The 115,343-nt window shown below is 62.2% G+C and carries 100 protein-coding genes (2 of these 100 running past the window's edge); 52 read left to right on the forward strand and 48 right to left on the reverse strand.

Features of this window, described 5'->3' with window-relative positions:
• The 3 genes from waaA to lpxK all read left to right on the forward strand — a co-directional run.
• A protein-coding gene (gene waaA, locus PO860_RS02500) for a lipid IV(A) 3-deoxy-D-manno-octulosonic acid transferase (RefSeq protein ID WP_183605850.1) crosses the window boundary here: on the forward strand, positions 1–1,242 show its 3' portion. The gene continues 78 nt to the left of window position 1, outside the view; the window shows 1,242 of its 1,320 coding nt (coding positions 79–1,320); the start codon falls outside the window, past its left edge; the stop codon is at positions 1,240–1,242.
• 9 nt (positions 1,243–1,251) lie between these two features.
• Entirely contained in the window at positions 1,252–1,974 is a 723-nt protein-coding gene (locus PO860_RS02505; RefSeq protein WP_183605851.1) for an HAD family hydrolase, read from the forward strand.
• A 151-nt stretch (positions 1,975–2,125) separates the two neighbouring features.
• Positions 2,126–3,169: a tetraacyldisaccharide 4'-kinase gene (lpxK, locus tag PO860_RS02510; protein ID WP_273880314.1), complete on the forward strand. Its 1,044-nt coding sequence runs from the start codon at positions 2,126–2,128 to the stop codon at positions 3,167–3,169.
• Here lpxK and PO860_RS02515 read toward each other — a convergent pair.
• On the reverse strand, positions 3,166–3,396 hold the full coding sequence (locus PO860_RS02515) for a DUF2093 domain-containing protein (RefSeq protein WP_183605853.1): 231 nt from the start codon (positions 3,394–3,396) through the stop codon (positions 3,166–3,168). The genes lpxK and PO860_RS02515 overlap by 4 nt on opposite strands.
• Before the next feature lie 67 nt (positions 3,397–3,463).
• Positions 3,464–5,266: a DNA mismatch repair endonuclease MutL gene (mutL, locus tag PO860_RS02520; protein ID WP_275038082.1), complete on the reverse strand. Its 1,803-nt coding sequence runs from the start codon at positions 5,264–5,266 to the stop codon at positions 3,464–3,466.
• Positions 5,267–5,557: 291 nt separating this feature from the next.
• Here mutL and PO860_RS02525 point away from each other — a divergent pair, with 291 nt between their 5' ends.
• Together PO860_RS02525 and PO860_RS02530 are read left to right on the forward strand one after the other, a co-directional pair.
• Positions 5,558–7,279, forward strand: a complete 1,722-nt coding sequence (locus PO860_RS02525) for a response regulator (protein WP_183605855.1) — start codon at positions 5,558–5,560, stop codon at positions 7,277–7,279.
• Positions 7,280–7,452: 173 nt separating this feature from the next.
• The gene (locus PO860_RS02530; protein ID WP_183606641.1) at positions 7,453–8,817 is read left to right on the forward strand and encodes a putative bifunctional diguanylate cyclase/phosphodiesterase; all 1,365 of its coding nucleotides are present in this window, start codon (positions 7,453–7,455) and stop codon (positions 8,815–8,817) included.
• A gap of 67 nt (positions 8,818–8,884) precedes the next feature.
• Here the strand turns inward: PO860_RS02530 and PO860_RS02535 are convergent, their stop codons facing one another.
• The 5 genes from PO860_RS02535 to PO860_RS02555 form a co-directional block, all read right to left on the reverse strand.
• The gene (locus tag PO860_RS02535; protein ID WP_183605856.1) at positions 8,885–9,493 is read right to left on the reverse strand and encodes a PRC-barrel domain-containing protein; all 609 of its coding nucleotides are present in this window, start codon (positions 9,491–9,493) and stop codon (positions 8,885–8,887) included.
• A 231-nt stretch (positions 9,494–9,724) separates the two neighbouring features.
• Positions 9,725–10,612, reverse strand: coding sequence for an SMP-30/gluconolactonase/LRE family protein (locus PO860_RS02540; protein WP_273880315.1), 888 nt, complete (start codon positions 10,610–10,612; stop codon positions 9,725–9,727).
• Positions 10,609–11,250 carry a 2-dehydro-3-deoxy-6-phosphogalactonate aldolase gene (locus tag PO860_RS02545; RefSeq protein ID WP_273883752.1) on the reverse strand — a complete coding sequence of 214 codons (642 nt, stop codon included), beginning with the start codon at positions 11,248–11,250 and terminating at the stop codon, positions 10,609–10,611. Before PO860_RS02545 ends, PO860_RS02540 begins: the two co-directional genes overlap by 4 nt.
• Positions 11,251–11,263: 13 nt before the next feature.
• On the reverse strand, positions 11,264–12,178 hold the full coding sequence (locus PO860_RS02550) for a 2-dehydro-3-deoxygalactonokinase (protein WP_275034205.1): 915 nt from the start codon (positions 12,176–12,178) through the stop codon (positions 11,264–11,266).
• Entirely contained in the window at positions 12,178–12,945 is a 768-nt protein-coding gene (locus PO860_RS02555; protein WP_275038349.1) for an SDR family NAD(P)-dependent oxidoreductase, read from the reverse strand. Before PO860_RS02555 ends, PO860_RS02550 begins: the two co-directional genes overlap by 1 nt.
• Before the next feature lie 117 nt (positions 12,946–13,062).
• On the opposite strand from PO860_RS02555, the gene PO860_RS02560 reads away from it, so the two are divergent.
• The 11 genes from PO860_RS02560 to PO860_RS02610 all read left to right on the forward strand — a co-directional run bounded on the left by PO860_RS02560 (position 13,063) and on the right by PO860_RS02610 (position 24,386).
• A complete protein-coding gene (locus tag PO860_RS02560) occupies positions 13,063–13,860 on the forward strand; it encodes an IclR family transcriptional regulator (RefSeq protein WP_183605859.1) in 798 nt (265 codons plus the stop codon).
• Between the two features lie 229 nt (positions 13,861–14,089).
• Positions 14,090–14,824, forward strand: coding sequence for a LuxR family transcriptional regulator (locus tag PO860_RS02565; protein WP_183605860.1), 735 nt, complete (start codon positions 14,090–14,092; stop codon positions 14,822–14,824).
• 536 nt (positions 14,825–15,360) lie between these two features.
• Positions 15,361–16,539 carry an Mrp/NBP35 family ATP-binding protein gene (locus PO860_RS02570; protein WP_183605861.1) on the forward strand — a complete coding sequence of 393 codons (1,179 nt, stop codon included), beginning with the start codon at positions 15,361–15,363 and terminating at the stop codon, positions 16,537–16,539.
• Between the two features lie 568 nt (positions 16,540–17,107).
• The gene (locus tag PO860_RS02575) at positions 17,108–18,085 is read left to right on the forward strand and encodes a magnesium transporter CorA family protein (protein ID WP_273880318.1); all 978 of its coding nucleotides are present in this window, start codon (positions 17,108–17,110) and stop codon (positions 18,083–18,085) included.
• 18 nt (positions 18,086–18,103) lie between these two features.
• Positions 18,104–20,002, forward strand: coding sequence for a potassium transporter Kup (locus tag PO860_RS02580; RefSeq protein WP_183605863.1), 1,899 nt, complete (start codon positions 18,104–18,106; stop codon positions 20,000–20,002).
• A 281-nt stretch (positions 20,003–20,283) separates the two neighbouring features.
• The gene (locus tag PO860_RS02585) at positions 20,284–21,477 is read left to right on the forward strand and encodes a cell wall hydrolase (protein ID WP_275038083.1); all 1,194 of its coding nucleotides are present in this window, start codon (positions 20,284–20,286) and stop codon (positions 21,475–21,477) included.
• Between the two features lie 271 nt (positions 21,478–21,748).
• Positions 21,749–22,081: an AtpZ/AtpI family protein gene (locus tag PO860_RS02590; RefSeq protein WP_183605865.1), complete on the forward strand. Its 333-nt coding sequence runs from the start codon at positions 21,749–21,751 to the stop codon at positions 22,079–22,081.
• A 62-nt stretch (positions 22,082–22,143) separates the two neighbouring features.
• A complete protein-coding gene (locus tag PO860_RS02595; protein ID WP_183605866.1) occupies positions 22,144–22,896 on the forward strand; it encodes a F0F1 ATP synthase subunit A in 753 nt (250 codons plus the stop codon).
• Positions 22,897–22,962: 66 nt separating this feature from the next.
• Positions 22,963–23,190 (forward strand): F0F1 ATP synthase subunit C, encoded by a 228-nt coding sequence (locus PO860_RS02600; RefSeq protein WP_003545854.1) that lies wholly within the window; start codon positions 22,963–22,965, stop codon positions 23,188–23,190.
• A 77-nt stretch (positions 23,191–23,267) separates the two neighbouring features.
• Positions 23,268–23,891, forward strand: coding sequence for a F0F1 ATP synthase subunit B (locus PO860_RS02605; protein WP_183605867.1), 624 nt, complete (start codon positions 23,268–23,270; stop codon positions 23,889–23,891).
• Between the two features lie 3 nt (positions 23,892–23,894).
• Positions 23,895–24,386: a F0F1 ATP synthase subunit B gene (locus PO860_RS02610; RefSeq protein ID WP_183605868.1), complete on the forward strand. Its 492-nt coding sequence runs from the start codon at positions 23,895–23,897 to the stop codon at positions 24,384–24,386.
• A 400-nt stretch (positions 24,387–24,786) separates the two neighbouring features.
• Here the strand turns inward: PO860_RS02610 and rnhB are convergent, their stop codons facing one another.
• A complete protein-coding gene (rnhB, locus tag PO860_RS02615; protein ID WP_183605869.1) occupies positions 24,787–25,473 on the reverse strand; it encodes a ribonuclease HII in 687 nt (228 codons plus the stop codon).
• Between the two features lie 220 nt (positions 25,474–25,693).
• Positions 25,694–26,851, reverse strand: a complete 1,158-nt coding sequence (locus PO860_RS02620) for a PA0069 family radical SAM protein (protein WP_275038084.1) — start codon at positions 26,849–26,851, stop codon at positions 25,694–25,696.
• Between the two features lie 139 nt (positions 26,852–26,990).
• Here PO860_RS02620 and PO860_RS02625 point away from each other — a divergent pair, with 139 nt between their 5' ends.
• Together PO860_RS02625 and PO860_RS02630 are read left to right on the forward strand one after the other, a co-directional pair.
• Positions 26,991–27,509 carry a glycosyltransferase family protein gene (locus PO860_RS02625; RefSeq protein WP_183605871.1) on the forward strand — a complete coding sequence of 173 codons (519 nt, stop codon included), beginning with the start codon at positions 26,991–26,993 and terminating at the stop codon, positions 27,507–27,509.
• 187 nt (positions 27,510–27,696) lie between these two features.
• Positions 27,697–28,032 (forward strand): hypothetical protein, encoded by a 336-nt coding sequence (locus tag PO860_RS02630; protein WP_183605872.1) that lies wholly within the window; start codon positions 27,697–27,699, stop codon positions 28,030–28,032.
• A 6-nt stretch (positions 28,033–28,038) separates the two neighbouring features.
• Here PO860_RS02630 and moaB read toward each other — a convergent pair whose 3' ends face one another.
• From moaB to PO860_RS02650, 4 genes are all read right to left on the reverse strand, one after another.
• Positions 28,039–28,590, reverse strand: coding sequence for a molybdenum cofactor biosynthesis protein B (moaB, locus tag PO860_RS02635; protein ID WP_275038085.1), 552 nt, complete (start codon positions 28,588–28,590; stop codon positions 28,039–28,041).
• The gene (locus tag PO860_RS02640; RefSeq protein ID WP_273883446.1) at positions 28,590–29,486 is read right to left on the reverse strand and encodes a 4-(cytidine 5'-diphospho)-2-C-methyl-D-erythritol kinase; all 897 of its coding nucleotides are present in this window, start codon (positions 29,484–29,486) and stop codon (positions 28,590–28,592) included. The genes moaB and PO860_RS02640 overlap by 1 nt, the downstream gene beginning before the upstream one ends.
• A gap of 12 nt (positions 29,487–29,498) precedes the next feature.
• Positions 29,499–31,331 carry a tetratricopeptide repeat protein gene (locus tag PO860_RS02645; RefSeq protein WP_183605875.1) on the reverse strand — a complete coding sequence of 611 codons (1,833 nt, stop codon included), beginning with the start codon at positions 31,329–31,331 and terminating at the stop codon, positions 29,499–29,501.
• Between the two features lie 134 nt (positions 31,332–31,465).
• Positions 31,466–32,482, reverse strand: a complete 1,017-nt coding sequence (locus PO860_RS02650; protein WP_275038086.1) for a polyprenyl synthetase family protein — start codon at positions 32,480–32,482, stop codon at positions 31,466–31,468.
• A 108-nt stretch (positions 32,483–32,590) separates the two neighbouring features.
• Between PO860_RS02650 and PO860_RS02655 the strand changes: the two genes are divergently transcribed.
• Both PO860_RS02655 and PO860_RS02660 read left to right on the forward strand, forming a co-directional pair.
• Positions 32,591–32,818, forward strand: coding sequence for a putative signal transducing protein (locus tag PO860_RS02655; protein WP_003569978.1), 228 nt, complete (start codon positions 32,591–32,593; stop codon positions 32,816–32,818).
• Positions 32,819–32,825: 7 nt separating this feature from the next.
• Positions 32,826–33,602: a tRNA1(Val) (adenine(37)-N6)-methyltransferase gene (locus tag PO860_RS02660; protein ID WP_275038087.1), complete on the forward strand. Its 777-nt coding sequence runs from the start codon at positions 32,826–32,828 to the stop codon at positions 33,600–33,602.
• Here the strand turns inward: PO860_RS02660 and PO860_RS02665 are convergent.
• Positions 33,599–34,939, reverse strand: coding sequence for an Nramp family divalent metal transporter (locus PO860_RS02665; RefSeq protein ID WP_272783032.1), 1,341 nt, complete (start codon positions 34,937–34,939; stop codon positions 33,599–33,601). The genes PO860_RS02660 and PO860_RS02665 overlap by 4 nt on opposite strands.
• Positions 34,940–35,121: 182 nt before the next feature.
• Here PO860_RS02665 and PO860_RS02670 point away from each other — a divergent pair, with 182 nt between their 5' ends.
• The 10 genes from PO860_RS02670 (at position 35,122) to PO860_RS02715 (ending at position 47,561) form a co-directional block, all read left to right on the forward strand.
• Complete coding sequence (locus tag PO860_RS02670; RefSeq protein ID WP_273880325.1) at positions 35,122–35,982, forward strand: S49 family peptidase; 861 nt, start codon at positions 35,122–35,124, stop codon at positions 35,980–35,982.
• An 18-nt stretch (positions 35,983–36,000) separates the two neighbouring features.
• Positions 36,001–36,192 (forward strand): hypothetical protein, encoded by a 192-nt coding sequence (locus PO860_RS02675; RefSeq protein WP_003584596.1) that lies wholly within the window; start codon positions 36,001–36,003, stop codon positions 36,190–36,192.
• Between the two features lie 408 nt (positions 36,193–36,600).
• Complete coding sequence (locus PO860_RS02680; RefSeq protein WP_028756701.1) at positions 36,601–37,557, forward strand: glycine--tRNA ligase subunit alpha; 957 nt, start codon at positions 36,601–36,603, stop codon at positions 37,555–37,557.
• Between the two features lie 163 nt (positions 37,558–37,720).
• Positions 37,721–39,499, forward strand: a complete 1,779-nt coding sequence (locus PO860_RS02685; protein WP_275038350.1) for a DUF2207 family protein — start codon at positions 37,721–37,723, stop codon at positions 39,497–39,499.
• A gap of 69 nt (positions 39,500–39,568) precedes the next feature.
• Positions 39,569–40,120 (forward strand): LemA family protein, encoded by a 552-nt coding sequence (locus PO860_RS02690; RefSeq protein WP_275038088.1) that lies wholly within the window; start codon positions 39,569–39,571, stop codon positions 40,118–40,120.
• Positions 40,121–40,211: 91 nt separating this feature from the next.
• Positions 40,212–41,474, forward strand: a complete 1,263-nt coding sequence (locus tag PO860_RS02695) for a 3-phosphoshikimate 1-carboxyvinyltransferase (RefSeq protein ID WP_275038089.1) — start codon at positions 40,212–40,214, stop codon at positions 41,472–41,474.
• Positions 41,475–41,514: 40 nt separating this feature from the next.
• Positions 41,515–43,449: a DUF2207 domain-containing protein gene (locus PO860_RS02700; RefSeq protein WP_275038090.1), complete on the forward strand. Its 1,935-nt coding sequence runs from the start codon at positions 41,515–41,517 to the stop codon at positions 43,447–43,449.
• A gap of 65 nt (positions 43,450–43,514) precedes the next feature.
• Entirely contained in the window at positions 43,515–44,786 is a 1,272-nt protein-coding gene (gene purD / locus PO860_RS02705) for a phosphoribosylamine--glycine ligase (protein ID WP_275038091.1), read from the forward strand.
• Between the two features lie 105 nt (positions 44,787–44,891).
• Entirely contained in the window at positions 44,892–45,353 is a 462-nt protein-coding gene (locus PO860_RS02710; protein WP_183605885.1) for a plant virulence effector HPE1-like domain-containing protein, read from the forward strand.
• A gap of 384 nt (positions 45,354–45,737) precedes the next feature.
• Complete coding sequence (locus tag PO860_RS02715; protein ID WP_183605886.1) at positions 45,738–47,561, forward strand: methyl-accepting chemotaxis protein; 1,824 nt, start codon at positions 45,738–45,740, stop codon at positions 47,559–47,561.
• 377 nt (positions 47,562–47,938) lie between these two features.
• Here PO860_RS02715 and glyS read toward each other — a convergent pair whose 3' ends face one another.
• A complete protein-coding gene (gene glyS / locus PO860_RS02720; RefSeq protein ID WP_275038092.1) occupies positions 47,939–50,053 on the reverse strand; it encodes a glycine--tRNA ligase subunit beta in 2,115 nt (704 codons plus the stop codon).
• Positions 50,054–50,272: 219 nt separating this feature from the next.
• On the opposite strand from glyS, the gene PO860_RS02725 reads away from it, so the two are divergent.
• The 5 genes from PO860_RS02725 to ubiA all read left to right on the forward strand — a co-directional run bounded on the left by PO860_RS02725 (position 50,273) and on the right by ubiA (position 56,880).
• Complete coding sequence (locus PO860_RS02725; protein WP_275038093.1) at positions 50,273–52,582, forward strand: Tex family protein; 2,310 nt, start codon at positions 50,273–50,275, stop codon at positions 52,580–52,582.
• Positions 52,583–52,715: 133 nt separating this feature from the next.
• Positions 52,716–53,975: a cyclopropane fatty acid synthase gene (locus tag PO860_RS02730; RefSeq protein WP_273883436.1), complete on the forward strand. Its 1,260-nt coding sequence runs from the start codon at positions 52,716–52,718 to the stop codon at positions 53,973–53,975.
• 40 nt (positions 53,976–54,015) lie between these two features.
• A complete protein-coding gene (locus PO860_RS02735; RefSeq protein ID WP_275038094.1) occupies positions 54,016–54,597 on the forward strand; it encodes a histidine phosphatase family protein in 582 nt (193 codons plus the stop codon).
• Between the two features lie 349 nt (positions 54,598–54,946).
• Positions 54,947–55,759 carry a MipA/OmpV family protein gene (locus PO860_RS02740; protein ID WP_183605891.1) on the forward strand — a complete coding sequence of 271 codons (813 nt, stop codon included), beginning with the start codon at positions 54,947–54,949 and terminating at the stop codon, positions 55,757–55,759.
• Between the two features lie 161 nt (positions 55,760–55,920).
• Complete coding sequence (ubiA, locus tag PO860_RS02745; protein ID WP_275038095.1) at positions 55,921–56,880, forward strand: 4-hydroxybenzoate octaprenyltransferase; 960 nt, start codon at positions 55,921–55,923, stop codon at positions 56,878–56,880.
• A gap of 65 nt (positions 56,881–56,945) precedes the next feature.
• Here the strand turns inward: ubiA and PO860_RS02750 are convergent, their stop codons facing one another.
• Positions 56,946–57,923, reverse strand: a complete 978-nt coding sequence (locus tag PO860_RS02750; RefSeq protein ID WP_275038096.1) for a threonine ammonia-lyase — start codon at positions 57,921–57,923, stop codon at positions 56,946–56,948.
• 118 nt (positions 57,924–58,041) lie between these two features.
• On the opposite strand from PO860_RS02750, the gene PO860_RS02755 reads away from it, so the two are divergent.
• Entirely contained in the window at positions 58,042–58,473 is a 432-nt protein-coding gene (locus PO860_RS02755; protein ID WP_018496878.1) for an Lrp/AsnC family transcriptional regulator, read from the forward strand.
• 171 nt (positions 58,474–58,644) lie between these two features.
• Here the strand turns inward: PO860_RS02755 and PO860_RS02760 are convergent, their stop codons facing one another.
• A complete protein-coding gene (locus PO860_RS02760; protein ID WP_183605894.1) occupies positions 58,645–59,211 on the reverse strand; it encodes a DUF6101 family protein in 567 nt (188 codons plus the stop codon).
• 300 nt (positions 59,212–59,511) lie between these two features.
• On the opposite strand from PO860_RS02760, the gene PO860_RS02765 reads away from it, so the two are divergent.
• Entirely contained in the window at positions 59,512–62,841 is a 3,330-nt protein-coding gene (locus PO860_RS02765) for a DUF1217 domain-containing protein (RefSeq protein WP_273880336.1), read from the forward strand.
• Between the two features lie 231 nt (positions 62,842–63,072).
• On the opposite strand, the gene PO860_RS02770 is transcribed toward PO860_RS02765, so the two are convergent.
• The 3 genes from PO860_RS02770 to PO860_RS02780 all read right to left on the reverse strand — a co-directional run bounded on the left by PO860_RS02770 (position 63,073) and on the right by PO860_RS02780 (position 66,214).
• The gene (locus PO860_RS02770; protein WP_183605896.1) at positions 63,073–64,509 is read right to left on the reverse strand and encodes an FAD-binding oxidoreductase; all 1,437 of its coding nucleotides are present in this window, start codon (positions 64,507–64,509) and stop codon (positions 63,073–63,075) included.
• Between the two features lie 31 nt (positions 64,510–64,540).
• Positions 64,541–65,515, reverse strand: coding sequence for an L-threonylcarbamoyladenylate synthase (locus tag PO860_RS02775; protein ID WP_183605897.1), 975 nt, complete (start codon positions 65,513–65,515; stop codon positions 64,541–64,543).
• Positions 65,516–65,605: 90 nt separating this feature from the next.
• On the reverse strand, positions 65,606–66,214 hold the full coding sequence (locus PO860_RS02780; protein ID WP_183605898.1) for a DUF6656 family protein: 609 nt from the start codon (positions 66,212–66,214) through the stop codon (positions 65,606–65,608).
• A gap of 405 nt (positions 66,215–66,619) precedes the next feature.
• Here PO860_RS02780 and PO860_RS02785 point away from each other — a divergent pair, with 405 nt between their 5' ends.
• Positions 66,620–67,864 (forward strand): aromatic ring-hydroxylating oxygenase subunit alpha, encoded by a 1,245-nt coding sequence (locus tag PO860_RS02785; protein WP_272783043.1) that lies wholly within the window; start codon positions 66,620–66,622, stop codon positions 67,862–67,864.
• A gap of 142 nt (positions 67,865–68,006) precedes the next feature.
• Positions 68,007–68,453, forward strand: a complete 447-nt coding sequence (locus PO860_RS02790; RefSeq protein ID WP_272783044.1) for a BA14K family protein — start codon at positions 68,007–68,009, stop codon at positions 68,451–68,453.
• A gap of 249 nt (positions 68,454–68,702) precedes the next feature.
• Here PO860_RS02790 and PO860_RS02795 read toward each other — a convergent pair whose 3' ends face one another.
• A complete protein-coding gene (locus tag PO860_RS02795) occupies positions 68,703–69,698 on the reverse strand; it encodes a transporter (protein WP_183605901.1) in 996 nt (331 codons plus the stop codon).
• Positions 69,699–70,008: 310 nt separating this feature from the next.
• Between PO860_RS02795 and PO860_RS02800 the strand changes: the two genes are divergently transcribed.
• Together PO860_RS02800 and PO860_RS02805 are read left to right on the forward strand one after the other, a co-directional pair.
• Positions 70,009–71,787 (forward strand): acyl-CoA dehydrogenase family protein, encoded by a 1,779-nt coding sequence (locus tag PO860_RS02800; protein ID WP_275038097.1) that lies wholly within the window; start codon positions 70,009–70,011, stop codon positions 71,785–71,787.
• 22 nt (positions 71,788–71,809) lie between these two features.
• Entirely contained in the window at positions 71,810–72,565 is a 756-nt protein-coding gene (locus PO860_RS02805; RefSeq protein WP_273880339.1) for a crotonase/enoyl-CoA hydratase family protein, read from the forward strand.
• Positions 72,566–72,603: 38 nt separating this feature from the next.
• Here PO860_RS02805 and PO860_RS02810 read toward each other — a convergent pair whose 3' ends face one another.
• Positions 72,604–73,608 (reverse strand): MBL fold metallo-hydrolase, encoded by a 1,005-nt coding sequence (locus PO860_RS02810; RefSeq protein ID WP_275038098.1) that lies wholly within the window; start codon positions 73,606–73,608, stop codon positions 72,604–72,606.
• A gap of 181 nt (positions 73,609–73,789) precedes the next feature.
• Between PO860_RS02810 and PO860_RS02815 the strand changes: the two genes are divergently transcribed.
• Positions 73,790–74,233: a winged helix-turn-helix transcriptional regulator gene (locus PO860_RS02815; protein ID WP_183606644.1), complete on the forward strand. Its 444-nt coding sequence runs from the start codon at positions 73,790–73,792 to the stop codon at positions 74,231–74,233.
• Positions 74,234–74,277: 44 nt separating this feature from the next.
• Here the strand turns inward: PO860_RS02815 and PO860_RS02820 are convergent, their stop codons facing one another.
• Entirely contained in the window at positions 74,278–75,528 is a 1,251-nt protein-coding gene (locus PO860_RS02820; protein ID WP_275038099.1) for a class I SAM-dependent RNA methyltransferase, read from the reverse strand.
• On the reverse strand, positions 75,525–76,310 hold the full coding sequence (locus tag PO860_RS02825; protein WP_430523293.1) for a TlyA family RNA methyltransferase: 786 nt from the start codon (positions 76,308–76,310) through the stop codon (positions 75,525–75,527). The genes PO860_RS02820 and PO860_RS02825 overlap by 4 nt, the downstream gene beginning before the upstream one ends.
• Before the next feature lie 87 nt (positions 76,311–76,397).
• Between PO860_RS02825 and PO860_RS02830 the strand changes: the two genes are divergently transcribed.
• Both PO860_RS02830 and PO860_RS02835 read left to right on the forward strand, forming a co-directional pair.
• Entirely contained in the window at positions 76,398–77,390 is a 993-nt protein-coding gene (locus PO860_RS02830) for a DUF4424 domain-containing protein (RefSeq protein ID WP_275038101.1), read from the forward strand.
• Positions 77,391–77,612: 222 nt separating this feature from the next.
• The gene (locus PO860_RS02835) at positions 77,613–79,550 is read left to right on the forward strand and encodes a methyl-accepting chemotaxis protein (RefSeq protein WP_275038102.1); all 1,938 of its coding nucleotides are present in this window, start codon (positions 77,613–77,615) and stop codon (positions 79,548–79,550) included.
• 295 nt (positions 79,551–79,845) lie between these two features.
• Here PO860_RS02835 and dxs read toward each other — a convergent pair whose 3' ends face one another.
• The 5 genes from dxs to PO860_RS02860 all read right to left on the reverse strand — a co-directional run bounded on the left by dxs (position 79,846) and on the right by PO860_RS02860 (position 85,151).
• The gene (dxs, locus tag PO860_RS02840) at positions 79,846–81,762 is read right to left on the reverse strand and encodes a 1-deoxy-D-xylulose-5-phosphate synthase (protein WP_275038103.1); all 1,917 of its coding nucleotides are present in this window, start codon (positions 81,760–81,762) and stop codon (positions 79,846–79,848) included.
• Positions 81,763–81,973: 211 nt separating this feature from the next.
• A complete protein-coding gene (locus PO860_RS02845) occupies positions 81,974–82,897 on the reverse strand; it encodes a pirin family protein (RefSeq protein ID WP_183605910.1) in 924 nt (307 codons plus the stop codon).
• Positions 82,898–83,106: 209 nt separating this feature from the next.
• A complete protein-coding gene (locus tag PO860_RS02850; protein WP_273880345.1) occupies positions 83,107–83,874 on the reverse strand; it encodes an SDR family NAD(P)-dependent oxidoreductase in 768 nt (255 codons plus the stop codon).
• Positions 83,875–83,961: 87 nt separating this feature from the next.
• On the reverse strand, positions 83,962–84,213 hold the full coding sequence (locus PO860_RS02855; RefSeq protein ID WP_003545921.1) for an exodeoxyribonuclease VII small subunit: 252 nt from the start codon (positions 84,211–84,213) through the stop codon (positions 83,962–83,964).
• Positions 84,214–84,215: 2 nt separating this feature from the next.
• Positions 84,216–85,151 (reverse strand): histone deacetylase family protein, encoded by a 936-nt coding sequence (locus tag PO860_RS02860; protein WP_272783056.1) that lies wholly within the window; start codon positions 85,149–85,151, stop codon positions 84,216–84,218.
• 243 nt (positions 85,152–85,394) lie between these two features.
• On the opposite strand from PO860_RS02860, the gene PO860_RS02865 reads away from it, so the two are divergent.
• A complete protein-coding gene (locus tag PO860_RS02865) occupies positions 85,395–85,796 on the forward strand; it encodes an acyl-CoA thioesterase (protein ID WP_097619390.1) in 402 nt (133 codons plus the stop codon).
• A gap of 150 nt (positions 85,797–85,946) precedes the next feature.
• On the opposite strand, the gene PO860_RS02870 is transcribed toward PO860_RS02865, so the two are convergent.
• A complete protein-coding gene (locus tag PO860_RS02870) occupies positions 85,947–86,561 on the reverse strand; it encodes a 2'-5' RNA ligase family protein (RefSeq protein WP_275038351.1) in 615 nt (204 codons plus the stop codon).
• A 405-nt stretch (positions 86,562–86,966) separates the two neighbouring features.
• Here PO860_RS02870 and metG point away from each other — a divergent pair, with 405 nt between their 5' ends.
• Positions 86,967–88,511: a methionine--tRNA ligase gene (gene metG, locus PO860_RS02875; RefSeq protein WP_275038352.1), complete on the forward strand. Its 1,545-nt coding sequence runs from the start codon at positions 86,967–86,969 to the stop codon at positions 88,509–88,511.
• Between the two features lie 535 nt (positions 88,512–89,046).
• Here the strand turns inward: metG and PO860_RS02880 are convergent.
• From PO860_RS02880 to PO860_RS02910, 7 genes are all read right to left on the reverse strand, one after another.
• Positions 89,047–90,186 (reverse strand): PAS domain-containing sensor histidine kinase, encoded by a 1,140-nt coding sequence (locus tag PO860_RS02880; RefSeq protein WP_275038104.1) that lies wholly within the window; start codon positions 90,184–90,186, stop codon positions 89,047–89,049.
• Complete coding sequence (locus tag PO860_RS02885; RefSeq protein WP_275038105.1) at positions 90,183–90,974, reverse strand: alpha/beta fold hydrolase; 792 nt, start codon at positions 90,972–90,974, stop codon at positions 90,183–90,185. The genes PO860_RS02880 and PO860_RS02885 overlap by 4 nt, the downstream gene beginning before the upstream one ends.
• Before the next feature lie 160 nt (positions 90,975–91,134).
• Entirely contained in the window at positions 91,135–91,470 is a 336-nt protein-coding gene (locus tag PO860_RS02890) for a response regulator (protein ID WP_275038106.1), read from the reverse strand.
• A gap of 47 nt (positions 91,471–91,517) precedes the next feature.
• On the reverse strand, positions 91,518–94,652 hold the full coding sequence (locus PO860_RS02895) for a chemotaxis protein CheB (protein ID WP_275038107.1): 3,135 nt from the start codon (positions 94,650–94,652) through the stop codon (positions 91,518–91,520).
• Between the two features lie 479 nt (positions 94,653–95,131).
• Positions 95,132–95,695: a biotin transporter BioY gene (locus PO860_RS02900; RefSeq protein ID WP_273880356.1), complete on the reverse strand. Its 564-nt coding sequence runs from the start codon at positions 95,693–95,695 to the stop codon at positions 95,132–95,134.
• A gap of 24 nt (positions 95,696–95,719) precedes the next feature.
• A complete protein-coding gene (locus PO860_RS02905; RefSeq protein WP_275038108.1) occupies positions 95,720–96,328 on the reverse strand; it encodes an energy-coupling factor transporter transmembrane component T family protein in 609 nt (202 codons plus the stop codon).
• Entirely contained in the window at positions 96,328–97,002 is a 675-nt protein-coding gene (locus PO860_RS02910) for an energy-coupling factor ABC transporter ATP-binding protein (RefSeq protein WP_275038353.1), read from the reverse strand. The genes PO860_RS02905 and PO860_RS02910 overlap by 1 nt, the downstream gene beginning before the upstream one ends.
• A 332-nt stretch (positions 97,003–97,334) precedes the next feature.
• Here PO860_RS02910 and PO860_RS02915 point away from each other — a divergent pair, with 332 nt between their 5' ends.
• Positions 97,335–98,525 carry a winged helix-turn-helix domain-containing protein gene (locus PO860_RS02915; RefSeq protein WP_275038109.1) on the forward strand — a complete coding sequence of 397 codons (1,191 nt, stop codon included), beginning with the start codon at positions 97,335–97,337 and terminating at the stop codon, positions 98,523–98,525.
• A 183-nt stretch (positions 98,526–98,708) separates the two neighbouring features.
• Here PO860_RS02915 and ribB read toward each other — a convergent pair whose 3' ends face one another.
• From ribB to PO860_RS02930, 3 genes are all read right to left on the reverse strand, one after another.
• Positions 98,709–99,812, reverse strand: coding sequence for a 3,4-dihydroxy-2-butanone-4-phosphate synthase (gene ribB / locus PO860_RS02920; RefSeq protein WP_272783063.1), 1,104 nt, complete (start codon positions 99,810–99,812; stop codon positions 98,709–98,711).
• A gap of 10 nt (positions 99,813–99,822) precedes the next feature.
• Positions 99,823–100,920 (reverse strand): chorismate synthase, encoded by a 1,098-nt coding sequence (aroC, locus tag PO860_RS02925; protein WP_183605925.1) that lies wholly within the window; start codon positions 100,918–100,920, stop codon positions 99,823–99,825.
• 184 nt (positions 100,921–101,104) lie between these two features.
• Positions 101,105–104,284 (reverse strand): bifunctional diguanylate cyclase/phosphodiesterase, encoded by a 3,180-nt coding sequence (locus tag PO860_RS02930; RefSeq protein WP_275038110.1) that lies wholly within the window; start codon positions 104,282–104,284, stop codon positions 101,105–101,107.
• A 253-nt stretch (positions 104,285–104,537) separates the two neighbouring features.
• On the opposite strand from PO860_RS02930, the gene PO860_RS02935 reads away from it, so the two are divergent.
• Positions 104,538–104,798: a DUF1344 domain-containing protein gene (locus PO860_RS02935; RefSeq protein ID WP_003569889.1), complete on the forward strand. Its 261-nt coding sequence runs from the start codon at positions 104,538–104,540 to the stop codon at positions 104,796–104,798.
• 271 nt (positions 104,799–105,069) lie between these two features.
• Here PO860_RS02935 and PO860_RS02940 read toward each other — a convergent pair whose 3' ends face one another.
• The 4 genes from PO860_RS02940 to PO860_RS02955 all read right to left on the reverse strand — a co-directional run bounded on the left by PO860_RS02940 (position 105,070) and on the right by PO860_RS02955 (position 108,585).
• Entirely contained in the window at positions 105,070–105,660 is a 591-nt protein-coding gene (locus PO860_RS02940) for a histidine phosphatase family protein (protein ID WP_275038111.1), read from the reverse strand.
• Between the two features lie 24 nt (positions 105,661–105,684).
• Positions 105,685–106,503: an enoyl-ACP reductase FabI gene (gene fabI / locus PO860_RS02945; RefSeq protein WP_049736024.1), complete on the reverse strand. Its 819-nt coding sequence runs from the start codon at positions 106,501–106,503 to the stop codon at positions 105,685–105,687.
• 122 nt (positions 106,504–106,625) lie between these two features.
• Entirely contained in the window at positions 106,626–107,807 is a 1,182-nt protein-coding gene (locus PO860_RS02950; protein WP_183605928.1) for a J domain-containing protein, read from the reverse strand.
• A 319-nt stretch (positions 107,808–108,126) separates the two neighbouring features.
• Positions 108,127–108,585 (reverse strand): RT0821/Lpp0805 family surface protein, encoded by a 459-nt coding sequence (locus tag PO860_RS02955; protein ID WP_273880360.1) that lies wholly within the window; start codon positions 108,583–108,585, stop codon positions 108,127–108,129.
• Between the two features lie 65 nt (positions 108,586–108,650).
• Between PO860_RS02955 and pdxH the strand changes: the two genes are divergently transcribed.
• Positions 108,651–109,271 carry a pyridoxamine 5'-phosphate oxidase gene (gene pdxH, locus PO860_RS02960; RefSeq protein WP_183605930.1) on the forward strand — a complete coding sequence of 207 codons (621 nt, stop codon included), beginning with the start codon at positions 108,651–108,653 and terminating at the stop codon, positions 109,269–109,271.
• Between the two features lie 5 nt (positions 109,272–109,276).
• Here pdxH and PO860_RS02965 read toward each other — a convergent pair whose 3' ends face one another.
• On the reverse strand, positions 109,277–110,314 hold the full coding sequence (locus PO860_RS02965; protein WP_275038112.1) for a polysaccharide deacetylase family protein: 1,038 nt from the start codon (positions 110,312–110,314) through the stop codon (positions 109,277–109,279).
• 221 nt (positions 110,315–110,535) lie between these two features.
• Between PO860_RS02965 and PO860_RS02970 the strand changes: the two genes are divergently transcribed.
• On the forward strand, positions 110,536–111,819 hold the full coding sequence (locus PO860_RS02970; RefSeq protein ID WP_275034342.1) for a D-alanyl-D-alanine carboxypeptidase family protein: 1,284 nt from the start codon (positions 110,536–110,538) through the stop codon (positions 111,817–111,819).
• A gap of 81 nt (positions 111,820–111,900) precedes the next feature.
• The gene (locus PO860_RS02975; RefSeq protein ID WP_183605933.1) at positions 111,901–112,218 is read left to right on the forward strand and encodes a nucleoside triphosphate pyrophosphohydrolase family protein; all 318 of its coding nucleotides are present in this window, start codon (positions 111,901–111,903) and stop codon (positions 112,216–112,218) included.
• Between the two features lie 19 nt (positions 112,219–112,237).
• Here PO860_RS02975 and PO860_RS02980 read toward each other — a convergent pair whose 3' ends face one another.
• The 3 genes from PO860_RS02980 to PO860_RS02990 all read right to left on the reverse strand — a co-directional run bounded on the left by PO860_RS02980 (position 112,238) and on the right by PO860_RS02990 (position 115,099).
• Complete coding sequence (locus PO860_RS02980; RefSeq protein ID WP_183605934.1) at positions 112,238–112,729, reverse strand: GNAT family N-acetyltransferase; 492 nt, start codon at positions 112,727–112,729, stop codon at positions 112,238–112,240.
• A 17-nt stretch (positions 112,730–112,746) separates the two neighbouring features.
• On the reverse strand, positions 112,747–114,162 hold the full coding sequence (gene tldD, locus PO860_RS02985; RefSeq protein WP_275038113.1) for a metalloprotease TldD: 1,416 nt from the start codon (positions 114,160–114,162) through the stop codon (positions 112,747–112,749).
• A 280-nt stretch (positions 114,163–114,442) separates the two neighbouring features.
• Positions 114,443–115,099 carry an invasion associated locus B family protein gene (locus PO860_RS02990; RefSeq protein ID WP_273880362.1) on the reverse strand — a complete coding sequence of 219 codons (657 nt, stop codon included), beginning with the start codon at positions 115,097–115,099 and terminating at the stop codon, positions 114,443–114,445.
• A gap of 11 nt (positions 115,100–115,110) precedes the next feature.
• Between PO860_RS02990 and PO860_RS02995 the strand changes: the two genes are divergently transcribed.
• Positions 115,111–115,343: the 5' portion of a hypothetical protein gene (locus PO860_RS02995; protein ID WP_143540721.1), read on the forward strand. It continues 73 nt past the right edge of the window; the window shows 233 of its 306 coding nt (coding positions 1–233); the start codon lies at positions 115,111–115,113; its stop codon lies off the right edge, out of view.

Consider the following 115,343-nt stretch of genomic DNA (forward strand, 5'->3'; position numbering starts at 1 on the left):
TATATCACCTACCGCACGGCCAAGGGCAAGGAAGACCGGGCGCGCCGCCTGGAACGCTTCGGCTATCCGAGCGCCAACCGGCCGCAAGGCCCGCTCGTCTGGTTCCATGCCGCAAGTGTGGGCGAAACCAATGCCGTCATCCCGCTGATCCGCGAAATCCGCCGTCGTGACATCCATGTCATCCTGACGACCGGCACCATCACCTCCGCGAGACTCGCCGCCGAGCGGCTCGGCAATGAAGCGATCCATCAATATGTGCCGCTCGATCTGAAGCCCTCCGTCAGCCGCTTCCTCGATTATTGGCAGCCCGATTGCGCCATCATCGCCGAATCCGAGATCTGGCCGGCAACGGTGCTGGAACTCGGCCGCCGCCGCATTCCGCAGATCCTGATCAATGCCCGCATGTCGGACCGCTCCTTTGCCCGCTGGCGCCGTCGCCCGGCGATTGCCGAAGCCTTGTTCGAGAATCTCGCCCTCGTCATCGCCCAGTCGGATATGGATGCTGAACGTTTCCGCGATCTCGGCGCCGTCCCCGTCATCACCTCAGGCAATCTGAAGGTCGATACCGACGCACCGCCCTATGACAGCGCTGTGCTTGCCCGCTACAAGAAGCAGATCGGCGAGCGCAAGACCTGGGCGGCGATCTCGACCTTCGACGGCGAGGAGAATGCCGCCGCCATCGTCCATCGGGCGCTGCGGGAGCGCGATCGTCAATTGACGATCATCGTGCCGCGTCACCCGGAGCGCTGCGACGAGATCGAGGCGGCGCTCGTCAAGCAGGGGCTGAAGGTCGCCCGCCGCACCCGTGACGATGTCTTGTCGGCCGATGTCGATATTTTTCTCGGCGATACGATCGGCGAAATGGGCCTCTATCTGAGATTGACGGAAATCGCTTTCGTCGGACGCTCGCTCTTTGCCGAAGGCGGCCAGAACCCGCTGGAGCCCGCCATGCTCGGCTGCGCCGTACTCTCGGGTGGCCATGTGCAGAATTTCCGCGATGCCTATCAGAAGCTTGCCCGCAGCGGCAGCGCCCGCATGGTGCGCGATACCGAGATGCTGGCCAAGGGTGTGCATTACCTGCTGATCAATGACGAAGCCCGCCGCAACATGATCGAGGCCGGCATCACCGCCGTGCATGAGATGCGCGGCGCGCTGACCGCGACCGTGAAGGGGCTGGAACCCTATATCAATCCGCTGACGGTGAAGGCGCGGCTGCTGCCCAAGGCCGTGGCCCAGGTCTGAGGATATATCATGTCGGCAGCGACCCTTATCAAAGGCATTCTCTTCGACAAGGACGGCACGCTGCTCGACTATGACGAGAGCTGGCTGCCGGTCAACCGGGAGTTGGCCCGCATTGCAGCCCAAGGCGATCCGCTTCTCGCCGACCGGCTGCTTGCCGCCTGCGGCATGGATCCGGTGACTGGCCATATCGTTCCCGACAGCCTGCTTGCCGCCGGCAATACCCGCCAGATCGCCGAGGGCCTGGTTGCCGCGGGCTCGATGGTCGATGTCGGTGACCTGACGGTGCGCCTCGACGAACTCTTTTCCAGCGCCGCCGAATTTTCCGTGCCGGTGACCGATCTCGCCGGCTTCTTCGCAAGGCTGCATCAGCGCGGCTTCAAGCTCGGCGTCGCCTCCAGCGACAACGAACGGTCGATCCGCCAGACGGCGGAACGCTTCGGTTTTGCCCGCTATGTCGATTACATTGCCGGCTATGATAGCGGTTTCGGTGTCAAGCCGGAGCCGGGCATGGTGCTCGGCTTCTGTGCCGCGACCGGTCTTTCGCCTGAAGAGGTTGCGATCGTCGGCGACAACAATCACGATCTGCACATGGGTCTGAATGCCGGGACGGGCTTAAGGATCGCCGTGCTGACCGGCACCGGTTCGCGGGATTCGCTGGCCGCCGCGGCCGATCACGTGCTCGACGACATCACCGCCATCGAGGCGTTGCTGCCGGATCTGCAGCCGGCCTAGAAGCAATTCCAGCAAAACTGTGCAGCGGTTTTGCCAGGCAAAGGGTGAAACGCTTTTGCCGGGAATTGCGCTAATCTGTAAGGGCTTGCATTTTCATCGATTTTGGCTTCTCAATCCGGCCGGTCGAGGGGCAGGGGAGCGGGACGGCAAGATGATATCCGAAGCGCCGCCGTTCTGGTGGAGGAAGGCCGATTGGCGGGCCTGGCTGCTGCTGCCGCTTTCCTTTCTATACGGCCGCATCGCCGGCCACCGCATGGCGCATGCGCGCCGCGCCTCCGTTCCGATTCCGGTCATCTGCGTCGGCAATTTCACTGTCGGCGGTGCAGGCAAGACGCCGACGGCACTGACCATCGCCCGTGCCGCCAAGGCCAAGGGGCTGAAGCCTGGTTTTCTCAGCAGGGGGTACGGCGGCTCGCTCGATGTGACGACGGTGGTCGATCCCGCTCATCACCGCGCGGTCGCCGTCGGCGATGAGCCGTTGCTGCTTGCCCAGGAGGCGCTGACGGTGATTTCCCGCAGGCGCGTCGAGGGTGCCGCGCGCCTGGTGGCGGAGGGCGCCGATCTCATCATCATGGATGACGGGTTCCAGAGCGCCCGGCTGGCGATCGACTATGCCCTGCTCGTGATCGACGCGACCCGCGGCCTTGGCAACGGCCATATCGTGCCGGGCGGCCCGGTGCGGGCGCCGATCCGCCAGCAGCTGAGTCATGCGACGGCGCTCTTGAAGGTCGGCGGCGGCAATGCCGCCGACAGGATCGTCCGCATGGCGGCGCGTGCCGCAAAACCCTATTTCACCGCATCGCTGAAAGTGCGCGGCGACAACATGCTGGCCGGCGTGAAGGTGTTCGCCTTCGCCGGCATCGCCGATCCCGCCAAATTCTTCCGCACTGTGGAATCACGCGGCGCCGAAATCTCCGTCGCCAAGAGCTTCGGCGACCACGAGCACCTGACCGAGGAGGAGATCGACGACATCCTGACCACCGCCGAGCATCAGGGCCTGCTGATCGTCACGACGTCCAAGGATTTCGTCCGCCTCTCCGGCCATCCCGGCAAGGCGGCGCAGCTTGCCGAAAAGAGCCGGGTGATCGAGGTCGACATGGTGTTCGAGGATCACCTTGCCCCAAGCCTGATCATCGACAGGGCGATTGCCGCCTGCCGCGAGCGGCGCCTGCGGGAGATGAAGGCTGGGAGCTAGCGCCGCTGGTTCGGCAGCACGCCGGCGCGTTTGTCGGCTTCGATCGCCGAGATCACGTCGGCATAGGGTTCCTGCCGGGCGACGCTCCAATAGCGCAACTCGTCGAGCGGGATCTGTTTTCCCGTCATCGCGCAGATGACATAGGAGCCGGGCGAGAGAATCTGGAAATCGCCATCGAGATACCGGATCTTCGCTTCGCGGTTTCCATGGCCTTCGAACAAATTCATGCGCTCCGTTCCCTGCAGTCTGTCATCCCCTTGCCATACTCCCGAAAGGGCTGCTTTTCCAGCTTTTTTAGCTTCTGCCGAAAAGCCGCTCGATATCGCTGAGCTTCAATTCGATATAGGTCGGCCGGCCATGATTGCACTGGCCCGAGCCGGGCGTCACTTCCATTTCCCGGAGCAGCGCGTTCATTTCCTCCGGCCGCAGCCGCCGTCCGGAGCGCACCGATCCGTGGCAGGCCATGGTCGCCGCCACATATTCGAGCTTGGCCGACAGGCCGGACGCCGTGTCCCATTCGGCAATCTCGTCGGCAAGCTGGCGGATCAGGCCATGCGCATCGACCTCGCCGAGCATGGCCGGCGTCTCGCGCACGGCGATCGCCCCGGGGCCGAAACGCTCGATTGCCAGGCCGAGCTCGGAAAGCTCGGCCGCATGCTGCATCAGCCGGTCGCAATCCTCTTCCGGAATGTCGATGATCTCGGGGATCAGCAGCACCTGCGAGGCCAGCCGCTTCGAATGCAGCGCCTTGCGCATCGCCTCGAACACCAGCCGCTCATGCGCGGCATGCTGGTCGACGATGACAAGCCCGTCCTCGGTCTGGGCGACGATGTAATTTGCGTGAATCTGCGCCCGCGCCGCGCCGAGCGGGTAGCGCGCGGCCGGTTCGGCGGCGGCCGGCTGCGGCGAAAGTAGCGGCTCGGCCCGCGCCGTCGGCATCGAAAGCGCGTCGAAGGAGGCCTGTGGCCGTTCACTGAGCCCGGTTGCCGGCTGGTAGGGCCGCGACGGCGAGGTCTCGGCCGACCACGCCGTCTGCGGCCGCTGCGCGTAAGGCTGAAAGCCGGGGCGGAAGGCGCGCAGCATGTCGCTTGCCCCGGTCGTTGCCGCCCGGCTGCCGTCGCGCGCCAGGGCCTCGCGGATGGCGCCGACGATCAGGCCGCGCACCAGGCCGGGGTCGCGGAACCGCACGTCGGATTTGGCAGGATGCACGTTGACGTCGACGAGAGCGGGATCGAGCGTGATCGACAGCACCGCCACCGGGTGGCGTCCTGAAGGGATGGTCTCGGCATAGGCGCCGCGGATGGCCGAGAGGATCAGCTTGTCCTGCACCGGCCGGCCGTTGACGAAGGCATATTGATGGGCGGAGTTGCCGCGATTGAAGGTCGGCACGCCGGTAAAGCCGGTGAGCGAGATCTCCTCGCGCACAGCGTCGAGCGCAATGGCGTTGTCGCGGAATTCCTTGCCGAGCACCTGCGCCATGCGCGCCAGGTGATCGTCGCCGGTCGCCGGAAATTCCAGCGTCGTGCGGTCCGAGCCCGACAGCACGAAGCGCACGGCAGGGAAGGCGATCGCCATGCGCTTGACGATTTCGGTGATGGCGCCGGCCTCGGCCTTCTCCGTCTTCAGGAATTTGAGCCGGGCGGGCGTGGCGAAGAACAGGTCGCGCACTTCGACGATCGTGCCGGGATTGGCGGCGGCCGGCCTGATATGGGCGATCTTGCCGGCGATCACGGCGATCTCGTGACCGCCGGCGCTGTCGCGCCTGCGGCTGGCGATGCTGAGCCTGGCGACCGAGCCGATCGAGGGCAGCGCCTCGCCGCGGAAGCCGAGCGTGCGGATATCCTCGAGCGTATCCGACAATTTCGAGGTGCAGTGGCGCCTGACCGCCAGTTCCAGATCAGCCGCGTCCATGCCCGAGCCGTTGTCGCTGACGCGCAGCAGCGCCTTGCCGCCACCTGATGTGGCGATCTCGATGCGCGTCGCGCCGGCGTCGAGCGCGTTTTCGATCAGTTCCTTGGCAGCGCTCGCCGGCCGTTCGATGACTTCGCCGGCGGCGATCTGATTGATGAGTGTTTCGGAAAGCTGTCTGATGGCCATGGGCTATTTTCGAGGATTCGCGGGCCGGAGGGAAGGGCTTTCGATAGGCTTTCCCAAGCGTGATCCGAGGCTCTCCCCAAGCTTGGGAGTCGCTGCTGCATGATTTCATCCTTAAATCGGTTCCGATTTAGGGATGAAATCATGCAGCAGTTCAAAGCGTTACAGCGTCCCATGCGCGCCTCGAAAAGACGCGCGGCGCGGTAATGTTAAGCCGGTTTTAACATAAAAATGGCATTTCTATTCATATACCTCCGGAAGCTGCGAAATCGAACAGATGTGGGACGCAATAGCATGAGTGCCGGCTTCGAAAAGGCGGACACATCATCAGAAATCGATGGGACTCCCGCCGAGGCCGATCTGCAGACGGCGCTTTTCGATGTGGTGTGCGACAGCCTTTCCGCAGCTTTCATCATCTATGACAAAAACGACCATCTGATCTTCGCCAGCCGCCAGACGTTGGAATTCTTCCCGTTGCCGTCCGAGATGCTGAGGCCCGGCACGCGGCTCCGCGATTTCCTCGGCGCGATGTATGACACCGGCATTCGCCAGCAATATGCTGCCAAGCAGGGCGGCTCGCTGAGCCGCGAGGACTGGCTGTCGCAGAAAATCGCCTCGCATTGGCGTGAGCGCTTCGAATCCGTCGAGCGCCACGGCGCCGACAGCTGGGTCCGCTTCGTCAAGCGCAGGCTGCCGGGCGGTTACGGCGTCACCATCATTTCCGACATATCAGAGGACAAGAAGCGCGAAGAGCAATGGCGCTCGGATCTGGAGCGGGTGCAGCTCACCGAGGACATTCTCGACAATCTGCCGTTCCCGCTTTTCGTCAAGGACCGCAACCTCACCTATGTCGCGGTCAACCTTGCCTTCTGCGAGAAATATCAGACGACCGCTGACGAGGTGCTCGGGCGCAAGAGCGGCGATCTCTTTTCTGAAGAGATCGCCAAGCGTTTCGAGGAGAGCGATCGCCATGTGCTGGAGACCGGCGAAATGTCCGTCTCCCGCCAGCGGCAGATCTCCCGCGACGGCATCGAGCGCGACATTGTCAGCCGCAAGCACCGCATCGGCAAGCCCGGCCGCTATTTCCTGGTGTCGACCATGCAGGACCTGCCGCGCGACGGCGCCGATCTCGACGAGTTCGGACGGGCCTCGGCGATCACCACGTCAAGCAATCAAAGCTACCGTCGGGCCTATGTGCCGGTGCCGAGCGCCGTCGAACGCCGCGAACCGGCTGCGATGGAAGCGATCGTTCCGGAGAATTTCTCCGGCCGCAAGGTCCTCGTCGTCACGGCCGACCTCGCCGCCGAGACTGCTGCCTTGCGGACGCTGTCGAAATACGGTTTCGAATCCTGCTCGGTCCGCGGCGAGGACGAGGAGGAGCGCTTCCTGGAAATTGCCACCTCCTCCGGCATCTCGCTCGATCTCCTGATCATCGACAATCAGATGGGCATGCGCTGCCTGGAGCTTGCCGAGCATTACGGCATCCCGTCGCTTGTTATGGACGGATTCCAGATCGCCAACGAGCTCACCTTCCAGATCGCCCGCCATTTCAACCGCAACAGCCGCAGTGCTGCCGGTGCGGATACGGATTGGGAAATCAGCATTTCCGACGATGTGGTCGGCCTGCAGGTTCTCGTCGCCGAAGACAATGATATCAATCAGATCGTTTTTTCGCAGATCCTCGAGGGCCTCGGTTATCGCCATATGATCGCGGCGACCGGCGACGAGGTCGTGCGCCTGTGGGCCGAGCACCGGCCGCAGATCGTGCTGATGGATATTTCCCTGCCGGGCTTCAACGGCTTTGAGGCCGCCCGCCTGATCCGGCAAATGGAGGAAACCGGCGGCGGAACCCGCACCCCGATCATTGGCGTGCTGACCCAGGCCTTCGAACGCGACCGCGCCGAATGCGTCAAATCAGGCATGGACGATGTCATCATGAAACCCGTCAGCCCTGACATGCTCGAGGCGATATTTCAGAAACACCTATTGGATGAAGCCCTGCGGGCGCGAGGCTAATGCATGTCGCCCGAAGTATGCCGCGGTTCCGGGATAACGGCATGGATAAAACAAGGCAATCCCCGTCAAATCCCCAGATTTAGGGCGATTCAAGCGGCCATGGCCGCTGATTTACTATCGAATTGTTAAGATATGCCGGTCATTCTTTGCATGGCGCGGGAAAGCTCGGGTGGATAATGAAATCGGCGGATATAGCTTTCTTGACCGTCGGTCAGAATGAGCTTCAGACGATGGCCTATACCGATCCGCTGAGCGGATTGGGAAACCGCAATCGCATGCGGGAGAAGGTCTTGCAGATCTCCTCCGAGCGTGCCAGCGATCCGGCCCCCTTCACCATCGGCATCGCCAATCTCGACAGTTTCAAGCCGATCAACGATCTCTTCGGCTCGGCGGCCGGCGATGAAATCCTGTGCCAGGTCGCGCATCGCCTCCGAGCCTGCATTCCCGATGGCGCGCTGGTCACCCGCCATGATGGCGATGAATTCGCTTTCGTGCTGCCGCTGATTTTCGAGCGGGCGAGTGCCGAGAAATTCGGCCAGATGATCCGCGAGGTGTTGTCGGCCCCCTATGATCTCGGCGACCGCAACGTCCGTCTCTCCGCCTCCCTAGGCTTTGCCATCTACCCCTTCGCCGGCGAGGATTGCGAGGAACTGCTGAAGAGCGCGGAAACCGCGCTTTACCGTTCCAAACGCCGCGGCCGCGGCCAGATCACCGTCTACAGCAGAGAGATCGCCCAGGAAATGAAGCGCGCGACGCAGTTGGAGCAGGCGCTCAGAAACGCCATCATCTCCGACGCGATCGACGTGCATTTCCAGCCGATCGTCTCGCTCTCCAACAACCAGGTCGTCGGTTTCGAGGCGCTCGCCCGCTGGAACGATCCCGACCTCGGCTTCGTCTCGCCCGGCGTCTTCGTGCCGCTCGCCGAAGAGCGCGGCTTCATCGATGCGCTGTCGGAGGCGCTGCTGCGCAAGGCCGCCGAAGCCGCCCTTTCATGGCCGCGCGATCTCTTCCTGTCGTTCAATCTGTCCTCGGCCCAACTGATGGATCCGGGCACGAGCAGCAGCGTATTGTCGATCCTCGGCCGCGTCGGCTTCGATCCACATCGCCTGGAGCTGGAGATCACCGAGACCGCGGTGATGAGTTCGGCCGATACCGCCCACCGCATCATCGCCGATCTGCGCGCCGCCGGTGTGCGCATTTCGCTCGACGATTTCGGCACCGGCCAGTCGAGCCTGGGGCGCCTGCGCGACTTCATCTTCGACAAGATCAAGATCGACCGCGCCTTCGTCTCGCGCATCAATTCCGACCGCGCCTCCGAACACATCATCAAGGCGATCCTGACCATGTGCGACGGCCTGGAGCTGGAGGTCGTGGCGGAAGGCATCGAGGATTATGCCGAGGCGGTGAAGCTGCGCACGCTCGGCTGCGGCATGGGGCAGGGTTATCACTTCGGCCGTCCGGCCGACGGTATCGCCACGCTCCGCTTCCTGCACGAGAACTATTACGATCCGGCCGTGGCGGAGCGTGTCAGCGCGTAAAGCGATGGCGGCATAAAACGATGGCGCCCCTAGGAGCGCCATCGCCTACGTTATACTACCGCGCGGTTTACTTAGGTGTGGTCGAGCCGGTCGCCGTGGTATCGGTGCCGGTCGCAGCCGGGGCCTTTTCCGCTGACTGCATGGCCAGCGTCTTGAACTCAGGCGCGGCCTTCAGCGATTCAGCCGTTTCGCTTGTCGTCAGCTTGACGCTCCCGTCCTGGGTGTTCTGGGCGACGGTGATCTTGTCCATCGGCACGGCGACGTTCTTTTCGCCAATCCCGAGGAAGCCGCCGACGCCGATGATCGCAGCGACCAAGCCGCCGTCCTTCTTCATGATCAGGTCGTTGACGCTGCCGATACTTTCATTGTTGCCGTTATAGACCGACTGGCCGATATAGGTGTTGGCGCTGACCTGATCCGGAGCCTGCTCCGTGATATAGCCAGCCTGGGCCGTGTCTGCCGTCGGTGCTGCGGCCGGAGCCTGTGCGGCATCGCCTGCCGGCTTGGTGACGTCAGGGGTGATCGGCGGCTTCGGTGCTGCCGGATCGGCGGGAGCCGCCTGCGTCGAAGCGGCTGGATCGGCCGGCTGCGGGGCGGTCTGCGAGAATGCCGCCGGTGCGAAAGCCGTGGCAAACAGTGCGCCAGCGGCAACGGTCGTCAGGAGTTTGCGTGTCATTTCGAACCTACCTTCATTTCCCTAGAGTGATTGCTGACCCGGCAACGCCTCTAGTCATTGCCGCGCCGGTTCGAAGGGAAAATGGCTGGTGCGCCGATTGGTTCCGGTTGAAAACACGGAAAATTTCTCGATTTTCACGGAACATTTCTCAACCAGCAACCACCTGAACGAGAAAAGGCGCCCCGGTCGGGAGCGCCTCTGATCGCCGCTGGCAAGCAAATGCGGGTCGCGTCAGATCACATAGACCGGATCGAACACGCCTTTGACGTCGATGCCGAGTTCCAGCAGCGCGCCGGCGCTGGGCTGCGCCGAACGGGCATCCTCGTCCAGCCCCTCCCAGGCGGTCGTCACCGCCAACCGGTCGGCATTGACGCCGATGAAGGCAGGGCAGGAGGGCTGGACGGCGGGAACCTTGTAGCGCGAGATGCGCAGGCCATCGGGATTGTAACGGTCGACGACGCCCGCACCCCAGCGCGAATTCCAGATATAACCGTCGGCATCGACCACCGAGCCGTCGATATCGCCGGGCTCGTTGGCGCTGTCGACCAGCACGATCGGCTCGCCCGCGGGCAGGCCGGTCTGCGGATCGACCATGACGCGCATCAGCCGGTTGAGGCGGGAGTCCGTATAATAGCCGATCGTGCCATCCGGCGAGAAGCAGATCGAATTCGGGATGCTGATGCCGTTGAAGATCTTCGTCACCTTGCCGCCAGCGACATGATAGATGGCGCCGGCCTGGTTTTCCGCCCGCTTGCTCATCGTGCCGATCCAGAGCGCACCGGAAGGATGGGTACGACCATCGTTCGAACGGTTTTCCGGCTTGTCGTTTTCGAGCGCCGCATAGAAGGTGAGGTTGCCGCTCGCCACATCACGGACGAACAGCCCTTCCTCCGTCGCGATCAGCTGCCGTCCGGCGTCGATACGGGCCAGCACGCTTGCCATGGCAGGCAGCGGATGCACCTTTTTCGCGTTTGTCGAAAGATTGAGCTCGTGCAGTTCCTTGCCGAGGATGTTGAACCACCAGACAGTATCGCTGTCCGGATCATAGGTCGGACCTTCGCCGAGAACGGAGTTGGTGTTGCAAAGGGTCTTGCCCTCGAACTCATAAATATCGGTCATACGCTCACGCTCCCAATGGCTGCATCATAGGCGTAAATGGTCGCCTTGGCGCGCTCGGCAACCTCTGACGCGGTCATTCCCGGCTTGTAGAGGCTGGTGCCAAGGCCGAAGGCAAAGATGCCGGCCCTGGTATAATCGCCGAAATTCTTGTCCGATACGCCGCCGACGGCGGCAATCGTCAGCTCCGGCGGCAGGATGGCCCGGATTGCCGTGATGCCGGACGGGCCGAGCACGCTCGCCGGAAAAAATTTGAGGCCGGTGGCGCCGGCGCGCGCTGCCGCCAGCGCCTCGGTCGGGGTAAAGACGCCGGGCATCGTCACCATGCCGTAGTCGCGCGCCCGGATGATCACCTCGGGGTCGACATTCGGTGTGACCAGCAGCTTGCCGCCGGCCGCATTCAGGCTGTCGACCGCCTCGACCGTCAGCACCGTGCCGGCACCGATCAGTACCTCGGCCGGCGCCATCTTCGCGGCGATCTCGATGGATTTGAACGGTTCCGGCGAATTGAGCGGGATCTCGATCGCCGTTAGGCCGTTTTCGATCAAAGCGCCGACGATGCTCTCGGTCTCGTCGGGCCTGATGCCGCGAAGGATGGCGATCAGCGGCCGTTTCATCTCGGGGAAGGGGATACGGTTCATCATGTCGGCTTTCTCAATTCGGCCAGATGGCTTCGGCGGCGGCCGAAAGCCCGCGGCGCACGGCGGCGTCCGCATCGATGGCGGTGAAGGGAAGGGAGAGGGTTTTGAAGGCCTGTTCGTAGAGCACCTGCAGGCGCCCGGAAGCGACCAGGGTGATGCCTGAGTTGGCTGCATCCTGCAGCGCGCCGGCGATTTCGAGGCCGATCAGCGTGCCGGAAAGCCGGGCTTGCGCGGCAGCAGCCGAGATGCCGTGCAGCAGCTGGCCCGAGCGGGCGGCAAAGAGCAGGTTGGAGGCAAGCGCCGGCCGTGCAAAAGCCGACGATACCGCGGCCTCGAAGGCCGCCGCGTCCGCCGGCTGCTCTCCGGCGCTGGCAACGGCATGCGAGAGGATCGTGTGTTTGCTGATGACGTCGAACAGCTCGCCGGTCATGAAGGTCGAAAAGCCGGTGACCTTGCCGTCCGTCACATGCACCCATTTCGAATGTGTGCCGGGCATGCAGACCGCCTGCGCTCCGGAGCTTGTCCGGCCGAGCGCGCCAAGCAACTGGGTTTCCTCGCCGCGCATGACGTCGGGTGTGGCGATATCCCGCTGGGCAAGACCCGGCAGGATACGGATGTCGCGGCTTTCCCCCGGTACTGAGACCGCTCCGGTAAGGATCGATGCGAGCGGGGCCGGCACGTCGATATAACCTGCCTCGACCCAGCCCTGCCGTGCGCCGGCCATGCCGCAGACGATCACCGGCAGGTTTTCCGGCGCCTCGACGGCCGTGAGGTGGGCGGCAAGCACTTGGGAAAAGCCGGTCTTTGCAGCGCTCGCCATGCCTTCGCCGCTGCGGCGTTCGGCAAGGATGCTGCCGTCTCTGTCGAGCAGCCAGAGCCGGAAACTGCTGGTGCCCCAGTCCACCGCAACATAAGCGGGATTTGCCATTACAGAACGCCTCCATCGACAATCAGGGACTGCGCGGTCATCGCCGCCGCGCAGTCCGATGCAAGAAACAGACAGGGACCGACGATCGCGTCGGGCTTGAGCGGAATTTTCAGGCACTGGTTCTCGACCGAGCGCGCGATGCTCTCCTCGGTCAGCCAGAGCTGCATCTGCCGTTCGGTGACGACCATGCCGGGCAGGATGCAGTTGACCCGGATATGGTCCGGCCCGAGCCTGCCCGCCATGCTCTTCGTCAGTCCGACGACCGCAGCCTTCGCCGCCGCATAGGCGGGAAAACCGCCCATGTTCAGCTTGAAGGCGATCGACGACATATTGATGATCGCCCCGCCGCCGGCCGCCCGCATCGACGGCACTACTGCCTGCGAGGTGAAGAACACATGCCGCAGATTGACCGCCTGGTTGTTGTCCCAATAGGCCTCGGTCACCGCGTCGAATTCATGGCGGTCGTCCCAGGCGGCATTGTTGACGAGCACGCGGATCGGCCCCGAACGCGCCACGACGGTATCGACCGTGCGCCGGATCGCCTCGATGTCGCGCAGGTCGGCATGGTGGAAGGAGACCGGATGCGCCGTCTCCGGCGACAGCCTCTCGGCGAGCGCGCGGCCTGCGTCCTCGGCGATATCGATGAAGGAGATTTTGGCGCCCTGGCGCGCGAAACCTTCAACGATCGCAGCACCGATGCCCGATCCACCGCCGGTCACGAGCACGGCTCGGTCTTTGAACTCGGGAAACTGTGCGGCTGGCATCATGTTCATTGTCATCATCAGCGGCGCCTCCCGACCTCGTAATTCCATTATTTGGAACTTAATTTGACTATATGGAATTATCCAATTATGCTGCCCTTTCTGTCAAGGGTGGATGGGGCGATGAATTCAAGCGGCGACGGCATGGCGCAGGCACGCGAGACCGGCACGCTCGGCAAACTGATGGTTCTGCTCGATCTCGTCACCCATGCAGATGGCCCACTGCGTTTCACCGATATCCTGGCCCTTGCCGGCCAGCCGCGCGGCACATTGCATCGCCAGCTGAGTCACCTGGTGGAAGAAGGTCTGCTCGAACTCGATGGCGACGGCCGTTATGCGCCGGGCCTGCGCCTGCTCGATTTTGCCGCCCGCAGCTGGGCGCGCAATGAATTTCGCCTGATTGCCGAACCGCACCTGGCCGATCTGCAGCAGGCGACCGGCGAGACGGTGCATCTCGGTGTTCTCAGAGGCCAGTCGATCATCTATCTCGATAAGGTCGACGGCCGTCAGCCGGTGCGCATGTATTCGCAGATCGGCAATGCCTCGCCCTGTTACTGCACCGGCGTCGGCAAGGCTGCTCTTTCGCTGCTTCCCGCCGATCTCCTCGCCGATCTCCTCGCCGATCTGAGCTTCACCCGCTTTACCGCTTCGACCCATGTCTCAGCCGAAACGCTGCTTGCCGAAATCCGTGAGATCGCCGACCAGGGCTATGCCTTCGACCGCGAGGAGCATGAGGCCGGTATTTGCTGCGTTGCCGCCCCCGTCTGGTCGGAGGATCGGACTTTTATCGGCGGCATTTCGATCACCGGCCCGGCCTATCGCTTGTCGATGGAACTTCTACGCCAATGGGTCGTTCCGGTTCAGCGGGCAGCTGGGAGGATCATGGAAGGCATGCGCATCCGCCTCGGCCCGCGCCGCTGACGGAAAATTGCGCTCCGCCCTTGCCGAACGCAATTCAGAGAGCATGCTTATGATGAGGGCGATATTGAGATTTGCCGGCGAATCACGACAACTGCAAATAGTCCGCGAAATCGACAACCACTCACCGGCCGAACGCTGCACGCCGAGGCCGGCTCCGTTTGATCCAATCAGCGATCGTCATTCCCCGATGCAATCGAACCGGCTGCCCTGCCGAAGATGAAGAAATGTGATGGCACCCTTGTCGCAAACATCCCCGGAAGAAGACGATTATATCAACGAGATAGCGGGCCTGAAGACCCAGTTCGATATTTTCCGTTTCCTGAAACGCGTGACGGAAGCCTATCGCAGCCGTGCCTTCATGGTTCTCAACCTGCCGCCGATCACCTCCCTGGATCTGCAGGGCAGCACCGTCATCACCAGCTGGCCGGCCGAGCTTCTGGCGCTCTACGACCAGGAGGGACTGCTGGTCAACAGCCCGGTTCTCCGGCGGCTCAGAACATCGGCGCGGCCGTTCTTCTACGACACGTCGCGCGAGAACTGGTCGCGCGACGACGGCAAGTCCGCGCTCGTCGTGACGATGTTCGAACGTTTCAGGATGATGCGCGGCGCCTATTTTCCGACGCATGAGCCCTCCGGCCTGCGGGGCGCCGTGTCTTTCGCCGGCGACCGCGAACTCTTCAGCCCGGTGGAGATGCGTGAGCTTTGCTACATCGCCATCCATGTCTTCGACAGGCTCGCCGAGATCCGCAACCTCGATACGCGCATCACCGACACGCTGACCGACCGCGAGATCGATTGCCTCAACTGGACGGCGGCCGGCAAGACCAGTGCGGAGATCGCCGAGATCCTCACGCTGTCCGAGCACACGGTCAATCATTACCTCAACCGCGCCACCAAGAAGCTCGATACGGTCAACCGCACCCAGGCGGTCGCCAAGGCGCTGCGGATCGGCCTGATCAAATAAGATGCAATAAGGCGCGGCGGGCTTTCGCCGGCCGCCCAGCGCTTGAGCAGATCCCTGCCATTGGCGCCATCCCCGGGTCGCCATTGTGGCATTTCCGCCGATTTTCCGTCTGGCACGCTTTCTGCATCTCCTTTGGCAAAGGCCCAGAGGGGACTTGGACCAGCGCCAGGAAATGGCGCGGCCGGCACACTGCTGCCCGACACCGATGCCGCCCTTCTCGTAGGCCATCGGTGTCGGCGGCGGTTGTTGCGTTTTGGCACCGCTTGTTGGCAGCTGCTGGCGATTTGGTCTTTCCCCTTCATTTTTCGCTGGCCTTTTTGCCGGCTTACTCTAGTTCGCCCGCATTGCGCCGGTTCTCGGGGAGACCGTTGCGGCCATCAGGGCGAAAGCCCGGCGGACTTGATGGCCGCAACGGATTGCCCATTCTCCCCGGCGCTTTTGCAAGCCGGCAAATCGATTTCCCCACGATGATTTCGTTTGGCGAAGGCGTCCGCCTCCACTATTTGTGGTCTCTGCAGGCAAGCAGTGAGGATGGAATGGCCGACGTCACCAAGGAACAGGTTCTCGAAACGCTGAAGACCGTGCGCGGACCCGATCTCGAGCATGATATCGTCGAGCTCGGCATGGTCTCCGACGTCTTCATCTCCGACGGCAAGGTCTATTTCTCCATCACCGTTCCCGCCGATCGCGCCAAGGAGCTGGAGCCGATGCGGCTTGCCGCCGAACGCGTCATCAAGGAAATGCCGGGCGTCAAGGGCGCCCTCGTCACACTGACCGCGGACAAGAAGGCGGCCGCCGCAGCTCCCGCCGCCCGCCCTGCACCCAACCCGCCGCACGGCCATGCCGGCCACGATCACGCGGGCCATCATCACGGGGCGCATGCGCCGCAGCCACAGCCGCCGCGCGCTGGCAAGATCGGTGTGCCGGGCATCGGCGCCATCATCGCCGTCGCCTCGGGCAAGGGCGGGGTCGGCAAGTCGACCACCGCCGTCAACCTGGCGCTCGGGCTGCTGGCGAACGGCCTTCGCGTCGGCATTCTCGATGCCGATATCTATGGCCCCTCGATGCCGCGGCTCTTGAAGATATCCGGCCGCCCGACGCAGATCGACGGTCGCATCATCAATCCGATGGAGAATTACGGCCTCAAGGTCATGTCGATGGGCTTCCTCGTCGACGAGGAGACGGCGATGATCTGGCGCGGGCCGATGGTCCAGTCGGCGCTGCTGCAGATGCTGCGCGAAGTCGCCTGGGGTGAGCTCGACGTACTTGTCGTCGATATGCCGCCCGGCACCGGCGACGCGCAGCTGACCATGGCCCAGCAGGTGCCGCTTGCCGGCGCCGTGATCGTCTCGACGCCGCAGGATCTCGCCTTGATCGATGCCCGCAAGGGCCTCAACATGTTCCGTAAGGTCGAGGTGCCGGTGCTCGGCATCGTCGAGAATATGAGCTATTTCATCGCCCCCGATACCGGCACCCGCTACGATATCTTCGGTCATGGCGGCGCCCGCAAGGAGGCCGAGCGCATCGGCGTGCCCTTCCTCGGCGAAGTGCCGCTGACGATGAATATCCGCGAAACCTCCGACGCCGGCACGCCGCTCGTCGCCTCCGAGCCGAACGGCGTCGTCGCCGGCATTTATCGCGGCATCGCCGCCAAGGTCTGGGAGCAGGTGGGCGGCCAATCGCAGCGCCCCGCGCCGACGATCGTCTTCGAATAACGACAAATAGTGCATGTCGCCCGGAAGTGTGTAGCGGTTCCGGGAAAACCACATGCATCAAAGGAAGAACGCATGTCATCGGGACGTGTGCGGCGTTCCGGCGGAACGACAGCATAAACAGAGAGCTTGAGGCCCGAATCACCGTGGCGGATACCCCAAATTGTGGGGGAAACGTGGTGAAAAGCCGCGCTTCACGGAAGATGTCTTGATTATTTCATGGCTTTGCTTCATATGCCGCGGCGCCATGATGGCGTTTGCTGCAGATGCTCAATGACGGCCGCCTTCGTTCCGAAGGATACACCCGCCTGCGAGTTCGGAGTTGTCTTGTCGATCGAAGGATTGGTAACTGCGATGCGGTGGAGCACAATGCGCATGCCGGTCCTTGAGGTCGGATGCAGCCGGAGTCGTATGAACTTTCTTGATCTGCTTCCGTTTCGAGCCAGGCACGTCTGCTGGAGTTCCGCTGGGATGAGCGACCGTCGCGTTGCCGCACTGGCGACGGCAGGGAAAGGCTTGCGATGAAAAGCGCACTGGCCGCGAAGCGCCGTGAGCATCGGAGAGGCTGCCGTTGATCACCGCCTACTGTTCCAATTGCACGTCGGTCGAAATTCGCGACCTGTCGCATGCCGCATCCTTCCCTGAGGATGTGGTGTGGATCGACATGATCGAGCCGACCCGCGACGAGGAGCTCTATGTCGAGAAGGTTCTCGGCATCGAGGTCCCGACCCGCGACGATCTCAAGGATATCGAGCCTTCCGCCCGTCTTTATATCGAAAACGATGCCGTCTTCATGACCGCCTCGCTACTCTGGAAGGCTGATACCGACGCGCCGACGCTGACCGATGTCGCCTTCATCCTGGCCGGAAACCGCCTGGTCACCATCCGTTACGCCCACCCCAAATCCTTTGCGCTGTTCATCGCCGCCCTTCATCGGCTGCCGGAAAATTGGCGCAGCGGCGCTGCCCTTCTCGCCAAGCTGTTGGAGACGATCGTCGACCGCACCGCCGAGATCCTAGAGATCTCCGTCTCGCGCATCGACATCCTGTCGATGCATGTCTTCGGTGATCGGGCAAAGAAGGTGCGCAAGCCCTCGAACTATCTCGAGGAGAAGCTCAGGGATATCGCCGGCTATCACCGGACGATCAGCAAGGTGCGCGACAGCCTCGGTTCGCTGTCCCGCCTGCTGACCTTCTTTCACACGATCCCGGCGATGCAGCAGGACCGTGAGGCGAAGGAACTCTGCCGTACCGTCTCGCGCGATATCCAGTCGCTGTCGGAGCATGCCGCCTTCGTCGCCGGCAATATCACCTTCCTGCTCGACGCTTCGCTCGGGCTGATCAACATCGAGCAGAACTCGATCATCAAGATTTTCTCGATTGCCTCGGTGGTGTTCTTGCCGCCGACCTTGGTCGCTTCCATCTATGGCATGAATTTTCAGGTCATGCCGGAACTGGCCTGGGCCGCGGGTTATCCCTATTCGCTGGCCCTGATGGTGATATCAGCCGTCATCCCCTTTTTCTTTTTCCGCTGGAAAGGCTGGCTCTGAGGAGCCTGTTGCAACTTCATGTCCGAAGAGAGCCATCCGAACGAATCCCAGATGACGCCGAAAAAGCTGTTTTATCTCACGCTGGGTTCCATCGGCGTCGTCTACGGCGATATCGGCACCAGCCCACTCTATGCTTTTCGCGAGGCGCTGAAGCCTGTCGCCCATGACGGCGTCACCCGTTTCGAGGTCATCAGCCTGATCTCGTTGATGATCTGGGCGCTGACGATCATCGTCACCATCAAATATGTGCTCTTCCTGCTGCGCGCCGACAACGAAGGGGAGGGCGGCACGCTGTCGCTGCTCGCCCTGTTGATGAAGACCGCCAACGGCCACACCGCCTTGCTGATGCTGCTCGGCCTGATGGGGGCTGCCCTCTTTCTCGGCGACGCGATGATCACGCCGGCGCTGTCGGTGCTGTCGGCGGTCGAGGGCCTGAAGCTCGTCACGCCAAGCCTCTCGGAATATATCGTGCCGATCTCGGTGGTGATCCTGGCGCTGCTCTTCGTCGTGCAATCGCGCGGCACCGGCGCCGTCGCGCGGTTCTTCGGTCCGATCACCGCCGTCTGGTTCCTCGTCATGGCCGCCGCCGGCATTTCCCATATCTCGGACGATTACGGCATCCTTGCCGCCTTCAATCCCTATTATGCCGTCAGCTTCCTGCTGCATGAGGGCTTTTACGGCGTCGTCGTGCTCGGCGCCGTCTTCCTGACGGTGACGGGCGCCGAGGCGCTCTATGCCGATCTCGGCCATTTCGGCCGCCGCCCGATCCAGTGGGCCTGGTTCCTGCTGGTCTTCCCGGCGCTGACGCTGAACTATCTCGGGCAGGGCGCGCTTGTGCTCGGCAATCCGGCGACGATGTCCGATCCCTTCTATCTGATGTATCCGAAATGGGCGCTGCTGCCGGTCGTCATCCTGGCGACCGCGGCGACGATCATCGCCAGCCAGGCGGTCATCACGGGCGCTTTTTCGATGGTGCGCCAGGGCATCAACCTCGGCTTCCTGCCGCGCATGGAAATCCTCTTCACCTCGGAAACCAATACCGGGCAGATCTTCGTGCCTTCGGTCAATGCCGTGCTGTTCATCGGCGTCATCTTCCTGGTCCTGAGTTTCAAGACGTCGGACGCGCTGGCCACCGCCTATGGCATCTCCGTCACCGGCGCCATGGTCGTCACCTCGATCATGGCCTTCGAATTCGTTCGTGCCCGCTGGAACTGGTCGCTGCCGGTTGCGGTGATGGCGCTTGCGCCGCTGGTCGTGCTCGAATTGATCTTCCTCGGCGCCAACCTTTTGAAGATCCACGACGGCGGTTATATCCCGATCCTGATCGCCACCGCCTTCACCGTCATCATGTGGACCTGGCGCCGCGGCACCGCGATCCTCATGGAAAAGACCCGCCACACCGATATCCCGCTCCCCTCCTTCGTCAGTTCGATCGAGCGCAAGAGCGAACATTCGCCGGCCCAGGTTCCCGGCACCGCGATCTTCCTGACCAGCGATCCGGAATCGGCCCCCGCCGCGCTTCTCCACAATCTCAAGCACAACCATGTGCTCCACGACCGCAATGTCATCCTGACGATCCGCACCGTCAACAAGCCGCGCGTCCCCAGCCAGGACCGCTACAAGGTCGAGCAGATTTCCGAACGCTTCTCCCGCGTCGAACTGCTGTTCGGTTTCATGGAATCGCAGAACGTCTCGCAAGCCCTGGCGACGCTGCGCAAGACGGGACTGAAGTTCGACATCATGTCGACCTCCTTCTATCTCGGTCGCCGCAAGCTGGTGCCGGACGCCAAGTCGGGCATGCCCTACTGGCAGGACCGGCTCTACATCGCGCTCGCCAACGCCGCCGCCAACCCGTCGGATTACTTCCGCCTGCCGGCCAACCGCGTGGTGGAACTGGGCTCGCACGTTATTATTTGATGGGTGGCAGAGACCCCGCCCCAAACCCCTCCCCCACAAGGGGAGGGGCTTAACCTGTCGCACCCGGTTTCCATATCTGCGATGTTTCGAGTGGGACGAGGCGCGCGCTCCGGTTAGTCCTCCCCGGGTGTGCGGAGGGGTTGGGGGAGGGACCTTTTAAGACACATTAGAACATCCAAAAGTTCTCACAGTCACATTCCGGCACGGCCCGTTAACCGGACGTCAAGGTTAATGCGGGATTTATAGGGGCATGTTCCCGCGTCCTATGCCCGGAGTTCGTGTTGCGTCGAAAGAGCTCTTCCCGTAGCAAGCTGCGTCTTCTTCCCGAGAACTGGGTGTCGCCGGTTATCTTCGGTCTCGCCGGCTGGCTGATTTTCCCGAGCGTCGCATCCCATGCCGATCTCGCCGCCATGCTCGCCGGTCTCGACCGGGAAGGACAGAACTGGCGCATGGTGCTGACCAATTCGCCGGCCGGCTCCATCCACCAGGCCGAGCTCGCTTTCGCCGAGCCGATGGTGACCGGTTCGATCTCCGCCGGCGCCGGCATGGTGCTGCCCGATGGCCGTAAGGTCGCCTTTACCGCCAAGGACAAGGGCACTAACAAGGATAGGGGCCACGAGGACACGCCCGACGAGGATCGCGTCAACCGCTCCACCAAAAAAGGCCGCGTCGTCGCCGTCGAGAAGATGCAGCCGCCGAAGGACTTTTCCGCCGGCTCGATCCTCGAGCGCACCAAGATGCTCTTCACCCCGAGCTTCGATCTCAAGGACAGGTCGGCTTTCGTCAAGCCGAAGATCCAGGGCAAGGAAATCGAGATCGCCACGTCTTTCTATAAGAAGCAGCCTGTGGTGACCGATAGGGGCGTGCCGGCATTGCTCGCAAGCCTGGTCACCAGCAACAAGGCCGATGTGCTCGCCACCGCCTATGGGCCGGCCGCACCCGACTATTCCCGCCAGTCACCCTTCGATTCGATCCTGACCGAACAGGACAGCGGCCGCTTCGTTCCGGAGATCGGCCCGCGCGACCATGCCTGGGCCGCAAGCATATTGGCGCCAAGCGTCTTTTCCGCCCGCGAACAGCAGTGCCTTGCCTCCGGCATCTATTTCGAGGCGCGGGGGGAATCGGTGAAGGGCCAGGCGGCCGTCGCCCAGGTCATCCTCAATCGCGTCCGCAACCCTGCCTATCCCAAGACGATCTGCGGCGTCGTCTACCAGAACGAGGATTGGCGCAACCGCTGCCAGTTCTCCTTCGCCTGCGACAGCATCAAGGACAGGGTGAATTCGGAATATCATTGGCGGATGGCCCGCGACGTGGCGATGGCGGTGACGGCAGGCAAGATCTGGCTGCCACAGGTGGGCTCGGCGACTCACTATCACGCCGTCTATGTCAGGCCGAAATGGGCAAAGACCATGGAAAAGGTCGGCCGCATCGGTCTTCACGTCTTCTATCGCACCTACGGCGGGGGCTGGAGCTGAGATAAATCGCCGGGGCAAGCAGATTTGCCGGGCTTAAAAGCGGATTCTTTCCATCGAATTTAAGCAATCGACCCAAAATCGGTTTATCTCTTTGATTCGACGGAATTATTTTCTGGCTGGACAGAAGCTGTCTACGCCTTGACTATACCAATCCCTAAAACTATGTTGCGCGCGACTTCAGAACGGGCCGGAAGGGTTTCAACCCTCGTGTCCGGGGTCCGAATGACCGGGGTAGCGGGAGTGCGGGCGACGGGCAGGCGAGGAGAGATCCATGGCGGACGACCGCGAGGAAAGTCTTGAGAAGCGCCGTGCGCAACTGGAAGCGGAACTCGCGACCAAGCGCGTCGAGGCAAAAGTGGACGAGGCAAGCGAAGCTCGTGCCGAGGTAAGCCGTAAAGGTTATGCTCAGGCGATGAAGCTTTCCAGCGAGTTCATTGCTGCGATCCTCGTCGGTGCCTTCCTTGGCTATGTCCTCGACCGTTTTGTTGGCACGGCGCCTTGGGGTTTGATTGTTCTTCTGCTTCTCGGATTCTGTGCCGGCGTTCTGAACGTGCTGCGTTCTGCGGGGGTGGTGGCTCATCCGCTCGACGACGACAAGAAATAAGGGCCGGTCCCGGTCCAGTGCAATGACCCCGCGTCCTGCGGGCCAAAGAGAGAGAACAAGCGGTGTCTAACGATCCGACTCATCAGTTCCTGATCCAGAAGATTGTGCCGATCGAAATCGGCGGAATTGATTTTTCGTTCACCAATGCATCGCTCTTCATGGCCGCTTCGGCTGCCGTAGCCGTTGGCTTCCTCTATTTCTCGACCTCGAACCGCGCCATCGTGCCGGGCCGTTCTCAGTCGGTCGCGGAAATGTCCTATGAATTCATCGCCAACATGCTGAAGGAAGGCGCGGGCAAGCAGGGAATGAAATTCTTCCCGCTGGTCTTCTCGCTCTTCATGTTCGTGCTGACGGCGAACCTGCTCGGCATGTTTCCGTATTTCTTCACGGTCACCAGCCAGATCATCGTCACCTTCGCGCTGGCGATCCTCGTCATCGGCACGGTTCTCGTCTACGGTTTCTACAAGCACGGCTTTCACTTCCTGAATGTCTTCGTGCCCTCGGGCGTGCCGGGCATTCTGTTGCCGCTGGTCGTCACGATCGAAATCATTTCGTTCCTGTCCCGTCCGATTTCGCTGTCGGTTCGTCTTTTCGCCAACATGCTTGCCGGCCATATCACGCTGAAGGTGTTCGCAGGCTTCGTCGCCTCGCTTGGAGCCCTTGGTGCTGTCGGTGTCGGCGGAGCCGTTCTTCCTCTCATCATGACGGTCGCCCTGACCGGTCTCGAGTTCCTCGTCGCCTTCCTCCAGGCTTACGTCTTTGCGGTGCTGACTTGCATGTACCTCAACGACGCGATCCATCCGGGCGGGCACTAAGGATAACGACAACGACGTCAAAGGGCGTCAGTCATTCGCCGCAACAACCATTCAAAGGAGTTCAACATGGAAGCGGAAGCAGCAAAGTACATCGGTGCAGGCCTGGCTTGCTTTGGTATGGCCGGTACGGCTCTCGGCCTCGGCAATATTTTCGGCAGCTACCTCTCCGGCGCACTGCGCAATCCGTCTGCCGCTGACAGCCAGTTCGGCCGTCTGGTATTCGGCTTCGCCGTTACGGAAGCTCTGGGCATCTTCTCGCTGCTCGTCGCTCTCCTCCTCCTTTTCGCCGTCTGATATCGGCGAATAGATGGATCACGGCCTGCGACCGCAAGCCGTGATCCTTTGCATTTGCAGTCCACCTGGAGGTGAGCATGTTTTTTGTGACCCCGGCTTACGCTGAGGAAGCACCGGCGGCAGCGACGGGTACGGATGCGCATGCCGCTCCGGCCGCAGGCGAGGTCCATACCGAGACTGGTGTTGCCGAAGGCGAACACGCCCGTGGCCCTTTCCCGCCTTTCGATTCGACGACCTACGCATCCCAGCTGCTCTGGCTGGTGATCACGTTCGGCGTCTTCTACCTCCTCATGCAAAAGGTCATCGCGCCGCGCATCGGGGCCATTCTCGATCAGCGTCATACGCGCATCTCCCAGGATCTGGAAGAAGCAGGCCGCCTGAAGGCGGAAGCCGACGCGGCTGTCCAGACCTATGAAGGTGAACTGGCCGCTGCCCGCGCCAAATCCAACGCGATCGGCTCTGCCGCACGCGATGCCGCCAAGGCCAAGGCCGAAGAGGATCGCCGCACTGTCGAGGCGAGCCTGTCGGAAAAGATCAAGGCTGCCGAACTCCGCATCGGCGAGATCAAGGCCAAGGCCTTCGCCGACGTCGGCACCATTGCCGAGGAAACCGCGGCTGCCGTGGTCGATCAGCTGATCGGCGGCACGGTCGCCAAGGCCGATGTCGCCGCTGCCGTCGCAGCTGCCAAGAAGGAGGGTTGATCGATGGAATTTCACCTTGACGCAACTTTCTTCGCCTTTGTCGGCCTCGTCCTCTTCCTGGCGCTGGTCGTCTACCTGAAGGTTCCGGGCATGATGGCACGGTCGCTCGACGACCGCGCCGACCAGATCCGCAACGAACTGGCCGAAGCCAAGCGTCTGCGCGAGGAGGCCCAGCACCTGCTCGCCGAATACCAGCGCAAGCGCAAGGAAGCGGAAGCCGAAGCGGCTCACATCGTTGCCGCCGCCGAGCGCGAAGCCGAAATGCTGACCACTGAGGCGAAGAAGAAGACGGAAGAATTCGTCGCCAACCGCACGGCGCTTTCCGAGCAGAAGATCAAGCAGGCCGAGGCCGAGGCGATGAAGGCGGTGCGTTCCGCCGCCGTCGATCTTGCAATCGCGGCCGCCGAAACGGTGCTCGCCAAGCAGGCCGATGCCAAGGTCCAGTCCGAGCTCTTCGGCAATGCCGTCGGCCAGGTCAAGACACGGCTCAACTGAGCTGTTTTCGAAAAGATTGAGAGCGAAGGCCGGGCATGTCCCGGCCTTTCTTTGTTGATAAGGCCTGTTTTTGCTCGGTCTCTTGCGGAGCAAGGTCGGTGTTCCTCATCCACCGTCCGCCCCTCACAGGCTGCCGCCACCGTCTCCCCGTAAACGGGGCGAAGGGACCAAGCCGAGACGTCTCCGTTCCGCGCCGCCTCTCTCATGGCGCGTCCCCTTTTCCCTTCAGGACGGAGAGGGCAACACCTGCAAGACCGAGCTGGAAATGGAGAGGGCGGAGGGGGACGGAAAGGCTTCGGCATGTCCCCTTCGCCCCGTTTACGGGGAGAAGGTGCCGGCAGGCGGATGAGGGGCTGTTCGGCAGTCTGACGGAGGGATATACCGGCCTTTTCTTGACGACCTAGGAGATCAGCTCATCCATCTCCGGACCGTCCTCGACCTTGCGCAACGGCCTAAAACTCATCCGATGCAGGGAGCAGGGGCCGTGTTTCTCGATGCCGGCGCGGTGCTGTGCCGTGCCGTAGCCCACATGCGCGGCAAAGCCGTAATCCGGAAATACATGATGCGCCCGCGCCATCATCCGGTCGCGTGTCACCTTGGCGACGATCGAGGCGGCGGCGATCGAAACCGAGCGGGCATCGCCCTTGACCACGGCCTGTCCGGGGCAATCGAGGCCGGGCGGCACGTCGAGGCCGTCGGTCAGCACGTAGCTTGCCGGAATGGCGAGGCTGCAGATGGCGCGGCGCATGGCGTCGAGGCTTGCCTTGCGAATATCCGTCTCGTCGATGCGCGTCGAGCTGGAGGAGGCGATGGAGACGGTGGCGGTTGCCAGGATCTGCACGAACAATTCCTCCCGCCGTTGCGCCGAAAGCTGCTTGGAATCGTTCAGACCCTCGGGGATGCGCTTGGGATCGAGGATGACGGCAGCGGCGACGACGGGTCCTGCCAGCGGCCCGCGGCCCGCCTCATCGGCGCCGGCGACCGGCCAGTGGCCGGCCTTGCGGGCTTTGAGCTCGAGCTTGAAATCCGGCACGAGCGGAGCCGTGTCGAACAGCAGGGGAGAATCGGGTGGCGTGCGAGGTTTCATGCGGCTGAACCTCGCACGCCAACCCGATTTCCCGCAAGTCCCCGGATCAGGGCGGCGGCCGGGGACCGGTCCGGCGGATGGCGGCGGTCAAGGCCATCCGCGGGAATTGCGCTCGGGGCTCGAAAACAGGGCGGTTTTTCTGAGCAGCCGATGCGCAAGCTCGAAGCAATTCCAGGAAAAGTGTGAAGCGGTCTTGCTGGAATTGCGTAAAAACAAAAGGTCAAAGAAACGACAGCTGCACGCCGCTGCCATCGGGCGGAATAAACAAATCGTCGCGCAGCGGCACGCTGCGTCGCGTCAGGCCGAAACGCCGCGCGGCCATCTCAAAGCGCCTTGCGATCTGCCAGGCATAGGGACCGGCGCCCTTCATGCGCTTGCCGAATTCGGCATCATAATCCTTGCCGCCCCGCATCGAGCGCACCAGCGACATCACATGCCGGTAACGATCGGGATAATGCTGCAGCAGCCAGTCGCGAAACAGCGGGCTGACCTCGAGCGGCAGCCTCAGGATGACGTAGCTCGCCTCGGCAGCGCCAGCAGCCTTGGCCGATTCGAGGATGCGCTCCAGCTCATGATCGTTCAGCGCCGGAATGAGCGGGGCGGCCATCACGGCCGTCTGGATGCCGGCTTCGGCAAGCGTGTGGATTGTCTCCAGCCGCCGCGGCGGCGTGGCGGCACGCGGCTCCATCGTCCGGGCAAGCTTGCGATCGAGCGTGGTCACCGAGATGCCGACGCGCACCAGGTTCTTGGCTGCCATCTCCTGCAGAATGTCGAGATCGCGCAGGATCATCGCCGACTTGGTGACGATCGACACCGGATGGTTCGCCTTGTTCAAGACCTCGAGAATGCCGCGCATGATGCGCCACTCCTTCTCGATCGGCTGATAAGGGTCGGTATTGGTGCCGATGGCGATCACCCGCACCTTGTAGCCGGGCTTGGCGAGTTCTCGCTCCAGCAACTTTGCCGCATCCGGCTTGGCAAACAGCTTCGTCTCGAAATCGAGCCCGGCGGACAGTCCCATATAGGCATGCGTCGGCCGGGCGAAACAATAGATGCAGCCATGCTCGCAGCCGCGATAGGGATTGATCGAGCGGTCGAAGGAAATATCAGGCGATTCGTTGCGGGTGATGGCCGTGCGCGGTTTCTCGATCTGCACCTCCGTCTTGAACGGCGGCAGCTCTTCCCAGGTCTGCCATCCGTCGTCGAAGCTCTCCCGCTGCAGTGCCTCGAACCGCCCTGTCGGGTTCAATCCCGCCCCACGGCCGCGCCGCCGATCGACCTCGACTCTCAAACCGGAGGAAACGATCAATGCATCGGCAATATCTGCCGTATTGGCAGGCGCGAATGCGGCCTGCCCTGCCAGGGACTGCTCTCTCATCGGATTCTCCCGCGGCGGAAAGCCATTGCTCCCGCCCGTTTTGATGATTAAATTCCTATCGGTAAAAGCAGAACAATGCAAGAACAAAATGCGGAAAACGGTGCTGGCAAAAATTTGTGCGGCGCATTATGAATAGTCGATGTTGACGGTTGTTCTCGAATGCCATGATCAGGAATCTGAGCTGGCGCAGACTTTATCGGTACTGGTGGCAGGCGCGGTGGAAGGGCTTGTCAGCGATGTGATCGTGCTCGATCACGGCTCGCGCGACGGTACCTCACGAGTGGCCGACGCTGCCGGCTGCCGCTTCCATTCACAATGGGATATCAAGGACATCGTCCGCTCCGCCCGCGGCGAATGGCTGCTCTTCGTCGAGCCGGGCGCCAGACCGCAGGCCGGCTGGATCGATGAGATCGCCGAGTATGTGGCGCTGAACAAGCTGCCGGCGCGCTTTACCGCGTCGAGGGGCTATCGGCGCCCGTTCTTCCAGCGTGTCGGCCGCACCGTACCCCCGCTGGAGCTTGGTTTCCTCGTGCCGAAAAAGCTGGCGCTCGCCACCGCCAAAAGCGGGATGGCTCTTACGGAATTCGTCAAAGGCCAGAAGCCGCGCAAGCTGGCGAGCGAACTCATTCCCTCCTGGGTCGCCCGCGCCGCACGGTAGGTGCCGCGATACTCTCCATGGCTCTCGCAAAAGATGGCGCCCAATAGGATTTCGCGCTATAATTCAAATATGGCGCCGTCGAAGCGCCGCGCTTCGCAACGGAATGGCCATGGAATGCCGGTGAACGGCAGAACAGGTCCGCGAAAATCTCCTCTTCTGCCGGGTTCCCGGCGAAAGGAGGTGCGTCATGACACGCGGTATGATCTACGGCGTACGCGGTATGATCTACGGCCTGCTGGCCGTCATATTGCCGGCTTTGGTGATCGCGCATCCGCATTCGGCAGCATCGCAGACGATGCTCAGTTGCGCAGGCCGATCCGAGGTTATCAAGTTCCTCGACAGGAACTTCGCTGAAAAGCTCACGGCTGTCGGACTGGTCAACCAGAACGCCGTCCTCGAGGTCTACGCCGCCGAAAGCGGAACCTGGACACTCGTCGTCACGGATGTTCACGGCATAAGCTGCATCCTGCTGTCGGGTGACAGCTGGGAAACAATGCCGGCTCTGCCGGGCCTTGCCACATAGCGAATTCTATTTGGTCGCGCCGCGTTGCAGATGCTCGTCCAGACGCGGCATGATCTCGACGAAATTGCAGGGCACGCTGCGATAGTCGAGTTGTCCTTTCAGAATGCCGTCCCAGGCATCCCGGCAGGCGCCGGGCGATCCCGGCAGTGCAAAGATGAAGGTGGAATTGGCAACCCCTGCCGTCGCGCGCGACTGGATCGTCGCCGTGCCGATCTTCTCGTAGGAGATGCGGTGGAAGACGGCGGAAAAGCCGTCCATGCGCTTTTCGAACAACGGCTCCACGGCCTCCGGCGTCACGTCGCGGCCGGTAAAGCCGGTACCACCAGTGGTGATGACGACGTCGATGTCTTTGCTCTCCGTCCAGGCCTTCACCCGTGCGGCGATTTTCTCGCGATCATCGGGCACGATCGCCCGGTCGACCAGCCTGTGGCCGGCCTCGGTGATTCGCGCCGCCAGCGTGTCGCCTGATTTGTCCGTCTCCGGGGTGCGCGTATCCGAGACGGTGAGAATCGCGATGCCGACGGCGATGAAGGGCCGCTTTTCGTCCAGACCTGCCATCACCTGCCTCCCGAAACCGTTTCCGTCGCCTGGAAATACCAGTCCGGCTGCTCGCCGTGAAGAGCTGCCACCGCCTCCTGCGCTGCGGCCATAGTAGCAAAGATCCCGAAACAAGTGGCGCCGGAGCCGGACATGCGGGTGAGCAGGGCGCCGCGGGCTTGCAACATTGCCGAGATCGCCGAAATCTCGGGCACGAGTTCGCGTGCCGGCGGCTCCAGGTCGTTGCGGGCGATGCCGATCGCCGCGAGCCAGTCGGCAGTCCCAGCAAGATTTGAAGCCAGGTTCAGCGCCGGATTGTTCTTCGCGGCCAGCCGCCGGAAAACCTCCGGCGTCGAGACGCCTTTCAGTGGATTGGCGAGCACCATGGCAAAGGCGGGCAGAGCCGGCACGGCTTCGATCTTTTCACCGATGCCGCGGGCAATCAGCGGCCGGCTCTCAAGGCACATCGGCACATCGGCGCCGAGCCTCAGCGAGAGGTTGGCAAGCGCTGAAGCCGGCAAGCTCATGCCCCAGAGCCGCATCAGGCCGCGCAGCGTCGCGGCCGCATCGGCCGAACCGCCGCCGATGCCGGAGGCGATCGGCAGGTTCTTTTGCAGGTGGATATGGACCGGGAAGGCGAGGGCGCCGACCGCTTCGCGCAGCAGATCGCGCGCCCGCAGCACCAGGTTGGTGCCGCCATCGCCGGCAAGCGTTTCGCCGAAGCGGCCCGACAGGGTGAAGGTGTCGGCCTGCGAAGGCAGGAAGCCCAGCCGGTCGCCGCAATCGGCGAAGGTCACCAGCATGTCGAGCAGATGATAGCCATCTGCCCGCTGGCCCGTCACATGCAGGGCGAGGTTGATCTTCGCGCGCGCCTCTTCGGTGACGCCGAAAGCCTCGGCCAGGCCCTCTTCAGGCATATTTTCGGCCCGTCAGGATTTCTTGTCGACCGGCGGCGGGGTGACCGGTGCCGGGTCCGGCTGCTTCTTGTCGGCCGCCTTGGCATCGTCGCTGACAGGAGGCAGGCCGTTGGCGACCTTGTCCTTGATCTTCGGAATTTCGGTGGCTTCAGGCTCGGAGCTGAGCGCCCGGTTCCACTGATAGACGGCCTCGAGCTTGCGGCCGACGCGCCAATAGGCATCGCCGAGATGGTCGTTGATCGTCGCATCGCCGGCCTTGATCTGGGCGGCCCGCTCCAATTCGTCGACGGCATCGTCGAAGCGGTTGAGGCGGAAATAGGCCCAGCCGAGCGAATCGATGATGTAGCCGTCGTCGGGGCGAAGATCGACGGCCTTCTTGATCATGCTGAGGCCTTCGTCGAGGTTCCGGTTCATGTCGATCCAGGAATAGCCGAGATAGTTCAGCACCTGCGGCTGGTCGGGGTTGAGCTCCAACGCCTTGCGGAAGTTCGGTTCGGCCTGGTCCCACTTCTTCAGCCGCTCATAGGCGATGCCGCGCTGGAAGAAGACGCTCCAATTGGCGCGGCCGGGAATGGGGCCGATCGCTTCGACCGCCTTGTCGTAATTGGCGGCCATCGCCTCGTAGTCCTTGGCGTCGGAGAGCACGCTGCCATAGGCCAGGTAGCTGCGGATGTCCTTCGGGTCGGAGGCGATCAGCGCCTGCAGATGCTTGCGTGCCTCGTCCACCTTGCCGCCCTGGGCAAGGGCAAGGCCGAGCTGCAGCTCGGAGATGCGCCGCATCGGCGAATTTTCCGGCACCTGCTTGTAGAGCGCGATGGCGCGGTCCATCTGGTTCTGCTTCTCGGCGATGCCGCCGAGCAGCACCAGCGTATCGGCGCTGTTCGGATCGAGCGCATTGGCCGTCTGCAGGTACAGCGAGACGATGTCCTCGGCGCCGTCGCGGTTCAGCGCGCCGCCGACCGAAAACAGCACGCCGGCAGCGCCTTCTTCGGCGGTCTTGACCTGCTGTTCCTGCTTCTGGTCCTTTTCGATGCTGTCGCGCAGCGCGTTCAGCGGCGCATAGTTCGGCAGCAGATTGTCGCCGACGGACACGGCGTCGAGCGCCTTCTGCTTGTTGCCCTGCTGGGCTTCGAGGCGGGCAAGCGCCATCACCGCGCGCATGAAAGTGTCGGGCGCCGTCGCACCGCCCTCCTTGTCGAGCACGGCATCGTTCAGATGCTTTCGGGCGGATTTCACGTCGCCGGTGGCGATGGCGATGGCGCCGGCATTGTAATTCTGGAAGATGCGGAACCAGTCCGGTCCCTTCATCTTCTCGACCATGGTGAGTGCTTCCTTGCCGCGGCCGGCGCCTACGCGGGCCCATGCGAGCAGCAGGTCGTTCATCATCCGGTCGAGATCGTTCGGCCCGTTATATTTGAGGATGGCCTCGGCGGTCTTGTAATCGTCACGGCGCACGGCATCCATGCCGCGCACGATCGTGGTGATGCGCTCGACGGAAGGATCGCCCTTCAGGTCGTTGGCATATTTGACGCCCTCCTTGATGTCGCCGTTGAGCAGCAGCGAGATCATCAGCCGCTGGCGAATCTCCGGATTGCCGGGCTCGATCTGCAGCGCCTTCTTGTAGAGTTCGATCGCCGTTGGGTAATCATGATCGACATCGGCCGTGCGCGCCGCGAGGAAGGCGCCGGAGAAGGAGGTGACGCTGTCGGCATCGAAGCTGTCGGTCTTGCCGGCATCGCCCGTCTTGGCCGCATCCTCGGCGTTCACGCCGGCGACGCCGCCGAGCGAAAGAACAGCCACTAGCGCTGCGCTCGTAAGAAGACGGATGGCGAATCTCTGCCGCATTAGGGAAACCTTTCTTCGAGAGCGTCCCGGCGATGATGCCGGTCGCAAAATCAGTTGTGATCACTGATTCATAACAGGATGGCTTTTTTGAAGCGGCGCCGCAAGAAAATCAGCCTGCGATCAAGGACGTTTGATCAGTTGACGCGCTCGATGCAGAAATCGATCACTTCCATCAGGGCGGATTTCCAGGCCGTATCGGGAAGCGGCGCAAGCGCGTCGCGGGCGATCGTGCCGTAATGGATCGCCCGGCCGATCGTGTCGCTAAGCGTCCCATATTTGGTGATCAGCCCCAGCGCTTTTTCCAGGTTGGCGTCGGTGCTGTTGCCGGCTTCGATCGCATCGCGCCAGAAGGCGCGCTCGTCCTCGGTGCCGCGGCGATAGGCGAGAATAACCGGCAGGGTGATCTTGCCCTCGCGGAAATCGTCGCCGACATTCTTGCCGAGGTCGGCCGCCTTGCCGCCATAGTCGAGCGCGTCGTCGACCAGCTGGAAGGCGAGCCCGAGATTCATGCCGTAGGACTTCAGCGCGTTGCGGCCGGATTTGCCGGCCTCTGCGACAATCGGCCCGACTTCGGCGGCGGCGGCAAAAAGCGCCGCCGTCTTGGCGCGGATGACGGCGAGATAATCGTCCTCCGTCGTCTCCATGTTCTTGGCGACGGAAAGCTGCAGCACTTCGCCTTCGGCGATCACGCAGGCGGCCGAGGACAGCACGTCGAGAGCATCGAGCGAGCCGACTTCGACCATCATGCGGAAGGCCTGGCCGAGCAGGAAGTCGCCGACCAGCACGCTTGCTTGGTTGCCCCAGATCATCCGCGCTGTCGATTTGCCGCGGCGCAGGTCGCTTTCGTCGACGACGTCGTCATGCAGCAGCGTTGCGGTGTGCATGAATTCGACCGAGGTCGCGAGTTTGACGTGATTTTCGCCTCTGTAGTCGAACAGCGAGGCGGCGGCCAGCGTCAGCATCGGCCGCAGCCGCTTGCCGCCTGACGAAATCAGATGGTTCGCCACCTCAGGGATCATCTGCACGTCGGAGCCGGCCTTGGACAGAATGAGCTGGTTTACTCGCTCCATATCAACCCTGGTGAGATCGACCAATGGCTTGATGGATGCCAGTTTGTTTTTGCTTTCTTCAAGCGGTATGACCACGCCCAACGACCCGGACTCCTGTTCATTCATTGCACCTGACAATAGAAAGGGGCGATGCAGGCGGCAAGGGGTGAATTGTCGCGCTGAACGAAATTGGAAGGAAAACGACGGCAAATGCATGAGCTTATCCGCGCCAACGACCCCGTTCTGCTCTCCTTTGCCGAAAGCTTGATGAAGGATGCGGGAATTCACTGCTTCATTGCCGACCAGGGCATGAGCGTGCTGGAAGGCTCGCTCGGCATGCTGCCGCGCCGCCTGCTGGTGGATGAGGAGATGGCCGATCAGGCGCGCCGCATCCTCATCGATGCCGGTCTCGGCGGCGAACTGCGCGACAGGACGTGAGCCTGCGATGACCGGGAAACCCACTGACACCGTCGATGCCTTCCATCGCGGCGCCTTCCATTTGGTGCAGCCAAAGGGCCGGGGCCATCGTTCCGGCATGGATGCGATGCTGCTCGCCGCTCTCGTCGCCGACGACCGCCCGGTCAGAGTTGCCGATCTCGGCGCCGGCGCCGGTGCTGCCGGCCTCGCCGTCGCCTCGCGCCTTGCCGACGCGGAGGTGGTGCTGTTCGAGCGCTCGGCCGAGATGGCCGATTATGCCCGCCGCAGCATCCTGTTGCCTGAGAATGCCCATGTCGCGAGCCGCGTCAGCGTCGTCGAGGCCGATGTAACGCTGACCGCCAAGGCGCGCAACGATGCCGGTCTCATCGATGAGAGTTTCCATCACGTCATCATGAACCCGCCCTTCAACGACGCCGGCGATCGGCGCACGCCGGATGCGCTAAAGGCCGAAGCCCATGCGATGACCGATGGCCTGTTCGAAAGCTGGATCCGCACGGCGGGCGCCATCATGGTCCCGGGCGGGCAGTTGTCGCTGATCGCCAGGCCCCAGTCGATCGCCGAGATCATCGATGCCTGCGGCCGGCGCTTCGGCGGCATCGAAATCACCGCCATCCATCCGCGTCCGGGTGAAAATGCCGTGCGCATTCTGGTGACTGGTATCAAGGGGTCGCGGGCGCGGCTGTCGCTGCGGGCGGCCCTCATCATGCACGAAGAGGGGAGCCACAAGTTCTCCCCTCTCGTCGATGATTTCAACAATGGCCGGGCGGCTTACCGTAGGATTTAGCCGGTGACGAAGTCGAAGAGCAGCTTGACGTTCAGCCCGGCGATGACGACCGCGATCAGATAAGCGATGCCGCTCAGCCAGCGTGGCGCCACGAGTTCGCCCATCTTGGCCTTGCTGGCGGTGAACATCACAAGCGGGAAGACCGCGAAGGAAAGCTGCAGGCTGAGCACCACCTGCGTGAGGATCAACAGCTCGGCCGTGCCCTTGTCGCCATACCAGATGGTGACGATCGCCGCCGGCACGATGGCGATGGCGCGGGTGATCAGCCGGCGTACCCACGGCTTCAGCCGGATCTTCAGGAAGCCTTCCATGACGATCTGGCCGGCAAGCGTTGCCGTCACCGTTGAATTGAGGCCGCAGCAGAGAAGCGCGATGCCGAACAGCGTCGGCGCGATGGCAAGGCCGAGCAGCGGCGACAGCAGCGAATAGGCATCGCCGAGCTCAACGACATCGGTCTTCCCATGCGCATTGAAGGCAGCCGCCGCCAGGATCAGGATCGAGGCGTTGATCAGCAGCGCAAAGCACAGCGCCACTGTCGAGTCGATCGTCGCAAAGGTCAGCGCCTCCTTCTTCTCCGGAATGGTGTGGCCATAGGCCCGCGTCTGCACGATGCCGGAATGGAGGTAGAGATTGTGCGGCATCACGGTGGCGCCGAGAATGCCGAGCGCCAGATAGAGCATCTCCGGATTGGTGACGATCTCGGTGGTCGGGAAGAAGCCGGTGAGGACGGCGCCCCATTGCGGATCGGCAAGCAGGATCTGCACGCCGAAGCAGATCGCGATGACGCCGAGCAGCGCGATGATGAAGGCCTCCACCCAGCGGAAACCGAGCTTCTGCAGGAAGAGGATGACGAAGACGTCGAGCGCGGTGATCAGCACGCCGAGTTCGAGCGGGATGCCCATCAACAGGTTGAGGCCGATCGCCGTGCCGATCACCTCGGCGATGTCGGTGGCGATGATGGCGATCTCGGCAAAGGCCCAGAGCGGCACCGAGACATATTTCGGAAAGGCGTCGCGGCAGGCCTGTGCGAGGTCGCGGCCCGATGCGATCGCCAGGCGTGCGCAGAGCGATTGCAGCACGATCGCCATCAGGTTGGAAAGCAGGGCGACGGTCAGCAGCGCATAGCCGAATTTCGAGCCGCCGGCGAGCGAGGTCGCCCAGTTGCCGGGGTCCATATAGCCGACGGCGACCATGTAGCCCGGCCCGGCGAAGGCTGCCGCCCGCCGCCATGCCGAGCTGTGACGTCCCGTTCCGACGGTGCGGTAGACATCCGATAGCGATGCCTCGCCGCGTTCGTGCCGCCAGCCGCGGTTTGCATTCGGGTTTAAGGCGTCCATGCGATTTCCACCTGTTTATCTCGCGTGCACTATGACGGATTAGAATGATAATGCAAGTCATTCGCAACAAGAAAATCAAACTGCATGTTTTCGAGAACGCGGCCATTGCGTTTGTCGTTCCAGCGCATACATGGATGCCGATCGCGATTGACGATCGGACGACGCGAAGCGAAGGATTAGAGATGGCCGGATTGTTGAGAAAACTGCTGCCGAAACGGTTTCGCAAGGATGGCGTCACCATCCCGGTCGTCCGGCTGCAGGGCGCGATCGTCAGCGGCGGCGGCCAGTTCCGGCCGGCTCTCAATCTCGCCAATGTCTCGCCGGTGCTGGAAAAGGCCTTCGCCATGAAGGACGCGCCGGCGGTTGCCATCTCCATCAATTCGCCGGGCGGCTCGCCGGTCCAGTCGCGGCTGATCTTCACCCGCATCCGTGAGCTTGCCCGCGAGAAGCAGAAGAAGGTTCTGGTCTTCGTCGAGGACGTCGCCGCTTCCGGCGGCTACATGATCGCGCTTGCCGGCGACGAGATCATCGCCGACGCCACCTCGATCGTCGGCTCGATCGGCGTCGTCTCCGGCGGTTTCGGCTTTCCCGAATTGTTGAAGAAGATCGGCGTCGAGCGCCGCGTCTATACCGCGGGTGAAAACAAGGTGATCCTCGATCCTTTCCAGCCGGAAAAGGAAAAGGACATCGAATACCTGAAGAGCCTGCAGCTCGAAATCCATCAGGTCTTCATCGCGATGGTGCGCGAGCGCCGCGCCGGCAAGCTGGGGGACGACGCGGCGGTCTTCTCCGGCCTGTTCTGGAGCGGCACGCGCGGCCTCGAACTCGGCCTCATCGATGGCCTCGGCGACATGCGCCAGGAACTGAAGCGGCGCTACGGCCAGAAGACCAAGCTGGAGCTCGTCACTGCCGGCCGTGGCCTGCTCGGCCGCCGTATTCCAGGCGTGTCGCCGGTCTCGCTCGAAAGTGCGGCATCCGGTCTCGCGACGGGGCTTGTCGAAGCGGCCGAAGAAAGAGCATTGTGGAGCCGTTTCGGGCTTTAAGGAGAGCAGGAGAGGGGAATGGCGCAGCTCATCACGATCCTGGTCCTGGTCTTCTCAGCCTGGTGGCTCTACCGCCGCTTCGTCTCCGATGCCCGCAAACTTGCCGAAAAGTCGCGTCGCGCCGAAAAAGAGCGCCAGACCGGCGCGATCGGCACGCTGGTCAAGGATCCGGTGACGGGGGAATATCGGCTGAAGCGCGATGAGGAATAAGAGGCGTTACCACTGCGCCTGCCTTTCATTCGGCATCCGCTCCGGGCGCTCTGTGGGTCGGAAGCCCCCTCTGCCCTGCGGGCCCGGTGTCGAGCCACGGGTCTCGACCCGTCCTTCGGACCCCCCCACAGGTGGGGAGATCACAAGTGGCTTGGATTTCCCATCCCTCTACCGTTTCGTCGGGCTGCAACGCTGATTGTTTGGGGAAGCCGTTGCGCCCATCCGATCTCCCTCCTTGTGGGGGAGATGTCCGGCAGGACAGAGGGGGGTATCACCCCGCAGCCACAAGAAGGAATTCCTCTTCCATGTCGGCATTCCACGCCCCTCCACTGCCGCAAAACTCTTGACCCCCGCCGCCCTCCATGGCACCTGTCGCGCCGATAATTCCCAAGCAAGCGGTGCCGTTCGATGTCAGCTATCCCAGACCATATGAACCCGAAGCGCTCCTTCCAGGCGCTGATCCTGACCCTGCATAGCTACTGGGCGGACAAGGGTTGCGCGGTGCTGCAGCCCTACGACATGGAAGTCGGCGCCGGCACCTTTCACCCGGCCACGACGCTGCGCGCCCTCGGCCCCAAGCCGTGGAAGGCGGCCTACGTCCAGCCCTCCCGCCGCCCGTCGGACGGCCGTTATGGCGAGAACCCGAACCGACTGCAGCATTATTACCAGTATCAGGTCATTCTGAAGCCGAACCCGCCCAACCTGCAGGAGCTCTATCTCGGCTCGCTGGCCGCGATCGGTCTCGATCCGCTGCTGCACGATATCCGTTTCGTCGAGGACGACTGGGAAAGCCCGACGCTCGGCGCCTGGGGCCTCGGCTGGGAATGCTGGTGCGACGGCATGGAAGTCTCGCAGTTCACCTATTTCCAGCAGGTCTGCGGCATCGAATGCTCGCCGGTCGCAGGCGAATTGACATACGGTCTCGAGCGCTTGGCCATGTATGTCCAGGGCGTCGACAATGTTTACGACCTGAATTTCAACGGCCGCGAAGGCGACGAGAAGATCAGCTACGGCGACGTCTTCCTGCAGGCCGAGCAGGAATATTCGCGTCATAATTTCGAATTCGCCAATACCGAGATGCTGCATCGCCACTTCGTCGATGCCGAGAAGGAGTGCCGGGCACTGCTCGATGCCGGCGCGCCTGGCGACAACGCCAACCAGCGCCTGCACAAATGCGTCTTCCCGGCCTACGACCAATGCATCAAGGCCAGCCACGTCTTCAACCTGCTCGACGCCCGCGGCGTCATCTCGGTCACCGAGCGCCAGAGCTATATCCTGCGCGTACGCACGCTCGCCAAGGCCTGCGGCGAAGCCTTCCTGCTGACCGACGCCGGCGGCGTCAACCTGGCCAAAGAGGCGGCGTAAAAGCCGCTTCTTAAAATTTCACCGCTTCCGAGACTATGCGTCTTTTACGCGAGCCGCTCGATGACTATCTTATCGGGTGTTTCGATCAGGTATAGATTCGGTCTGTCTTTTGAAGCGCGGTATTCTTTATTTCAAAATCCTATTCATGAGCTTCGCAGGCGGGATGCCGCGAATTTTCTCATGGCTCATGTCATGCGCAATGTTGGTCTTCCTGACCTCGTGTAGCGATTTTGACAAGGAGTTTACTGTCCAGTCGGCAAAAAGCGCGGTCAACGTGTCCCTCGACGGCACTGCCTTGGTTTCGGAACGCTTCGACATCTCCGTCAAGAAAGCGGAAAATTACGGCGGCGTTTACGTCGATATACCTCAACGTTTCACGGATGCGTCAGGCGGTGCTCACTGGCGGGATTTCAATCTGGTAACCGCCCAGCGTGACGGTGGTGACGAACATTACTTCAAAGAAAACAACGTGCCGGGCTATTCGATCTATATTGGCGAATGGCACTGCAAGAACTGTCGTGCCGACCTGCCCCCCGGCCCCGGCAACATAGAGATCGCTTACCGCCTGGGGCGCCTGGTCCGTGAGGAGGGCGATCGTCAGGTGCTTTTCCTCCCGGCCTATATGGGGCGCATTCACGGCCAGGGTGCGAGAAAGATCGTAACTCTAACGATCCCGCCGGGCGGAGTGCTGCGCCGTTCGCATCTTGACCCGCCGGCCTACGAGATCACACAGAACGCACCGAACGAGATCCTGGTGTCCATTGCAGCAGGGAAGGGAGACCGGGTTCTGCCGGACATCGAGATCGACTATCCCCGAGGAACGTTCCTGAGTGGGACGAGCGACAAGCTCGTGCGCTGGTGGCTCTCCGACCACTTTCTCGCATTCATAAGCATTTTAGGGCCGCTGATCGTCAGTCTGTTTGTAGCGTTGAGATTGTCGCTCGGCCGGCGCTCGCCTCCAGCTTTGACAGGCCTCGATAGCAAAACGACGGAGGGCATATCCCCGGCGCTCGCCGCCTATCTGTTCCGAAACTGGAAGGCGGGTGCGGCAATGGCAGCTTTTACGGCGTCTGTCTGCCATCTCGCAGTGAAGCGAAAGTTTCGCATTTCCGGCTTTGGCGAAGATGCCGAGGCTTCGGATTTGTCTGCCAAGCAAGCGCGCGGGAAACGCAAGGTGACCGGCGCCAGATGGTATAGCCTTCCCGATGCAACACGTCTGGTATTTGAGCGGATTGAAAGAGAGCGGCCTGTCGATGACAGGCGCAGGGTTCTATATGCCTGGTATGGCCTCGAAGATGAATTGCACAAGACAGTCGTTGCGGAATATCAGAAGCTCAGAGGCAAAGATCGGTGGATTTCGCGAGCTATTTTCTCCATTCTGACTCTTGGCATTGCTGTCGCCTATTTCTCGGGCCTTTTGATTTTTTCGGCAGCCATCTGCGGCATATTGCTGACGTCTTTGGGTGCCGTCTCGGCGTTGCTGCGCCCAGAGGAGCGCCCAAGCCTCGCGGACTTCAGGCAGGTATTGGGAGTATGTCTCGGTCTTCCGGTGCTGATGATTCTTTCGCTTTACTACATTGGGACCACCGAGGTGATCAGCGAGCAGCAGCCATATCTGGTGGCGATCTTGCTGGATATTGCGGGCATCATCGTCGTCGCGGCAACGCTGCGCGTGCCAACGCCGAAGCAGCGCGAGATCCGCGATAACGTGCTGAGTTTGGACCGTTATTTGCGGGGCGAGATTGATGGCCCGGCAATGTCGACCGAGTGCTACGAGCACCATCTGCCGTTCGCTGTTGCGCTTGACGTCGAGCGTTGCTGGACGGAACGCTTCAATGTCTGGCGAGAGAGCGAAAGGATGGATGCCTATGCTCCCGACTGGCGGATAAGCTCTTCGACCAAAGGTATTTTCAAAGTCTTCGTGAAATCGGCCGAAGAATGACTGCGCGACGATGACTTTGCTATGCCGAATCACTAACGTGCGATCATCAAATCGGGGGAGTTCATCTGCATGTATGTGATACTCGCTGTTATCGTTGTCATCGCGCTCTATGTCGTCTTCATTTACAACGGCCTGGTTCGCGCGCGGCAGATGGCGGAAGAGGCCTGGTCGGGCATCGACGTCCAGCTCAAGCGCCGCGCCGATCTGATCCCGAACCTGATCGAGACGGTCAAGGGTTATGCCGCCCATGAAAAGACCACGCTCGAAGAGGTGGTTTCGCTCCGCAACAAGGCGCAGGCGGTGCCATCAGGCGATGTTGCGGGCAGGGCGCAGGCGGAAGGCCTGCTCGGCCAGGCGCTCGGCCGGGTCATCGCGCTCGCCGAAGCCTATCCCGATCTCAAGGCCAACCAGAACTTTGCCGAGCTCCAGGCCTCGCTCGAAACCATGGAAGGCGAATTGCAGATGGCGCGGCGTTATTACAATGGCGCCGCCCGCGACCTGAACGTCAAGGTCGAAAGCTTCCCCTCCAATCTCGTCGCCGGCCAGTTCGGTTTTGCCAAGCGCGAATATTTCGAAATCACCAACGAGGCCGACCGCGCCGTCCCCAGCGTGAAATTCTGACGATCCGGCATTTTGCCTTTGCGAGAAAGAGATTAAGAGCAAGGGCAGATTTGCGGCCGGCAAGGGTCGTCTCATGGACGGAAGACATAGCATGAAAAGCACAGACAAACTCACAATCATCCCGCCGGGCAAGCCGCTTTCGGGTCGCGCCATGCCGCCGGGCTCCAAGTCCATCACCAACCGCGCACTGCTGCTGGCAGGCCTTGCCAAAGGCACGAGCCGGTTGACGGGTGCGCTGAAGAGCGACGATACGCGGTATATGGCTGATGCGCTGCGTGCCATGGGGGTTTCGATCGACGAGCCCGATGACACCACCTTCGTCGTCACCGGCAGCGGCGGGCTCAAGCCACCGAAGGCTCCGCTCTTCCTCGGCAATGCCGGCACGGCGACGCGCTTCCTGACGGCGGCTGCGGCTCTGGTCGACGGCACCGTCATCGTCGATGGCGACGAACATATGCGCAAGCGCCCGATCGGCCCGCTGGTCGAGGCGATGCGCACGCTCGGCATCGACGTCACCGCCGAGACCGGCTGCCCGCCGGTCACCGTCAAGGGCACCGGCCGCTTCCAGGCCGATCGCATCCGCATCGATGGTGGCCTGTCCAGCCAGTATGTTTCGGCGCTGCTGATGATGGCGGCCGGCGGCGACCGGCCGGTCGACATCGAACTCGTCGGCGAGGATATCGGCGCGCTCGGCTATATCGATCTGACCACGGCGGCGATGAAGGCTTTCGGCGCCAAGGTCGAGAAGTCCAGCCCGGTCACCTGGCGCGTCGAGCCGACCGGCTATCGCGCCGCCGATTTCATCGTCGAGCCGGATGCCTCGGCCGCGACCTATCTCTGGGCTGCCGAGGTTCTCACCGGCGGCGCGATCGATCTCGGTGTTCCCTCCGATACCTTCTCGCAGCCGGATGCGCGCGCCTATGACATCATCGCCAAATTCCCGCATCTGCCGGCAGAGATCGACGGCTCGCAGATGCAGGATGCCGTTCCGACCCTTGCCGTGCTTGCCGCCTTCAACCAGACGCCGGTTCGCTTCGTCGGCATCGCCAACCTGCGCGTCAAGGAATGTGACCGCATCCGGGCGCTGTCCACCGGCCTCAACCGCATCGTTTCGGGGCTTGCCCGCGAAGAGGGCGACGATCTGATCGTGAGCTCCGATCCAGCCCTTGCGGGCAAACGCCTGCCGGCCGAGATCGACAGCTTCGCCGATCACCGCATCGCCATGAGTTTCGCGCTCGCCGGCCTGAAGATCGACGGCATCACCATTCTCGATCCCGATTGCGTCGGCAAAACCTTCCCGGCCTATTGGCGCACACTCGCCGCCCTCGGCGTGACATATCAGGACAACGATTGACGGAAAACACGCAGCCGAGGCTGCCGGCGGGGAGACTGGGATGGGGCGTCGGCTTTTCGGATTGTGTTTTGCACTGCTGTTGATGCTTGCCGCTCCGGCTGCCTTTGCCGCCGAGGTGATCGACAGTTTCGCCTCCGACATCGCGCTCGAAAAAAGCGGTGCGATGACGGTGACGGAAACAATCACCGTCAATGCCGAGGGCAACCGGATCAACCACGGCATCTTCCGTGACTTCCCGCTCTATTTCACCGATGCCTCAGGCCGCCGCCGCAGCGTCGATTTCGATATGGTGTCGGTCCAGCGCAACGGTGCTGACGAGCCTTGGCATACGGAATCGATCTCGGGCGGCATCCGCATTTATGCCGGTTCTGCCGATGTGACGGTGACGCCGGGCCGTCATCGCTACGTCTTCACCTACAGAACCAACCGCCAGATCCGCTATTTCGACGATCATGACGAGCTCTATTGGAACGTCACCGGTAATGGCTGGATCTTCCCGATCCGCTCGGCGACGGCGACGGTGACGCTGCCGCCGGGTGTCACTGCCACCGAGACGACCTTCTTCACCGGCCGGCAGGGCGCAACTGGAAAGAACGCCCGCGCCAGCGAGGCCGGCGCCGGCATCGTTTTTTCCACCACCGCGCCTCTCGGTCCTAACGAAGGTCTGACTTTCGCGATCCGCATGCCGAAGGGCTCGATCGATCCGCCGAGCACGGATATGGAAAGCACATGGTGGCTGAAGGACAACCGCGATTATTTCATCGGCTTCGGCGGCCTGATCCTGGTTTTCGCCTATTATCTCAGATCATGGCTGAAGGTCGGCCGCGATCCTGCCCGCGGCGTCGTCGTGCCACGCTGGGACGCGCCTGACGGCATTTCGCCGGCACTGGTCAACTACATCGACAACAAGGGCTTTTCCGGCGAGGGCTGGACCGCCCTTTCCGCCACCGCGCTCAATCTTGCGGTTCGCGGTTACGTCAAGCTCGAAGATCTGAAGAATTCGATTGTCATCCGCGGCACCGGCAAGGCGCTCGGCAAAGAGAAATTCCAGGCCGGCGAGATCGAACTGCTGAAGGCCGCTGGCGGCGCCGGCAAGACGCTGACGATCGACAAGGCCAATGGCGAGCGGGTGAAGTCCGTTGGACAGGCTTTCCGCTCGGCGATCGAGAAAGAGCACCGCGGCAAATATTACAATTCCAACCTCGGTTATACCACGGGCGGCATTGCGCTCAGCGCCGCCGCCCTGGTGGCGCTGTTCGTCTTTGGGTCGCTGCAGCCCGACACCATCGCGCTGATGCTGATCCCGATCGGCATCTCGGTCTTTGTCGCGGTGTTCGTCGCCGGCTTCGTCAGGTCGCTGCATCGCGGCAGGTCGCTGTTCGGCAAGATTATCGCCATCATTGCCACGGCGATCGGCGTTTTCGTCGGCATCAGCATCCTGGCGACCGTGGTCCTGGCGCTTGCCTCGTCGCTGGTGGAACTGCATGAAACGCCGATGCTCTTTGCCGTCGGCGGCATAGTACTGCTCAACATCCTCTATTTCTTCATCATGGGCGCACCGACCCCGCTCGGCGCCAAGATGATGGATGGCATAGACGGCTTGCGCCAATATCTGACGCTGGCCGAGAAGGATCGGATGAACACGGCAGGCGCCCCACAAATGTCGCCGCAGCATTTCGAGACGCTGTTGCCCTATGCGGTGGCGCTCGGCGTCGAAAAGCCGTGGTCGCGCACCTTCGAAACCTGGCTTGCGGCCGCTGCCGCCGGTGCGGCTGCGGCCTATACGCCCGCCTGGTATTCCGGCAATTTCAACAGCGGCAGCTTTTCCGATCGTATCGGCGGCTTTTCCTCGTCGATGGCCTCGACCATCGCGTCGACGATTCCGGCACCGCCGCCGTCGAGCTCATCCTCCGGTTTTTCCGGCGGCGGCTCGTCGGGCGGCGGCGGCGGAGGCGGGGGAGGCGGCGGCTGGTAAGCTTTCCCGCTTGACCTTTTAGCCCTTGGCCCTTAACCGCCAGGGGCAAAAGGAAAGGGTTGCGCATGAAGGTTCTGTTGATCGGATCGGGCGGACGTGAGCATGCGCTCGCCTGGAAGCTGGCGCAATCGCCGTTGATGAGCGAATTCTACGCCGCGCCCGGCAATCCCGGCATTGGCGAACACGCCGTCCTCGTGCCCATCGACATCGAGGATCACGAGGCGGTCGCCGCCTTCTGCAAGGACAAGGCGATCGATTTCGTCGTCGTCGGCCCGGAAGCGCCGCTGGTTGCCGGCCTCGCCGACCGGCTGCGCGCCGATGGTCTTGTGGTTTTCGGTCCTTCCGCTGCTGCCGCCCAGCTCGAAGGCTCCAAGGGCTTCACCAAGGATATCTGCGCCCGTTACGGCATTCCCACAGGCGCCTATCAGCGTTTCAACAATGCGCCGAAGGCCAAGGCCTATATCCGCGCTCAAGGCGCGCCGATCGTCGTCAAGGCCGATGGCCTTGCCGCCGGCAAGGGCGTGACGGTGGCGATGACGCTGGATGAAGCCTTGGCCGCGGTCGACGACTGCTTCGAGGGCGCCTTTGGCGCCGCCGGCGCCGAAGTCGTCGTCGAAGCCTATCTCGACGGCGAGGAGGCGAGCTTCTTCTGCCTCTGCGATGGAAAACATGTGCTGCCGCTCGCAACCGCCCAGGACCACAAGCGGGTGGGCGAGGGCGATACCGGCGTCAATACCGGCGGCATGGGCGCCTATTCGCCGGCGCCCGTGATGACTGCCGAGATGGTCGAGCGTACCATGAAGGAGATCATCGAGCCGACGATGCGCGGCATGGCCGAGAGCGGTCATCCCTTCTCCGGCGTGTTTTTCGCCGGGCTGATGATCACCGAAAAGGGGCCGGAGCTGATCGAATACAATGTCCGCTTCGGCGATCCCGAATGCCAGGTGATGATGATGCGGTTGAAGAGCGATCTGCTGCCGCTGCTGCTTGCCACCGCCAACGGCACGCTCGATCAGGTAACCGCAGAATGGAACGACGATCCGGCCCTGACGGTGGTCATGGCCTCCAAGTGTTATCCCGCCGCCTACGAGAAGAACACGCCGATCCTTTCCCTGCCGGATGCGGGCGAGGGCGAGAAGGTGTTTCATGCCGGCACGGCTCTGAAGGACGGCGTGCTGGTCGCGACCGGCGGCCGTGTGCTCAACGTCACCGCCACGGGCGGCACGGTGGCCGCGGCCAAGGACCGCGCCTACGCGCTGCTCGACAAGGTGAGATGGGAAAACGGCTTCTGCCGGCGCGACATCGGCTGGCGGGCAATCGAGCGCGAAAAAGCCTGAGATACGGTATAAACCACCGCATTCTTTAAATTTTTACCCTTTCCCCTGACGGGATGGAAACAAAGCTCCGTTATACCGCCCCTACGGTAAGACGGAGGTGCGTTGATGCGTCAGATTTTCCTCGGTGCGGCAATCCTGCTGATGGCAGGCTCAGCAATGGCGTCCTCGATAGAGGTGGTCGGCAAGACTGCTCCGCGCGCTGAAGGCAGCATCGTCACCGAAAGCTGTGCCGATTGCCCGCCGCTCCAGGCCGAGCTGACCAAAAAGGACTATACGGTGCCGGAACTGAAGCCCGGCGTCCTCCAGGCGAGTGAAATCCGTGATGTCGGCGGCGAAAAGAAGATCTACCGCACCGAAGGCTGGATGGGCGGCTCGCCCGTCGTCTTCGTCAGCAAGGCGACCCCGGAAGCGATGGTTGCGGCAGCACCGTCCGCCCCGCCGGCTGACGGCATCGACATGAACGCCCAGACCGCGGCCGTCATCGGCGGCGACGTCAAGCCTGTTGCAGCTGGCATGACTGAACAGCCGGCAACCCTCAACGTTTCCGAATTCAAGCTGCGTTTCTAAAAAGTTCCCTGCCCCCGCCTGATCAAGGTTTCGATCGTTTGGGGGTCCACCGCAGGTGGGCCGAATGCACCCTCGATGAGCAGCGGGGGTGCATTCCTGTTTTGATAGGGCTGGGCAAGCTGAAATTTCCAACACGAGCGATCTTGCGATCATCGGATGAAATCCGACGCTGCGCTGTATAACTTGACCCCTTGATTTTTAGGGAAATCTGCATCGCTTTTAATAAAGTTAAAGCTTTTTTATAGGGTGGGCATCAATTGTAACTTACCCGGTCGCAGCATGTTTGTTTTAGCAGCGGTAGACGCGCGGCCTTGTTTGGCGCGCTCGCACAGGCGGTAGAAAACCGCACCGGAATGCAGCCCACCATTCCCGTTGCGAGGCGTCATGAAAAATTTGAAGATATCGAAGCAGCTCATACTGCTGGTCGTCGGCCTGATGATTGCTTTTGCGATCGCCACGTCCCTGCAGATCCGCTCCTCGGTCGATGCGATCTATAAGGAGCGCTACGACATGCTCCGCGCCGAGGTTCAATCGGCGGTGTCCGTTCTCAAGCTTTACCAGGCCAAGGTAACCGCGGGCGAAATGACGCTCGAGGATGCCCAGAAGCAGGCCTACGCCACCGTCAACGGGATGAAATACGATCCCGACGGCTATTTCTTCGGCTATAGCTACGACGTCCAGATGATGTTCCACTACGATGCGGCGAAAGTCGGGCAGAACCTCAAGGGTCAGGCCGACAGCAAAGGCAAGCTCTACCGCGAAGAGCTGGTCAAGCTCGGGCAGCAGGGCGGCGGCCTCGTCGAATTTTATTCCACCAGTAAACCGGGCCAGCCGGCCGGTGATTACCGCAAGACGGCCTATGGCCAGGCCTTCGACCCATGGAAAGTCGTTGTCGTCACCGGGGTCTACATGGACGATCTCGATGCTCAGATAAACAGCACCATCCTCACTGCGCTCTCCGGCAGCATCGTCCTGTTCTTCCTTGCCATGGCAGCGGCCTACGTCGTGATCCGCGGCATATCGGGACCTCTCAACAACGTCCATGCCGCCCTGAAGGCCGTCGCCGAAGAGGACGTTTCCATCGCCATCCCGCATATCGGCATGAACAATGAAGTCGGCATGATGGCAAAGGCGACGCAGTCGCTGCAGGAAAAGATCCGGGAACGCCATGCTATGTCGGATCGCGAGGCGGCCCAGCAGCTGGCGCTGGAAAACGAGCGGGAGAACAATCTGCGCCAGCAGCAGGATGAAACAGCGCTGCAGGCGCGTGTGGTGGCGACGATCGGCCAGGCGTTGGAGATGATCGCACGCGGCGACCTCACCGTCCGCTGCGCCGATCTCGGCCAGAAATACGCCGCCCTGCGCGAAAACTTCAACGATGCGCTGTCGCATCTCGAAGCCGCCATGGCCAAGGTCAGCGCCAAGGGCACCGACATCGGCACCAGCAAGGAAGAGATCCGCCGCGCCTCCAACGAGCTGTCGCAGCGCACCGAGCGCCAGGCCGCCAGCCTGGAAGAGACTTCGGCTGCTCTCGACGAGCTCACCGTCGCCGTCCGTCAGACGGCCGATGGCGCCCATGAGGCGAGCAAGCGCGTCCACTCGGTCAGCACCGAAGCCAACCATAGCGATGCGATCGTCACCCAGGCGATCGAGGCGATGAGCGGTATCGAGAAGTCGTCGTCGGAGATCACCAAGATCATCGGCGTCATCGACGAGATCGCCTTCCAGACCAACCTGCTGGCGCTGAATGCCGGCGTCGAGGCGGCCCGTGCCGGTGAATCCGGCAAGGGTTTTGCCGTCGTCGCCCAGGAAGTGCGCGAACTTGCCCAGCGCTCGGCTGCTGCGGCCAAGGAGATCAAGGACCAGATCGCCCGCTCCTCCAGCCAGGTCGACCATGGCGTCCGCCTGGTCGGCGAGGCCGGCGAGGCGCTGAAGCGTATCTCCGACCAGATCAAGGCCGCCAACGAAATCGTCGCCAAGATCGCCCACAGCGCTTCCGAGCAGGATACGACGCTGCGCTCGATTTCCTCCTCGATGAACCAGCTCGACGCCGCCACCCAGCAGAACGCCGCCATGGCCGAGGAGACGACGGCATCGGCCGAAACGCTGGCCAGCGACACCGACGAGCTGATCGACCTCATCCGCGGCTTCCGCGTCAGCGGCGAAGGTGCTGCCCCGGCTGCGCATCAGGGTCGCCGCGCCGCTTAAAGCAACTCCAGGAAAAGTGCGAAGCGGTTTTCCGTCAGGAATTGCGTAAAGACAAAAACGGCGAGGCGCCAAAGGCGTTTATCACCAAATTCTCAGCGGCCGTCGGTTCTCCGGCGGCCGTGCCGTTTGTCGATGCCGCCGTTTCAACAATTCCTCACGCTGGACAGCACCGGAACTGCTTGCTTATGGATGCTCAGGTCAAGCTCACGGCTACGGTTTGCGCCGATGGCTGCCCCTCACCCTAACCTGCGAGAGGTGAGCGAGGAATAGAGAGGTCGCGCCCATCCGCCTTTGCCCGCGAGCGGGGAGAAGGGGGGCGGCAGCCGGATGGGGCAAGCTCCGACGAAAATGCAGCGCCATCCGGCCGAAGCCGAATATCACCCCGAAATCTTCGAGAAATCCGCAACCGTTCCCGTCGCCTCGCGGATCAACCGCAGCAGGGCGAGACGGTTGGCGCGGATGGCGGCGTCCTCGTCGTTGACGAGCACGTCTTCGAAGAAGCGGTCGACCGGGCCGCGCAGCTTGGAAAGCGCTTCCATCGCCGAGCGGAAATCCTCGCCGGCGACGGCGTCCGACGCATCCTTCGAGGCGCTGGAGATCGCGGCGAACAATTCCTTCTCGGCATCGAGCTTCAGAAGCGCTTGCGAAACGCCGTCGGCGATCACGGTGCCCTTCTTTTCCTCGGCGGCGAGCAACTGCGTCGCCCGCTTGGTGCCGGCGAGCAGATTCTTGCCGTCTTCCGAGGTGATGAAGGCCGTCAGCGCTTCGACGCGGCGCGCCACCATCAACAGGTCGTCGGCATCCGCCGTCAGCACCGCGTCGATGAGATCGTGGCGGGCGCCCTGGTCGCGCAGATAGACCTTGAGGCGGTCGTGGAAGAAGGAGAGGAGATCGATATCCCTGGTCGTCGCCAGCAGCGGCAGGCGGATTCTTCGCTCCAAGAGGATCCTGACGACACCGAGGGCCGCACGCCGCAACGCGAACGGGTCCTTCGACCCCGTGGGCTTTTCATCGATCGCCCAGAAGCCGATCAGCGTATCGAGCTTGTCGGCAAGCGCGACGGTGATCGCCACCTTGTCCTCAGGCACGCGGTCCGACGGCCCCTGCGGCTTGTAGTGATCCTCCACCGCGGCGGCAACGGAAGCATCCTCGCCCTGCAGTGCCGCATATTTGCGGCCCATCAGGCCCTGCAGTTCCGGGAATTCGCCGACCGCTTCCGTACGAAGATCGGCCTTGGCGAGCACGGCAGCGCGATCGACCAGAGCCGCGTCGGCGCCGGTGATCTTTGCTAGCTCCTTTGCAAGCGCCCGGATGCGGGCGACGCGTACGCCCTGCGTGCCGAGCTTGGCATGGAAGGTGACGTCGAGCGCATCCAGCTTGGCCATGCGCTGGTCGAGCGGCTTGTTCAGGTCGAGGCCGAACTTTGCCGCCGAAGCCGTGAGCGTTTCGAGATCCGGCAGGTTGCCCTGGTCGCGCTTCCAGAAATGCAGCGCGTCGGAAAGCCTTGCCCGCACCACCTTGCCATTGCCGTGGACGATTTCCTTGCCGCCGTCGCTTGCCTGGATATTGGAGACGAGGATGAACTTGTTCGACAGCGCTTCGCCGCTCTGTGGCCGCGTCACGAAGCACTTCTGGTTGGTCTTGATCGTCAGCCGGATGATTTCCGAGGGAATGGAGAGATAATCCTCCTCGAAAGAGCCCATCAGCACCTGCGGCCATTCGACGAGGCCGGAGACTTCCTCCAGCAGGCCTTCGTCTTCCACCAGCTCCAGCCCATTGGCAAAGGCGATGTCGCGGGCGTCGTGCAGGATGATGTCCTTGCGCCGCTCGGCATCGAGGATGACCTTCGCCTTTTCCAGGTTCGCCGCATAATCGTCGAAGCGCCGGACGGTGATCGCCTCGGGCGCATGGAAACGGTGACCATAGGTGATGTTGGAAGCGGTGATGCCGTCGATCTCGAAGGGGATGACGGTGGTTTCTTCATGCTCCGGACCGAAGGTGCAGACGATCGACTGCAGCGGCCGCACCCAGCGCAGCGCGCCGGGCCTGGAGGAAGCCTTGCCCCAGCGCATCGATTTCGGCCAGGGAAAATCGCGGATGATGCCGGGCATGACATCGGTGACGATCTCTTCGGTCGCACGGCCGGGCTTGGAGATGACCGCGACGTAGAAATCGCCCTTCTTCGGATCGCTCACCACCTGCGCCTCGGAGACCGAGGACAAGCCCGCGCCGCGCAGAAAACCTTCGATCGCCTTCTCGTTGGCATCGGTGCGCGGCCCCTTGCGCTCCTCGCGCACATCGGCCGAGCGTGCCGTCAGGCCGTGAATATCGAGCGCCAGCCGCCGCGGCGTCCAGTATTCGCGCGCGCCCTCGTAGGACAGGCCCGCTTCGACAAGCGCATCGGTGACGAGCTTCTTCAGGTCGCCGGCAGCCTTGCGCTGCATGCGGGCCGGAATCTCTTCGGAGCGGAGTTCGAGAAGAAGGTTTGGCATGTCGAATTTCCTTGCCTCCCGAGACAGGGGAGGGATGGCATGGGCGCCGGGTCAAAACGTTGCTTCTGCTAGCAAAGAATGGCGCATCTGCACAACCGCAAAATCGCCGCCTTTCCGGCATGCTTATCCTGTGGATCGCCGCTTGCCTGTAAACTCCAACATTGCCTTGCCGCTTTTCGCCGCTATGGTCCCGCAACTTTCGTCGACATAGGAAATCCCATGGCCGCAGACCTCCGTTTCCTCGCAGCCCGCATCTCCGCCGAAATCAACGCCCGGCCCGACCAGGCCAAAGCCGCCATCGAGCTGCTCGACGAGGGCGCCACCGTGCCCTTCATCGCGCGCTATCGCAAAGAGGTGACGGGCGGGTTGGATGATACGCAGCTGCGCAATCTCGCCGAGCGGCTGGTCTATCTGCGCGAGCTCGAAGCCCGGCGCGACGCGATCGTCGAATCGATCACCGGCCAGGGCAAGATGACCGACGAGCTGATGACCAAGGTCTCGGGCGCCGAAACCAAGGCCGAGCTCGAGGATCTCTATCTGCCCTACAAGCCGAAGCGCCGCACGCGCGCCGAAATCGCCCGTGAACGCGGCCTCGGCCCGCTCGCCGAGGCGATCCTCACTGAGCGCGGCCGGGGGCCGGCGGTGCTGGCCGAAGGCTTCATCACGGCAGATGTGCCGGATGTGAAGACGGCGCTCGAAGGCGCGCGCGACATTGTCGCCGAAGGTTTTGCCGAAAATGCCGACCTGCTCGGCAGATTGCGCGCCCATATGCGCCAGGCTTCGCTGCTAAAGGCCCGGGTCGTCGACGGCAAGCAGGCGACGGGCGAGAAGTTCTCCGACTATTTCGACCATTCCGAACGCTGGGCGACCGCCCCCGGCCACCGCGCGCTCGCCATGCTGCGCGGCTGGAACGAGGAGGTGCTGACGCTGACGATCGAGGCCGACGCCGAGACCGCCTCGCCGAACAAGCCGGTCGAACGCATGATCGCGGCCGCCTATGAGATCGGGACGAGCCGTCCCGGCGACCGCTGGCTGATGGAGGTTGCAAGCTGGACCTGGCGAGTGAAGCTCTCCATGTCGCTGTCGCTCGACCTGATGCGGGAACTGCGCGAAAGGGCCGAAGAGGAAGCGATCCATGTCTTCGCCCGCAATCTCAAGGATCTGCTGCTCGCAGCACCCGCCGGCTCGCGCGCGACGATGGGTCTCGATCCAGGCATCCGCACCGGCGTCAAGGTCGCCGTCGTCGACGGCACCGGCAAGGTGGTGGCGACATCGACCGTCTATCCCTTCCAGCCGCGCAACGACGTGCGCGGCGCCCAGGTCGAGCTCGCATCGCTGATCCGCAAGCACAATGTCGAACTGATCTCGATCGGCAACGGCACCGGCAGCCGCGAAACCGAAAAGCTGGTGGCCGACATGCTGGCCGAATTGCCGGCGCCGAAGCCGACCAAGGTCATCGTGTCGGAAGCCGGCGCCTCGGTCTATTCCGCCTCGGCGACTGCAGCGGCCGAATTTCCCGATCTCGATGTGTCGCTACGCGGCGCCGTCTCCATCGCGCGGCGCCTGCAGGATCCCTTGGCCGAACTCGTCAAGATCGAGCCGAAGTCGATCGGCGTCGGCCAGTATCAGCACGACGTCGACCAGCAGAAGCTGTCGCGTTCGCTCGATGCCGTGGTCGAAGATGCGGTGAATGCCGTCGGTGTCGATCTCAACACCGCGTCTGCGCCGCTGCTGTCTCGCGTTTCCGGCCTCGGCCCGTCGATTGCCGACGCCATCGTCCGTCACCGCGACAGCGAAGGCCGTTTCGAGACCCGGCGGGATCTTTTGAAGGTCGCCCGCCTCGGCGGCCGCACCTTCGAACAATGCGCCGGCTTCCTGCGCATCCCCAACGGCAAGGAGCCGCTCGATGCCTCCTCGGTCCACCCGGAAGCCTATGGCGTCGCCAAGAAGATCGTCGCTGCCTGCGGCCGTGATCTGCGCGCGCTGATGGGCGACAGCGCCGTCCTGAAATCGGTCGATCCGCGTCAGTTCATCGACGAGAAATTCGGTCTGCCGACGGTCAGGGACATCATCGCCGAGCTGGAAAAACCCGGCCGCGACCCGCGTCCGAGCTTCAAGACTGCGACCTTCGCCGAGGGCGTCAACGAAATTTCCGACCTGAAGCCCGGCATGATGCTGGAAGGCACGGTGACCAATGTCGCCGCCTTCGGCGCCTTCGTCGATATCGGCGTGCACCAGGATGGTCTGGTGCATGTGTCCCAGCTTGCCGATCGCTTCGTCAAGGATCCGCACGAGGTCGTCAAGGCGGGTGATGTCGTCAAGGTGCGAGTGGTCGAAGTCGATGCCAAGCGCAAGCGCATCGCTCTGTCGATGAAGCGCGATGACGGTTCTGCTGCACCGCCGCCGCGGGGTGATTCTCGCGGCAACCAGGGCTCCCGGGCGCAGAACGAGCGCCGGCCGGCCGCCGCCAAACCGGAGAGCCAGGGCGCTTTCGGCGCAGCCCTTGCCGAAGCCATGAAGCGAAAATAAGGGCTTAGCCGGCATTTTGGCAAAAATGCAACAGTTTGCCCGCGTTATTTCAAGAGTGCTAAATCCGGCGCTTGTAAGGCGAAAGAGAGCTACTAAGTTGATGTGACCATCCTGTCACATTTGCGAGGCGTCCGTGGCGTCAGCTTTCCTTTCGATCGTCCAGCAAATCATCCGCAAGGGTTCGTTGAAACTTACCCTTGCCAATGGCGAGACCCACTTGATCGGCGACGGCACGGGTGAAACCGTTGTCGCCCGCCTTGCCGATCAGGAGGCCGAGGACGCCATTCGCCGCGACCCGACGATGAAGCTCGGCGAAATGTACATGCAGGGCCGCTTCATTCTCGAACAGGGCAACATTTACGATTTCCTGTCGCTGGTGAAGCAGAACACCACCAACGAGATCTTCGATTTCAAGATGGCGGCACTGCTCCTGGGCCGCATTGCCTGGCAGCAGCTGAAGAGCCGCGTGCCGGTCAATCGCAACAAGCACAACGTCGCCCATCATTATGACCTGTCGGCCAAGCTCTTCGATCTTTTCCTCGACGAGGACTGGCAATATTCGTGCGCCTATTTCGAGCCGCCGGGCATCAGTCTCGATGAGGCGCAGCTCGCCAAGAAACGCCATATCGCCGCCAAGCTTCTGCTTCAGCCCAACCAGCGTATCCTGGAGATCGGCTCGGGCTGGGGCGGCATGGGCATGTACCTGACGGAAGCGACTGATGGAGCCGATTTCACCGGCATTACGCTCAGCGAAGAACAGCTCAAGGTCTCCCGCGCCCGCGCCGAAAAGCGCGGCCTTGCCGACCGCGTGCGTTTCGAGCTGCAGGATTATCGCAGCATGACGGGCAAGAAGTTCGACCGCATCGTCTCGGTCGGCATGTTCGAACATGTGGGTATCGGCAATTACGCCAACTTCTTCCGCAAGGTATCGGATCTCCTCGACGATAACGGTGTCATGGTGCTGCATTCGATCGGCCGCCCGAAGCCGAGCTTCGGCACCAACGCCTTCATCGAGAAGTATATTTTCCCCGGCGGCTACATTCCTTCCGTCGGCGAGGTCTTGCCGCCGCTCGAAAAGGCGGGGCTCTTGGTCAAGGATGTCGAAATCCTGCCGATGCATTATGCCTATACGCTGCGCCATTGGCGCGAGCGTTTCGTGGCGCGCAAGGCCGAAGCCGTGGCGCTTTACGACGAACAGTTCTTCCGCATGTGGGAATTCTATCTGGCGGGTTCCGAAATGGGCTTCCGCTGGGACGAGCTCTTCATCCTGCAGATCCAGATCGCCAAGAACCAGTTCGCCGTTCCCGACAATCGCAATTACATCGCGCGCAACGAGACGAAGCTGAAGGAATTCGAGGCGAGGCGCGCGCCGCTCGAAAAGGTAATTTTCTGAGCGACAGCGCTTGTGCCGGCCATAATGAAAGGGCATGCCGATGAGCAGTGCGTTTCCCGAGATCTATCTCGTCCGGCACGGTGAAACCGAGTGGAGCCGTTCCGGGCGCCATACCGGGCGAACCGATATTCCGTTGACGGCAAATGGCGAGGCTGCCGCCGGCAAGCTCTCCGAACGGCTTGCGGGCCTGACTTTCTCCGCCGTCTGGTCGAGCCCGTCCGCTCGCGCCCGCCGGACCTGCGCGCTCGCCGGCTTCGGACCGGGCGCGGTCATCAGGGACGATCTCGCCGAATGGGACTACGGCGCCTATGAGGGCATCACCACCAAGGAAATCTTGGCCGGCCGCCCCGGCTGGCAGCTCTTTCGCGACGGCTGCCCGAATGGCGAGTTCGCCGCCGATGTCGGCGCCCGCGCCGACGCCGTCATCCATGCGCTTCGCGAGGCGGCAAGCACCATCCTGATCTTCTCCAGCTCACATTTCCTGCGGGTGCTCGCCGCCCGCTGGCTCGGCCTGCCGCCGGAAGGCGGCGCGCATTTCTCGCTCGATACCACAAGCATCAGCGTGCTCGGCTACGAGCACGACCTGACCGAACCAGTCATCCGCCAGTGGAACCAGCGGTAAGCAATTCCACCAAAATTGCGGGAGCGATTTTGCGTCCGGTCGGCGCTAGTTAAGACCCTTCACCAACCCCTCCCCGCAAGGGGGAGGGGCTGCCGTTTGGCGTCCGCCGAGTTTCTTTCCTGACGACGCAACATGTGGTGGCGCATTTTGATGGCAGGACCCCGCTGCGGGTTGTCCCTTTGGGGAGGTCTTTCTCCCGGCGGGTTTTCGCGTACGACCGCCGAAGGCGGCACGCTTTCATTTAGCGCCCTTCGTGTCTCCGTGGTTAACATTGGCGTAACGAGATCCGGATAAATCTAGCCACCGCCGCCCTCCGCGGCTTTGTTTTTGCGTTTTCTGGAGTGCGAACGTGTTTCATCGATCAGTCGTATCGATCTCTTTGGCTATTGCCCTTTCATTCCCAGTTTTGGCGTCGGCGCAGGAAAGCGGCCAGCCCTTCTGGTCCGGCGACTGGTATCTGAGCGTCGGCGTCGCCGGCTTCTCCGCCCCGAAATTCGAGGGTTCGTCGCACAATGAATTCAAGTTCAGCCCGCTGATCTCGGTCGGCCGCCAGGGCGCCGGGCCGCGATTTTCCTCGCGCAACGACAATCCCTCCTTCGCCCTCATCGACAAGGGCGCCTTCCGCGCCGGCATCGTCGGCAAATTCGTGCCGTCGCGCGATGGCGGCGACGACCGTGACTTGAAGGGCTTGAGGAAGGTCAAATGGGGGGCGGAAGCCGGCGGCTTCGTCGAGGTCTACCCCACAGATTTCCTGCGCGCCCGCGCCGAAGTCCGCCAGGGCATCCGCTCTCATGACGGCGTTGTCGCCGATCTCGCGGTCGATGCCTTTACCGATATCGCGCCCAACCTGCAATTGTCAGGCGGTCCGCGCGCGACATTCGCCACCGCAGGCTATTACGACGCCTATTACGGCGTCAGCGCCAAGCACGCGGCGGCAAGCGGTCTTGATCCCTATAAGCCGTCGTCGGGCATCCAGTCCTATGGCGCGGGAACGGCCATCACCTGGAAGGCGACCGAAAACCTCTCGGCAAGCTCCTTCCTCGAATATAAGCGGCTGGCGGGGCCTGCCGCCGACAGCAGCCTGGTGCGCGACCGCGGTTCGAAGAATCAGGTCCTGATCGGTGTCTCGGCCACCTACAAGTTCAATTTCTCACTGCAGTGATGGCCGGCGCCCACGCGTTTTTTTCAAATGTGCGGGCGCCATAATGCCTTGAATTGCCAGAGATTTTATCCTTGAATCGGTTCCGGTCCGGCAAATGATACAAGGCGCGGCGCGATGATCGCTTCTTGACCGGATCGGCGGCCCGCCGCTAGATGAGCGGCATGGAAGATACCGACCACTTCAACGATCGCGTCTCCGACGCGCCTTCGAATAACTGGGTCTACCGGATCCTGCCGCCATGGCTCTGGCCCTATGCGCAGCTGGCGCGCTGGGATCGCCCGATCGGCTGGCAATTGCTGATGTGGCCATGTTTCTGGTCGGCGACACTCGCCGCCAATGCGGCGATCGACCAAGGGCTCTATTCCGGCAGCCTGCTGGTGTCTCACCTTCTCCTTTATTTCATCGGCGCGGTCGCCATGCGCGGCGCCGGCTGCACCTATAATGATCTCGTCGACCACGAGATCGACATGGAAGTGGCCCGCACCCGTTCGCGCCCGCTCCCTTCCGGCCGCGTCACGCGCGCCCGCGCAAAAATCTTCATCGGTCTGCAGGCGCTGGTCGGTCTCTTCGTGCTCTTGCAGTTCAACTGGCTCACCGTCTTCTTGGGCTTGCTCTCGCTCGCCATCGTGGCCTTTTATCCCTACGCCAAACGCTTCACCGACTGGCCGCAATTCTATCTCGGCCTTGCTTTCTCCTGGGGTGCGCTGATGGGCTGGGCCGGCATTTTGGGCGGGCTTTCCTTCGCCGCCATCCTGCTCTATGCGGCCTCCGTCGCCTGGACGATTGGTTACGACACGATCTACGCCCATCAGGACAAGGAGGACGACGAGCTGATCGGCGTCCGTTCGACCGCCCGGCTGTTCGGCGACAGGACGAGGGTCTGGCTGATCGGCCTTTATGGGCTGACGCTGGTGCTGATGTTTATCGCTTTCGCGCTCGCCGGCGCCAATCTCATCGCTTTCCTGGCCTTGCTCGGTGCGGCCGGCATGTTCGCCTGGCAGATCGTCCGGCTCGATATCAACGATGCCGACCAGTGCCTGGCGCTGTTCAAATCGAACAACCGCGTCGGCCTGATCATCTTCTTCGGCCTCTTCGTCTCCCTGCTGTTTGCCATTCCCTGATTGGGACGCTAAGCCCGGCGCGGGCGCCAGCCCTCGCGCGCCTGTCCTCAGACAGGAGGATTGGTCTAGCACGCATTCGTGTCGTCCTTTGCGGCAGATGGAAGCCATGCCTTGATCTGTTGATCCGTTAGGTTAGCACCACACAGCACAGTCGCTACACGGCAGCCTTTCAGGGCAGATGCCTGCGCAAGAATAGCTGCGAGCCCCGCCGCTCCGGCTGGTTCGACGAGACGCTTCCATGTGTCATGAGCAAACCGCATTGCATCCAGAATCTGATCGTCATCCACGAGAACGACGTCGTCGATCGTGTCTTGAAGCCAGTCGACGGCCGACGGGACGGGAATCCGGACGGCAATTCCATCGGCAATCGTGCGTGCCTCCGGCGTCGAGATCGCCTCACCCGCATTGTAGGACAGAGCCATGCAAGGCGCACCCTTTGCGGCGACGGCGACGACCCTTGTTCGCGGTGAACGTGATTTGAACCAGCATCCCACTCCGGCCGCCAGAGCACCGTTGCCAAGCGGAATGAAAACGGCGTCGATATCGTCGACCTCTTCAGTCAGCTCCGCCGCAATCGTTCCTGCCCCTTCCGCAATGGCTGCGCTCGCTCCGTCTTCGACGAACTGCAGCTTCCGTTCGACGGCGTAGATTTTGGCTGCCTCCTTTGCAGCGTCAAAATCTTCTCCGGCGAGAAAGACCTCCGCCCCAAACCTGCGCATGGCTTCGATCTTCAGCGGATTGGCGTTGATACTGGCGAACACGACCAGAGATCGCCCATGCCGTGCGGCATTATAAGCAAGCCCCTGACCGAAGTTCCCGGCTGATGCGGTGACCAGAGGAGTTCTTTCACCAGCGACGTCGGCGAGAAAATACCCCGTCCCACGCCCTTTGAAGCTGCGGATCGGATTTTCCGTTTCGTCCTTGGCGACGAGCGACAGCGCGAGCCTATCGGCACGCAACAGATTGGTGTTGAGGAAAATCGGATCGATTTTCTTGCGGGCATCGTCGATTTTGGCGGCTAAAAGAGGTGTTTGTTGTGTCATGGAGAGATGTTATGAATTTTCGACGCGGAAAAACCGCGCCAACGGAAAAAAATAGCGGATTCTCCGCATAAAATCTGGATTATACGCAGTGGACGATATTGATCGAACTATTCTGTCAATGCTGCAGGAGAATGCCGACATTCCCGGCAAGGTCATTGCTGATGTGGTCAATCTCTCACCCTCCGCCGTCGAACGCCGCATCAGCAAACTGAAGCAAGATGGGATCATCGAGAAGATCGTGGCGGTGGTCAGTCCGAAAGCCGTCGATCGCACCTTGTCCGTTTTGGTTGAGCTTGAAATCCAGAACGAACATCGACACACGCTGGAGCAATTCCAGCGATGGTTGGACCGTGCGCCCGAAGTTCAGTCATGCTGGTATGTCACCGGCGATATGGACTATGTCCTGCTCGTAGCCGTCCGCAATCTCGAGGAATACAACGCCTTCATTGAGCGGCTTATGGGTGAGCAACAGGCGCTCGTGCGAAAATACAAGAGCCTGATCGCACTCAAAACGGTCAAGCACGGATTGGGACTTTCCGTCCTTGAATGAGAGGCTTTTTTACTGGCTACGCAGTGATCCTGTCAAAATTCATCCCGCGGTGCCAATCGAGATTAAAGCGACAGTTTGCGGCCGAATTCGACAGCGTCGCAAAACGGGCATTCTGCGACTGATGAGTGCGCAGAATGCCCGGCAATGATGTGTCCGGTGTCGCGATTTCGGTCAGTTGCGGGCGATGATTTCCTTGCCCTCGATCTTCATGGCGACGCCCAGCCGGCCGGTGGTGCGGCGCACGAGGAAGCGCGGACGGCGATTGGCGAAGTAGGAATGACGGCGGCGCGGCTTGAGGTCGCTGGTGCGCAGGCCGCCAATATGGTCTTCGAGCGGACGGGCGACGCCGTCGGCCTCGACCATCAGCATCGGAATGCGGAAGGCTTCCGACCAGCTGCGCCAGTCGGCGGCGATATCGCTGAGATCATGGGCGACGAGCAACGGAACGCAGAGCTCGGGATCGGCGTGGTGAAGCTCGAGCGTGACGGTAACTTCACCGTCGCCATGGTCGATGGCGCGGGCGGCGACACCCTTGAAGACGCGCTTCGGCAGCGCAATCGAAAGCGGCAGGCCACTGGAAGGCAGGACCTTGCGCAGGACCGCGCCGCGTTCGTCGATGGTGATATTGACGTCATCCGAACAATCATGGATGGCGTAGCTGACCTGCTGGGGAAAGCGGGACGGATCGAGGCGTAACGTCGTGCCAGCCCAGGCGGGCTTCATTACGGGATTGTTCATTTCATTCTACCCTTGTCTTACCTGAGAGCCGATTTCCGGTCTTCTCCTTGGGACTTTTCGTCCTCTATGGCCGACAATAGGGGCCTGCCGTTCCGTACAGCTTAAAAATTGCGGTTAAGAAAACTTTGCCTCCTCTGATGGTTATCAAAACCGAATCCGGCAGGGTTTCCGGAAGGTGAACGCTGTGGTGTGCGGAAATGATGCATCCTGAGGTAAGTCTCAGGTAAGCTTTCCGTGGCAAAATGTGCTCACCAGCAGTTCGTCGTTCTTTTAGAGATTTTGCCGAAAAGGGCGCTATTCATGATCACGGCTTCCCTCGCTTATACGATCCTGTCGAAGGATATGACGTCCAGCCTCAACAAGGTTGCGTCTCAGGCGACGGTCAAGAAGGATGCCGAGTACTACGCGGACCACATCAACAAGGTCACATCGGTCGACGACTTCCTCGGAGACTACAAGCTCTACAGCTACGCGATGAAGGCCCATGGCCTCGAGGACATGACCTACGCCAAGGCCCTCATGAAGAAGGTGCTGGAAAGCGATCTCACCGACCCCAACAGCTACGCCAACAAGCTTTCCGATACGCGCTACCGCGAATTCGCCGCCGCCTTCAATTTCAATGCGCCCGCTAAGGACGTCCAGACGGACGCGCAGGAGGACGATCTCATCGGCCTCTACAAGCAGTCCTTCGTCGATGCCGACAAGGCGGCCGCCGCCGAGAGCACCTATTACAGCAACAATATCGACAGCGTGCAGACCGTCGACGATCTGGTCAACAACACCCGGCTGCGCACCTATGTGCTGAAGACGTTCAAGATCGATCCCACCTATGCGTCGAAGGACTTTCTGCGCCAGGTGCTGACGAGCGATCTCAGCGACCCCACGAGCGTCGTCAACACGCAGGGCGGCGACAAATACAAGGCGCTTGCCGCCCAGTTCAGCTTCAATGCCGACGGCACCGTCACCGGCACGGCGCAGACCGCCGCGCAGAAGGCCTCGGTCATCGAGTCCTTCACGCTAAATTCCCAGTCGGTCATCATCGACAATTCGGTCGGTTCGGACGTCTTTTACGTCGGCCAGACGGCAGCGGACTACAACAAGGCCTATTACACGGCGAAGATCGGCACGATCACCAATGTCGACGATCTGGTCGCCGACAAACGCCTGACCTCCTATATCACGACGGCCTACAGCATGGGCGCCGACTTCACCGCGGCCGCGCTGCGCACGGTGCTGACCGATCCCGGTTATGCCCAGCTGATGGGCTTTACCAATGTCTACAATGCTTTCAACTTCAAGGCTGACGGATCGACCTCCAGCACGGCGCGCGTCCAGTCGATCGACCAGGCAAACAAACTGAAATCGGCTGCATCGAGCACGTCCAACTATTATTCCGTAACCTCGCAGTCGAGCGCCATCACCAATGTCGACGATCTGCTGGCCGATGATGTGCTGGCGCGTTACATCAAGGATGCCTATGGCCTCGGCACGAATTTCAGCAATGCCGACCTGAAGAATATCCTGACGGATTCGGCCTATGCCGCGGCCCAGGGCCACGCCGATCTCAATGCCGACTTCAACTTCCAGGCGGACGGCTCGATCAACGGTTCGGCGATCCAGACCGCGGCGCAGCGCAAGTCGACCACCGACAAGTCGGCGGCGAACGCGACGCACTTCAACAGCATGATCGGCAATGTCACCAATGTCGACGACATCATGTCCGATCCCGTTGCGGTCAGCTATCTCAGAAACAGCATGCAGATCGCCGACAGCGTTTCCGATGCGACGTTGAGGACTTTCCTCGTCGATCCCGCGGCGGCCAGCGCCCAGGGCTACAGCGACGTCCACGATCTCTTCAATTTCAAGGCGGACGGATCGGTCGCGACCCTTTACGCCTCGCAGAGCGCCTCACAGAGCGCCAGCACCATGGACAAGGCCGACACTGCGGCCGTCTATTACCAGGCGACCATCGCCGGCATCTCCAACGTCGATCAGTTGCTGTCGGACCAGAAGCTGAACAATTTCGTGCGCAACGCCTACGGCATCCCGTCGACCGTCACCGACGTTGCCCTTCGCGCCATCCTGACTGATCAGAGCGGCACCGGTACCTATGCCGACGTCGCCGCCGCCTTCAACTTCAAGGCGGACGGCACGCTCGAGGACGGCATGGCCGCGCAGACGGCCACCCAGATCAGCAGCACGAAATTTACCGCTTCCGCCCGCACGGACGACTATTCCGCCCGGATGTCGACGATCGCCAATGTCGACGATCTCATCGCCGATGACGCCATCACCAACTTCCTGAAGAGCACCTACAACCTTCCAACCGGCATTTCGAACGCCGATCTGAAGAGCATCCTGACCGATGCGACGGCGGCTGCCGCCGCCGGCCATGCCGATCTCAACGCCGATTTCAACTTCGCCGCCGATGGATCGCTTCCGGTGATGAGTTCGATCCAGACGGCCGATCAGGCGCAGACCACCAATGACAATTATATGGCGCGTTATGACGACGAGCGCGACGAGGCGATCGACGAGGTGGCCACCAACTACACCCGCATGATGGCCGACAGCGGCAGCCTGCTCAACTTCTCGGACATAAAGAGCGTCAACGACTTTCTGCGCAGCAATTCGTCGGCCGATTTCACCAAGAGCAACGATGATCTGCCGGATCCCTATCATGTGGCGCTGCAGGCCTTCGGCCTGACGGACCAGGAAGTCTCGCGCTCGATGATGCGCAAGATCCTGACGAGCGATGCCTACGACCCGAATGGTTTTATCGCCTCGCTGAAGGACGAACGTATCACCAACCTCGCCCGCGCCTTCAACTTCGGTCCCGACGGCAAGGCGGCGTCGCCCCTCCAGGCGCTTCCCGAGGCGACCCTAGCCAAATACGCCACCGACTACAAAGCGCACGTCACCATGCTGCTGAAGGCCGGGCCGGTGAAGGACAAGGCATCGAAGGACGCGACGACCGAGGTCGACTATTTCGCCAAGGGCATGGCGAAGGTGAAGTCGCTCGATGATTTCCTGGATGACAGCCGTCTGACGGATCTGGTGCTGAAGGCGAACAATCTCGACCCGAAGGATTACGACAAGGCGACGCTGAAGAAGATCTTCACGTCCGATCCCGACGACAAGAAGAGCTACCTCAACACCAAGGCGGATGCGCGCTTCAAGGATATCGTCGCCGCCTTCAATTTCGACAAGGACGGCGATCTGACCCGCGCCAAGATCGGCGCCATCCAGAACAAGGCGGCGGAGGATCGTACCCAAAAGCTCTTCGTCCAGCAGACGATGGAAAACCAGCAGGGCGAAAGCAATGACGGCGTCCGCCTGGCGCTTTATTTCAGCCGCAAGGCCCCGAGCATCACCTCGATCTTTTCGCTCCTCGGCGACAAGGCGCTCTACCAGGTCATTACCACAGCCTTCAGCCTACCGTCGCAGATCTCGGGCATGGACGTCGCCAAGCAGGCCGATCTGATCAACCGCTTCGTCAAGCTCGAGGATCTCCAGGATCCGAAGAAGGTCGACAAGCTGCTGCGCCGGTTCACCGCCATGTACGACGTCCAGAACAGCACCCAGCAATCGCCGGCGCTGCAGATCCTCACCGGCGGCGGCACGCAGTAAAGCTGAGGCAATCCAGCAAAGCGCGCACGGTAGGTTTTTCTCGCGGGACGACAGCTGTCCGCTTCGCGTTAATGGCTACCCTCTCCCCGTAAAAACGGGGAGAGGGTACTTGCCCTGCGAGAGCGAGGTGGGAACCGAGAGGGGCGGCACGTCCCTTCGCCCCGCAAGCGGGGAGAAGGTGCCGGCAGGCGGATGAGGGGCGAACCTCGGCGACCTCGCTGACCTCCGACCTCACACCTCGAGGCTGACGACCTTACCCGGGTTCATGATATTGGCGGGATCGAAGGCGCGCTTGATGCGGCGCATCAGCTCGATTTCGATCGCCGGCCGGATCGCCGCCAGTTCGTCGCGCTTCAACTGGCCGATGCCGTGCTCGGCCGAGATCGAGCCGCCATGGGCAAGCACCAGCCCATGCACGATATGGTTCATCTCATGCCAGCGGGCGATGAAGGCGTCCTTGTCGGCACCGACCGGCTGGGAAATATTGTAATGGATATTGCCGTCGCCCATATGGCCGAAGGCGCAGATGCGGGCGCCAGGCATGGCCGCCATGACCGCTTCTTCGGCCTCGGCGATGAAATGCGGGACCTTCGACACCGGCACTGAGACATCGTGCTTGATCGACCCGCCTTCCGGCTTCTGGGCATCCGACATGCTTTCGCGCATGTGCCAGATCGCCTTCTGCTGCGCCACGGATGAAGCGATCGCCGCATCGAGCACCAGCCCGGCCTCAAAACCCTGTTCGAGCACGCCGTTCATCATCCGCTCCGCCGTCTCGGCCGAGTCCGAGGTTGAAATGTCGATCAGCACGTACCAGGGATAGGCCGCGTCCAAGGGATCGCGCACGCCGTCGATATGGCGGGTGGTGATCTCGACGCCGAAACGCGGCATCAGCTCGAAACCGGTCAGCGAGGCGCCGCAGAGGCTGGCGGCGAGGTTGAAGAGGCCAAGCGCGTCCTCGACCGAATTCAGGCCGGCGAAGGCCACCTGATGGCCGAGCGGCTGGGGAAAGAGCTTAAGCACCGCGCCGGTGATGATGCCGAGCGTGCCTTCGGCGCCGATGAACAGGTCGCGGAGGTCGTAGCCGGTATTGTCCTTCTTCAGGCGGCGCAACCCGTCCCAGATTTCGCCGGTCGGCAGCACCACTTCGAGGCCGAGGCAGAGCTGGCGCATATTGCCGTAGGCAAGCACGGCCGTGCCGCCGGCATTGGTGGAAAGGTTGCCGCCGATGCGGCAGGAGCCTTCCGAGCCGAGCGACAGCGGAAACAGCCGCCCATGCGCCTCGGCCGCCTTCTGCACCTCGGCGAGGATGGCGCCGCCATCGGCGACCAGCACGTTCGCCACCGGATCGACATCACGGATCCTGTTCATGCGCTCGAGCGACAGGATGATATCGGCCTTGCCGGCACGTGGGGTCTGGCCGCCGACCAGGCCGGTATTGCCGGTCTGCGGCACGATCGCCGTTCCGGTCTCGGTCGCAAGCTTCATGATGTCGGAGACTTCCGCGACCGAGCCGGGTTTGAGCAGGAGAGGGGAGGAGCCGTGATAGAGCCCGCGGTTTTCGATCAGATGCGGCGCAAGATCGGCTTCGCTGCGAAGCGCGTATCTTTCGCCGACGATTGCGGCGAAGCGATCGAGAAGATCGGTGGAAATGTCGGGGCTGCTCATCAGATCGATCCTCTTGATTTTATAAGGTCTGTCAGTCGCGGGGTGCGGCTGCCCGCTGCAGGCGATCGTTGATCGCTTCGCCAAGCCCATCCTCGGGAATGGGAGAAAAGGCGATGCTTAAAGCCCCGCTGGCATCGGCCCGCTTCATATAGTCGAAAAGATTGGCGGCTGCCTCGGCAAGGTCGCCGCGCGGGCTGAGATCGAGGACGATCCGCGCAGCCTCCGCGCCGGAGACCGCAGCACCGCCGAAGCCGATCAGCGCTTCGCCGGGTTCCACGGCGCGCGCATTGAGACGCACGGAGGCGCCCGGCGCATAATGCGAGGCAAGCATACCCGGCGCCTCGATGGCTGCCGATGCCGTCTTCGCCCTAAGCAGCGGCCTGCCTGCGACGCGCTCGATATCGCGCGCTGCCAGACCGCCGGGCCGAAGCAGCCTCAGCCGGTCGCCCTCCACCTTGACGATCGTCGATTCGACGCCGACGGCACTTGGGCCTGCATCGAGGATCAACGGAATTTTCGCCCCGAGATCGGCCTCGACATGGGCGGCACTCGTGGCGCTGATTGCGCCCGACCTATTGGCGCTGGGAGCTGCGAGCGGCCGCCCGAAGGCGCCGATCAAGGCGCCGGCAAACCCTTCCGGCACACGCACGCCGACGCTGTCGAGCCCGGCGGTCGCCAGCGAATGGATCGGGCTTTGAGGCTTCAGCGGCAACACCAGTGTCAGCGGCCCTGGCCAGAAGGCTGCGGCGAGCGCCCGCGACACGGGATCGAATTCGGCGTGTTCCTCGGCCATGGCGAGGTCGGCCATATGGCAGATCAGCGGGTTAAAGCGTGGCCGTCCCTTGGTCTCATAGATGCGGGTGATGGCGGCCGGATTGGTGGCGTCGGCGGCAAGGCCGTAGACGGTCTCGGTCGGAATGGCGATGGCAAAGCCATCGGCAAGTACGGCTGAGGCCACGTCCAGCGCCGCCTGCCTGTCTGCCTTGATGTCGATCGTGCGTGCCATGTGCTGCCTGATTTTCCGTTCCGGCAGTCCTTAGGCTTTCCGCCGCCCGCGATCAATCGCGTTGTTGAATCCGGTTCGACAACAGGCGCTTTAGAGCTGCCGGATGATTTCGCGCAGCTGTTCGTTGCGGGCGCCGAGCAACAGGATGTTGCGGATCGCTGCCTGCGGATCATGGGTGCGGAAGAGCAGGCCGTTGCCGCGCACCGACCGGTCGATGGTCATCTTTTCCGCGGAGTTCTCGCCCGGCTTGATGGCGACGGCGAAATACATGCGGGAATAGCCGACATCGATACGTTCGAAGAAATTGTCGTTCTCGCCGATGTCGGAATAGAAATTGGCGATGTAGAAGGCCCAGCTCACCTCTTCGTAATGGGCGAATTTCGTCCGCGCGGCGGTGACGTGGCAATAGCCGAGATGCGGGCTGTCCTCCAGCGTCCGGTGGAAGATCATCTTCGGAAACTGGATCGAGTGGTGAAAGCCGTTAATGTGCTGATGCGTCTTTTCGCCGGCGGCCTGCAGCTTGCGGCCGGTCTTTGCGGCCACCTCATCATGGGTGAAATAGCGCTTTTCCTCGGCCAGCCAGTGCCGCCGCTCGCGGGGGATGCGGCCGGTGCGCAAGAATTCGGAATGCGCGGCAACCAGCTGCCGCTCCTGCGATTTGCTCGCTTCCTTCGCATCGAAATAACGGAGTTTGGCCATAGGTCGCGTTCTTCGGTCGGTCTTCAATCAGCAGCAGGATAGGACCGTATGCTTAAGGCGATGTTAAAATCTCCGGGTGCCGGGCCGGCTGAAAGGCAAATGCGCGCAGATGTCGCAAACGCGACGGAGGCAGCCGACCTCTTTGCGCAACAGGTCTTTACGCCATGTCGCAATTGACGATAATTGCCCGGAGAGTCGGGCGATAGGATCGACCGGGATCGGCCGCTTCAAGCCTTGCCGCATCCTGTCGCCAATTTCGAAGCCGATGTCGCATTACAACCAAGCGGCAGCGATGCCAGGTGATTAAATGGCGCCACGAACAATTCTCCCGAAGGAGAAGGAAGCGGGCGCGCTTCCGCCGGCCCTCCAATCGAGGGTGGCAACCGGGTGCACGAGGACATGAAGATGGATATTCGCAGCAACGTTTTGCGTCAGCTCAAGAGCCGCCGGGAGGGCTTCAGCCTCGAACAGCCGTTCTATATCGACGAGGATTATTTCCAGCTCGACATGGAGATGATCTATTACCGCGACTGGCTGTTCATCGGCCATGATTGCGAACTGCCAAAGCCGGGCGCCTATTTCACCGTCCAGATCGGCAGCTATCCCGTCGTCATCGTCCGCGGCAAGGACAATGTCATCCGCGCCTTCCACAACAGCTGCCGCCATCGCGGCTCGCGCGTCTGCACCAAGGAGCACGGTTCCTCCGTGCGTCTCGTCTGTCCCTATCATCAGTGGACCTACGATCTTGAAGGCAAGCTCGCCTTCGCCCGCCACATGGGCGATGATTTCGATAAGACCGGCTTCAATCTGAAGCCCGTCCATTGCGAGGTCGTCGCAGGCTATGTCTTCATCTGCCTTGCCAACAACGCCCCGGATTTCCAGGTGGTGCGCGACAAGATCGAACCCTATGTCGCGCCGCACCGGATCAGTGAGAGCAAGGTCGCCTTCCAGAGCACGATCATCGAGAAGGGCAACTGGAAACTCGTCTGGGAAAACAACCGCGAGTGCTATCATTGCGCCGCCAATCACCCCGAACTCTGCCGCACTTATCCCGAAGCGCCGAGCGTCACCGGCACGGATGGCGGCGCCGACGATCCGGAGATCGCCGGCCATTGGGCGCGCTGTGAGGCGGCCGGCCTGCCGAGCAAGTTCCAGATTTCGCCGGACGGCCAGTTCCGCACCGCCCGCATGCCGCTGATCGAAGATGCCGAGAGCTACACCATGTCGGGCAAGCGCGCCGTCAAGCGCCCGCTCGCCGACGATATCGCGATCAGCCATATCGGCACCATGCTGCTCTTCCACTATCCGACGACCTGGAACCACCTGCTCGGCGACCACGCCATCTCCTTCCGCGTGCTGCCGCTCAGCGCCAACGAGACGGCGGTAACGACCAAGTGGCTGGTCCACAAGGACGCCGTCGAAGGTGTCGATTACAATCTCGAGGAACTGACCCACGTCTGGACCGAGACCAATGATCAGGATCGCCGCATCGTCGAGGAAAACGCCTTCGGCATCCACTCGCCCGCCTATGAGCCCGGCCCATATTCTTCCCTGCATGAGGGCGGCGTCATGCAGTTCCTCGAATGGTATTCGAACTTCATGGTGAACCGCCTGCAGGGCGACCAGGCGAAAATCTCGGCCGTCGCCTGATCGCATTGCCGGCGCCGGTCAATGTGCGGTTCAGTTCAGCCTCGCTAAAACAGAAAGCGGCCGGACCTCGGCCGCTCCGGAACCATTCGGGCCCGAAAGCGTTGCTGGGCTGGCGGTGATCGCTGTTGAATGGGAGAGAGAAATGATCGGGCTGAGAAATAAAATCGCGACCGCGGTTCTGGCCGCTGCCGTCGTTCTGACGGGCTTCGTGCCGTCGCAGGCAATCCAGATGCCCACCGCCCCGCAGGTGGAAAAATCCTCTGCCGTCGACAATGTCCAGTACCGCCGCTATTATCGCCCCGGTTACCGGCCGGGCTATCGCCCCGGCGCCTACTACCGGCCCGGCTACTACGGCGGCTATCGGGGATATAGCTATTACCGCCCGGGATACCGCAGTTACAACGGCTACTGGTATCCGCTCGCCGCTTTCGGCGCCGGCGCAGTCGTCGTCGCCCCGCGCTACGCTGCGCCCCGCATGGGTTCAAGCCACGTCGCCTGGTGCGCCAACCGCTACCGGTCCTATCGCGCCTACGACAACACGTTCCAGCCCTATAACGGCCCGCGCCAGCAGTGCTATTCGCCGTATTGATAAAGGCATGGGAAGCGTGACGCGCTTCCGATCGCTCAGTGTCAATGCGGTGTGATACGGTAGGTGCAACGCACGCGCCATCCGCTGCGTCGGCGGCGAGTTTGGCTGGAACGTTTCCCCACCCTCCGTCATCCTCGGCCTTGACCCGAGGATGACGGAGGGTGGGGTGAGCTCTGTGGCAAGTACCGCGACGTTTGATGGAATAAGAGCGAACTCACACCCTCGACAGTCACGCCGAACCTTTCCCCCTCAAAGAATATCCACCCGCCTGAGCAGCCACCATGCAAACGCAATCGACGCGACGATGAGGGCGACGGCGTATTCGGTGCCGTAGTCGCCGACGGCGAAGGGCAGGTTGGCGGTGTTCATGCCGAAGAAACCGGTCACCAGCGTCGGCGGCAGCAGGAAGGCCGTCATGATCGACAGCAGATAGAGGTGGCGGTTGGTTTCGGAGGATTGTTTCGAATCGATTTCTTCGTGCAGCAGGCGCGCCCGGTCCTGCAGTGCATAGATATCGTGGTCGACCGTTTCCAGCCGGCTCGTCAGCCGCCGCGCCACATCGTCGAAGCCGAAGGGCATCTCGTCGTCGTCGGTTGCCGCCGCCCGGCGCATCAGCGCCAGCACCGTGCGCAGGTGCCGATGCAGCCTGACCACGGTGCGCCGGACCGGCGCCAGGCGCCGGCGCTCGTCGCGCTGCGCACTGTCGTAGACGATATCCTCGATCTGGTTCAGCTCTTCGGTGAGTTCGATGACGATCGCGATCAGCGTGCGCTGGAACTCGATCACCAGCAGTTCGAAGAGGTCGACCGGCCGCGAAAATTTGCCCGGGTTCTTCTCGATCAGCGCCCGCGCCCGTTCGACGCTGCGCAGCGGCTGCAGCCTCGTGGTGATGATGAAGCGGCCGGACATGGCGAAATGCAGCCAGCCGAGATTGTTGGTATCCTGGGCGAAATCGCGCTGGCAATCGACGAGCGTGCCATAGAGCATCTGCTCGTCGACGGTGATGGCCGCATGCGTATCGCGCGTCGTCAGCGCCGATTTGGCGTCCTCTGTCAGCCCGTCCAGGGTCTCGAGCAAGGCCGGCACGCGGGCGTCGACAAGATTGAGGTGCAGCCAGTAGAAACAGTTGTCGGCGGTCAGTTCCGCCACCGTCGCACTATTGTTCAGCCGCACCGCGGTCTTCTCTTCGGGGGAGAAGCGATAGGCCCAGACAAAACCGGGTATGTTGACGGGCAATGTATCCATTGGTCGCCGATCCTTTGCGAAGGCGATATCATTCCCTACTGCATAATTCCTTAAATCGGAATCGATTTACGGATAAAATTATGCAGCATTCAAAGTGCTACAGCGTCGTTTGCGCGTCTGAAAAGACGCGCGGCGCTGTAGTGTCTCCATGACGGCTATTTGTGCAAGGGTGCAAGAGCAAAGCGTCACGTCAGCCAAACTATCGCATGGCGCTCGCGGAAATCGAAATTGACGTTTACGTAAAAATCAATTAGCCGTGGCCTCGGAGAGGTTTTGCCGCGTGCGAGGCCGGTCTGCGGAGGAAAAGAGCATGTACAAGGCGCCCGTCGAGGAAATCGCGTTCACGTTGAAGCATGTAGCTGGCATGGGCGAGGCGATGTCCGAAGGGCTGCTCGGCGATCTCGGCGACGATCTGGTCGGCGCCATCCTCGCCGAGGCGGGACGTTTTGCCACAGACGAAGTGGCGCCGCTCGCCGATATCGGCGACCGCCAGGGCGCCCGTTTGGAGGGTGGCGAGGTCAGGCTGCCAGATGGCTGGCGCGATCTCTATCGCAACTGGATCGCCGGCGGCTGGAACGGCCTGACGGCGCCGGAGGCTTTCGGCGGCCAGGCGCTGCCGCATATGCTGAATGTCGCAGCACTCGAAATGTGGAATTCGGGTTCCATGGCTTTCGCGCTCGCCCCGACCCTGACGATGGGCGCCATCGAGGCGGTCAGCGCCCATGGCAGTGCCGTGCTGAAAGACAAATATCTGGAGAAGATGGTGTCAGGTGAATGGACCGGCACCATGAACCTGACCGAGCCGCATGCCGGCTCCGATCTCGGCGTGCTCAAGGCCCGCGCAGAGCGCCGCGATGATGGCAGCTACCGCCTCTTCGGCCAGAAGATCTTCATCACCTGGGGCGAGCATGACGCGGCCGACAACATCATCCATCTGGTGCTGGCCCGCCTGCCGGATGCGCCGGCCGGCACCCGCGGCATCTCGCTCTTCCTGGTGCCGAAATTGCTGGTGAACGACGACGGCTCGCTTGGGGCTCGCAACGATCTGTTCTGCCACTCGCTGGAGCACAAGCTCGGCATTCACGGTTCGCCGACCTGCACGATGATCTATGGCGACGGAAAATTCGGCGGTGAAAAGGGCGCTGTGGGATGGCTGGTAGGCGAGGAGAACAAGGGGCTCGCCTGCATGTTCACGATGATGAACAATGCCCGCCTTGCCGTCGGCATGCAGGGCGTGGCGATCGCGGAGGCCGCCACCCAGAAGGCGCTCGCCTATGCCAGGGAACGCACCCAGGGCAGGGCGCCCGGCTGGAGCGGCGCCGGCATGAGCCCGATCGTCGACCATCCCGATGTCGCCCGCATGCTCCTCACCATGAAGGCGCTGACCCAAGGCGCGCGCGCCATCTCTTATGCCTGCGCCCACGCGATCGACATGTCGCACCGGGCAGGTGACAACAATCGCCACTGGCAGGAGCGCGCCGCTTTGCTGACGCCGATCGCCAAATCCTTTTCGACCGATGCCGGCGTCGACGTCGCCTCGCTCGGCATTCAGGTGCATGGTGGCATGGGCTTCATCGAGGAGACGGGTGCCGCGCGTTATCTCCGCGATGCCCGCATCGCCCCGATCTATGAGGGCACCAACGGTATCCAGGCGATCGATCTTGTCACCCGCAAGCTGCCGCTCTCCGGCGGTGAGCAGGTGAAGGGTTTTGTCGCCGAGCTGAAGCAGATCGCCAACAATGTCCGCGGCTCCAATCTCGATGGTTTCGGCGAGACTGCCGCGAGGCTCGACACTGCGATCGGCGACCTCGAGCAGGCGACCGACTGGCTGCTGAAGACGCTTGCCGAGGAAAAGGCGGCCGAGGCGCTCTCGGGAGCGACACCCTATCAGCGCTTGTTCGGCCTCGTGCTCACCGGCTGTTACCTCGCCAAGGGCGCTCTCGCCGAGGCAGCCGATGGCGCAGGTGAAGGCCGCATCGCGCTCTGCCGCTTCGCCGCCGAAAACCTGCTCGCTGAAACCGCGGCCCTTCGCGACCGGGTCGTCAATGGCGCGGCAAGCCTTGCCGCCGCCCGCATCCTGCTTGCCTGAGGGGACCCCCCGAGGAGATCCAATGACCGATCACATCATCGTCGAACAGCCTTCCGCCTATCCCGGCGTCCAGCTCATCCGCTTCAACCGGCCGGAAAAGAAGAACGCCATCACCCGCCCCATGTACCGCACCATGGCCGATGCGCTGAATGCGGCCAATGCCGATCCGGGCATCCGCGCCACCGCCTTGCTCGGCACCGAAGGCTGCTTCTCGGCCGGCAATGATCTCAACGATTTTCTCGCTGCCGCGATGGGCGGCCGTGGCCTGGAGCAGGAGATCCTCGATTTCCTTTATGCGCTGGTCAATGCCGAAAAGCCGGTCGTCTCCGGCGTCGACGGTCTGGCGGTCGGCATCGGCACGACGATCCATCTGCATTGCGACCTGACCATCGCCTCCGGCCGCAGCCAGTTCCGCACACCCTTCGTCGATCTGGCGCTGGTGCCGGAGGCAGGTTCCAGCCTCGTCGCGCCGCGGCTGATGGGCCATCAGCGCGCCTTCGCCATGCTGGCCGCCGGCGAAGCATTTTCGGCCGAGGAGGCGCGGCAAGCCGGCCTGGTCTGGAAGGTCGTCGAGCCTGATGAGGTCGATGCCCTGACGCTTGGCCTCGCCGCAAAGCTCGCCGCCAAGCCGCCGGAGGCGCTGCGCATCGCCCGCGACCTCATTCGCGGCGACCGCGGCGAGATCCTCGCCCGCATCGACGAGGAGGCCCGCTATTTCTCGGCGCGGCTGAAAAGCGCCGAGGCCCGCGCCGCCTTCGAAGCCTTCATGCGCCGCTGAGCGCCGCCTGGCACCATCCGGGGGCAAGCGGATACCGATTAGACCGCCGGCACGTTGAATACCTCGCCGGCCCTGAGAGGCCGGAACCGTTCCGGGGGAATATCATGCTCGCTCATTGCGTCTTGCAACGCTTTTGCCGGCGCGTCGACCGCCTCATTTGTCAGTTGGAACGTGGCGAAGTGATGCCCGGCCACATAGGCCGCATTTGCCAGTTTCATCCCGATCACCGCCTCCTGCGGGTTCTGGTGCTGGCCTTTCATAAACCATCGCGGCTCATATGCGCCGATGGGTAAAATGGCCAAGCGAAAGCCGCCATGCTTCCGCTGTGCCGCTTTGTAATTGATGCCGTGGTGAAAGCCCGTATCCCCGATGTGATAAATTTTTCCGGCTGGAGTCGACAAAACGAACGACGCCCAGAGCGCCATCCGGCGATCGGCGGTTCCGCGGGCGGACCAATGGTGTGCCGGCTCCGCATCAATGCTGATTCCGGCGTGCGAAATGCGCTCGCCCCAGTCCATCGATGTCGTCTGCATATCGGGCACGGCACGGCGTATGATCGTGTCATTACCGAGCGGCGTCACGACACGCGGCCGATGCTTCGCACACAACCGCCTGAGCGTTGCGATATCGAGATGATCATAATGATTATGCGATACCAGCACGAGATCAATCGGCGGCAAATCATCGAACGCGATGCCCGGTTGGACGACACGCTTGGGTCCGGCAAAGGCGAAGGGGCTCGCGCGCTCCGACCACACCGGGTCGGTGAGGATATTGAGCCCGGCGACCTGCAGGAGCATTGTTGCATGACCAACCATGGTCACCCTTAGATCCTCGCCGTCTACGCGTGGATCCGGCTTGGCCGCCGCGTATGGACTTGGGACAGACTGCGACCAACGCTCCCGGCCACCGCCGAATTGCCACCGCAGCAGATCGCGGAAACCAAGGGGCTCAATACCTTCGGGATTGAAGAAATGCGTGCCGTCGAAGTGGTCGGACACTGGGCCATTATAGTAGGGATTGCGTCTTTTGGTCTTACGCATTCGGAATCGGTTTCCTCCGCCTGGAAGAGGATGATTTTAGGCCGGTCCGCCTAAATCTGAATCCTGTCCTAAATTCCAGGGCAACGCTTCTGTTTCGTTTCAATTTTTATTGGATGTGGATCATCGTCCGTCGATATGTTACTATCTTTTCGATATCGTGTCGCTATCGAAAAGATACCGAATGAAAAATAGTCCAATTCCCCAGTGCCCGGTCGCCCGGGGCCTTAAATCTGTGGGCGATGCGTGGAGCATTTTGGTTTTGCGGGATGCACATACCGGCCTCACCCGCTTCGACCAATTCAGGAAGAGCCTCGGCATCGTACCGACCATGCTCACGAAGCGGCTCAAGGCCCTGACGGATGATGGCTTGCTGGAAAAGCGCCTCTATTCCGAACGGCCTCCGCGCGAAGAATACGTCCTCACCGCAGCCGGCCGGGATTTCCTGCCGGTGCTCATCATGATCGGGGCATGGGCGCACCGTCATTGCGATGGCGATCTTGCCCGCTATGTCGATGTCGAGTCGGGCTTGGAGATCGAGCCGATCGCAATAGATGCCGTTTCGGGTGCAAAGCTCGGAACCCGGGCGATGCGACTGAGCTCGGAGCAGATAACGGAAACTCGATAAGGAAGCTCCGACACAGAGAGCAAACAGAGAGCCGACAGGCCCGCCTATTTCTCCAGCGTCGCCACCACCTCGACATGCGAGGTCCAGAGGAACTGGTCGATCGGGGTCACGCCGGTGATCCGATAGCCGCCCTCGACGAGGATCGCCAGATCCCGTGCCAGCGTCAGCGGATTGCAGCTGACGGCCGCGATCTTCTTCACGCTTGAGCGGGCAAGCTCCTTGCACTGGAACTCGGCGCCGGCGCGCGGCGGATCGAAGACGACGGCGTCAAAGGGCTTGAACTCCTGCGTCATCAGGGGACGGCGGAAGAGATCGCGCCTTTCGACGCTGACCGGCTTCAACCCCTGTGTGTTGCGGGCGGCATGGTCGAGGGCAGCAAGCGCCTTTGCCTCGGCTTCGACGGCATGCACGCGGCCGATCCGCGCCAGCTGCAGCGAAAATGTGCCGGCGCCGGCAAACAGATCGGCGATCCGCTTGGCCTTGCCGGCATGGGCGAGCACCAGCTCGGCCATCGCCTCTTCCGCCGGCTTGGTCGCCTGGGTGAAGCCGCCCGGCGGCGGCGAGACCTGGACGCCGCCGAAATCGACCAGCGGCTTCGACGGCTCGATGAGAATTTCGCCGTTCAGCGAAACGCGGGCGATGCCGCGCAGGCTGAGCACGGTCTCGACCGCCTTGCGCCGCTGCGGGTCGGACAGTTTCTTCACCTCGTCGACCGCAATATCGAGGCCGGAAAGCGTTTCGAGCACGGAGACCCGGAAGGGCTCGGCATTGGTCGCCAGCGATGCGGCAATCGCCCTGATCGCCGGCAGCCGGGCGATGATCCCTGCCGAAGAGATCGGACATTCCTCGATGGCGACGATATGATGGCTTTCGGCCTGGTTGAAGCCGACAAGCATGTCCCTTTCGGTCTTGCGCGCCGCAAACACCACGCGCCGGCGTTCGCCCGGCCGGGCCGGAACGATCTCGCCGACGTCAGGCGTCAGCCCCTTGGATCTCAGCGCATCGATGACCAGCTGGCGCTTGAAGGCGCGGTAGGGGCCCTCTGCCATATGCTGCAGCGTGCAGCCGCCGCAGGTGCCGTTGACGCCATCCGGGCCGAAATGCCGGCAAGGCGGCTCCTGCCGGTCGGGCGAGGCCGTCGTGATCGACATGATCGTTCCCTGGCTCTTGACGCGGGCGATCGCCACCGTTTCCCCGGGCAGGGAAAAGGGCACATAGACAGGTCCGCCGGCGCTGCCGGCGATGCCGTCGCCCTGGGCGCCGAGCTTTTCGATCGTGACGGTTTCGGTGCTCACGGTTTCAATCCTGCCAGAAGGAATTCCTGATTGCCGTCGCCGCCGGAAATCGGGGAGGGGATGAGGCCGAGGCTGTTCCAGCCCATGTCCTCGGTGAACCAGCGCTGCAGTTCCGCAGCGACGGCGGGCGCAGAGGAGGGATCCTTGAGCAGCCCGCCCTTGCCGATCGCCTCGCGCCCGGCCTCGAACTGCGGCTTGACCAGCAGTACGGCGATAGCACCCGGTTCGGCGATATCGAGCGTCGGCGCCAGCGCCAGTTTCAGCGAGATGAAGGAGACGTCGGAAACGATGAAGGTGGCGGAATCGCCGATATCCTCTGCCGTCAGGTTGCGGGCGTTGAGGCCTTCCTTGTTGGTCACGCGTGCATCGCCTGATATGCGCGGATGCATCTGCCCATGGCCGACATCGATCGCGGTGACATGCGCAGCACCGCGCTGCAGCAGCACCTCGGTGAAGCCGCCGGTGGAAGCACCGATATCGAGACAGCGATGGCCGGCGGGATCGAGGCGGAAATGGTCGAGGGCGGCGGCAAGCTTCAACGCGGCGCGCGAGACGTAGTCCTGCGCCGGATCGTCGATCTCGATTGCCGCGTCGGCGCCGAACAACGCGCCGGCCTTCGTCACCACCTGGCCGCCGATCCTGACGGTGCCGCGCTGCACGGCGTCGCGAGCCCGTGAACGGCTGGCAAAGAGGCCGAGTGAGACGAGAAGTTGGTCGAGGCGTTGGCTGTTTTGATCTGACATCGGCTGTGAATGACCGGCAAAGCCGCCGGTTGCAAGCATTTTGTTCCCGAGACCGTCATTGACCCTCGAAAGCTTTCGGCGATAATCCTGCCGCGGCGATCGCGGGGCAGCCGCAGGGGGTGTCTTATGCTGAAGCTCTTCACTCTTCTTGTCGCGGCGGGGATTGCATCGCCGGCGCTCGCGAACGACACGATGGCCGAGGTCAAGACCGGCGGGCTGATCTTCGCCCAATCCGACGATGTCAGCATGGCGGAAGAGGATCTTTTCATCTCCGCGTCGCAAGTGCGTGTCGACTATGTCTTCGAGAACAGCTCCGACAAGGACGTCGAGAGCCTGGTCGCCTTCCCGATGCCCGATATCACGGGTCAGGTCGACAACAATTCCGCCATATCAGATTACGACAGCGACAATTTCCTGCATTTTTCGACCGTGCAGGACGGCAAGCCGATCACCGCCAAGCTGCAGCAGCGGGTCGTCTCGCTCGGCATCGACGTGACCGACGAGTTCGCCAAATACGCCATTCCCGTGCTGCCCTACAGCCAGAAGACGGCCGCAGCACTGGCCAAGCTGCCCGAAGCCGTGCGGAAGGACTGGATCGCCCGCGGCATCGTCTATCCCATGGACGAGGGCGATGCCAAGGTCTCCCTCGTGCCGCTCTGGACGCTGCGCTCGACCTATTGGTGGCGCACCACCTTTCCGGCGAAGAAGAAGGTGAGTGTCCAGCATCGTTATCAGCCGGCCGTCGGCGGCACTGTGGCGATCAGCTTTCTCGAAGGTGGCGAGCCGAAGGGCGAGCGCTTCGAGGAATATTCCCGCAAATACTGCCTGGATGCGGACTTCGTCAGGACCGTCCGGCAGCGGGCTGGGGAAGCTGAGGCCGGCGGCGCCAACTATACCGAAAGCTGGATCTCCTATGTGCTGTCGACCGGCGCCAACTGGGCGGGGCCGATCCGGCGCTTCCAGCTGACGATCGATAAGGGCAAGCCCGGCAGTCTCATCAGCTTCTGCGGTAGCAACGTCGAGAAGATCGGCCCGACGACCTTCCGGATGACGGCAGAGGATTTCGATCCTGAGAAGGATTTGGACATCCTGATCCTCAATCCGCCGGAGGCGCAATAATCATCAGCCCTGGCCGCTGCTGCGATGCACCAATTTAAACAAATTTAAAGTTCGCTTGTATAAGGTTCGGCTTGATTGCAGCGGTTCGTCCGAACCGCTCGGCGCCATGAAGGCGCAAGCGTTTCCACGCCGATCATGTTCTCAGGTTCAAACGTCCCTGCGGTTGCGCCCTTCGCGCGACCCGCCTCTCGCCGCGTCGACTGTCGCCAGGAGAAATCACCGATGTCCGCCAAAAACATATCCCTGAACGGTAAACTTGCGGCCACGTTCGCAGCCCTCATTCTCATTTTTGTCGCCGTATCCGCTTTCGTCTATTCCAAGGCGACGGCCTCGGCGGCCGCTTCCGCCGAGCAGGAAAAGTCCGAACTGCTCGTCAATCAGATCGACGATGCGCTGCAGGCGATGCTCGAACAGGCCGTCAATCTGCGCGGCTTCATTCTCTTCCGCAGCGACAGCACCTATGGCGATGTCTTCGCCAATCGCGAGCGCATGCTGAAGGCGATTGCCGCCGCCAAACAGACGGCGGCCGGCGAGCCGCAGCTGGTCGAGATGATCGACGGCATGCAGAAGGCCGCCGACCTCTATTTCCATGAACTTGCCGAGCCGCAGACCAAGGCGCGCAAGGAAACCGACATGCCGATCGAAGAGGTCGTCAAGATCGGCGTCAACGCCACCAAGGGTCAGCTCGACGGCTTCCGCCAGGCCTCCGCCAAGATCAAGGCAACCGCCCGCGCCAAGTCGGACGCGCTCGCCGCGGTCCGGGCCGATGCCAACAGCGATCTGAAGACGACGTTGCTGGCCGGCGGCATTGCCGCCTCGCTGGCCGCCGCCGTGCTTGCCTGGCTGATGGCGCGCACCATCGTCCGCCCGGTCGTGGGCATGACCGCGGCCATGGATCGCCTTGCCGGCGGTCAGAACGACATCGAAGTCCCGGCCGTCGAGCGTGGCGACGAAATCGGCCGCATGGCCCAGTCGGTGCTGGTCTTCAAGCAGGCGGCGATCGAGAAGCTGCGTCTTGCCGGCGAGACCGAGCGCATGCGCGACGACGCCGAGCGCCAGCGCCGCGCAGGCGACGAGCAGAAAGCGCGCGAGGAAGGCGAACTCCGCCATGCCATCGACGCTCTGGCGGGCGGCCTTGCCGAGCTTGCCAATGGCGATATGGCCGGTCGTATCCAGACGCCGTTCGCGCCGCAATATGACAGCCTGCGCAATGACTTCAACCACGCCGTCGAAAAGCTGCAGGCGGCCCTGCAATCGGTCGGCCGCAACGCCTCGGCGATCAATGCCGGTGCCGGCGAAATCCGTTCGGCCGCCGACGATCTCGCCCACCGCACCGAGCAGCAGGCTGCCGCCGTCGAAGAGACCGCCGCAGCGCTCGAACAGGTGACGACGACGGTGCGCGACAGCGCCAAGCGTGCCGAGGATGCCGGCAATCTCGTCGAGCGCACCCGCCTCGGCGCCGAGAAGTCAGGCGAAGTCGTCCGCAAGGCCGTCTCCGCCATGCAGCAGATCGAGAAGTCCTCGGGCGAAATCTCCAACATCATCGGCGTCATCGACGATATCGCCTTCCAGACCAACCTGCTGGCTCTGAACGCCGGCGTCGAAGCGGCGCGCGCCGGCGAAGCCGGCAAGGGCTTTGCGGTCGTCGCCCAGGAAGTGCGCGAACTCGCCCAGCGCTCGGCCAAGGCGGCCAAGGAGATCAAGGCGCTGATCACCACCTCGGGCGAACAGGTCAATGCCGGCGTCTCCCTCGTCGGCGAGACCGGCAAGGCGCTGGAAGCGATCGTCGCCGAGGTGCAGGAGATCAACCACCACGTCAGCGCCATCGTCACCGCCACCCGCGAACAGTCGATCGGCCTGCAGGAGATCAACACCGCCGTTAACAACATGGACCAGGGCACGCAGCAGAATGCCGCCATGGTCGAGGAACAGACCGCCGCAAGCCATGCGCTCGCCCAGGAAGCCAGCGCCCTCGACGAGCTGCTGCGCCAGTTCAAGCTCGGCCAAGCGGCCCCGGCCCCGCGCGCTACCGTCGCCGGCACCAGCTCCCGCCCGGTCGCCTCCCCGGCCCACGCCCTGACCCGCACCGTCGCAAAGGCCTTCGGCGGAAGACAGGCAGCTGCTGCGGCTACCGTTCAGGAAGAGTGGACGGAGTTCTGAGAGCACGCCTTTCCTAGGGAAGGGACGTCAAATCAAGAGGGCGGTGCAGTAATGCGCCGCCCTTTTTCTATTGGAAAGAGTTGCTTGGCGGGAGCAAGAGGCTGCCCCTCACCCTAACCCTCTCCCCGTAAACGGGGCGAGGGGACTTGCCCTGCGAGAGGTTGGTGGGGAACGAAGAGGTTGCGGCATATCCCCTTCGCCCCGCGAGCGGGGAGAAGGTGCCGGCAGGCGGATGAGGGGCCTTGACACGGCACACCCTAAAAGAGGGGTGCAACGGCACACCCTCGCAATTCACCTATCCCGCCACCCCAACCGCAACACCACGTCCCAGCGCCTTGAACACCGTCGAGACGATGCCGGCGCGGTCGAGGCCGGCGTGGGCGTTCATGGCTTCGGGTTTGGCCTGTTCCATCCAGATGTCGGGCATCACAAGCGAGCGCAGCTTCAGGCCGTTGTCGAGCAGGCCCTCAGTGGCGAGGAAATGCATCACATGGCTGCCGAAGCCGCCGATCGAGCCTTCCTCGACGGTGATCACCATCTCATGGTGGCGGGCAAGCTGGCGGATCAGGTCGTGGTCGAGCGGCTTGGCGAAGCGCGCATCGGCGACCGTCGTCGAAAGCCCGGCCGCATCGAGATCCTCGGCGGCGAGCAGACAATCGGCAAGCCGTGTGCCGAAGGAAAGCAGCGCCACCTTGGTGCCTTCCTTGACGATGCGGCCCTTGCCGATCTGCAGGATTTCGCCGCGTACCGGCATGTCGACGCCGACGCCTTCGCCACGCGGATAGCGGAACGAGATCGGCCCGGCGTCATAGGCCACAGCCGTGCGCACCATATGCTTGAGTTCGGCCTCGTCGGCCGCCGCCATCACCACGAAGCCGGGCAGGGTGGTGAGGAAGGCAGTGTCGAAGGAGCCGGCATGGGTCGGCCCGTCGGCGCCGACGAAGCCGGCACGGTCGATCGGAAAACGCACCGGCAGTCCTTGGATCGCCACGTCGTGCACGACCTGGTCATAGGCGCGCTGCAGAAAGGTGGAATAGAGGGCGGCGAACGGCTTGTAGCCTTCCGCCGCAAGGCCGGCGGCGAAAGTGACGGCATGCTGTTCGGCAATGCCGACATCGAAGCAGCGCGACGGAAAGGCCTCGGCGAGCTTGTCGAGGCCGGTACCATTCGGCATGGCGGCGGTGATGCCGACGATCTTGTCGTCGAGGGCGGCTTCCTGCACCAGCGCTTCGGCAAAAACGCTGGTGTAGCTCGGCGCATTCGGCTTGACCCTTGCCTGGGCGCCGGTGATGACGTCGAACTTGTTGACGCCGTGATATTTGTCGGCCGCGGCTTCCGCCGGCGGATAGCCCTTGCCCTTCTGGGTGACGACGTGGATCAGCACCGGCCCGCGCCCATTGTCTCGCACGTTGCGCAGCACCGGCAGCAGGTGGTCGAAGGAATGCCCGTCGATCGGGCCGATATGATAAAAGCCCATCTCCTCGAACATCGTGCCGCCGGTAACGTAACCGCGCGCATGCTCGACGGCGCGGGTGATCGCCCGGTCGATGTTCTTGCCGAGATAGGCCGTCAGCTTCTTGCCGAGATCGCGGAAGCCCATATAGGTGCGGCCAGAGGCGAGGCGGGCGAGATAGGCGCTCATGGCGCCGGTCGGCGGCGCGATCGACATGTCGTTGTCGTTGAGGATGACGATGAGGCGGGCATCGAGCGCGCCGGCATTGTTCAGCGCCTCATAAGCCATGCCGGCCGACATCGCCCCGTCGCCGATGACGGCGATGACGCGGCGGTCTGTCTTGTCGAGATCGGCGGCGATCGCCATGCCGAGGCCGGCCGAGATCGAGGTCGAGGAATGCGCCGCCCCGAAGGGATCATATTCGCTTTCGGCCCGGCGGGTGAAGCCGGACAGCCCGTTTTCCTGGCGCAGCGTCCGAATGCGGTCGCGCCGGCCGGTGAGGATCTTGTGTGGATAACATTGATGGCCGACGTCGAAGATCAGCCGATCCTCAGGCGTGTCGAAGACGCTGTGGATGGCGATCGTCAATTCGACGACGCCGAGACCGGCGCCGAGATGACCGCCGGTGCGCGACACCGCATCGATCATTTCGTCCCGAACTTCGCGGGCAAGCTGCGGCAGGTCGCGATCCTCGAGCTTGCGCAGGTCGGCGGGGTAAATGACCTGGTCGAGCAGGGGGGTCTTCGGCAGTTGTGTCACGGGCGGGCGCTCTTTCTTGCTTTTCCTTGTTCCGCTTTATTCGATTAGATTGCGGCAAAACAAGTGCATTTCAGGAACCGAAGGTTTTCACCTTAGAGCATGATGCCGAAAAGTGTGAGCGGTTTTCGGATAACATCATGCTCCCACTATTAAAGCATGATGCCGAAAAGTGTGAGCGGTTTCGGATGATATCCTGCTCTATTTCGTCAGGTCAGCCTTCCGGCAAAGGCACGAATTCTTCTTCGTCGCCGGGAACGATATCGAAGCGGCCGGTGCGCCATTCCTCCTTGGCTTTCTCGATCCGCTCCTTCGAGGAGGACACGAAATTCCACCAGATATAACGCTTCGAATTGAGCGCCGCGCCGCCGAAGAGCATCAGGTGACAGCCATCGCTGCCCGCTTCCAGCGTGATCGCATCGCCCGGCCGGAAGACCAGCAGCTGGTCGGCGGCAAAACGGTCGCCTGCGATCACGACTTCACCCGAGAGCACGTAAACGGCGCGCTCCTCATGCGCCGCGCCGAAGGGAAATTTGGCGCCGGGCTGCAGGTCGAGATCGACATAGAGCGTGTCGGAGAAAACGCCGACGGGCGATGTCATGCCTTCGAACGAGCCGATGACCACACGCCCGCGCGCGCCTGCCGTCTCGATCAGTGGCATTGCGGATTTTTCCGTATGGGCGAAGGACGGGTCGATCTCCTCCTTGTCGTCTGGCAGCGCCAGCCAGGTCTGCAGCCCCGACATCAGCAGCGGATGGCCGCGGAGATTATCGGGCGTGCGCTCGGAATGCACGATGCCGCGCCCCGCCGTCATCAGGTTGATATCGCCGGGACGGATGACCTTTTCGGTGCCGAGGCTGTCACGATGGCGGATCTCGCCGTCGAACAGATAGGTGACCGTCGACAGGCCGATATGCGGATGCGGCTTGACGTCGAGCGCCTCATTCGGCTTCAGGATCGCCGGCCCCATGCGGTCGAAGAAGATGAACGGCCCGACCAGCCGCCGCTGCCGGCTCGGCAGCGCCCGCCGAACCTGAAAGCCGCCGATATCGCTGGTGCGCGGGATGATCAGATTCTCGATCGCGTCGCAGGCGAAGGCATCGCCGGGCAGGGGGTCTTTACCGGGAAAGAAGGACATCAGGGATCTCCGATCACTACAGTGCCGCGCGTCTTTCAGACGCGCAAAGGATGCTATAGTTTTGAATTGCTGCATAATTTCTCCCTAAATCGATCCCGATCTAAGGAATGAGGCAGTAGCGCATCGACCAGGGATAGCAATTAGCGCGCCGCACGTCCAACGGGACGTGCCAAGGACGCCCTAACTTTGAAGCGCGCCGCACGGATGGCTCAGATCGCCGTGAAGCCATTGTCGACGAAGAGATGGGCGCCGTTGACGAAACTCGACTCGTCGCTGGCGAGATAAAGCGCCGCCCGCGCCACATCCTCCGGCTCGCCGATCCGCCCCTGCTGCGCGGCAATGGCGGCATCGGACACATCGACGCCGAGCGCCTGCAGGTCGGCCACCTCGCGCAGGCCATGCGGTGTGCGGATGAAGCCGGGGCAGACGGCGTTGCAGCGGATGTTGCGATCACGGAATTCCACCGCGATGGCGCGGGCAAACATATGCACCGCCCCTTTGGTCGTGTCGTAGAGCACTTCCATCGGCGTGGCGGCGACCGCCGAGATCGACGAGGTGCAGACGATCGATCCGCCGCCGCTCGCAATCATCTTCGGCAGCACCGCCTTGGTCATCAGGAACATCGAGCGCACATTGACGGCGTGCAGCCAGTCCCATTCCTGCAGCGTCGTTTCGAGGAAAGGTTTGATGACGATGGTGCCGGCATGATTGAAAAGCACGGTGACGGCGCCATAGCGTTCCTCCACACCGGCGACGGCGGTATTGACGGCGGTTTCGTCCGAGACATCGGCTGTCCAGCAATCGGCCTCGCCGCCGGCCTCACGGATCGCTTGGACAGTCTCGGCGGCCGCTTGGCCATTGCGGTCGATGATTGCAACACGCGCGCCTTCGGCGGCAAAAAGCTTCGAGGCGGCACCACCCATGCCGGTTGCGCCGCCCGAGATAATGGCGACCTTGCCCTTCAATCTGTCCGTCATTGCCTTGTCCCCTCATCGTTTTGGATGGGGATCATAGATCGGTCTGAAGCCGATCGCCAAGCGCCTTCAAAGGGAGTTCGGTACGCCTCAGGCGCCGTCCAGCGGCTCAACGCCCTGCGGCTTGCCGGCGCGGTCGAGCCGGATCTTCTCGATGCGGTTTTCGGCGGCGGAAAGCAGCGTCTCGCAATGTTTTTTCAGCGCTTCGCCGCGCTCATAGATCTCGATCGATTCATCCAGCGCCACGTCGCCGCGTTCCAGACGGGCGACGATGCTTTCGAGTTCGGCAACCGCCTTTTCGAAGGAAAGGCCGGATACCTCCGGCTTGGCGCTGTCAGTCATTCTCAACCCTTCATCATTCGCAGAATATGCATGCCCGCCGATTCGGCGAGTCCCTCGAGATCATAACCGCCTTCGAGCAGGCTGACGACCCGGTTCTTCGCGTGCCGGTCCGCGAGTTCGAGCACACGCCCGGTCGCCCAGTCGAAATCCTCACCGGTCAGATTGATCTGCGCCAAGGGATCGCGGTGATGCGCGTCGAAGCCGGCGGAGATGATGATCAGATCCGGCCGGAAATCGTCCAGCGCCGGCAGCACCCGCGATTTGAACGCCTCGCGGAAATGGTCGCTGCCGACATTCGGCGACAGCGGCGCATTGACGATGGTATTGTGCTTGCCCTTCTCGTCCTTGGCGCCGCTGCCGGGATAGAGCGGCATCTGGTGCGTCGAGCAGAACAGCACCGAGGCATCGTCCCAGAAGATATCCTGAGTGCCGTTGCCGTGGTGCACGTCCCAGTCGACGATGGCGATGCGCTCGGCGCCATGGATCTTCTGCGCATGGCGGGCGGCGATTGCGGCATTGTTGAAGAAGCAGAAGCCCATCGCCGTCATCTTCTCGGCATGGTGTCCCGGCGGGCGGGCGGCGACGAAGACATTGTCGGCCCGGCCGGTAAAGACGTCGTCGACCGCCGCCATCGCCCCGCCGATGCCGGTCAGCGCCGCCTGCAGGCTTTTACTGCTGGCATAGGTATCGGCTTCGATCTGGTTGATCTCACCGTCTTCCTCAGGGATCTCCCGCATGACGGCGATGAGATGCTCTTCGGGATGGGCAAGCAGCACCGCATCCTCGCTCGCCTGCGGCGCCTGCCGGCGCTCCAGCCGCTCGAAATTCGGATGTTCCAGCGCGACGTTGATGGCGCGGATCCTGTCCGATCGCTCCGGATGGCCGGCGGGCGTCACGTGTTCCAGGAAGATCGGATGTTCATAAAGACGGGTGCTCATGGAGACACTCTATCGGTCGCTTATGTCATGTGCCACAGCAGATGGGGCATTGCCCGACGATTTCAACAAGCACTCTTGTCGCGCCGTCCGACCATCCGCTGCATCATTGTGTCTTTGTGCCGTTTACTTCGGGGACGCTGTAACACTTTGAACTGTTGCATAATTTTGTCTTTAAATCGGTTTCGATCCAAGGAATTATGCAGTATTGTCGTCCATGGGGAATTTTGTAAGGCAGTTGCGTTGATGAGTCAGTCGAAGCGTCCTGATGTGACGGACATGCGCGTGCCGTTTCGCGATGTCGATATGAACGGCCGGATGTTTCTGGCCTCCTATATTTCTTATGCCGAATCCGTGCTTGCAACCTTCTGGTCGTCGCGGCCCGATGTCGATGACGAACCGGTCTATAGCCCCAGCAAGGTTTCCTGCATGCTCCACCGTCCGCTGCACTATGACGAGCCGGTAACCTTCACCGCCACCGTCGACAAGATCGGCGTCCGCTCCATCGGCTTCCTCATTGCGGTCGAGACGGGCGACGAGCGCGCCGCCGAGGTGGAAATCATCTGGCAGGCCCACGCGCCCGAAGACCAGTCGCCGGCCTCTCTGCCGGAGGAAACACGCGACTGGCTTTATCGGTTTTTGGATTAATACCTGCCGTCGCCGATGACATCAGCTACGAGACAGTCAGAACCCACCTCAGAAACATCTACGCTCGGGGTGAGTTCGCAGGCCGGGATCGTGTCACTGCTCATGCGGTGAATGGCATCAGCAGGCCGGCGCTGGCGCCAGCCGGGATTGTTATTCCGTGCTTTTGCCCTGGAGACGCGGCTCGCCGAGCATGGTGATCTCGACATTCGGATAAATTCGCTCCTCCAGCAATTTAAGGGATACAACCGTCACGCTTATGGGCAAAAGACCTGTGTCGAAGTTGACTGGTGGTAGCCATTCTTCGGCAAAAAATCTGAACAGAGTGACGTGCGCTATTCGGGGTGGGGTTGGACGCCAATGTTCGAAGCAGATGGCATCTGAAATGGCCGAGCGCAGCCTGCGCAATTCAGGCGGCTCTTCTGCCTTTACAAAGACAGCGGCTTCTGAAGCTGCCACCTCATGAAAATGGAGGTCAAACGGCGACGTCTCCTCGACCAATCTCTCCACGCTCTCCTTCCATCTCTCCCCGTTCAGCTTCCAGACCTCGTCGTTTGGAATACTGACTTGGGTCGCGGCGTTGACGAGAGTGATGGTCGTCATGTGCAGGCTTGTCGCCGGGACGCGCGAGAGCGCTGCGCCACTATTGCGCGCGATACTGTCCTGCAAATCGCCGAGCTTTGCCAGTGTCTCGCGATCAGGAAGGAACTGCAGGTGAAACGCGCAGCACCGCTTGAACCACAGCGTGTCGATCTTCGTGCGGATCACACCAGCAGGCCCTTTCACGCAGGCGCGCCGTGCGAGGCGCGCGCAATCCGATCTTGCTATCACATCACGAAGCCGTCCGCCAATGACGGCACACATCTGACGGGCCTGCGCTTGTGAAGGCATCCGTCCAGTTTCCAAAAGCCTGTCGCGTCCTGTTGCGCCACATGCTGCAGACAAAGCTGAAGCACCATTCCCGCTCCAACAGCGCCCTTGTTCGAAACGGCCCTTGATGGTAAGAAAATGACATGGACAACACCGTGATCAGCACTTTCGTGATGATGATGCCGCGCTCATAGCGTGGCGGGTTTCGTGCGTCCATAATGCACCAGCGACCGCCCTCGAGGCGGTCTTTTCATGGGTCGATCCGTCTCGCCGGCAACAACAGCCTTCGACAAGGAAACGCCGATGAACAAGATCTACATCACCACCTCGATTCCCTATGTCAATGCCGCGCCGCATGTGGGCTTCGCCCTCGAACTCGTCCAGGCCGATGCCTACGCCCGTCATCTCAGGCTTCTCGGCCACGACATCAGGTTCCAGTGCGGAACCGACGACAACAGCCTGAAGAACGTCAGGTCGGCGGAAGCCGCGGGGCAACAGGTGAGGGACTTCGTCAATGCCAACGCAGACAGGTTCGAGCGCCTTGGCCGTCGGCTCGATATCTCCAACGAGGAATTCGTCCGCACCTCCCGCGATCCCAGGCATGTCGCCTGCGTCCATGCCTTGTGGCGGGCCTGCGCTGACAATGGCGACCTCTATCGAAAAGCATATGAGGGCCTCTATTGCGTCGGCTGCGAACAATTTTACGAGCCGTCGGAACTCAATGACGGGCGCTGCCCGGAACACGGCATTCCGCTTGAGACCATCCGCGAGGAGAATTGGTTCTTCCGGCTCTCGCGATACGGCGACCGGCTGCTTGAGCTCGTCGAGACCGGCAAGCTTCGGATCGTTCCAGCCCATCGGCGCAACGAGGTCCTTGCCCTGCTGCGGCGCGGGCTGACCGACATCAGCGTGTCGCGTAGCGCCGAACGGGCACGAGGATGGGGTGTTCCGGTCCCCGAAGGGGATGAGGTCGTCTACGTCTGGTTCGATGCCCTGGCGAACTATCTCGCTGGCCTGGGGCACGGGTCCGATCCGGCGCTCCTGCAGCATTATTGGCACGGCGGAGAACGCATCCACGTCGTCGGCAAGGGCATTTCCAAATTCCACACCATCTACTGGCCGGCCATCCTGCTGTCCGCCGGCCTGCCGCCGCCATCGTCGATCCTCGTGCACGGCTACGTCACGGTGGACGGCCGGAAGATCGGCAAGTCCGCCGGCAATGGCATCGATCCGGAAGGCATCATCGACGCCTACGGAACGCCCGACGCGCTGCGATATTACCTCCTTCGGCATATACGCTCAGGCGACGATGGCGACTTCTCGGCCGAGCGTCTCGAAGCCGCCTGGTCGGGAGAGCTTGCGGGCCAGCTCGGCAATCTCGCCAACCGGGTGCTTTCGCTTCTCTCGGCGTCGTTCGACGGGATCGTCCCGCCGGTGCCGGACAGCGATTTCGTGCAGGAGGCTGGCCGCCTTCCGGGGACGGTGGCGCAGGCCTTCGATGCCTATGAGCTCCATGTCGGCCTCGCGGATATATTCGAGTTTGTCGGCGCGGCGAACCGGCGGTTTACAAGATGCGCGCCGTGGGCGGATGCGAAGGCGCTGCTTGATGATCTCACGCCGGAGGACCGGAAGGCGACTGCTGAACGTCTCGGCGCTTGCCTGGCCGAGCAGGTCTACGGCCTTGCAATCATTGCCCGCTGCCTGCTGCCGTTCCTGCCGGGCTCGGCCGCAAAGCTGCATGCCAGGCTGGGAATACCGTCTCCTCGCCTCTATCGGGACCGCTTGATCGTGGGTGGGATCAAAGCCGCTTCGCAAGCCGTGCTCTTTCCCCGAAGAGCGGCGGCTTGAAGGGGAACCAGCGTGAGATGCTCTGCGCTGCAGCTTAGGCCGCGCAGAGTTTTGACGTGATCCAGAGTGTCATGAAAGTTTCATATTCAGGCTATTTCCGGGAGTGGGAAAATAATCTACTATTTTAGTCAGCAAACGAAATTTCCTGAAACAACGAAAGGATACTGATTGGAGACATTTCTTGTGGTTACCGCGCTCGCTGGAGGCTTCGCACTCATCTTTGCGCTGATCGCAAGGGCAGAAAGAGGCCCGATCACCCAGACCACCGCAAACACCAAGGGCAGGTGGGGCAATTCGGGAGGCTCTGGCGATGGAGGGGGAGGCTGGTTCGACGCCTCAGGCGACGGCGGCTGTGATGGCGGTGGCGGAGATGGTGGAGGAGGAGACTAAATCAAACTGAAATCGATAGAATGCCCGACCGCCTCAAGGCGGTTTTTTGTTGCCCGGATTCCGCGCGGTGACGGCGACCGGCTTCTGCGCCAGGCGCGCACCGACAGCAACGAATAGCCGCTCACGCCGGCCGGCAGCGCCCTTATCAATCCAACGGCATTACAAAGGTGAAACGCGTCTCGTTATCATCGGAACTGACCGTGATCGTCCCGCCATGGGCGCGGGCGATTTCCGAGGCGATGTGCAAGCCCAGCCCCAATCCTCTTTGGCTTGTCCCGGCTTCGCCTTTGAAGAAAGGCTGAAAAAGCCGCGTCATCGCATCGCTGGAAATCGGAGCGCCGCCATTGGCGATCCAAAGCTCCAGTCTTCCCTCGCAAGTCGTCGCGGAGAACCGTACCGGCTCGTCCGGCGTCCCATGGGTCAGGGCATTTCCCAGGAGATTGGATACCAGTTGACCGATCCGGCCGCCGTCGCAATTTATCGGCCCGTCGAATTCGATGCTCACCTCAATCGCGCGGTCGAGATGACTGGAGCGGCGTTCTCCGATGACCTGTCGCAAGATTGGTTCGAGATGTTCTGCTCTCCTCTCGAGGGTGATGCCGCCGCCCAATCGTCCGCGGGCGAAGTCGAGGACGTTGTCGATCAGGCCGGACATGCGGACGACGCTGCCTTGCATCAAATCGAGAACTTTTATCGAACGATCGGTCTGTTCTTCCTTCCGCAGCATGCGCGTCGCAGCTGCAATCGAGGCGAGCGGGTTGCGCAGGTCATGGCCGAGGACAGCGATGAACTGCTCCCGCAATTCGGCAGTTTCCTGTTCGAGGTCGAGCTGGGATTTGACGATGGCACCGGCAGCGTCTGCGGCTGCGCGCGCGTCGACCAGCTCGCGCTCATAACGGCGACGCTCGGCGGCCTGGAACATCGTCACACGGGTGAAAAGCAGGGCACCGTCTTCCGCCCGTCTTTCCATTGCATTGGCGAGCACCGGCAGCGTTCTGCCGTCCACCGTCACGAGATCGAGGGCGACCTCGTTGAAAAAAACCTGCATGCGCAGCAGAGGCGCAAAATGGGTTTCGTAGAAGATACGGCCCGAGGTGTTGAGCAGGTCGTGAAGCCGTTTGCCGAGGAGGTGTTCGGCTGGGATGCCGATCCAGGTCGAAAGCGTTCGGTTCACCTTGACGATGCGCCCGTCGGGCTGCAGCGAAAGATAGCCGCAGGGCGCGTTTTCGTACAAGTCCTCGAGGTCCTCAGCCGGCATCGCGCTTTGCGTGTCGGCACCGGTCATCGGACGAACCGCCGGATTGCCGCGACGACCTCGTCGGGGGCGCTGAGGTTGGGGCAGTGGCCACTCGCGTCCAGCACGACCAATTGACTATTCGGCACCTGCCGATGGACGAATTCGCCGACCTCTTCGGAGGCGATGATATCATCGCGGCATTGAAGGATCAGCGTTCTCGTAGTGACGCGCTGGAGGTCGCTGCGATTGTCCGACGTGAAGGTCACCCGTGCGAAGGCCTTGGCGATCTCGGGAGCGGTGCGGCAGAAACTGTTGGTCAGCTCCTCGCCGAGTTCCGGTCGATCCGGATTGCCCATGATGGCGGGCGCCATGGCGGCAGACCACCCCATGTGATTGTCGTCCAACGATGTCAGCAGTTCGTCTATCTCAGCCGCGCTGAAACCGCCGATATAGTCGCCGACGTTGATATAGCGCGGTGACGGCCCGACAAGGATCAGGCTTTCAAACAGGTCGGGTGCCAGCAGCGAGGCGATGACGCCGATCATCGCGCTGACGGAATGCCCGACGAAGACCGTTTGCGTCAGGCCGAGCGCGCGGCAAATTTCCACGAGGTCATCCGCATAACCGGACAGGGAAGAATATTTTCGGGCATCATAAGCCGTGAGATCGGATCCCCCGGCGCCGACGTGATCGAACAGCACTGTCTTGAAATCGCCTTCAAAAGCCGGCGCCACGAAGCGCCACATATTCTGGTCGCATCCGAATCCATGCGAAAAGATCATCGCACGCTGGCCGTCGCCGCGGACTTGAACATGATTTCGATCGATGACGGTCATCTCGTCTTCTTCCCTGCTTTCGCAGCGTGTTCCGCCTGTTTTGGAACGGGAAAGATCATCCAGGCAACGGCTTCGATGGTCGCGTCCTGCCGCAGCGCGGCATCGAGGTCATCCATCTCGGACGGGCGCGTAGAGGCTGGGTGGTGCGCGAGCCTTCGCGTCAACGCATTTTTCGCTTCATCGCTTGGGCGCAGAGCAGCTTAATCTGTTCTTCTAGTTCGACGGTCGTAAACGGCTTCGTCAGGCGTGGCCTGTCGCGCATGTTTTCGGGCAAGGCCCAATCACCATAGCCGCTGGCGAAAACGAAAGGAATGTCGCGTTCCAGCAGTATTTCGGCAACGGGGAAGACCTGTCCTCCACGAATGGTCACATCCAAGATCGCTGCGTCCAGGCTCTCGGTGCGGGCGAGTTCAATCGCATCGACAAGCTTGGCAACGGGTCCGATGACCGTGCATCCAAGCGCCCTGAGAACGTCTTCCAGTTCGATCGCGATCAACAGTTCGTCTTCGACGACGAGGAGCCGGAAGCTGATTGTTTCAGAGTTCATTTTCCGACCCTCTGGCCGTCCCGGTTGAGGGCGAGGTGACCGATTTCACTGGTCAGAGGAATTTCGATGGTACAATGCACACCAGAGGGTAGAAACTCCCGCTTCACTTCGCCATCCAGATCATGGCTCACCGTGCGGTCGATCAACTTGGTGCCAAACCCGCTCCGCGTGGGCAGGCCTACGCTCGGACCACCTGTTTCCGCCCAGACGAAGATCAGTTTCGGATTGGTCGCATTCCCGTCAACACTCCATGTAGCCGAGAGATGACCGGAATCGACGGAAAGTGCCCCGTATTTGGACGCGTTGCTGGCAAGTTCGTGAATGGCCAACGCCAATGTCAGCCCCGCTCTTGGGGTAAGCGTAACCTCGGGGCCCCCCACGTTAATATTCATTCCGCGTTCGTCGTAAGGGGAAAGCTCGCGCCTGACGAGGTCTCGCAAGAATGCTTCGCTACGCCCGCCCTCTACGGTCAACAGGCTATGAGCGTTGGCGATTGCGGTTATACGCCCTTCAACGCTGGCCGCGAAGGCAGCCGGTGTTTCACTGGATTTCAAAGTCTGCCGAACGACAGACGAAACGACCGCCAGAATATTTTTCACGCGGTGGTCGAGTTCGTTCATGATGAGAGCGGTGTGGCGTTCCGTTTCCTTGCGGCCGCTGATATCCACGAACGTCAACACGACGCCATCAATTGTATTCTCGACTGTCCTATAGGGGCGAATGCGCAAGATGAAAGTCGTGCTTTCGCAGGTAAGATGAACCTCGCGTTCCAGTATCGAGCGTTCGCTCACCACCTCCATCACATCGCGCCTCAGGTCGTGATAATCCAACAGCGTAACGATATCCGTGATCGGCCGCCCTCTGTCCTCGTCCCGCAAATGAAAGATTCCGGTCATTCGCGGTGTAAAGGATTTGATGCGTAACTCGTTGTCCAAAAACAGCGTTGCAATCTCGGTGCTGTCGAGAAGATTCTTGATGTCGCTATTCACGCGTGCAAGCGCTTCGTTCTTGGCCGCCATCTCCGCGTTGATCGTCTGCAGTTCCTCGTTGACCGACTGCATTTCCTCCTTTGCCGTTTCCAGCTCTTCATTCGATGACTGAAGCTCTTCATTGACCGACTGATACTCCTCGGTCGCCGATTTCAACTCCTCGTTTGCCGCCTCCAATTCGTCGATGGTCGACAGGAGTTGCGTCTTTACCGTTCGCAACTCATGTTCGACGGCTCTGATGTCATCATCGGAACTCTCATCCGGGACGGTGGTGGCATGCCCGCTCGGCCCGGTGTCACGAAATACAACGAGGCAAATTCCAGGTTCGGTAGCTGGAATCGGCTCAACGATGACCGTGACGGTCTGATTGCGGCCATCGATCCTCAGCCCAATGCCGTCCTGAATCACCGGCCCCTTCGTTGCTATGGCTGTCCTCAGGGCAGCACGGACAATCGGCCGAAGAGATTTTCGGAGGATAACGAAAAGATTGAGGCTAGCGGTACCGGAGGATGGCTCGAGATAGCGGCCCGCTTCGCCACCCGAGAATTGCACTATGTCACCGTTTCCTTCGACAACCAGATAGGCGGGTGAGTATTTCTCCATCGCATGGCGGGCTTTTCTGGCGATGCGATCTTCTCCGGTGTAATTCACTCGGGCGTCATCGAGCGCTGCATTCGTGACGACCGCCGCTCCACTCCTTCGAAGATCGGGGATTACAGCATTCACGTCACGGCGCTGGAAGATGCGATGTTTTTTATCGAGACTGGAAAAGTAATTTGATTGCCGCGTCACGCCCTCGGACGGCCCGAGGAACAGGAGCCCACCTGATTTCAGAGCATAATGAAAGGTCTTGAGCACGCGATCTTGCAATGCGGCGTCCATGTAAATCAGCAGGTTGCGGCAGGAGACCAAATCGAGTTTCGAAAACGGTGGGTCTTTGACGACGCTCTGCACCGAAAAAATGCACATGTCGCGGATTTCCTTGATCGGGCAGAATTCGCCACCGTCTTCGGAAAACCAGCGCCCGAGTCGCTCGAGCGAAAGGCCGGTAGTATTGGAATAGCGGGCCGCTCTCCCAAAGGTCACCGCCCGTTCATCAATGTCGGTGGCAAATACCTGCACCTTCAGCGGCAGGCCCCGTCTGTCAATTGCCTCTTTCAGGAGGATCGCGATGGAATAGGCTTCCTCGCCGCTGGCGGAAGCAGGCACCCACACGCGGATCGTGTCATTGGCCGCCTTGCCGTCCAGAATCTTGGTGATGGCGAGATTCTGTAGTGACTCAAAATACTGCGGATCGCGGAAGAATTGCGTAACGCCGATAAGAAGTTCACGAAAAAGCAGGTCCAGTTCGTGAGGTTCATCCTTGAGGCGGGCGGTGTAGACGGAGACCGAGTCGACCTGAAGGACCTGCATCCGGCGCTGAATTCTTCGTGTAAAAGTTCTTTCTTTGTAGTTGCTGAAATCGTGGCCGACTTTGGCCCTCAGAAGCTTCGCGATCGTTGGCAGATGCTCGGTCGCATCCAGCCGGGTTCCGTCCGCGTGTTTTTGCGACGCGACATGCTGCAAGTGCAGAAAATGGGACTTGAGACGCGCCGGCATTTCTTCAGCGCGCAACACCTCGTCAACGAATCCAGTCGCCACGGCGCTATGGGGCATACCGCCCTTCGCGGAGTGATCGAACTCGGCTTGAGCCATGGTAAGGCCGCCATTTTCTTTGACCGCGCTCAGCCCCAGGGCACCATCGCTTCCGGTACCAGCAAGTACGATGCAGACTGCATTTTCGCCCTGGTCGTCAGCGAGTGCGGAAAAGAAAGTGTCGATCGGTCTGCGATGCTCACGAGGAGGTGCAGGCACTTCTAGACGCAAGACGCCGCTTTCAATTGTCAGCGTAGCATTCGGCGGAATGACGAACACCTGATTGGCGATAACCGTCATTCCGTCTACGGCTTCCGTGACCAGCATTGACGTTGTTTTTCCGAGAAGCTCGGACAGCATGCTCCTATGGTCTGGAGCAAGGTGTTGGACCAGCACGAACGCCATACCACTGTCGGACGGCATGTGGCTGAAGAAAGCCTTGAACGCTTCGAGGCCACCAGCGGAAGCTCCGATTCCGACAATTAACGGTTTTGCTGCCACGTTCACGTCTATATCGCCTCCATGCGAATGCCCCGCGGAGCGACTGGCTTTCCCGTGTAAAGGCCGTTGCGACTTGGCGTCCGCCAGGCCATTTTTGCTCTTCTGACCTTCGAAATTCGGCAGCCCTCTTGGTATTGAACCTGATATTGAGACGACGCTGCTAAGCAATCGAGTTCGGTTTGCGGGTTAAAGCAGCACCGTGCAGATGGTGGGACTGCACTCGCATGAGAACTCGTGATGATATAGAACTAGTTGCGGACAAGTGAAGGCCGGCCACGTGCCTGCGCCATGAATTGCATCCGGGGATCAGGGGCGCGCCTGGGGCTGATCGGGGTGCCGCTTCTCGGCACAGTATCCTCAGGAGGCGCCCCATCGCTCAACGACCATGGCTCCGCATTGAGCAAGGTCATCAGGCCCGGCAAATTCCCGATGGCCGCCTTCGGCGGCCATCGGGGCGTTTACTTGATAGGATCGGGCTTGATGCTCTACGCGCGCATCGGCAGCAGGGGATAGCCGACCATGACGGCGCGCCCGAGCAGGGCTGCGACGAAGGCCTTGATCACGTCGCCGGGAATGAAGACCATGGAGCCGACGAAGGCTTTCGTGAAGCCCAGGCCGGCGACGGTGGCGAGATAGGTGATGCCGAAGGCGTAGAGCACGACGATGCCGCCGGCCATGGCGGTGAGGAAGAAGCTCACCGTCTGCACCAGGCCGGATTGCCGATCGTTGATCAGCCGCTCGCTGAGATAGCCAGTGACGAAGGCGGCAAAGATCCAGCCGATCAGGAAGCCCGCCGTCGGCGACGCGAAGATGGCAAGCCCGCCGCGGCCGCCGGAAAGCACCGGAAGACCGATGGCGACCAGCACCAGCACGATCAGCACGGCAATCGCGCCGCGCCGCGCGCCGAGCACGACGCCGGCCATCATGACACCGAGCGATTGCGCGGTGATCGGCACCGGAATGAAGCCGAGGTAAATCGGCGGCAGCAGGCCGAGCGCCACGATGATCGCGGCAAAGAGGGCGGTAAGAACGAGATCGCGAGTGCTCATCATCAATTCCGTGTTTATTAATCTTTAACTCACATGCCGCCGAATGCCGCGCGCGTCAATCGCCGCGGCAATATTATCCGCATCCCTGAGCGTCAGGATGATCAGCGGTGCAAGCAGCGTTATTGGCCGGACCTTCAGCCCGCGGGCCCTGTGCGCCTCGCGAATCGCCTGATAACGGCCGACGATCTCAGGTACGAAACGCACCACCAGCCCAAGCGCCAGGCCGATATCGTCGGCCTGCACCCAGCCTATGCGTTCGAGCGGGCGGGCAAGTGCGGTCACCTCGTCGATGAACTCGGTGATCGAGGTCGTCGCCGTCACGGTGGCGGCGAGCAGCATCAGCGCCGTCAGCCGCAGCAGCGGCACGAGCGCCTGCTGCCAGGGGTTGAAGATGAGGTTGAAGAGCGCCACGATCGCAATCGTCAGAAAGATCGGCCGCAGCCGCCCGAGGGCATCGGCAAGCGGCATGCCGACCATGCTGTAGAGAACGGCCGTCAGCAGCACCGCGATCGAAAGCAGGACGAGATTCCCGCTGATGAACAGGAGGACGCCGAAGGCGGTCAGCGACAACAGCTTCAGCCGCGGCGAAAGCCGGTGCATCACGCTATTGCCTTCGACATAGAGCGACTGCATCAGGCGGCGATCTCCTTGTAGCGGGCGATCGCCTCGGCAGCCGGCGCATCCGCCGCAAGCCGCCCTTCATGAAACAGCAGCACCCGCTCAAAATCGGCAATCAGGTCCAGATCATGGGTGATGATGATGGCGCTTTCGTCAAGTCCGGCGATAATCTTCTCGACCAGCGCCCGGTTCTTGAGATCGAGCTGGTTTGTGGGTTCGTCGAGGATCAGAATGCCTGGCCCCGTCGCCAGCACCGAGCAGAGGGCGGCCACCTGCAGCTCTCCGCCGGAAAGCTCATGCGCCCGGCGATCGGCGAGCGCCTCAGCGCCGAAACGGGCCAGCACGCCCTCGACCTTCGCCTCGATCTCCGGCTTGGTGAAGCCGCGCCGCTTCAGCCCGAAGGCGATGTCGTCCCTGACGATCGGCAGGATGATCTGGTTCTGCGGCGATTGGAAGATGAAACCGACATCGGCCATAGCAGCTTTTTCATCGCTCGTATCGCGGCCGTTGACGCTGACGCGGCCGACCGACGGTTTGGTCAATCCGTTGATCAGCCGGGCGAACGTCGTCTTGCCCGAACCGTTCAGCCCGATGACGCCGATGCGTTTCCCACGGATGCCGAGCGTCAGCGGCTGCAGCGCCACCCGCGCCCCGAAACTGACCCCGGCACCTTCGAAACGAATATCCAAACCCATCCCTCGCATTTTTCATCGGAGGAGATTGCCGATGCCGGCCCCTCATCCGGCTGCCGCCACCAACCGGGGTCGAGCCACGTGTCTCGACCCGTCCTTCGGACCCCCGTAAACGGGGCGAAGGGACTATGCCGCAACCTCTCCGTTCCCCCGCCAACCTCTCGCAAGGCACGTCCCCTCTCCCCGTTTTTACGGGGAGAGGGTTAGGGTGAGGGGCAGCCGCTCGGCGCCAACCTGACAGCACTGCTTCTACAAAGCGCAAATCTCGCTGTCGATATCCGATCACGATATCGGGTGGCTAGGAAGATTTTCCGGATTATGATGTCGCCATGACGAATCTGCTTTCCAATTCCGACGCCCGCCGTGTCTTTCTTGCCAAGCAGGGCCTCAGCGCTCCACCGAACCGCGCCTTGACCAAGGCCGGCCTGCTGCAGCTCATCCATGAGCTGGGTTTCGTCCAGGTGGACAGCATCCAGACGGTGGAGCGAGCGCATCACCAGATCCTGTTTTCCCGCAACCAGACCTACAGGCGCGAGCATCTCACCGCGCTCCTCGAAAAGGACGGCGCGCTGTTCGAGCACTGGACGCATGACGCCTCCATTCTGCCGAGCGCCTTCTTCGTCTATTGGAAACACAAGTTCCGCCATCAGGAGAAGGTGATCGTCGAACGCTGGCGCAAATGGCGCGGCGAGGGCTTCGAGGCGGCTTTCGCGGAGACCTATGAGCGCGTTGAGCGCGACGGCGCGATCCTGGCGCGCGACATCAAGGCCGACGGCCACGTCTCCGGCGGCTGGTGGAACTGGCATCCGAACAAAACGGCGCTCGAATATTTCTGGCACACCGGCAAGTTCGCCATCGCCGGCCGCTCCAATTTCCAGAAGATCTATGACCTGGCGGAACGTGTCATCCCGGCCGAATTCCGCGAGCCGGAGGTGAGCCGCGAGGAATTCGTCGATTGGGCCTGCCGCAGCGCGCTCGCCCGCCTCGGCTTTGCCACCCATGGCGAAATATCGGCCTTCTGGAACCTGGTCTCGCCCGATGAGGCCAAGGCCTGGGTCTCGGCCCATCGCGACGAGCTGATCGAAGTGCTGATCGAACCGGCGCTCGGGGCCAAGCCGCGGCCGTCCTGGGCCTTTGCCGATTTCCTCTCCACCCTCGACGATTACCCCGGCGCGCCGCCGCGCATCCGCGTGCTCAGCCCCTTCGACCCGATGATCCGCGACCGCAACCGCGCCGAACGCCTGTTCGGCTTTTTCTACCGCATCGAGATTTTCGTGCCCGAGCCGAAGCGCGAATATGGCTACTATGTCTTCCCGCTGCTCGAAGGCGACCGGCTGATCGGCCGCATCGACATGAAGGCGGATCGGAAGAAATCGACGCTCGATGTCAAACGGCTCTGGCTGGAACCGGGCGTCAAGCCGTCGGCCGGACGGTTGGAGAGGCTGGAGGCGGAGCTGGATCGGGTGGCGCGGTTTGCGGGGGTGGATAAGGTGGAGCTGCTCGACGGGTGGAGAGGGTAGTCGAACTACCCTCACTCCCTCATCCCTGTGCTTGTCACAGGGATCCAGCGCACCCAAGTCCTTGGGTGCGGGAAACTCTATTCGTAGAAGCAAATGAGTCATTCACGGCGCGGACGCGCCGTGGCTGGATTCCTGTGACAAGCACAGGAATGAGGGATGGCGAGGGTCCGAGCCCACGCCCGTTCAGCAAATCTCTGTCTTGCTGATCTTGATCCCAAAACCTTCCAGGCCGACATAGTGGCGTTCGCGGCTGGTCAGCAGTTTGATCGAGCTGACGCCGAGATCCCTGAGGATCTGGGCGCCGAGGCCGATTTCCAGCCATTCGCTGTCGCGGGTCTGGGCTTCGGCATGGGCTTCGCGGCCCTGGTTGCGGGCCTTGCGGCCATTGTCGGTGTGGCCGACGCCGACCGAGCCCTCACGCAGATAGACGATGACGCCGCGGCCTTCCTCGGCAATTTTCTGCATGTAGAAATCGACCGGGCTGTTCTTGCCGAAGAGATCCTCGGCGACATTTTCCGGATGCAGGCGCACCGGGATGTCGACGCCGTCGCGGATGTCGCCGAAGACGACGGCGAGATGCTGCATCGGGTCCCAGGGCAGGGAATAGGTATGGGCCTTGGCCTTGCCGAACGGCGTGTCGACGTCGAAGCTGGTGCCGAGTTCGATCAGCGTTTCCTTGCGCTGGCGATAGGCGATGAGATCGGCGACGGAGACGAGCTTCAGCCCGTGCTGCTCGGCGAAGTCGACCACCTGCGGGCCGCGCGTGACGGTGCCGTCATCGTTGACGAGTTCGGAGATGACGCCGATCGGCGGCAGGCCGGCAAGCTTGCAGAGGTCGACGGCCGCTTCGGTATGGCCGGAGCGCATCAGCACGCCGCCTTCGCGGGAGACCAGCGGAAAGATGTGGCCGGGACGGACGAAATCGGCGGCACCGACATTCGGATTGGCAAGGTTGCGCACCGTCAGCGTCCGGTCGTCGGCGGAGATGCCGGTGGTCGTGCCGTGCTTGAAATCGACCGAGACGGTGAAAGCAGTCGTATGGGCAGAATCGTTTTCCGCCACCATGGCGTTGAGGTTGAGGCGCTTGGCCTCTTCCTTCGGCATCGGCGCGCAGACGATGCCGGAGGTGTGGCGCACGATGAAGGCCATCTTCTCCGGCGTCGTATGGACGGCGGCGACGATCAGGTCGCCTTCGTTTTCGCGGTCATTGTCGTCCATGACGACGACGATCTCGCCGGCCTCGAAGGCCCTGATGGCGTCGACGACGCGCTTCTGATCATAAGACATGAGGGCGCTCCTATTTCAGACGGCCGGTCTGGCCGCGGTCGCGAAGATAATGGTCGGCGATGGCGCAGGCGACCATCGCCTCGCCGATCGGCACGGCGCGGATGCCGACGCAGGGGTCGTGCCGGCCCTTGGTGCGGATGTCGACATTCTTGCCGTCGGCATCGATCGACTGGCGCTCGGTCAGGATCGACGAGGTCGGCTTGACGGCGAAACGCGCCACCACCGGCTGGCCGGTGGAGATACCGCCGAGAATACCGCCGGCATTGTTGGAAAGGAAGATCGGCACGCCGTCATTGCCCATGCGCATCTCGTCGGCATTGTCTTCGCCCGAGGTTTCGGCGGCGGCAAAACCATTGCCGATCTCCACGCCCTTGACGGCGTTGATCGACATCAGCAGCGAGGCGATATCCTGGTCGAGCTTGGCATAGATCGGCGCACCGAGACCGGCCGGCACGCCTTCGGCGATCACTTCGATGACGGCGCCGATCGACGAGCCGGTCTTGCGGATGCCGTCGAGATATTCCTCCCAGACCGGCACGATCGCCGCATCGGGGGAGAAGAACGGGTTCTGTCCGACCTGGTCCCAATCCCAGTTGCGGCGGTCGATCTTGTGCTTGCCGATCTGCACCAGCGCGCCGCGCACGGTGACGCCAGGCACGACCAGACGGGCGATGCCGCCGGCCGCAACGCGTGCGGCGGTCTCGCGCGCCGACGAGCGGCCGCCGCCGCGATAATCGCGAATGCCGTATTTGAGGTCATAGGTATAGTCGGCATGGCCGGGGCGGTATTGCCTTGCGATCTCGCCGTAATCCTTGGAACGCTGGTCGGTGTTTTCGATCAGCATGGAGATCGGCGTGCCCGTAGTCGTCATCGTCTCGCCGTCGGCGTCCAGCATGACGCCGGAGAGCACCTTCACCAGATCCTCCTCGCGCCGCTGCGTGACGAAACGGGATTGCCCGGGCTTGCGCTTGTCGAGCCAGACCTGCAGGTCGGCAAGCGTGAAGCGCAGCCCCGGAGGGCAGCCGTCGACGACGCAGCCGAGCGCCGGCCCATGGCTTTCGCCCCAGGTGGTTACGCGGAAGAGGTGACCGAATGTATTGTGCGACATGTGTTCCCACGGTGGCGCGCCAAGGCCGGTCGCCGCCGGCCGCGCCATTGCTTGAAAAGGCGCGACACTCATAGGCCAAAAAACCGCCGAGGCAAAAGCCTTTCTTTGCGTCAAACCGGCAGGTGCGGAAATGCTGTTTCCGGATGACGATGCCTTCCGGCGTCCCGCCGTCGGAAGGCGGCGGTCATGAGGCGAGCCGCCACCTCGTTCCGGTTGCTTCCGCGGTGAAATCGTCGAAGGACAGCGGCCGCGAGAAGGCATAGCCCTGCAGGATATCGCAGCCGAGATCGCGCAGCAATTCGGCATGCGCTGCCGTCTCCACCCCTTCGGCCACCGTCTCGACACCGAGCGAGCGGGCGATTTCGATGATCGAGCTGACCAGCGCCCGCTCCTGCGTGGCACTGACGATCGGCTGCACCAGCTGACGGTCGATCTTCAGCCGCTTCGGCTTCAGCTTCAGCAGGCTGACGATCGAGGTATGGCCGGTGCCGAAATCGTCGATCTCGATATCGATGCCGAGCGCCTTGATGCGCTCGAGATTGTGCGAGACGACGTCCTCACTCTCGTCGAGGAAGATCGATTCCACCAGTTCGAAGGAGAGTTCGCCGGGACGGATATGCAGATCGGCGAGCGATTCCAGCAGGCTGCCGTCATGCAGCCGCCGCGCCGAGACATTGACCGAGACCTTGGGCACGGCAATACCGCGCGCCGTCCAGCGCATCTTGTCGCGCAGCGCCGTTTCCAGCACGATGCGGTCGAGCATCTGCACGACATTGATCTCGTCGGCGATGCGCAGGAACTTGTCCGGGGTGAGCAACCCCTTGGAGGGATGCTTCCAGCGCACCAGCGCCTCGACGCCCGTCAGTTCCATCGTGCGGGCCGAGAATTGCGGCTGATACCAGGCGGTGAATTCGCCATTGTCGATGCCGGCAAGGATCTCGTCTGCCGTGCGCTTGGTGTTGATGATATCGGCCTGCAGATTGTGATTGAAGAATTCGAAGCGGTTGCGGCCCATGCTCTTGGCGCGGTAAAGCGCGATATCGGCATTGATCAGCACCTTGCGCGCATCGACATGGGCACCGTTGGCAAGCGCCACCCCGATCGACACGCCGCAGCGGCAGGAAAAACCCTGAAAATCGATGGGCTGGCGCATCTCCTCGATGATCCGCGTCGAAAGCTCCGCCATTTCCTTGTCGCCGACATCGAGCGCGAGGATGACGAATTCATCGCCGCCGATGCGCGCAACGAGATCGCTGCCGCGGACGTTCCTAGCGAGCACTTTCGAGGCATGCACCAGCATCGCGTCGCCGGCGGCATGGCCGAGCGTGTCGTTGATTTCCTTGAAGCGGTCGAGGTCGATGTGCAGGATCGAGAATTTCTGCCGCTGCCGGCGGCCGTCATGGGTGAGATTTTCAAGCGCAATGTCGAGCTTGCGGCGATTGGCGAGTGCGGTCAGCGGGTCATGCAGCGAATTGTGTTCGATCCTGTTCTTGGCAAGCTCGAGCTCGATATTCTTGGCGACCGCCTCGTCCTTGGCCGCCTTCAGCCGGATCGTCATCAGCACGTCTTCGGTGGCATCGAAGGCGATGCCCATGATCTTCATTTCGCCGGTCCCCGTCTGGTGGACCTTGCCGACCGAGCGCACATAGCGCACCTGGCCGTCGCTTGCCATCACCCGGCAGACGAGGGTGTGCGTATCGCCGTTCTTCTTGAAGTAACGTGCGCTTTCGAGCGCCGAGGCCCGATCCTCGGGGTGGATGCAGCCAAGCCAGATCTCCTCGGTCATGAATCCGTTGCGAGGGGCAAGCCCGTAGAGCTCATGCATGCGCTCGTTCCAGATCGAGCCGCCCCGGCCGAGCCGCGCTTCCCAAATGCCGCATTGATAGGAATCGAGCGCAAGGTCGAGCCGGCTCGACAGCTCGGCGAGCTCTGCCTCGCGGCTGGAAAGCTCTTCAAGCGCCAGCTCCAGCTCGGCATTCTTGACCTCGCTCATGTCCCTGGCCTTGCGCAGCGTGTCGGTCGTCTCCGCATCTGTCGTCACGTCCCAGACGATGCCGATCGTCTTGCTGACGCCGGCGGCATCCTTATACAAGGCGCCGACTGAGCGGAGATGGCGAATACCGCCATCGGCAAGCAGGATGCGGTATTGCGCCGTACAGGCCGCGCCGGCGATGCTGCAGCTGAAGAAGTGCACTTCGGCTATGTCTCGGTCCTCGGGTAGGATCGTCGCCAGCCATTCGTCGAGCGCCCGGCTTGTCTCCTGCGCCGGCTTGCCGTGCAGGGCGGCGGCGCGCGCATCCCAGAGCAGGCTGCTCGTATGATCCTGATCCTGCAGCTCCCAGATGCCGATATTCGAGGATTCCAGCGCCAGATCGAGCCGTTGCGACAGTTCCTTGAGTTTCGCCTCGCGCGTCTCCAACTCGGTGATGTTGCGGTTGCGTTCGCCGAGCAGGAGCGTGGCGAAGAAGATCGGGACGATGATGATGATGCCGGCGGCACCGACGATCAGGCGCAGCTCGGTTCGGTTTTCCGGTATCGCGTCCCAACCGCTGTTCGGGACGACGGAAAGCTCCCACTTGCCGCCGGCAAAGCCGATCTTCTGACGCATCGGATCCTTGCCGTCGATATCGGACGACCCGAAGAAGGGTGCCGTCGTCGCGGCCCTCGCCGGCGAGCCGATATCGCGGATGGCGATCGAAAGATGGTCGAGATGCGGATACCGTTCCCGGTTCTCGCGGTCGCGCGCCGGCATCAGCCCCGTCGCCTCGTAGAACATCGGCTGGTCGATGACGAGCTCGACCGCCCCCCAGACCCGCCGCTGGCCGTTCTCCTTGACGAAAACCGGGAAGAATATGGCAAAGGCGTCCCGGCCGTCGATACTGATCGGGCCATAGAAACGCGCCGACTGATCGCCGGCCGCGGGCGTCATCGCCTGGCGTGAAAAGAGCGCTTCGCGCACGTCGCGGCCGATCCGCTCATTGCCGGATTGCGGCGGGTAGACGTTGCTGACGATGAAATCGGGGGCGACGGCGATATGGATGAAGGGTGGATTCTGGATCAGCAGCCAGTTGATCTGCCGCTCTATCTCCTCTCCCTTCGCCGCGCTGACGGAGATCAGGTTGGTCAGGTCGCGGACGATGCTGAGGTCCATGTTGATCTCGGCCATGACCCGGGCGCGAATGAGGTTCGCCTCGCTTTCGGTGCGGATATGAAGTTCGCGCTCATAAGCCGCAGTATTGGCCCGGTCGAGGCCGAAGCCGACCAGGATGACGACAAGGGCGACGAACGATGAAACCAGAAACGAGACGCGGATATTCTTCAACACGCGCCGTAACTGCTTGTTGTCGCTCAGCCTGGAAAGCAAAATGATACCCCCATATTCCGGGCAACTGTAGGGCGCGGGGGTTAATTTACGATTGCCCGCAGGCAATGCCGAAAAGTCCCGGGAAGGGAAAACCCGGGTTACCGCGGCATCTTGATTATATTTAAAATCCTATTCATCAATTGGGCGGGAAAAGCCATTCTTCCGGGCAATTTTCGCCATATTCAGGAGCTTATCTGTGGCCAGTCATTTTTCCGTGCAGCCTCTCGTGCAGCGTTTCAAAAGGATTGTCGCCATGCGTTTCGTCGTCGCCACGCTTTTGGCAACAGCAAGTTTCCTCTCACCGATGAGCGGTTTTGCCGAGAGCGCCGATGTCGAGGCGACGATCAAGAAGGTCGACACAGCAAATCTCGTGCTGACGCTCGATGACGGCAAAACCTATCAGGCGCCTGAGGAATTCAATTTCGACGGCCTCGAAGCCGGCGTGAAGGTGATCGTCTTCTATACCGAGGTCGACGGCAAGCGCGTCATCAACGATCTCGATATCGTCAAGTAGTCAGGACTCTGGAGGAGGCAGCTGCCCCTCACCCTAACCTGACCGGGGTCGAGCCGCTGGTCTCGACCCGTCCTTCGGACCCCCGTAAAAACGGGGCGAGGGGACGTGCCATACGAGACGTAGATGGGACGGAGAGGTCGCGGCATGGTCCCTTCGCCCCGCGAGCGGGGAGAAGGTGGCGGCAGCCGGATGAGGGCAGGTCTCGGCAATCTCCTGGGCCGACAACTCGCTCCTATCCCCAACCCGACCTAACTGAGCGGGCTGGCGATGCCTACAGCCAGACGATCGTCCGCTCAGCGGTGTCGATCCTGGCGATCCGGTCCTGCGGGATTGCGCCTTCCGCGGCACTGCTCTTCGGCAGGTCTGATATCGTCTGGAAAAACGTGCGGATGACGCCGCCATGGGTCACGCAGACCGTCGGGCGATCGACCGATTGCAGCCATAAGCCGGTGCGCCAGGAGAGGATTTCGTAGCTTTCCGCGTCGTCGCCGGGCGGGATGAAATCCCATTTCGAGGCGTTGCGTTCCGCCACTCGCTCGCGCTGCGTCGCCTTCAGCTCCTTCAGCGTCGAGCCTTCCCAGTCGCCGAAGGAAATCTCGACCAGCCGCGGATCGGTGCGATAGGCAAGCGGCGGCAGGCCCATCGCGCTGCGCATGATTTCCATCGTCGCGCGGGTGCGGCCGAGCGGGCTTGCGACGAAATCGAAGTCATCGACCGTGTCGCCGAGAATCCCGGCAAGTGCCACGCCGTTCTGCCGGGCTTGTTCCAGGCCCGTGGCATTCATCGGGATATCCTTCTGGCCCTGCAGGCGGCGCTCCGCATTCCAGGCGGTCTGGCCGTGTCTGATCACGTAGATAAGCACGGTCTCGCATCCATATGAAGGGGATCAGTCCTTGACGACGGAAATGTCGGGCGCGTCGACCGCCTTCATGCCGATGACATGATAGCCGCTGTCGGCATGGTGCACTTCGCCGGTGACGGAACGCGAGAGGTCCGACAGGAGATAGAGGCCGACATCGCCGACTTCCTCGATGGTGACGGTGCGGCGCAGCGGCGCGTTATATTCGTTCCACTTCAGAATGTAGCGGAAATCGCCGATGCCGGAGGCGGCGAGCGTCTTGATCGGCCCGGCCGAGACGGCGTTGACGCGGATGTTCTGCGGCCCGAGGTCGACGGCGAGATATTTGACGCTTGCCTCGAGCGCGGCTTTGGCGACGCCCATGACGTTATAGTTCGGCATTACCTTTTCGGCGCCGTAATAGGTCAGCGTCAGCATGGCGCCGCCATCCGTCATCAGTTTCTCGGCGCGGCGTGCGACCGAGGTGAAGGAATAGACGGAGATCTGCATCGTCTTGGCGAAATTGTCGGCCGAGGTGTCGACATAGCGTCCGGTCAGCTCGTCCTTGTCGGAGAAGCCGATCGCGTGCACGAGGAAATCGATCTTGCCCCACAGCTTTTCGACGTTGGCGAAAACCTCGTCGATGGTGGCTTCGTCGGCGACGTCACAGTGGCCGACGAGTGTCGCGCCGATTTCGGCGGCGAGCGGCTCGACGCGCTTCTTCAGCGCATCGCCCTGATAGGTGAGCGCGACTTCGCCGCCCTGCGCATGAATGGCCTTGGCAATACCCCACGCAATCGAACGATTGTTGGCGACACCCATGATGACGCCGCGTTTGCCTGCCATGAGGCCGGATGCTTGAGCCATATTTCGCTCCCTAGGAATTCTGATCGATCCTGCCTATGGCATAGGCCGTTAATCGGTTCAAGCTTGGCCTGGATCATCAACTGTTAGGTATCGTAACAAAGGGTGCGAATGTCATAAAAATTTCATAGGAACAGGCCTTCGCGCATGCTCCGCATGAGATCGGTGACTTTATCGTCGGGTTTTTCCCACAGGATAATGCGCAATTCGACGACGAGATCGCCTCTGCCGCCCTCTTCGCGGGGCAATCCCTGACCGGGGATTCTGATCGTCTTGTCCGAGCCCGACCATGCGGGGATGGTAACGTTCAGCGGCCCGCTCGGTCCGTCGATGCGCGCCTCGGTGCCGAGCACGGCATTTTCGATGCTGAGCGGCAGCACGGCGTGCAGATCGAAACCGTCGACCGTGAAGCGCGGATCGGCTGCGATGCGGATGTTGATGACGGCGTCGCCCCGCTGCATGCCCGGCAGCTTGAAACCTTGACCTTTGAGCCTGATCTCGTGACCGTCTGTCGTGCCTGCCGGCAAGGCGAAGCCAATTTCGCGGCCCTCCGGCAGCGACGCGGTGATCCAGCCGCTCTTCAAGACGTCGTCGATCGTCACCGTCGCCGTCGTCACCTCATCGGGTGCTTTTTCGAGACCCGTATCCTTGGCGCCGGTGAAACGGCGTACCAGGTTTGTCAGGATGCTGAGCGGCAGCGGCAGGGTGGCGCCGGCATTCGCGACGGTCTCGCCGGTTTCCTCGTCGCCCTTGGTGTCGGCCTCGGCGGCGTCGCCTGGCTGCTGGTTTGGGGCCTGCTGGTTCTGGCTCTGCTGGTTTTGGGTCTGTTGGTATTGTGCCTGTTGCGGGCGAGCCTGCGCCTGGCCGCCGGCCGCAGCACGCGCCTGGGCGCCGAAAATGCGCTCGACCATCTCGTCGGCAGGCTCAGCCGTTCCCGCCTGTTGTCTGGAGCCGTCGGCGGCCGCCTTCTGGGCGGCACGCGCCAGCTCTTCCATCACCCGCTCGGCATTGGCCTGCGCCGCCTTGGCGCGGATCGCAGCCTCGCGCGCGGCCTGGCGCTGCTGCATGATCGTCTGTTCTTGTTTCTTGGCTTCGGCCATCCGCACGGCATTGTCGAACAGGCTGCGTTTGCGCGGGTCCTTCAGCGTTTCATAGGCGCGGCCGATCTCGGCGAACCGGGCCGTCGCCGACGGGTCGCCCTGATTGTGGTCGGGATGGGCTGATTTGGCCATGTTGCGCCAAGCCGCCTTGATCTCGTCTGCTGCCGCGTCGCGCTTGACGCCCAGAATTTTGTAAGGATCGCGCATGTCAAAACCGCCGGTGTTGCGATGCGGGAAGCCACGTCCTTGCCCGGCATCCCGAAACTCCAATATCACGTGCGCGGCGCCACCCGCCGCAAAGGCAGGCAGAGCCACTCTCAACGCCGATCGTGCGTTGGAGTTGCTAATCACTTCTTATTTCTATGGAGAGATGTGGGGTGTTTTGCCCCGAATGGTTAGCTCTTTGCTAAGCATTCGCTAGAAAGCCGTCGGGCGTTAACCTGTCGGTGAACCAGATCGGCTCTCCCGCCGGATTAACTTTCCCGCCGGATTAACTTTCCCGCCGGAATCAGCTTTCCCGCCGGAATCAGCTTTCCGGCTGGAAGCTCAAAAGCTGCCAGTTGCCGCCGCCGACGAGGCAGGTCTTGCCGTAGAATTTGGCGATGCCGACATAGGAATGCCGGGTCGTGCGGAACTGGCGGCAGACCTGGCCCGACTCATTGTTCTCGACGATCGTATCGATGACGCCGGCGCTGCCCGTCGATGCATTCGCCCAGGGAAGCGGCTGGCCTTCGAGCCTTTGCACGTCCGCCGAGGTCACGGCGTTGCGCACAGTCATCTCGTCGGAGAGCGTGTCGGTGCTCGGCGGCGTCTGCGGCACGGTGCCGGTTGCCACCGACCGGTCGACCTTGGCTTCGCTCAAAAAATCCATGCCGCTGCCGACGCAGCCGGAAAGCGAAAGCATGGCAACGCCAATGACGAACAACGCGCTGCTGCGTTGCCGCAGGCCCTTTGTATGGCGATTTGACTTTGCTATGACTTCCACCCTGCGTCCTGTCCAGTTATCAAAAGCTGGGCGAGTTTTGAATAATCCGGGGCATTTGAACCAATATGTCGGCAAACGAGTTAACAAGCGGTGACTTTACCGAAAGTGGCGAACCCTTCAAGCTCTTTGCCGAATGGCTGAAAGAAGCGGAGGCCTCCGAACCCAACGACCCGAATGCCGTGGCGCTGGCAACGGTCGATGAGGATGGTCTTCCCAATGTCCGCATGGTTCTCCTGAAGGGATTCGATGACGACGGTTTCGTCTTTTACACCAATTTCGAGAGTCAGAAAGGCCGTGAAATTCTGGGCCAGAAAAAGGCCGCCATGTGCTTTCACTGGAAAAGCCTGCGCCGCCAGGTAAGGCTGCGCGGTCCCGTCGAGGTCGTCACCGACGCCGAAGCCGACGCCTATTTCCAGACGCGAGCGCGCGGCAGCCGCATCGGCGCCTGGGCCTCCAAGCAGTCCCGCCCGCTCGAAAGCCGATTCGCGCTTGAGAAAGCCGTGGCCGAATACACCGCCCGTTACGCCATCGGCGAGATTCCCCGCCCCGCCCACTGGTCGGGCTTTCGCATCCGGCCGACCTCGATCGAATTCTGGAAAGACCAGAAATTCCGCCTGCATGACCGCGTCGAATTCCGCCGGCCATCCCCGCAAGGCGAATGGGACAAGGTCAGGATGTATCCCTGAAAGGCCTACCGGCCCATCAGCTTCAGCGGAATGCCGGAGGCGAGCGCCGAGACATAGCGTCGCTTCTGGTAGAAGCCGTTGAGCGACATGCGGGGGAGATAGCCGGTCAGCTGCGCTGACGGCAGTCCGGGCTGGGTGGTGACCGCTAAGGTAAAGCCGAGATTGCGGGCAATCCTCGCCTCGCGGCCGGTCGCAGCCTCCGGTGTGCCATAGGGATAGGCGATCGTCTCGGGACGGATGCCGGTCACCGCCTCGACGTAATCAGCCGAAACCTGCATCTCGATCCGCGCTTCGGCTTCCGGCAGGCGGGCGAGCGCGCGATGGCTGATCGTGTGAGCGCCAAGCGATGCGAGCGGATGCCCGGCGAGCCATCGCAATTGATCGGGCCGCATCACCAGTTCGCGCGTGATATCGGTCGGCTCGATGCCGTTTTCCCGCGCCAGCCTGTCGATGGCGGCGACGGCGCCCGCCTCATCGGAGCGGTGGATATACCAGGCGAAGCGGTCGAAGGCGTGCCATTGCTGCTGTGGGCTGTCGAGCGCCAGTCGCTCGCTGCCGCGGCCGAAATCGAAGTGGATTTCGTTTTGCCGACGCAACAGGACGGCGAGCGTCTCCCACCAGATGCTGTGCGAGCCCTCGGCAAAACCCTGGGCGACGAACACTGTAAACGGCGCCCGGTGCCGCTCGAATACCGGCAGCGCATGCTCGAGATTGTTGATGTAGCCGTCGTCGAGCGTGAAAGCGGCAAACGGCTTCCCACCCTCGGGCTCCGCCAGCAGCCCTGGCACCTGATCGAGTGGCACGAAGCGATAACCCTCCCGCTTCAGCCGCCCGAGCGCCGCATCGAGAAAGCGCGGGGTGATTTCGAGATGCGCGTTCGGCTCGAAAGCCTCAGGCACGTGCGGACGGACATGATGCAGTGTGAAGACGACGCCCCGTCCGCGCGCTTGCCGCACCAGCCCTGCCAAAGCGAGCAGCCAGGAAAGCTCGAGCCCGGCGCCGATCGCTGCGCGTTTTGCCAATCGCTTCAATTGTCCCGTCATCCGCCGTCCGCCCCTGCCTTTGCCGGAAACTAGCAAGAGCGACTTAAGCCTTGCTGAATCCCGATTCGGCGCAGATGCTTCATTTCGCATTAACCAAGACGATGAAAAGACTAGAAAAATGGTAGGCGTTGCCTCAAAGTCGCGCCAAACTTACGGCTTCTGTCATATTACGGCACAAATGCCGATCTGACTGACGAGCCTGGCGCATCAAGGGGACATGCATGAGAAAGCTTCTGGCGGCTGTTTTGACCGTAACGCTTGCCGTTTCGGCGCCGCTTGCGGCCCTTGCCGGCAGCGCTTCCTTGATCCTCGATGCCCGCACCGGCAAGGTTCTCTCCGCCGAAAACGCCGATACGCTGAACCATCCGGCCTCGCTGACCAAGATGATGACGCTCTATCTCACCTTCGAGGCGTTGAAACGCGGCAAGATCGCCTGGGATACGCCGATCAAGATGTCGAAATACGCCGCCTCCCGGCCGCCGACCAAGCTTGGCGTCAAGGCCGGCGGCACGATCACCGTGCGCGAGGCGGTCTATGGCATGATCATCAAATCCGCCAATGATGCCGCCTCCGCCATGGGCGAGAAGCTCGGCGGCTCGGAAAGCGGCTTTGCCCAGATGATGACGGCCAAAGCCCGCCAGCTCGGCATGAGCCGCACCGTCTTCGTCAACGCATCAGGCCTGCCGGACGGCCGCCAGGTGACGACGGCGCGTGACATGTCGACGCTCGCCGTCGCGCTGATGAAAAATTATCCGAACGAATACCGGCTGTTTTCGGCGGCAAGTTTCAATTTTCGCGGCCGCACCGTGCGCGGCCACAACAATCTCATGTACCGCTACCAGGGCATGGACGGCATCAAGACCGGTTACACCAACGCCTCCGGCTTCAATCTCGTCAGCGCCGTCCGGGACGGCAACCGCCGCGTGGTCGGCGTCGTGCTCGGCGGCCGCACCGCCCGCAGCCGCGACGACAAGATGGCGGGTTTGCTCGACCGCTATCTCGGCCGTGCCTCCTCTTCCGGCGGCGCCAAGCTGGTGGCGAGCGTCGGCGCCAAGGAAGCCGTCGAAGTCGCCTCCGCCGCCGATGCTGCCGATGTACCGGTGCCGCTCAACGCACCGCGGCCAGTCGACGATCTCGCGGCCAAGAGCCTGGCCTATGCCGACGACGCCGTCGTGCCGCTGGAGCGCCCGGTCGCGATGGACGAAATCCTGAACGCCGGCAAGACAGTGAAGACCTCGGCGAAACAGGCTGATGGCGACTGGCAGATCCAGATCTCGGCCGCGCCGAGCGCCGATGCCGCGCGTGCGCTTCTCGCCCAGGCGCAGTCGGAAGGCGGCGCGCCGCTCGTTTCCGCTTCGCCCTATACCGAGGCGGTCGGGCAGGGCGCCAACAAGATCTACCGCGCCCGCTTCGTCGGCTTTGCCAGCAAGGATGCCGCCGTCTCGGCCTGCGATGCGCTGAAGCAGCGCTCCTATGACTGCATGCTGCTGCCGGACCACAGCTGATCGCCACCGCGCACTGCGGCAATTCACGCTGGACAAGCATCGGGAATCAGCGTCTCCTCCATAAACAAAAGGAGAACATCCATGCTGCGCCGTCTTGCCGACCAGTTCGAAGCCTCATCCTCCGTTCATGTCGCTGCCAACAATATCGAGCGCGATGCCGACTGGTTCCTGCTGAAGCTGCAGGAGGAAATGGGCGAACTGACCCAGGCATGGAACCGGCTGACCGGCCGCGGCCGTGCGAAGGGCCGCTCGCCTGAAGACATGCAGCGCGACCTCGCCGACGAGGCCGCCGACGTTCTCGGCCATCTCTTGCTGTTTGCCCGCCACAACGATCTCGATCTTGCCGCCGCGATCGAACGGAAGTGGCTGTTTCGGCCGGCGGAGGTGCCGAAGAGCTGATGCAGGTCGGCCGATAAAGTCAGCCGACCTTATAACGGTAGAACTTGCTGTCCACCGCCATCAGCGGGAAGGAGCGGGGCAGGGCGCTCTTGGCGATTTCGCTAAAGCCGTTCTTCTCGTAGAAACGATGCGCCGCGACGAATTTGTCGGTCGTGCCGAGGAAGATATCGGTGAGGCCGGCGTCCCTGGCATGGGCGATCAGGCGATCGAGGAGCCGTGCCGCCACGCCGTGCTCGCGGCCGCGCACCGCGGCTGAGACGAACATCTTGCGCAGCGCCGCCTGGTTGTTGCCGATGTCCTTCAGCCCAACCGTGCCGACGATGGCACCGTCCTTGACGGCGACCCAGAACTCACCTTTGCCGGACTGATAGAAATCCGGAATGACCCGGAGATCCGGCTGTGCATCCGCGGTGATGTCGATGCCGAATTCCTCGCGCTGGATCGGCAGGATCACCGACAGCACGGCATCGGCGTCATCTGATGCGAAGGGTCTGATTTCGATGTCCGCCATCAGAGAATCCTTTCGCCTCAGGTCTGCGTGCCGCCGACGGTGATCTGATCCATGCGCAGATGCGGCTGGCCGACGCCGACCGGAACCCACTGGCCGGCCTTGCCGCAATTGCCGATGCCGGTGTCGAGTTTCATATCGTTGCCGATCATCGACACCCGCTTCATCGCGTCCGGCCCGTTGCCGATCAGCATCGCGCCCTTGATCGGCGCGCCGACCTTGCCGTTCTCGATCAGATAGGCCTCGGTGCAGCCGAAGACGAACTTGCCCGACGTGATGTCGACCTGGCCGCCGCCGAAGGAGACGGCATAGATGCCCTTTTTCACCGAGGCGATGATCTCCTCGGGCGTCTTGTCGCCGCCGAGCATATAGGTGTTGGTCATGCGCGGCATCGGCACATGCGCATAGCCCTGGCGGCGGCCGTTGCCGGTGGGCTGCATGCCCATCAGCCGGGCGTTCTGCCGATCCTGCATGTAGCCGACGAGCTTGCCGTTCTCGATCAGCACGTTGTAGCCCGATGGCGTGCCCTCGTCGTCGATGGTGATCGAGCCACGGCGGTTGTCGATCGTGCCGTCGTCGACGACGGTGACGCCAGGCGCGGCGACCATCTGGCCGAGAAGGCCTGAAAAGGCCGACGTCTTCTTGCGGTTGAAATCGCCTTCCAGCCCGTGACCGACAGCCTCATGCAGCATCACGCCAGGCCAGCCGGAGCCGAGCACGACATCCATCGTGCCCGCTGGCGCGTCGATCGCTTCGAGATTGACGAGCGCCTGGCGCAGCGCCTCGTCGGCGCCGTATTGCCAGCTGCCCTCGGCGATGAAATCGCCGAAGCCGATGCGCCCGCCGTGGCCGTAGGAGCCGCTCTCCTGGCGATCGCCTTCGCCGACCATCACCGAAATATTGATGCGCGTCATCGGCCGGATGTCGCGCACACGGTGTCCGTCGGCACGCAGGATATCGACGACCTGCCAGCTGGCGGCGACCGAGGCCGTCACCTGCCGCACCTTGTCGTTCTTGCCTCTGAGATAGGCGTCAATGTCCTGCAGGACCTTGACCTTCTCCTCGAAGCTTGGCTGGCCGATCGGGTTCTGGTCGCCGTAGAATTTCTTGTTGGTGCCTTGGGGTGCGGCGGCATAAGAGCCGGAATAGCCGCGCGTCACCGCGCCGACCGCATCCGCCGCCCGCTTCAGCGCCGCCACCGAGAGATCGCCGGCATGGGCGTAACCCACCGCTTCGCCGGCCACGGCGCGCAGGCCGAACCCTTGCTCGGTGTTGAAGCTGCCGCCCTTCAGACGGCCATTGTCGAAGGTCAGCGCTTCCGCCTGTGAGTGCTCGATGAACAGCTCGCCGTCATCGGCGCCGGACAGCGCTTCGGCCACGTGCTTGCGCATCGTCGCTTCGGCGGCATCGAAAAGCGTCAGGAGATCGGTGGTCATGGTATGGCTCCAATGGGCATGCGTTCAGGAATGCACTTACTCCCTAGATAGGGCTCCACATAATAAGGAGTGAAGCCCCGCCGTCGAATAATTCTTTTTTAAAGGGATGGGAGCGGCAAAACGCGCCCTCCGTCATCCTCGGCCTTGTGCCGAGGATCTGCTACATATCAGCCGGCTGCAGATGCTCGGGACAGGCCCGAGCATGACGGAGTATGGGTTGAGCTTCTGGAGTAAGGGGAGCGTAGTTGCACTCTACGCTCGACGCCGTCGCAGCCCGCCATCACGGCAGAGCGTCAAAACCTTCGGCGAAGCCCTTGAGATCAACAGGAATGCCGATGCCTTCTTCGGGGGTCTGGAAGACGATGAAGGTTGCCTGGGCGCCGCTGCGGAAGGTCTTGAGCAGTTCGTCCTCGAGCACGACTTCGGCATAACAGCCGTCGGCGAAGCAGCGGACGAAATAGGCGCGGCCGATATCCTTGCCGTCCACATTGAGCCCGAGGCCGTTCGGCAGCAGCACGCCGAGCGGCGCCAGAACGCGCAGAATCTTCGACTTGCGGTCGGCGGTCTTCAACACGACGACGGAAAGCCCGACCTCGGGCCGGTCCTCGGCGATGACATTCTGCATCAGCGCGCATTGTTCGGTCGCGGCGCCTGCCGGCTTGTCGCAGACGACGGACCATGCGCCGTGATTGGATTTCACCGTGCCCGGCGCCTGCGGCTGGGTCTGGCCGGGCGTTACCTGGATATTCGGGCTGGCGGCATTCGGCTGCTGCGGCGCCGGGGCAGGAGCCGGCGCGGCAGCCGGCGGCTTGGCCGGTGACGGCGTGGGTTGTTGCGCGAAAACGGGCGTCGTCGCTGCGGCCGCGATGCTGGCAGTCACGAGAAGCGACTGCGCGAGGGAACGGAAACCCATGGAAACCTCTGGATATCGAATCATTGCGGCTATTGTTGAAGCTGCCCACCAAAAATGAAAAGCCCCACCCCGTGAAAACCGGGGGACTGCGGCGGAAATTGGACCTTTGCGAAATAATGTGTCGCGCGCGGATTGGCCGGAAAGCCGATTTTTCATATGCTGATGAAAAACTTGGGATGTTTTGCCGTTCCCGCCTGCCTATGCTTTCAGCAAAAATGCCGCATAGACAATTGCTCTGGCCTGTTGCGGCAAATGCCAAACTGTGGTT

It is taken from the genome of Rhizobium binxianense (assembly GCF_028994275.1).
Classification (GTDB): Bacteria; Pseudomonadota; Alphaproteobacteria; order Rhizobiales; family Rhizobiaceae; genus Rhizobium; species Rhizobium binxianense.

Excerpts from the sequence above, each read along its gene's own strand:
- PO860_RS02695 (WP_275038089.1), top strand. The coding sequence starts at position 40,212 with ATGAAAAGCACAGACAAACTCACAATCATCCCGCCGGGCAAGCCGCTT.
- PO860_RS02560 (WP_183605859.1), top strand. The coding sequence starts at position 13,063 with ATGAATTCAAGCGGCGACGGCATGGCGCAGGCACGCGAGACCGGCACG.
- purD (WP_275038091.1), top strand. The coding sequence starts at position 43,515 with ATGAAGGTTCTGTTGATCGGATCGGGCGGACGTGAGCATGCGCTCGCC.
- PO860_RS02800 (WP_275038097.1), top strand. The coding sequence starts at position 70,009 with ATGTACAAGGCGCCCGTCGAGGAAATCGCGTTCACGTTGAAGCATGTA.
- PO860_RS02805 (WP_273880339.1), top strand. The coding sequence starts at position 71,810 with ATGACCGATCACATCATCGTCGAACAGCCTTCCGCCTATCCCGGCGTC.
- PO860_RS02990 (WP_273880362.1), bottom strand. The coding sequence starts at position 115,099 with ATGATTCGATATCCAGAGGTTTCCATGGGTTTCCGTTCCCTCGCGCAG.
- PO860_RS02630 (WP_183605872.1), top strand. The coding sequence starts at position 27,697 with ATGACACGCGGTATGATCTACGGCGTACGCGGTATGATCTACGGCCTG.
- ribB (WP_272783063.1), bottom strand. The coding sequence starts at position 99,812 with ATGTCTTATGATCAGAAGCGCGTCGTCGACGCCATCAGGGCCTTCGAG.
- fabI (WP_049736024.1), bottom strand. The coding sequence starts at position 106,503 with ATGGCTCAAGCATCCGGCCTCATGGCAGGCAAACGCGGCGTCATCATG.
- PO860_RS02775 (WP_183605897.1), bottom strand. The coding sequence starts at position 65,515 with ATGGCACGCACGATCGACATCAAGGCAGACAGGCAGGCGGCGCTGGAC.
- PO860_RS02505 (WP_183605851.1), top strand. The coding sequence starts at position 1,252 with ATGTCGGCAGCGACCCTTATCAAAGGCATTCTCTTCGACAAGGACGGC.
- PO860_RS02760 (WP_183605894.1), bottom strand. The coding sequence starts at position 59,211 with ATGAACAATCCCGTAATGAAGCCCGCCTGGGCTGGCACGACGTTACGC.
- PO860_RS02970 (WP_275034342.1), top strand. The coding sequence starts at position 110,536 with ATGAGAAAGCTTCTGGCGGCTGTTTTGACCGTAACGCTTGCCGTTTCG.
- PO860_RS02625 (WP_183605871.1), top strand. The coding sequence starts at position 26,991 with ATGTTGACGGTTGTTCTCGAATGCCATGATCAGGAATCTGAGCTGGCG.
- PO860_RS02550 (WP_275034205.1), bottom strand. The coding sequence starts at position 12,178 with ATGGCAAATCCCGCTTATGTTGCGGTGGACTGGGGCACCAGCAGTTTC.
- PO860_RS02580 (WP_183605863.1), top strand. The coding sequence starts at position 18,104 with ATGTCCGAAGAGAGCCATCCGAACGAATCCCAGATGACGCCGAAAAAG.
- pdxH (WP_183605930.1), top strand. The coding sequence starts at position 108,651 with ATGTCGGCAAACGAGTTAACAAGCGGTGACTTTACCGAAAGTGGCGAA.
- PO860_RS02975 (WP_183605933.1), top strand. The coding sequence starts at position 111,901 with ATGCTGCGCCGTCTTGCCGACCAGTTCGAAGCCTCATCCTCCGTTCAT.
- PO860_RS02620 (WP_275038084.1), bottom strand. The coding sequence starts at position 26,851 with ATGAGAGAGCAGTCCCTGGCAGGGCAGGCCGCATTCGCGCCTGCCAAT.
- PO860_RS02865 (WP_097619390.1), top strand. The coding sequence starts at position 85,395 with ATGAGTCAGTCGAAGCGTCCTGATGTGACGGACATGCGCGTGCCGTTT.
- PO860_RS02815 (WP_183606644.1), top strand. The coding sequence starts at position 73,790 with ATGAAAAATAGTCCAATTCCCCAGTGCCCGGTCGCCCGGGGCCTTAAA.
- PO860_RS02680 (WP_028756701.1), top strand. The coding sequence starts at position 36,601 with ATGTCAGCTATCCCAGACCATATGAACCCGAAGCGCTCCTTCCAGGCG.
- PO860_RS02725 (WP_275038093.1), top strand. The coding sequence starts at position 50,273 with ATGGCCGCAGACCTCCGTTTCCTCGCAGCCCGCATCTCCGCCGAAATC.
- PO860_RS02655 (WP_003569978.1), top strand. The coding sequence starts at position 32,591 with ATGCATGAGCTTATCCGCGCCAACGACCCCGTTCTGCTCTCCTTTGCC.
- PO860_RS02950 (WP_183605928.1), bottom strand. The coding sequence starts at position 107,807 with ATGCGCGATCCTTACAAAATTCTGGGCGTCAAGCGCGACGCGGCAGCA.
- PO860_RS02565 (WP_183605860.1), top strand. The coding sequence starts at position 14,090 with ATGGCACCCTTGTCGCAAACATCCCCGGAAGAAGACGATTATATCAAC.
- PO860_RS02780 (WP_183605898.1), bottom strand. The coding sequence starts at position 66,214 with ATGGCCAAACTCCGTTATTTCGATGCGAAGGAAGCGAGCAAATCGCAG.
- PO860_RS02965 (WP_275038112.1), bottom strand. The coding sequence starts at position 110,314 with ATGACGGGACAATTGAAGCGATTGGCAAAACGCGCAGCGATCGGCGCC.
- PO860_RS02600 (WP_003545854.1), top strand. The coding sequence starts at position 22,963 with ATGGAAGCGGAAGCAGCAAAGTACATCGGTGCAGGCCTGGCTTGCTTT.
- PO860_RS02905 (WP_275038108.1), bottom strand. The coding sequence starts at position 96,328 with ATGCAGTCGCTCTATGTCGAAGGCAATAGCGTGATGCACCGGCTTTCG.
- PO860_RS02590 (WP_183605865.1), top strand. The coding sequence starts at position 21,749 with ATGGCGGACGACCGCGAGGAAAGTCTTGAGAAGCGCCGTGCGCAACTG.
- glyS (WP_275038092.1), bottom strand. The coding sequence starts at position 50,053 with ATGCCAAACCTTCTTCTCGAACTCCGCTCCGAAGAGATTCCGGCCCGC.
- PO860_RS02545 (WP_273883752.1), bottom strand. The coding sequence starts at position 11,250 with ATGAACCGTATCCCCTTCCCCGAGATGAAACGGCCGCTGATCGCCATC.
- PO860_RS02750 (WP_275038096.1), bottom strand. The coding sequence starts at position 57,923 with ATGACACAACAAACACCTCTTTTAGCCGCCAAAATCGACGATGCCCGC.
- PO860_RS02860 (WP_272783056.1), bottom strand. The coding sequence starts at position 85,151 with ATGAGCACCCGTCTTTATGAACATCCGATCTTCCTGGAACACGTGACG.
- PO860_RS02570 (WP_183605861.1), top strand. The coding sequence starts at position 15,361 with ATGGCCGACGTCACCAAGGAACAGGTTCTCGAAACGCTGAAGACCGTG.
- PO860_RS02850 (WP_273880345.1), bottom strand. The coding sequence starts at position 83,874 with ATGACGGACAGATTGAAGGGCAAGGTCGCCATTATCTCGGGCGGCGCA.
- PO860_RS02880 (WP_275038104.1), bottom strand. The coding sequence starts at position 90,186 with ATGACCGGTGCCGACACGCAAAGCGCGATGCCGGCTGAGGACCTCGAG.
- aroC (WP_183605925.1), bottom strand. The coding sequence starts at position 100,920 with ATGTCGCACAATACATTCGGTCACCTCTTCCGCGTAACCACCTGGGGC.
- PO860_RS02755 (WP_018496878.1), top strand. The coding sequence starts at position 58,042 with ATGCTGCAGGAGAATGCCGACATTCCCGGCAAGGTCATTGCTGATGTG.
- PO860_RS02515 (WP_183605853.1), bottom strand. The coding sequence starts at position 3,396 with ATGAATTTGTTCGAAGGCCATGGAAACCGCGAAGCGAAGATCCGGTAT.
- PO860_RS02700 (WP_275038090.1), top strand. The coding sequence starts at position 41,515 with ATGGGGCGTCGGCTTTTCGGATTGTGTTTTGCACTGCTGTTGATGCTT.
- PO860_RS02935 (WP_003569889.1), top strand. The coding sequence starts at position 104,538 with ATGCGTTTCGTCGTCGCCACGCTTTTGGCAACAGCAAGTTTCCTCTCA.
- PO860_RS02690 (WP_275038088.1), top strand. The coding sequence starts at position 39,569 with ATGTATGTGATACTCGCTGTTATCGTTGTCATCGCGCTCTATGTCGTC.
- PO860_RS02555 (WP_275038349.1), bottom strand. The coding sequence starts at position 12,945 with ATGATGCCAGCCGCACAGTTTCCCGAGTTCAAAGACCGAGCCGTGCTC.
- tldD (WP_275038113.1), bottom strand. The coding sequence starts at position 114,162 with ATGACCACCGATCTCCTGACGCTTTTCGATGCCGCCGAAGCGACGATG.
- PO860_RS02685 (WP_275038350.1), top strand. The coding sequence starts at position 37,721 with ATGCCGCGAATTTTCTCATGGCTCATGTCATGCGCAATGTTGGTCTTC.
- PO860_RS02790 (WP_272783044.1), top strand. The coding sequence starts at position 68,007 with ATGATCGGGCTGAGAAATAAAATCGCGACCGCGGTTCTGGCCGCTGCC.
- PO860_RS02660 (WP_275038087.1), top strand. The coding sequence starts at position 32,826 with ATGACCGGGAAACCCACTGACACCGTCGATGCCTTCCATCGCGGCGCC.
- PO860_RS02810 (WP_275038098.1), bottom strand. The coding sequence starts at position 73,608 with ATGCGTAAGACCAAAAGACGCAATCCCTACTATAATGGCCCAGTGTCC.
- PO860_RS02645 (WP_183605875.1), bottom strand. The coding sequence starts at position 31,331 with ATGCGGCAGAGATTCGCCATCCGTCTTCTTACGAGCGCAGCGCTAGTG.
- PO860_RS02605 (WP_183605867.1), top strand. The coding sequence starts at position 23,268 with ATGTTTTTTGTGACCCCGGCTTACGCTGAGGAAGCACCGGCGGCAGCG.
- PO860_RS02835 (WP_275038102.1), top strand. The coding sequence starts at position 77,613 with ATGTCCGCCAAAAACATATCCCTGAACGGTAAACTTGCGGCCACGTTC.
- PO860_RS02540 (WP_273880315.1), bottom strand. The coding sequence starts at position 10,612 with ATGACCGATATTTATGAGTTCGAGGGCAAGACCCTTTGCAACACCAAC.
- PO860_RS02640 (WP_273883446.1), bottom strand. The coding sequence starts at position 29,486 with ATGCCTGAAGAGGGCCTGGCCGAGGCTTTCGGCGTCACCGAAGAGGCG.
- PO860_RS02915 (WP_275038109.1), top strand. The coding sequence starts at position 97,335 with ATGACGAATCTGCTTTCCAATTCCGACGCCCGCCGTGTCTTTCTTGCC.
- PO860_RS02670 (WP_273880325.1), top strand. The coding sequence starts at position 35,122 with ATGGCCGGATTGTTGAGAAAACTGCTGCCGAAACGGTTTCGCAAGGAT.
- PO860_RS02900 (WP_273880356.1), bottom strand. The coding sequence starts at position 95,695 with ATGAGCACTCGCGATCTCGTTCTTACCGCCCTCTTTGCCGCGATCATC.
- PO860_RS02845 (WP_183605910.1), bottom strand. The coding sequence starts at position 82,897 with ATGTCCTTCTTTCCCGGTAAAGACCCCCTGCCCGGCGATGCCTTCGCC.
- PO860_RS02980 (WP_183605934.1), bottom strand. The coding sequence starts at position 112,729 with ATGGCGGACATCGAAATCAGACCCTTCGCATCAGATGACGCCGATGCC.
- lpxK (WP_273880314.1), top strand. The coding sequence starts at position 2,126 with ATGATATCCGAAGCGCCGCCGTTCTGGTGGAGGAAGGCCGATTGGCGG.
- PO860_RS02885 (WP_275038105.1), bottom strand. The coding sequence starts at position 90,974 with ATGACCGTCATCGATCGAAATCATGTTCAAGTCCGCGGCGACGGCCAG.
- PO860_RS02735 (WP_275038094.1), top strand. The coding sequence starts at position 54,016 with ATGAGCAGTGCGTTTCCCGAGATCTATCTCGTCCGGCACGGTGAAACC.
- PO860_RS02855 (WP_003545921.1), bottom strand. The coding sequence starts at position 84,213 with ATGACTGACAGCGCCAAGCCGGAGGTATCCGGCCTTTCCTTCGAAAAG.
- PO860_RS02830 (WP_275038101.1), top strand. The coding sequence starts at position 76,398 with ATGCTGAAGCTCTTCACTCTTCTTGTCGCGGCGGGGATTGCATCGCCG.
- PO860_RS02770 (WP_183605896.1), bottom strand. The coding sequence starts at position 64,509 with ATGAGCAGCCCCGACATTTCCACCGATCTTCTCGATCGCTTCGCCGCA.
- PO860_RS02715 (WP_183605886.1), top strand. The coding sequence starts at position 45,738 with ATGAAAAATTTGAAGATATCGAAGCAGCTCATACTGCTGGTCGTCGGC.
- PO860_RS02525 (WP_183605855.1), top strand. The coding sequence starts at position 5,558 with ATGAGTGCCGGCTTCGAAAAGGCGGACACATCATCAGAAATCGATGGG.
- mutL (WP_275038082.1), bottom strand. The coding sequence starts at position 5,266 with ATGGCCATCAGACAGCTTTCCGAAACACTCATCAATCAGATCGCCGCC.
- PO860_RS02795 (WP_183605901.1), bottom strand. The coding sequence starts at position 69,698 with ATGGATACATTGCCCGTCAACATACCCGGTTTTGTCTGGGCCTATCGC.
- PO860_RS02610 (WP_183605868.1), top strand. The coding sequence starts at position 23,895 with ATGGAATTTCACCTTGACGCAACTTTCTTCGCCTTTGTCGGCCTCGTC.
- metG (WP_275038352.1), top strand. The coding sequence starts at position 86,967 with ATGAACAAGATCTACATCACCACCTCGATTCCCTATGTCAATGCCGCG.
- PO860_RS02785 (WP_272783043.1), top strand. The coding sequence starts at position 66,620 with ATGGATATTCGCAGCAACGTTTTGCGTCAGCTCAAGAGCCGCCGGGAG.
- PO860_RS02825 (WP_430523293.1), bottom strand. The coding sequence starts at position 76,310 with ATGCTTGCAACCGGCGGCTTTGCCGGTCATTCACAGCCGATGTCAGAT.
- PO860_RS02710 (WP_183605885.1), top strand. The coding sequence starts at position 44,892 with ATGCGTCAGATTTTCCTCGGTGCGGCAATCCTGCTGATGGCAGGCTCA.
- PO860_RS02665 (WP_272783032.1), bottom strand. The coding sequence starts at position 34,939 with ATGGACGCCTTAAACCCGAATGCAAACCGCGGCTGGCGGCACGAACGC.
- PO860_RS02535 (WP_183605856.1), bottom strand. The coding sequence starts at position 9,493 with ATGACACGCAAACTCCTGACGACCGTTGCCGCTGGCGCACTGTTTGCC.
- moaB (WP_275038085.1), bottom strand. The coding sequence starts at position 28,590 with ATGGCAGGTCTGGACGAAAAGCGGCCCTTCATCGCCGTCGGCATCGCG.
- rnhB (WP_183605869.1), bottom strand. The coding sequence starts at position 25,473 with ATGAAACCTCGCACGCCACCCGATTCTCCCCTGCTGTTCGACACGGCT.
- ubiA (WP_275038095.1), top strand. The coding sequence starts at position 55,921 with ATGGAAGATACCGACCACTTCAACGATCGCGTCTCCGACGCGCCTTCG.
- PO860_RS02675 (WP_003584596.1), top strand. The coding sequence starts at position 36,001 with ATGGCGCAGCTCATCACGATCCTGGTCCTGGTCTTCTCAGCCTGGTGG.
- PO860_RS02765 (WP_273880336.1), top strand. The coding sequence starts at position 59,512 with ATGATCACGGCTTCCCTCGCTTATACGATCCTGTCGAAGGATATGACG.